We start from the raw sequence: 97,466 nt of genomic DNA on the forward strand, positions 1-97,466 counted from the left end.
CCCCGCGCCCCCCCGCCCCCCGGTCCCCCCGTTCAGCCCCCCCCCGGTGGGGGGGGGGGCGCGGCCCGGCCCCCCCCCCCCCCCCTCCTGCCGTTCGAACCCACGGCGCGCCTCCGTGGAAACCAGGTGACGAGGTGTGATGATGACAACACCATCCGGTCCCGCGTGGGACGATCCGCAGCTCAACGCCCTGGCCCGGAGGCTGCGCGAGGCGCACACGAGGGTGGCCGGCCTTCCGGGCGTGCACAAACCCCGTCTGACCAGGCAACTCCTGCTCATAACCGATCTTGCCAAGCGGGATCCGACGCTTGCCGTCAAGCGGCTCGAATCCTTCATGATCGAGCTCGACAGCGATGAAAACGCATCCTGAATGGCGCTTCTGCCTGCGACACAGGCGCAAACACCGGCCATGGGTGATTGTATAGATGCCCTGAGGTCCCCTAGTTTCGAGCGAGCAAGGGGGAAGAGGAGCAAACCCATGAACAAGCGCGAACTCGTCGACGCGATCGCCGATCGAGTCGGCAGCAAGAAAGCGGCGACCGAGGCGGTCGACGCCATCCTGGACACCATTCAGGAGACGGTGGCCAAGGGCGAGAAGGTGGCCATCACCGGTTTTGGATCCTTCGAGAAGGCCGATCGGCCGGCTCGTGAGGCCCGGAACCCGGCGACGGGCGCCACGATCAACGTGCCCGCGACCTCGGTGCCGAAGTTCAAGGCAGGATCGGATTTCAAGAACCTGGTGGCCGGCGCCAAGAAGAGCTGACGGCGTGCCGACGGCGCCCGGCGAGACGAGAGTCCGCCGGGCGCCGTCGCGGTCCCGGAGCCGTTCGGCCGGTGGGACGGCGAGTCCCGGCCACGGGGCGGCCGCCCCGTGAGCGGCGATCCCGGAGGCCGGAACGCGGTCGGGAGCGGCTCCGGGCTTGGAAGCCGGAACGCGGTCGGGAGCGGCTCCGGCTCTGGGGGCCGGAACGCGGCCGGGGGCGGCTCAGGGCAGCGGGAACGTCGAGAGCGTGATCACCGTGATGCGGTCGTCCTCGACCGCGAGGTTGACCCGCTGCCCGAACCTCAGCAGCCGCAGGCCGCCGGCGTCGAACGCCGCCGTGTCGAAGGCCATCTCGCTTCCGTCGTCCAGCAGCACACTGCCGGTCCGCGTCTCGGCGTCGTACGCCTTCACCGTGCCCTGCATGCCGCACAGACTAGAGCGTCCGGGAAGAACGCCCGACGGCGAGCCGACCGCCCGTGCGCCCGGTCAGTCCGGCGGGGCGGAGGAGCAGGGCACCGGCAGCAGCGGAGCCACGGACGCCGTCCGCGGCCCCACCCCGAGGACGAGCGCGGCCCGCAGGTCGTCGATCGTGTCGACGTCCTGGCGCACGCTGCGGACCTCGTCCAGCGCGATCTCCCGCACGCCCAGGCCGCGGTGCCGGGCCCGGGAGTCCGTCCCGAACGCCGGCGCGAACACCGCCCCGGGCCGTGCCGTGTACAGCGTGGTGCCGAACCCCGCGAGGTCGGGCAGGAAGGCGTTCGGCGCCTCCTCCGCGGCCTCCAGGACGAGGCCCAGCTCGGCGGGCCGCAGAGCCGGCAGGTCGGCGGACATCGCGCCGACCCCGGCGTCCGACGCCAGCGATCGCGCCCACTCGACGCCGTGGACCAGTGCCGGGTTAAGCCCGGCGTCCGGCTCGTCGGGGACGATGTGGGCGCCCAGCGCCGCGAGTTCGGGCGCCGCGACCGGGTCGTCGGTGACCACCACGACCCCCCGGACCCGTGGACACCGCAGCGCGGCGGATACGGTGTCGGTCGCGATGGCCAGCGCCAGCCGCTCGCGATGGGGGCCGGCGGCGCCGGACAGCCGTGACTTCGCGCGGGCCAGTGGCTTGACCGGCACGACGAGCATCCATGTGAGGCGATGGGTACCAGACATCGTGGGTCGACACTACGCGGAAACACCCGCGACACTTGACGACACCCCCGGCTCGACCGGGATGAAGTGAGGAGGAGGGCATGGGTCATTCGCCCGTCTGGCGCGCGATCGTCGTGGGGATTCTGCGCCCGCTGCTGTTCACGCTGTTGAAGCGGGACTGGAAGGGGCAGGACAACATCCCCCGGAAGGGCGGAGTGATCATCGCGGTCAACCACCTGTCGTGGTCTGACCCCCTCGCCATGGCCCACTTCATCTACAAGGCGGGCCGCTTCCCCGTCTACCTCGCCAAGGCCGGTGTGTTCAAGGCGCCGGTGATCGGCCGCATCATCCGCCGGACCGGGCAGATCCCGGTGTACCGCGAGCGGGCGGACGCGGCGCTGGCCCTCCGCGACGCGGAGAAGGGCCTGCGCGGCGGCGAGTGCGTCATCTTCTACCCGGAGGGCACCTGCACCCGGGACCCGGACCTGTGGCCGATGACCGGCAAGACGGGCGCGGCCCGGATGGCGCTGACCACCGGCGTCCCGGTGATCCCCGTGGCGCACTGGGGAGCGCACATCCTCTGGCCGTACGGCACGAAGAAATTCCGCCCGTTCCCGCGTAAGACGATGCACGTCGTCGCCGGGCCGCCGGTCGATCTGTCCAAGTACGAGGGCCGTCCCCTGGACGCGGAGACGCTGAACGCCGCGACCGCCGACATCATGCGGGCCATCGCCGACCTGCTCGCCGAGCTGCGTGGCGAGCCCGCCCCGGAGAAGCTGTACGACCCGCGCGAGGCCGCCCGGGCCCGCCGCGCCGACAAGGCGAGCGACACGGCCGCCGACACGCCGAGCACGGCCGACGCCGAAACGCCGAGCACGGCCGCCGACACGAGCGATGCGGCCGCCGCCGAGGCGTCCGGAGCTGCGGACGCCGAGGGGACCGACACGGGCAAGGAGGCCAAGGCCTCTTGAAGATCGCGGTGCTCGGGGCAGGGTCATGGGGGACCGTCTTCGCCAAGGTGCTGGCCGACGCGGGCGGCGACGTCGCGATGTGGGGGCGCCGCGCCGAGCTGGTCGAGGCGATCAACGACCGGCATGAGAATCCCGACTATCTGCCGGACGTACGGCTGCCCGACCGGCTGACGGCCACCACCGACGTCGCCGCGGCGCTCGCCGACGCGTCATACGTCATGCTGGCCGTGCCCGCACAGACGCTCCGGTCGGGGCTGGCGGAGTGGCGGCCGCTGCTGCCCGCCGACGCGGTCCTGGTGAGCCTCATGAAGGGCATCGAGCTGGGCACCTGCAAGCGGATGAGCGAGGTGATCCGTGAGGTCGCCGACGTGCCCGAGGAGCGCGTCGCGGTGATCACCGGCCCGAACCTCGCCCGCGAGATCGCCGCGGAGCAGCCCTCGGCCGCGGCCGTCGCGTGCGTCGACGAGGCGACCGCGCAGAAGCTGCAGCTCGCCTGCATGACGCCGTACTTCCGCGCCTACACGAACTCCGACGTCATCGGCTGCGAGCTCGGCGGCGCGGTGAAGAACGTCATCGCCCTGGCCGTCGGCATCGGGGTCGGCATGGGCATGGGCGACAACGTACGTGCGCTGGTGATGACGCGCGGCCTGGCCGAGATCGCCCGCCTGGGGGCGGCGCTCGGCGCGGACCAGCACACGTTCGCGGGCCTGGCGGGCATGGGCGACCTCGTCGCCACCTGCAGCTCACCGCTCTCCCGGAACCGCACCTTCGGCGAGAACCTCGGGCGCGGGATGAGCCTGGAGGAGGTCGTCAAGGCCACCCGGCAGACGGCGGAGGGCGTGAAGTCCTGCGACGCGATCCTCGCGCTGGCCCGGCAGCACCACGTCGAGATGCCGATCACCGAGGCCATCGTCGCGGTCATGCACGGCGGGCTCAGCCCGGCCGACGCGGGGCGGCTCCTCATGTCGCGGACGCCGAAGCCCGAACGCTACGGCGTCTGATCCCGGGGCACCTCTTTCCCGTCGAGCGGGGAAGAACGTCACGAGGCGAAATGACGTGTAATGTCGGTGCCCGCGACTGTCGGTGCAGGTGGGAAGAGGTGGATCGATGGGCAGGATCCGGGTCGCCGTCGTCTTCGGCGGACGCAGTTCGGAGCACGCGATCTCCTGTCTCACCGCGGGCAGCGTGATGGCCGCGATCGACCAGGACCGGAACGAGGTCATTCCCGTCGGCATCGCGCGCGATGGGCGCTGGGTCCTCGCCTCCGGGCAGCGGCTCTCGATCGAGGACGGCAAGCTGCCGGAGGTCGCCGAGGACGGGCTGCCGCTGGCGCTGCCGTTCGACCCGGACCGCCGTGGCCTGGTCGTCGTGGAGCCGGGCCAGGTGCCGCGGGCCCTCGGCGACGTGGACGTCGTGCTCCCGCTGCTGCACGGCCCGTACGGCGAGGACGGAACGATCCAGGGCCTCCTCGAACTGGCGGGCGTGCGCTACGTCGGCGCGGGAGTGCTCGCCAGCGCCGCGAGCATGGACAAGGCGTACATGAAGCTGGTCTGGCAGGGCTGCGGGCTGCCCGTCGGCCCGTACGTCGTCGTCAAGGACCGGCAGTGGCGGCGGGAGCGCAAGCAGGTCGTCGACGAGATCAAGGAGCTCGGCTGGCCGGTGTTCGTCAAGCCGGCGCGGGCGGGCTCGAGCATGGGCATCTCCAAGGTCGAGTCGGAGGACGCGCTGGAGGCCGCGGTCGAGGCCGCGCGCGAGCACGACCCGAAGGTGATCGTCGAGGCGGCCATCCCGGGCCGGGAGATCGAGTGCGGCGTGCTCGAGGGGCTCGGCGACGAACCGGCCGAGGCCAGCCTGCCCGCCGAGGTGCGCGTGGGCTCCGGCCATGACTACTACGACTTCGAGGCCAAGTACCTCGACGACGGCCTCGCGCTGGACATCCCGCCGCAGCTCCCGCCGACCGTGATCGAAGAGGTCCGCCGGCTGTCGGTGCAGGCGTTCGACGCGCTGGGCTGCGAAGGGCTCGCCCGGGTGGACTTCTTCTATACCCCGGACGGCAGGTTGATCCTCAACGAGATCAACACGATGCCCGGCTGCACGCCCGCCTCGGCGTTCCCCAAGATGTGGGCGGCCACGGGCCTGGACTACCCGGCCCTGGTCGACCGCTGGATCCGCACGGCCCTGGCCCGCCCGCTGGGCCTGCGCTAGCGGGTCAGCTCCTGGTACCGGGCTCGGCCGTTGCCGGGAGGGCCGCGGCGATGCAGTCGAGGACGCGTTCCAGGCCGTACCGGAACTGGTCGTCGGGGCCCAGGTGCGGCTGGCGCGCCTCCATCACGATCTTGGTGAAGATCGGGTACTCCCCGCTCTCCACAAGCTGCCGGACGTGCGGGTGGCTCCGCTCCATCCACTCCGACTCGCTGAGCCCGCTGCGGCGGGCCTCCTCGGCCCCGCTGATCTCCCCGCGGACGGTGCTCTCGACGTAGCCGTTCAGAATGGCCATGAGGACGAAATTCTCGTCGATGGGGACGTGGGCGTCGAGCACCCCCATCACCCGTTCGATGAGCAGCATCTGGTTGGGGCCGAAGCCGGGCAGTGACCGGTGCACGGTGGCGATCCACGGGTGCCGCAGCCACATCGCCCGCAGTCCGTCGGCGTAGCGCGTCAGGTCCGCGCGCCAGTCGCCGGAGGGCATTCCCTCGACGTCGATCTCACCCATCAGCCGGTCGGCCACGAGCACGATGAGGTCGTCACGGCTCGGGACGTATCGGTAGAGGGACATCGCGCCGGCCCCGATCTCGGCGGCGATCCGCCGCATGGTGGCGGCCTCCAGCCCCTCGGCGTCGGCGATCCGGATCGCGGTCTCGGTGATCTGCGCGCGGCTGTAGGTCGGCTTCGGCCCGCGGGCCGGGCGCTCGGGCCGCATCCAGATGCTCACGTACTCGGCGTCGGTCACCGTTCCACCCTCCTAGTTGCGTACATGGTACCCAGTGATCTAACTTGGCCGTCATAACCGCGTACAACGTACTCAGTGGAGGTGGTCATGACGGATCCGATCGTGGTCGCCGAGGGGCTGTACAAGTCCTTCGGCGACACCCATGCGTTGCGGGGTCTGGACCTGAGCGTCCCGGGGGGAACGGTCTGTGGTGTGCTGGGGCCGAACGGCGCGGGGAAGACGACCGCGGTGCGGATCCTCGCGACCTTGTCCGACCCTGATGCCGGGCATGCCCGCATCGCGGGACATGACGTCGTCCGCGAGGCCGGCAAGGTGCGCGAGCGGATCGGGCTCGCGGGCCAGTACGCCGCCGTGGACGAGAAGCTCACCGGCCGCGGCAACCTGCGCATGTTCGGGCGCCTCTCCCACCTGTCCCGGCGCGAGGCGCATCGGCGGGCCGACGAGTTGCTCGAACGCTTCGGGCTGATGGACGCCGCCGATCGTCAGGTCACCGGCTACTCCGGCGGAATGCGGCGCCGCCTCGACCTGATCACCAGCCTCATCCTGCGCCCCGAGGTGCTCTTCCTGGACGAGCCGACCACCGGCCTGGACCCGCGCAGCCGCGGCGAGATCTGGGACAGCGTCCGCGAGCTGGTGACGGACGGCACCACGGTGCTGCTCACCACGCAGTACCTGGACGAGGCCGACCGGCTGGCCGACGACATCGTGGTCATCGACCACGGGCGGGTGATCGCGACCGGCACTCCCGACGAGCTGAAGGCCACGATCGGGGATCGCCTCGACGTCGTCCTCGAAGACCCCGGCGCACTGGGGCCGGCGGCGACCGTGCTGAACGCCCTGGCCGGGACCGATCCCACCATCACGGACGCCGACCGGCTCAGCGTCGCCCTGCCCGGCGGCGGCCTCCGGCTCGCCGACATCGTGCGCGAGCTGGACCGCGCCGGGGTCGCCGTGGCCGACGTGAGCCTGCGCCGCCCCACCCTCGACGAGGTGTTCCTGCGCCTCACCGACCGGAAGGAGCCCGTCCGATGACCGCCCTCACCTCGCCGATGAGCCGCCGCCTGCGCTGGACGTTCACCGACGGGCTGACCCTGGTCGGCCGCGAGCTGGGACGCCTGCGGCAGAACCCCGGGGAACTCATCGCCGCACTGATCTTCCCGGCCATCATGGTCGTGCTGTTCGGGTACGTCTTCGGCAGCGCGATCCAGGTGCCGGGAGGCGGGAACTACCGCGAGTACCTCATGCCCGGGCTGTTCTCGATGGTGACCTTCTCGTCGGTGATGGGAGTCATGGTGCGGGTCGCCACCGACGCCTCCCGCGGCGTGATGGACCGGTTCCGGTCCATGCCGATGGCGCGGTCGGCGGTGCCGTTCGGGCAGACCGGCGCCGACTCCCTGACCGGTCTGCTGTCGCTGGCCATCATGGTGGGGGCGGGCCTGCTGGTGGGATGGCAGCCCCACCGCGGCCTGATTCCCACGGCCGAGGCGTTCCTGCTGCTGATGGTGCTGCGGTACGCGCTGAGCTGGGCGGGCGTCTACGTGGGCCTGGTGGTGAAGAACGACCAGGTCGCCGACCAGTTGGTGCCCCTGTTCTTTCCGGTCACGATGCTGTCCAACTCGTACGTCCCGACGGGCGGGATGCCAGGGTGGCTGCGGTTCCTGGCCGACTGGAACCCGGTCAGCGCGCTCACCGCCGCCTCCCGGGAGCTGTTCGGCAACCCGGGTGCCCCGTCCGGGCACGTGGCCTGGCCGCTCGCGCATCCGGTGGCCGCCGTCCTGCTCTGGTCGGCCGCGCTGCTGGTGGTGTTCGTCCCGCTGTCGGTCCGCACCTACACGCGCCGGGGCCGGTGAAGGCCAGAGCCGGGGGCGCGGACGGGCCTTCGGCCCCATGGTCCGGCGTCGATGGTCCTCTCACGGGCAGGTCCGGCGGCGATCGGCCCCGGCGGCGACCGCGCGGACGCTCAACGGTGGGCGGTCAGAGGCGCGTGGTGGTCGGTGCCGCCGCTGGGGTCGGGGTCGGCGTGGACGGTGGCGGCCCTCAGGCGGGGGATCGCGTGGATGAGGGCGTGCTCGGCGTCGACCGCGATCGTGTGCGCCTGGACGGCGGTCGCGCCGGCGTCGACGATGACGTCGCATTCGGCGCGCAGGTGGTGGCCGATCCAGCGCATCCGTACCTGCCCAAGGCCGAGCACGCCGGGGGTGGCGCGCAAGGTCGTCTCGGCGTGGTCGATCAGGGCCGGGTCGACGGCGTCCATGAGCCGCCGGTAGACCTCGCGGGCGGCTTGGCGCAGGACGGACAGGATCGCGATGGTGATGAGCAGGCCGACGATCGGGTCGGCCTGGCGCCAGCCCAGAGCGGCTCCGGCCGCCCCCGCAAGGACGGCCAGGGAGGTGAACCCGTCGGTGCGGGCGTGCAGCCCGTCGGCGATCAAGGCGGCAGAGCCGATCTTGCGACCGACGCGGATCCGGTAGCGGGCGACCAGTTCATTGCCGGCGAACCCGGCCAGGGCCGCCGCGGCGACCGCCCACAGATTCGACACGTCCTGAGGGCGGGCCAGGCGCTGGACGGCGGCGTAGGCGGCGGCGACGGAGGAGGCCGCGATGGTCGCCACGATCACCACGCCGGCCAGGTCCTCGGCCCGCCCGTAGCCGTAGGTGTAGCGACGGGTCGGCGAGCGGCGGCCCAGCCAGAACGCCACCCCCAGCGGCACCGCCGTCAGCGCGTCGGCGGCATTGTGCAGAGTGTCGCCCAGCAGCGCGACCGATCCGGAGAAGGCGACGACGAGCGCCTGGATCACCGTGGTGGCGCCGAGCCCGGCCAGGGAGACCCACAACGTCCGCATTCCCTCGGCAGAGGACTCCATCGCCGCATCCACCTTGTCGGCCGCTTCATGGGAATGCGGCCGCACCAGATGAGTGATCTTCCCCCACCACCCGGACGATTCAACGTGCCCATGTCCGTGGCCGTGCTGATGGCCGGCGGCTGACTGGTGATCGGTCATGGGCCCAGGATCGCGGAGGATCACGGCTGCAGCATCTCGATACCTACGCAGCTCACGCGGTTGCGAACCGCTCGCGGTAGCCGGGAATCCTCGACTGGACGTCCGTACGGCGCCGGGCTCGTGCCCGGGGCCGTACGGCGCCGGCTCAGCAGGTGTTCAGCATGCTGGTCAGCGCGGACTTCTCCGCACTCTGCAGGGTCAGGTCGTAGTACCACTTGACCTGGATCCAGGCGCGCGCGTAGGTGCACCAGAACGACGTCAACGACGGCTTCCAGGTCGTGGGGTCCTGGTCGCCCTTGGCCTGGTTCACGTTGTCGGTGACGGCCCACAGCTCGGGGCCGCCCAGGTCGTTGGCGTACGCCTGGCGCTGCGCGGTCGTCCACGCCCACGCGCCGGACCGCCAGGCCTCGGCGAGCGGGACCATGTGGTCGATGTCCACGTCCGACGCGGCGGTCCAGGTCGCCCCGTCGTACGGGCTGTACCAGCGCCCGGAGGTGGCGGCGCAGCTCGAGTCGGTGACGACGTTCGTGCCGTCCCGCTTGAGCACCTCCTCGCGGGTGTTGCACGTCCCGCTGATGGTGATCCAGTGCGGGAACAGCGAGCGGTCGTAGGTGGACTGGTGGCTCTCGGCGGCGACGGTGAGCGTGGCCAGCCGGGACGCCGCGGTGCTCGCGGAGGGGATGTTCGGCGGGGTGGCGTTCGCGGTTCCGGCCGTGGCGGCCGTCAGCGCGACGACGAGCGACAGTGTTCCGGTGACGGCGGCGAAGGCTCGCTTCACGAGCGTTCTCCTCCTGCCCGCTGCTCCGGCCAGGCGGGGGACTGGACAGGTACGGAGCAGTCGACACACGGAGAGTCGCCGAACGTGACAGGTGGCGAAATGTCACCTGTTGATCCTCAATACTCCTTAATTCGTCGCAAATCGCCCGTGACGCCACGTGACCTGGGGAGACGGCCCGGGCGCCGCTCACCGAGGCAGGGGAACGTTCAGCGCGGGCTCCCGCGGTGTACGACGTCGTGCCGCCCGCGTGCCACGGAGCGTTCACCGGGGGCGCTTGTGGATCATGCCGGTGAGGCCCAGTTGACGAGGGATTAAGCACCGTGAAACCACCCTGAAACAGCACCAAGTGCAGGATTGAGGTGTTCGAGAGTCAGCGTGAGAAGGGACCGAAACGTTGCTGTTCACGCCCGTCGCCCCGGTTCCGACCGTGCACCACCTGCCCGGTCACGATCGCTGGCATCCGGACATCCCGCCCGTCGCCGAACTGATCGCGGGCAGCTCCGTTCGAATGCGGTGTCAGGGCGGCGAGCTGCTGTGCGGCCCGGTCGGAGTGGTCGGCGCGGAGCCCGGCGACCTTCTCATGGTCGAGGTGCTCGGCATCGGCCGTACGGACGGCCGCCCCGCGGCCGGCGCGCACCCGGGCATCCTCGGTCTCGCCCCGTCGCACGCGATGCTCCGGGACCCCGCCGGTGATCCGACCGGCGCGGTCCTCGGCCGCGTCGCGCCGACCACGGCCGGACACGCCCACGTCGCCGCGTACCGGGACCGGGCCTCCTGCCGGGCCCTCACGTCACGGTCGCAGATCCTGCTGCCCGTGCACGTGGCCGGTGCCCGCATCTCCGTGGGAGACCTGCACTTTCTCGAGCGGGGCCGCTGCCGTACCGCCGACGGCTGGATCGACCTGCGCATGCATCTGACCAAGCGGGGAGTCGAACGGTTCCGGATCACCGAACCGGTGCTCATGCCGCTCACGACCAGCTCCCTTGACGCGACCGTCGCCGGTCTGACCGCCGACGTCGCCTGAAGCTCGCGCAGGCGCGCGAAGGAGGAGGTGAGTGCCTAGCGGATAGCGTTCGGATACCGTCAGGAGGCACCGACGCCGGGGGGAGCGACTCGTCTCCCGCGCCCCCCGGCGTTTCCTGTGCGTGGCATGCCGGAGGCGATGGACGACTCTGACCTGGTCGAGTTCGCCACCAGGCTGTTCGGCCTCGCCCGGGCCGCCCGGATGTTCGGCGACGACGACCTCCTGGCCTGGTTCGAGGGGTAGAGCCCGGGGCCGCGTCAGCCGGACGCCTGGTCGCTGTCCCGGAAGCTGCCCCAGCCGTGCCAGCGGTCGATCTCGATCCAGGCGCTGACCCGGCCGCGGTCCCGTTGCGGGTACGGCCGGCCCCCGTACTGCACGGACAGCCGGTCGATGTCGGAGAGGTCCTCGTCGTCGCGGATCTCGGTCACGTGGCCGATGAGGGTCACATGGGTGTACCAGTTATCGGAGTCGAGGACCGTCAGCGAGACCCGGGCGTCGTTGCGAAGGTGGTCGAGCCGCTTGCGGCCCTCGTCCATGTTGATCAGCACCCGGCCGTCGTCCCACAGGTACCAGGTGGCCGTGGACACCGGCTGCCCGTCGGATCGCACGGTGGCGATGACGGCGGGGTTGGGCTTCTTCAGCATGGCGATCGCGTCCTCCGGGAGCGGCGGCTTCGACATGACGCGTCCTCCTTCTGCGATGCGCGGCCCCGTGGGGCGGCCACGCCGGGTGATCGACGGGATGCATCTACGCTGCCACACCCGTCCGCGCCACCGCGCAGCGCCCCTCTCAGGGCGCCGACGGCCGGTCGTCGTCGAGGGCCGCGAGGTGCGGGCGTAAGAGAACGGTCCGGCCGCTGATCGCGGACCGGACCGTTCGTCGTCTTCGTCGTGGCGACCGCGTCACGCGGCCAGGGGCACGTCCATGCGCTGGGCCATCTCCCGCATGCGGCGCAGGGCGGCCAGCTCCATCTGCCGGACCCGCTCGGCGGACACACCGAGGCGGCTGGCGATCTCCCGGCGGCTGTGCTCGGTGCCGTCCTCCAAGCCGAACCGGGCCCGCAGTACGGTCGCCTCGCGCGGCTCCAGGCGCTCCAGCATGTCGTCGATGATCTCGAGCTGGACGCCGGCCATGGCCTCGTCCTCGGGTGACGGGGTGCTCTCGTCCGCCAGCAGGTCGCCGAGCGAGGTCTCCTCGTCCTCGCCGACCACCGCGTCCAGGCTCGCCGGGGTGCGGTCCCAGCGGTCCAGCTCGCCGATGCGCTCGACCGGCAGGTCCAGTTCGGCGGCCAGCTCCTCGTTGGTCGGCTCCGAACCGGTCAGCAGCACGAGCTCACGGCGGGCCTTGCGCAGCCGGTTCACGTCGGTGTGCACCGCGCCCGGCAGCCGTACGGACCGCGACGAGTTGGCCAGCGCACGGCCGATCGCCTGCCGGATCCACCAGGTCGCGTAGGTGGAGAACTTGAAACCGCGCCGCGGGTCGAAGCCCTCGACGGCCCGGATCAGGCCGATCGTGCCCTCCTGGATCAGGTCGAGCAGGCTCAGGCCGTCCGTGGGGTACCGCCGGGCGACGCTGACGACGAGACGGAGATTGGCCAGGATGAAGCGGTCCTTCGCGGCGTCGCCGCGGACCGCGAGCTCCTCCAGCTCCTCGCGGGTCGCGCCGTCCGGCAGCGTGCCCTCGTCGAGGTGGTTGTGGGCCAGCAGCCCGGCCTCCATCGCCAGCGCGAGCTCGATCTCCTCTTCGGCGCTCAGCAGTGGCGTGGCGGCGATCTCGTCGAGATAGGCCCCCAGCAGGTCGCCGTCCGCCGCCCGTCCCGGCCGCCTGACGCGCCTGCCGTCATTCGTGGTCGCCGCCATGGCCACCTCGCTCTCACATCGAATCCCAAACGGATCAACGCGGATGTGTCCTCTGCTGTTCCGCGATACCCGATTGCGGGCACCCTCAACACGACAGAGAGCACCCGAGGCATTGCCGCGGGTGCTCTCTGCCATGGTGCGTCATGGCGACCGTGATGCGAGAGGTGTCAGGCGCGAACGGCCTGGATCTCCAGGGAGATGTCGACCTTGTCGCCGAGGAGGGCCTTGTCGCCGGACAGCGGCACGTTGAACTCGATGCCGTACTCCTTGCGGGAGATCGAGCCGGTGGCGGTGAAGCCGGCGCGGGTGCCGCCCCACGGGTCCTCGCCGACGCCGTTGAACTCGACGTCGAGCGTGATCGGGCGGGAGACGCCGCGGATCGTGAGCTCGCCGTCGAGAAGGTTCTTGTCGCCCTCGCTCCGGACGCCCTTCGTCACGAACTTGATCGTCGGGTGGTTCTCGACGTCGAGGATGTCGGCGGACCGGACGTGCGCGTCCCGGTCGGCGTTGCGGGTGTCGATCGAGCTGATCTCGATCTCGGCGGTGGCGGTGGAGGCCAGCACGTCCTCGGCGATCTCGACGGAGCCGCTGAACGCGGTGAACGAGCCGCGGACCTTGGACATGAGGTGGCGGATGGTGAAGGTGACCTCGGAGTGGGCCGGGTCGATGTTCCAGGTGCCGGCGGTCAGGCCCAGCTCGGCGGCGGTTACGCTCATGGTCGCTCCTGTGTTTGAATCTTCAACGATCGGAACAGTGGCGAGTTTAGTTGAAACTTCAACCGAACACAACTCCGTTCCGCACTTTTCGAACCGGCGCCGCACGCCCCTCATTCCGTCCCAGCGGGTCGGTACCCGCCACCGAGGTGTCCCGAACGCTCGGTCATCGCGACGGCGAAGCGGGATGACGGTGGCATGGCGCCACCGTCATCCCGCTTCACCCCGAGCGTTCCGCTCGACGCCGCCCTCGCGGGCGTCACTCCGGCGGTCGTTCGCAGGTGCTCAGAGCCCGGTCCGTACGCTCTCGGCTCCAACGGTGACGCGGGCGAGCGCGCCGATCTCCAGTGCCGTCCACAGCGAGCCGTCGGGACCGAGCGTGATGCCATGCGGTTCTGAGTTCCGGGTGGGCAGGGCGTGCACCTGGATCGTGCCGTCCGGGGTGATCGAACCGACACGGTTGCGGCCCCATTCGGTGAACCACAGCCGGCCGTCGTCGCCGGGGGTGATGGCGTGCGGACGGGCGGACCGGTCCGGCAGCGGAAACTCGGTGATCATGCCGTCGGTGTCGATCCGGCCGATCTGGCCGGCGTCCATCTCCACGAACCACAGCGCGCCGTCCCGGCCCGTGGCGATGCCCACCGGCGCGGCGCCCTCGGTCGGCAGCGGGTGGACGGCGATCTCCCCGTCCATGCCGATGCGGCCGATCGCGTTGGCCTGGTTGAGGGTGAACCACATCGCGCCGTCGGTGCCGGCGGTGATCATAGAGGGGAGGGCGCCGGTGACCGGGAGCGGGAACTCGGTGACCCGGCCGTCGGTGGTGATCCTGCCGATACGGTCGGCGGTGGTCTCGGTGAACCACAGCGCCCCATCCGGCCCGGCGGCGATGCCGAACGGTCCGCGGTCCGGACTCGGAAGCGGGAACTCCGCGATCGTGCTGTCGGTCGTGATCCGTCCGATCCGGTGTGCCTGGTACTCGCTGAACCAGAGGGCGCCGTCCGGCCCGGCGGCGATGATCGTCGGCCAGCACTCTGGATCGAGCCGGTGGCTCGTGGGCTCGCCGCCGGGGACCAGACGGCCGATCTCGCCGCTGTGGACCAGGGTGAACCACAGCGCCCCGTCCGGCCCGGTCGTGATCGCGTACGGTCCCGCGCCCGGGTCGGCGACGGCCTGTTCGACGATGGACACGGAGGTCATCGGCTCTCCTTTCGGTGGTGTTCGGCGGCGACGCGTTCGATGCTCAGGCCGAACAGTTCTTCGCTCGTGGCCTGGGCCTGGAGGGCGTCGAAGGCGTCCACGAGTCTTCTCTCCTCCCACTGGAAGTGGGATTCGAGGATGGCTGCCAGACCATCGAGCTCCCGCCCTATCTGTTCGGTGTTGTCCGGGGTCAGCGCCGTGAGGAGCCCTTGCAGCCTGCGGAGGATGTCGGCGACCAGCTCATGATCGCGCCGCAGCTCTTCCAGCACCGGAACCAGCTCGGGGAACCGCTCACCGAGAACTCGGAACGCGGTGGTGTCCTCGCCGGTGTGGTGCCGGGTCAGCGCCTGGCAGAAGGCCGTACAGTGCGCCCGCAGCGGCGCCGGGGCCTGTGGGGTCGCGCCGCCGGCGTAACCGGCGACCTCGTCGCGGAGCCGCGCCAACTCGGCGCGGAGCCACCGATGAACCTCGACCAGTTGCCCGCCGAGGGCCCGTGCCCGGTCACCCGAGCCGTCCTCGGGAGCCGGGACCCGCTCATCACCGGTCATCGAGCGCCCCCGCCCTCGGCCGGTACGAGCGCGACGACGGGGATCCGCCGCTCCACCCGAGATTGGTAGTCGGCATATCCGGGGGCCAGCGCCGTGATCATCGCGAACAGCGCGTCACGTTCGGCGCCTTCGGTGATGACGGAACGGGCGGCGAGCGTCCGGTCCGCGATCTCGATCTCGGCCACCGGATGCGCGCGCAGGTTGTGGTACCAGGCGGGGTGACGGGGCGATCCGCCGGCCGAGCCGACGACCAGCAACCGGTCCCGGTCGCGGAAGTAGGCCAGCGGACTGGTCGCCGGGCGCCCGGACCGCGCTCCGATCGTGGTCAGCAGGAGCAGGTCGGCGCCGGCGAACGGGCCGCCGACACGCCCGTGGTTCGCGCGGAACTCCGCGACGATCGGCTGGTTGATCGGGTGTACGTACGGCTCGGGGGAGGGCGGGGTGGACTCAGGGCGCGAGAAGGGCATCCAGCAGCTTTCGATCAAGGAGAACAGACGGAACGGATCGCCGGAACCGGCTGTACGGCCGACGGCGGCGGTGATGGGTCTGGCTGGGACCGCGAACGGGGCTTACGCGAGCCCCGGCGTCGTTCAGTGGGAAAGAAGACGTGGACGCATGGCGGTCTCCTTGATCACGTGCCTCCATGCCGACGCCGTCCACCTGGCGCCGACACGCGACACGGGGAACTGCCTATCACGGCGCCGCGACGACGATCAACTCCCCGCCTCGGTGCCGACGGTCTCGCCGGGTGGCTCAGCCCACCCGTCTCCGGGTCTCCCGGAGCGTGGGGATGTCTCAGCCGGTGGCCGGCCGCCCCGAATGCTCGGAGACCGGGGTCGCGAAGCGGGATGAAGGCCGCGAAATCCAGGCCGCGATCCGGCTTTTACCGAGCCTTCAGAGCAAAGGGGCCCGGCGCGATGGCCGGGCCCTGCGTTCAGCATGGCAATGGATCACCAGGGCCAGAGGTCGTCGGCGACCTCCAGGATCTTCGCGGCGGCACCGCCCAGAGCCGAGCCACCCGGAGCCGGCCGTGACGACCGGCCCGAGGACCGGGGCGAGGACGGGCCGGAGCGGGTGTCCCTCGGCTTCTCCTTCCCACTCCTCACGAAGTAGGCGATCGCGTCGTCCTTTTCCTTCTGTGTGGCCATTCGATTCTCCCCTGATTGGGTCTCGCGGGATCCGCGAGACTGCTTAAGGAAGATCGTCTGTCTCGAAGACGAGTCGGCCACTCGTAGCGTGCGCGGGGCGAGGCGGCCCGGGTCCCCGTGCCGGGCCGCCTCGCCGGGGCCGGGATCAGGCGAAGACGGTTCCGGTCTCGGTGAAGAGCGCCTCCAGGACCCGGAGGGCGCGCCAGGCCTTGGTCATGCCGAAGCGGGCGGAGAAGCGCACCACCGCGCGTGCCTCGCCAGGAGTTGCGCCGGCCCTGAGAGCGCGGGTGACGTGGACGCGGAAGCTCTCGTCCAGCGTCTGGTACAGCACGTCGACCGTCATCGTCGCGAACGCGCGCTCGCGCACGCTCAGCAGGTTCATGCCCGCCCGCATACGGGACTGCAGATCCATGAAGTCGGCGAAGGGCGCGTCGAGGTTGCGTACCGCCTTTCGTGTGGGGGCCGGGACCGGGCTCTCCGAGCCGTTCGCGTCGACCTGGTGGCCGAGGCCGGTGGGGCCGGGCAGTCCCTTCTCCTGCTCGATCTCGGTCAGGCGGGCCAGGGCGGCCAGCGCGGCGGGATATCCGCTGTCGTAGGAGATGAAGCGGAGCAGCTCTCGGAGCTCGTCGGCCGACAGGCCGTGTTCCCGCGCAGTCACGACGTGGGCCTCGTACGGCAGCCCGAGCGTCTGCTGGGAGACGTCGGCGACGAGGGACAGCAGGATCTTCTCCCGCGTCGACAGCTCCGGAGTCTCCTCCCAGAGCACGTGGTCGGTGGCGGCGCTCATCTCCGCGAACACCGGGTCGAGTGCCTTCGCGTGGGTGTCGAAGGGCAGTGGCATGAGGGACTCCCTCAGTAAGTAAACGACTGTAGCGCTACGACTGTAAGGCAATAGTCGTTCCCTTACAATGGGCGAGCCATGGACGAGACCCCCTCAGCGCAGGACGAGATCTCCGAGGAGCGGAGCCCCGCACGCCGCCGCGCGCGCGGCCGCAACCCCCGGGGCCAGGGCGAACGACTACGGGACGAGATTCTGTCCGCCACGCTCCGACTGCTGAACGACCTCGGTGACGACGAGGCGCTGTCCCTGCGCGCCGTGGCGCGAGAGGTCGGCATCGCCGCGACCTCCGTCTACATCCACTTCGAGGACCGGGACGCCCTCGTCTACGCGGCCCTGGAGCGCTGCCACCGCGACCTGGTGCGCGATCTCGACCAGGCCGAGACCGGCGCGGCCGACCCGGTGGCACGGCTACGCGCCCGGCTGCTCTTCCTGGGTTCCTGGGTCGGCCGGCACTCCGGCCTCTACAAGGTGCTCCACGAGAGCACCCTCAACCAGCGGACGCACCTGGCGTTCAAGGAGGACCTGACCGACCGCACCACGGCGGCCGTGCAGCGCTGCATGGACGCGGGCCTCGCGCCCGCCGATGACGCGGCGGCGGTGTCACTCGACCTGAGGGCGGCCGTCCACGGCACCGTGTCGATGCGCGTCAACGAGCCCGACCTCCCCTGGCCGCCGCTCGAAGAGCAGATCGACCGCTTCCTCACCAAGCTCGTCGGCGTTCGCCTGCCGGGCGGCTCGTAGCCGAATAAGGTCATCCGCCATGGCCGGTACGAAGACAGTGCGCGTCGTGTTCGTCAACGCCGAGACCGGTGGGGAGCTCGGCCGCAGCGAACTCGCGGCGGAGGCGTTGCCGGACACCTTCGAGATCGACACCGTCCTTCACCTGGGTGACACGGACTGGTCGGTGCAGCGCGCCGAGCCGCCGACGGCCGAGCGGTTCCTGGCGACCGGCACCCTGACGCTGACGGTCCGTCGCATCGAATCGATGCGCCCCAGCGACATCCTGTACTCGATGCCGACCCTCTACGACCCGCTGCCCCCGCCCGGTGGTCAGGCTCACGACGGGGTGGCCTTCGAGATCCACGAGGACACCTGGCGTCAGGTCGAGATGATCTCCGCCGAGCTCGACGACCAGATCGCGGCCGAGTTGCTCGCGGTGCGCCGCATCTACGACGAACACGCCCGCCGCGACGAACACGGCCGGTTGTACGGCTTCGAGGCGATCCACGTACGGACCGGCCCCACCCGGCCGCTGCCGCAACCGGTGTCTCTTGAGCGGCTATCGAGCATCCTGTCGCCGATCGACCACCGCTACGCCGGAGTCGGCTACCGGGCCACCGCCGGCCTCATCGCCGACTCGTTCGCCTTCGCCGTCGGCCCGTTCGTCCTCTATGGGCTCGCCGAAGGCGACCTCGCCACGACCCTGTGCGTGGCCGTGGAACGACCGGAAGCGCCGGAACGGCTCACCGCGCTGACCGACGCCCTCGACGACGCCATGCGCTCGTTCGACCTTCGCCTCGTCGACTGGTGCCGCTGCGCCGCCGTCACGGCGGACTCGATCGCCGACTACCTGACCGCCGTCGCGCCCGAATAGACGACCCCCGCCCTCGGCTCTGGTGTTCGAGGACGGGGGACGCTCGGGGGTGCGCGCTACGCGCTTCGGTCGATTGTGGTGATCTCGACGCACTCGCCGCCGTTCTGTCCGCTGCGGCTCGACTTGCGCCAGTCGGTGTTGTCCGGGTCCATGGTCGCGGGTCAGGCGTCGCGGTCGATCGTCGCGACTTCGACGCAGTCGCCGCCGTTCTCTCCGCTGCGGCTCGACTTGCGCCAGTCGGCGTTGTTCAGGCCCATCGTTCCTCCGCCGTGTTGCGAATGAATTCGATCGACTCGTGCTGGGGCATGGCGTGCGCCTTGATGGTCTCCCATACCTCCGAGAGGACCGCCAAGTCGTCTCGGCCGCTCGTGACGATGCCTTTGATGGCTGTCTCCACGTAGGCCACGTCGTTCCCGTCCACGGTCGCGATGGTGAACGCTCCCAGGCTTCGGGGGTTCACCGCTGAGCGTACAACTTGAACCGTGAGCCGGGGAGAGGCCGATTCGGCCAGCGCCATGAGCTGGTCGTACATGACTTTTGCCCCACCTCGCTCCCGGTGGAGCGCCGCCTCGTCGAGCACGAAATGCATCGCCGGCGGTGTTTCCTGGTGCCTGATGGACTGCCGATCCATCCGCGTTGTGACAGCGGCCTCATCGCCCTGAAACAGGGCCCGCGCGTACTCCTCCGTCTGGAGCAGTCCGGGGACGAGGGCGAGCCCGAACGACCGGACGACCGACGCTCTCTGCTCCTCTTCAAGCCAGGGGCGGAACCAGCCTGGCAGGCATTCGTTGTCGAGCTGGTCGTAGACGGCCATGAGGGCGCCGCGGGGGAGGGACAGGGCCTCTTCGATGGAGGCGACCTGTTCGCTTCGGGGACGGAGCTGGCCGGTTTCGAGGTTGCTCAGCCAGCCGTCGGAGTAACCGAGGCGGTTGGCTAGGTCCTTTTGCAGCATTTCGGACGCATCGCGATATGTGCGTACGAGCCGTCCGAGAGTGATGAGCGTTGGGCTCGATTGTCTGCCCATGACACCCCTTTCGCCGGATTTTATCCCGCTCCACGCCATCCTGGCGTGGCCTGTTGGCATCGACCCTGCGGTCAAGGCCGTTCTCAGGGTAAAGCGCATTGGCCATTGTGGGGGTGGAAATCAGCGACGGAGGCACTTCTCATGCAATGTCGAAGAATCGTCCGGACATCTACACCTGTCGCACAGCACGGCCATGACGTCGCCGGATGAGCTCAGGCGGTCCGTCGACCGGCTCCGCGACGTCCTCGAATCACTCGGCTCCGAGGGAACGTCGATAGCGGTCGACCTCACTCTTCTGGACCGTCTCGTGCAGCGTTATCCGGCGGCCGCCCGAAAAAGCCTCGAGCTGCACGAGGGAAAGCGGTTCTCGCGCAGCGCCGTCCTTCGCCCGCGCTCCTATCAAGGGAAGGAATGATCACCATGATTCCTGGACCGGATATCGATCGAGGAGAGAAGTGGCGGCCGTTCGGCGGCCGGGTCACCGCCAGGCGACCGGGCATGCTGCGGTGGGAGCGCCACTTCGCCGGCACGCCCGAGCAGGTGGGCGCCGCCCGTACGTTCGTGAGTGAGTTGTTCGCCGACGCTCCGTTCGCCGGGAACGCGGCCTGGATCACCGGAGAACTGGCCACCAACGCCATCCGCCACTCCGCGTCCGGACGTCCCGGCGGGACGTTCACCGTCGCGCTGTGCCGCTGGCCCACCTTCGGCGAGATCCACGTCATCGACGCGGGCGGGCCGAAGGAGCCCCGCCTTCCGGGGCGGGACCCGGTCGGCGCCGCCATCGAGGAAGGCGACGACCTGCCGGAGAGCGGGCTGGGCCTGTACGGCATCGGCGCCTTGGCCGACCACTACGGCACCTACCGGCACCGAGACGGCAGCCGTGTGGTCTGGGCACGACTGCGGTCCGACCGATCCGGCTGAAACGCAGCGGCGGCGTTCGCGGCAAGGTCGCTGCGATCGGCCGCTTTTGGGCACGCCGCCTACCGGGCGAGCCATGGTCGGCTACGTTGACGCCGTCGTTGACCTGCCAGATCCGGCGAAACGGGCGGCGGACCGTCGGCAACGGCGTCAAGGTGGCAACAGCGGCAGCAGAGCGGCAGCAACGGCGTCAAGGCGGCGGCAGCGGCGGCCAGGCTGCGGGGTTCGGCTCATGGGCGCGGTCCTGCGGTGTGCCGAATGCTCGGTTACTGCGGTCGCGATCCGGGAGAAAAGGTGCAGGCTTGTTGAGCCGGCGTCGCTTCTACCGAGTCTTCCGCTCGGTGAGCACCTGGGATGCGACCGTTCCGGGCACCCAGGGGCCCGCACGCGAACCTCGGTGGTCGATGCGGTCCGCGACATGTGAGTCCGCGACATGGGGGACCACCCGAGCGATCGCGTCCGGGGCTCGGCGGTCCGGATCGGCGTCCGGCCGGGCCTCTAGGGTGAGTGGACATGACGACTGAGCGGTGGGCGCTGGGCGGCGATCTGAGCGTCGCGAGGATCGGGTACGGCACGATGAAGCTGACCGGTTGGCCCAGAGGAGACCGGCCCGATCGGGAGACCGCCCTGGCCGTGCTGCGCCGGGCCGTGGAACTCGGCGTCAATCACCTCGACACCTCGAACTACTACGCGCGCGACGGCGTGGCGGCCAACGAGCTGATCCGGGAGGCGCTGTCCCCCTACCCGGACGACCTGGTGATCGTGACCAAGATGGGTGCGCTGGTCGAGGGTTCGGACATCGCGCTGCCCGCCGAGGAGAAGACCGGTCTCACATCCGACAACCTGCGCCGGGGTGTGGAGGCGAACCTGCGCTCGCTCGGCGTGGACCGCCTGGACGTGGTGAACCTGCGGATGGGCGACCTCGACCGCGCCCAGACGTCTCTGGCCGAGCCCCTGGAAGCCCTTCTCGCGCTGCGGGAGGAGGGCCTGATCCGTCATCTGGGCGTCTCCAACGTGACCGCCGCAGAGCTCGAGCAGGCCCGTGCGATCGCGCCGATCGCCTGCGTGCAGAACCTCTACAACCTTGCCCAGCGCGACGACGATCCCATGGTCGACGCCTGCGCGGAGGCGGGCATCGCGTACGTGCCCTTCTTCCCGGTGGGCGGCTTCCAGCCGATCACGGCCGAGCGCCTGGAGGCCGTCGCCGCCCGGCACGGGGCGACCGTGCCGCAGATCGCCCTCGCCTGGCTGCTGGCCCGGTCGCCGAACATCCTGCCGATCCCCGGCACCGGCTCCCTGGCGCACCTGGAGGAGAACGTCGCCGCCGCCACGCTGAAGCTGAGCCCGGAGGACCTCGAGGAACTTGAGTAAGGGGCATCAACCTCAGCATCGAGGTGGAGGACGTCCGGCCTCAATCGCCGTCCACGGGCCGAAGATGGGCGGCCGGCGCGGCTTCGAATTCCGGGTCGTGGTCACAGGCGCGCCGATCGGCGGCGACCGATTCGGGCAGCGGTCACCGGATGAAAGGCGTGGCCGGGTCGGGGACCTCCGACAGCAGGCGGCGGGTGGTGGAAAGGCCCCAGTCGTCGAGGTCGGCGATCCGGTCGGAGGACGCGCGCAGACCGCCGTACCGCTCGACGGTGCGGGCCCACTCCTCGCGGCGTTCCACCGCAGGGCGGGCGATCAGGCAGTCCGGGTCGTTCACCCAGAACCGGCCGTGCTGCCACGCCCGTCCGACCGTGGTCGTCGCGGCGGCGCGCTGCGACGGGCGGGACATGTCCCCGCCCGCCGGCTCGTACGCGGGGTCGACGTCGGGGGAGACGCGCATCGCGTCGACCAGGCCGACGCTCGGCAGGATCGGCGCCCCGCAGCCCAGAACGTACGCCTCGGGCCCCACCGCCTCGCGGATCACGATCAGGCCCTGCCGGTAGGCGTCCAGGCCGCCGAGCGCCCCCGCGTACATGAAGTCGAGCTTGAAGTAGTCGAAGCCGTACGACCGGAGCGTCCCGAAGATCTCGCGTAGGTGGTCCTCGGCGCGCTCGATGTCGAGTCCCCGCAGGTCCTGGTCCCAGTTGTGGCCGGCGTCGCCGCTCAGCCAGTCGGGATGGACGCGGGAGAGGCGGCTGCGCGCGCCGACGAGGAACGGCGCGATCCAGATGCCGGGCCGCCGTCCGGCCTGGCGGATGCGGTCGGCCAGGCGTTCCAGCGAGGTGAATCGGCCGGAGTAGGCGAGCCAGTCGCCGATCTCGGCCTGCCAGCCGTCGTCGATCTGGATGACCTCCACGGGCAGGTCGTGCCTCCCGATGGCCTCGAGGTTCTCCAGGACGTCGTCCTCGGTGACCCCGCCGAAGTAGTGGTACCAGGAGCACCACGCCGTGGGCGCCCGGCGGGGCGCGCCTGCCCCCGCGCGGGCAGCGAATCCGTCCGCCCAGGCGGCGAGCGCCGACTCGATCGGCCCCTCGTGGACCGTCTCCTCGATCTCGCCGTCCGCCTCGACGTGGAGAGCGCCGTCGGCGTACGTCGCCCGGATCGAGGGGACCTCCGTACGGCCGTCGGGCGCGGCGTACACCCGGACGGGGCCGCCGTCGCCCGGGTCGACGGCGAGCAGGCCCTCGCTTCGGAAGCCCTGCTCCGGGCCGGGGCGGTCCGGGCGCCAGCACATCGTCTGGATCGCCGGTGCCGCCGGGCGGTGGCTCGTCCCGGTGACGGGGTATGTCGTCGAGGGACTCCAGCTCTGCCAGCCGTGCTCGTACACCCGGCCCTTTTCGGGATCAACCTTTGGTCGCGCCACCGGTGAGACCCTTCACGAAGTGCTTCTGCAGTGCGAGATAGAAGATGAGCACCGGCAGCGTCGCCAGGAACATCAGGGCGAAGACCGTGCCGAAGTCGGCCTGGTACTGCCCGATGGCCCGGTAGATGCCGGTCGTGATCGTCGTGCCCTGGCCCGGTCCGAGGATGACCAGCGGGTCGATGAAGTCGTTCCAGATCCACACGCCGAGGAAGATCAGCACGCTGGCGGTGGCCGGGCGCAGCAGCGGAAAGACGATGCGCCAGAAGATCTGGAACCGCCCGGCGCCGTCCATCGCCGCGGCCTCCTCCAGCTCGACGGGAATCGACCGGGTGAAGCCGGTGAAGACGAACACCCCGAACGGCACGTAGTAGCCCACGTTGAACAGCACGAGACCCTGGATCGTGGTCATCAGGTGCGCGAACCGCAGCACCTGTGTGATCGGGATCAGGATGACCTGCGGAGGGATCATCAGGCCGCACAACAGGAGCAGGGTGAGCCACCGGCCCCACCGGCTCTTGCTGCGGGCCAGGTAGTGCCCGAGCATCGACGACAGCACGGTCAGGATGAGGATCGACAGCGCCGTGACGACGACGCTGTTGGTGAGGCTCACCCAGAACAGCTGGTCCGGGCGGGTCAGCACGGCGGTGATGTTGTGCAGCGTCGGCGGGATCGGCAGCGACGCCGGCGACTTGGCGATCTTCGGGCCGGGCTTGATGACGTTGACGCACACGACGTACAGCGGCACGAAGAAGATCGCCGCGACGGCGGTGGCCACGAGCGGCCGGATCGAGCGCCTCACAGGCTCACCTCTCGCTTCTGCAGGATCCGGAGCGCGACCGCGGAGGCGATGGCCACGATGATCAGCATGACGATGGCCATCGCGGAGGCGTAGCCCTGGCGGTTCGCGTTGAAGCCGGTCTGCAGCACGTTGAAGGCGATCGTCGCGGTGGTGCCGGTGCCGGGACCGCCGTTCGTGATCACCTGGATGTGGTCGAACGCCTTGAACCCGGTGATCAGCATGACGATCGTGTTGATGGTCAGCGCGGGGGCCAGCAGCGGCCACGTGATCTTCCGGAACCGTTCGATCGGCCCGGCGCCGTCGATCTCCGCCGCCTCGTGCAACTCCTGGGGGATGCCCTGCAGCCCGGCGAGGTAGACGACCACGCAGAAGCCCAGCATCTGCCAGGACAGGATCGCGCCCACGGAGTACAGCGCGTACGACGGGTCGGACAGCCAGCCCGGCGGATGCGCGACGCCCATCCCGCGCAGCGCCTGGTCGACCAGGCCGTCGTCGGCGAGCAGACGGGTCCAGACGATGCTGACCACGACCGAGCTGAGCACGACAGGCGTGAAGAACACGCTGCGCAGCGCGACATAGAGCCGGCCCCGGCGGTCGAGCAGCAGGGCCACGCCCAGGCCCAGGACGTTCGGGACGATCACCACGATGAGGGTCAGGATCGTCGTGACCTTCAACGAGGTGAGGAACTCCGAGTCCGTGAACAGGTCCGTGTAGTTGCTCAGCCCGACGAACCTCGTCTTCGGCCCGAACGGGTTGTAGTTGGTCAGGCTGTACCCGACGCTGACGGCGATCGGCGCCAGCACGAAGCAGACGTAGACCAGCACGCCCGGCGCGCCGAAGGACAGGAAGTGCCGTACACGCGGCCAGACCGGCCGCCGGCGGCGGGCGACCGCCGGCGAGCCGGTCCGCGTGGGCGGACGCGCCACTTCGACCGCCATGTCAGGAGGCCTTCTGCCATTCGGAGTCGAGGAACTTTCCGACGTCGGCCGCGCTCTTGCGCCCCGTCACCAGGTCGCCCATCGACGTGCTCCACTTGTCCGCGACACCGGGCAGCATGCCGTCGTCGCCGGCCTCGAAGCCGAACGCCGGGACCACCGCGTTCTGGGACTCAGCCCGCTTGAACATGTCGTAGCCGGCCGTGAAGACGGGCCCGGAGCCCGCCGGCGGGGTGTACCCCTTGATCGCCGGGAAGAGGCCGTCGTTCTTGGTCGAGGCGTCGAGGTTGGTCTTGTCGAGCTGGTACGCGAGCGCGAACTTCTTGGCCGCGTCCAGGTTCTTGGAGTGTGCGTTGACCAGCAGGCCGCCGCCGGTGAAGGTCGGCACCGCGAGCTTGCCGTCGTCGGATGGCCAGAAGAACTGCCCGATGTCGAAGGAGGGCTTGGTCCTCGGGTCGTCGGCCGCCGCGGCGAACCAGTTGCCCATCGCGTACATCGCGCCCTTGCCGGATAGGAACGCCGACTGGGTCGCGGCGTAGTCCTGCGACAGCATTCGCTTGTCGATGTAGCCCTTGGACGCGAGGTCGGCGAGTTTGCCGGCGGCCTTCACGTAGTCCGGGCCGGCGAACTTCACCTTGCCCGCGCGGCGGTCGTGCATCCAGTTCGGGTTCTTGGCGTACAGGTCCGTGCCGAGGATGCCGGCGAACGTCGGGCCGAGCGCGTCGTGGATGTCCTTGCCGCCGCCGACCACGAACGGCGTGATGCCCTTGGCCTTGAGCCTCGCCGCGTCGGCCATCATCTCGCCGTACGTCTTCGGCGGGGTGGCGATGCCGGCCTTGGCGAACAGGCCCTTGTTGAAGTAGACGACCGGGATCGTCTGGCTGTTGGCCGGGAGCTGGTAGATCTTGCCGTTCACGGCGCCGTTGTTCGGGTAACTGAAGTCCGTCAGCTCGTTCGGCTGCCAGGCGTACAGGTTGCCGGACTCGGCGAACCCGGCCGGCGAGACGGCGATCATCACGTCGGGGAGCTGCCCGGAGGTGAGCAGTTGCTTGGCGTACGCCGTGCGGTCCTGCGTCGGCGAGACGAGCTTCTTCACCGAGATGTCGGGGTACTTGTCGGTGACCCGTTTGATCGCCGCGTCCCAGACCTGCGGGGTCTGGTTGGGCGTCTCGAACACCAAGAACGTGATCTGCTTCTTGCCCCCGCCACCGCCGGAGCCGTTCTTGACCGAGCATCCGGTCATCGCGGCGACGGCGAGCACGGCCGCCGTCCCCAGCGCGATGATTCTCTTCACTGCGCCCACCCATCTCCCGCCAGGACAGCGAAAGGGACTCGAGACCTCCGACCTCTAGACCCGCTCCGCGCTGGAAAGGCTCGCCGGATACGCGATTTGACACGTATTGGTAGGATCACTTCCTACTTGTGGGCAGGAGTCGCTGTCAAGGGTCATTGGAAAGGTCCCTGCTGAATGCGGGTGGGAGTCGTCCCCCACTCGGTAGGGGCCTGCTTCAGCGGGAGTCGTCCACGTCCCGTACGGGCCCGGCGTCGACGACGGCCAGTTCGCCCACCGTCTCGGACAGGGCCTTGCGGGCATCGTCGTCGATGCCGGAGTCGGTGATCAGCACGTCGGCGTCGCCCAGCCGCGCGATCGTGGACAGGCCGACGGTGCCCCACTTGGTGTGGTCGGCGAGGACCGCGAGGCGGCGGGCCGCGGTGACCATGGCCCGATCGGTCTCGGCCTCCATGAGGTTGGGCGTGGTGAACCCGGCGCGGGTGCTCATGCCGTGCACGCCCAGGAGCAGCAGGTCGACGTTGAGCGACCGGATGGCGCTGAGCGCGACCGGGCCGACGAGCGCGTCCGAGGGCGTGCGGATGCCGCCGGTCAGGACGATCGTCTGGTCGGCGCGGGCGGCGCGGTAGAAGACGTCGGCGATCCGTACGGAGTTCGTGACCACCGTGAGGTCGGGCACGTCCGTCAGGTGGTGGGCGAGGGTCCACGTGGTGGTGCCCGCGGACACGGCGATCGCCGTGCCGGGGCGGACGAGCTGGGCGGCGCGCCGGGCGATGGCCTCCTTCTCCTGCCGCTGGCGCACCGACTTGGCCGCGAAGCCGGGCTCCTCGGTGGACGCGGTGCCGACCGTGGTCGCGCCCCCGTGCACCTTCGTGACGAGCCCGCGTTCGGACAGCACCTCGAGGTCGCGGCGGATCGTCATGTCCGAGACGCCGAACGCCCGGACGAGGTCGGCCACGCGGACGCCGCCGCGCTGCTGGACCAGCTCAAGGATCGCCTGCTGCCGCTGCTGGGCGAGCATCGTCCCCCCTTCACGCGTCGGGGCACCGGGGGCAGCGTCCCCTCCGAAACGACAGATGTCAACGCTGTCCAACAGGTGACTTATTTGGGTCTTGTTGGTTCGTGTTGACGGAGGTACGAATGCGGCGATCGTCGGATCACTCGACGGGAGCCTCGGGGGCAGCCGGACCGGACCAGCATCGGAAGGAAGGCAGAGCATGCGGACACGCGCACTCGGCGGCGCCTCCATCGCGGTCGCCGTCGTCCTCGGCCTTGCCGCCTGTTCGTCAGGCAAGGAGAGCACCTCCACCAACGCGAGCAAGAAGGTCTCCGGGAAGATCTCCATCGCCTACCTGCAGAAACAGGGGGACCAGCAGTACTTCATCGACGAGGCCCAGGGTGCCCGGGCCAAGGCCGGGCAGCTCGGCGGCGTGGACGTCAAGGTCGTCAACCTCGGCAACGACACCAACAAGGCCGTCTCGGAGACCCAGGCCGCGATCGCCCAGAAGGTCAACGGCGTGATCATCGTGCCGCCGGACCCGGCCGTCGGCCCGCAGATCGTGCAGACCGCCGCGGCCGCCAAGGTGGCCCTGCTGTCCAGCGACGACCAGATCTGCAAGAACGGCACCGACCCGTCGAAGTGCGCCAAGGACCAGCTCGTGCCGCGCGTCGGCTTCTCCGGCACCCAGATGGGCACCCAGGTCGGGCAGCGCGCCGGCGAGGAGTTCAAGAAGGCAGGGTGGAAGGCCGCCGACACCGCGATCATCGCCGCCTGGAAGCAGGACGTGACCGTCTGCACCGACCGGGTCGTCGCCGCGCAGGCCGCGTTCGAGCAGGCCGCCGGGGTCAAGGTCCGCGTCGTCAAGGTCGGCACCGACAACACCCCGCCCGACGCCCAGTCCAAGACCGCGGCGGCCGTCTCCGGGAACCACTCGGTCAAGCACTGGGTCGTCTGGGGCTGCAACGACGAGAACGTCTCCGGCGCCGTCAACGCCATCCAGAACGCCGGGTACAAGGCCGCCGACGTCGACGGCGTCGGCCTCGGCGCGTACCTCGCCTGCAAGGACTGGGGCTCCGGCAAGCAGACCGGCATGCGGGCCGCGCTGTTCATCAACGGCTACGACGTCGGCGGCCTGGCCGTCCAGACGATGGTCGACTACCTCCGCCAGGGCAAGGCCATGCCGCAGGAGGCGTTCGCCCCGACCAAGATGGTCGACCCCACGAACTGGCGGCAGTCCGGCGTGAAGTGCACCTGACCCCCTGATGTCACCGGCGTCCGCCGGTCGATCGGGGCGGTGCGGCGCCGCCACGCTGTACCGCCTCACCGTGCGCAACCCCAGAGGAGACGATTGCATGCGCACAGTCCGTTCCCTCACCTCCGCTCTCACCGCACTCGCGGTGGGGGCCGCGTCCGCCGTCGCCCTCGCCCTCACCTCCGCCGCGCCGGCGGCGGCGCTCGACAACGGCCTGGCCCTGACCCCGCAGATGGGTTTCAACAACTGGAACGCCACCCACTGCGGCGCGGACTTCAACGAGGACATGGTGAAGGGCATCGCCGACCTGTTCGTGTCCTCAGGCCTGAAGGACGCCGGCTACGAGTACGTCAACCTCGATGACTGCTGGGCCGAGCACGATCGCGACGCGAACGGCGACCTGGTCCCGAACAGGACGCGCTTCCCGAGCGGGATCCGGGCGCTCGCCGACTACGTGCACTCCAAGGGCCTCAAACTGGGCATCTACAGCAGCGCGGGGACCATGACCTGCGCCAACACCATGCCCGGCGCGCTCGGTCACGAGGAGCAGGACGCCAGGTCCTGGGCGTCCTGGGGCGTCGACTACCTCAAGTACGACAACTGCAACAACCAGGGTGTGGACGCCGTCCAGCGCTACACCAAGATGCGCGACGCGCTGAAGGCGACCGGGCGGCCGATCCTCTACTCCCTCTGCGAGTGGGGTTCCAACAAGCCCTGGCTGTGGGGCAAGGACGTCGGCGATTCCTGGCGCACCACGGGGGACATCTCCGACAGCTACGGATCCATGCTGTCGATCGTCCACCAGAACATGGTCCTCGCGCAGTACGCCGGGCCGGGGCACTGGAACGACCCCGACATGCTCGAGGTCGGCAACGGCGGCATGACCGACACCGAGTACCGCTCGCACTTCAGCCTCTGGTCGATCATGGCGGCCCCGTTGCTCATCGGCACCGACCTGCGCAAGGCGTCCGCCACGACGATGTCGATCCTTGAGAACAAAGAGGTCATCGCCGTCGACCAGGACAAGCTCGGCGTCCAGGGCGCACCGATCAGCACCGAGGGCGGCCGTGACGTGTTCGTCAAACGACTGGCGAACGGTGACCGCGCGGTAGCGCTGTTCAACGAGGCGGACTCCCCGCAGCGGATCGTCACCTCGGCGAGCGACATCGGCCTGCCCGCCGGGGCCGCGTACACGGTGCGCGACCTGTGGACGCACAGAACCCACGAGACCGCCGGCGTGATCGCCGCGACCGTTCCCGCGCACGGCACCGTGATGTACCGCGTCGCCGCGGACCGCTCCTGGGTGAAGTACCCGCCGGCGGTGGACCTCGGCATCGGCCTGCCGGTGGCCTACCCGGGCGCGCTGCCCATCGTCCAGCCCGGCGAGGACGCCACGGTGACCACCACCGTCGCAAACGCCGGCCGCCGGCCGGCACTCCGGGTGAGGGCCACGCTGACCGGCCCTGACGGCTGGACGGTCGAGGCCGCCTCCGCGCGGACCCGCTCGGCGCTGCCGACCGGGAGGTCGCTGACGACGAACTGGACGGTACGGCCCCCGGCCGACGCCACGCCCGGCACCTACACGCTGACCGCCCTGGCCGAGACCACCGATGAGACCCTGACGAGCACCGCGCAGGTGACGGTGCTGACGCTGGCCGCGCCGCCGTCCGGCACGTCCTACCTCAGTGACCTGACGTGGGTGCGCTCGGCGAACGGCTGGGGCCCGGTCGAGAAGGACCGGAGCAACGGTGAGACCGGGGCCGCCGACGGTCACCCGATCACCATCAACGGCGTCGTGTACCAGAAGGGACTGGGCGCGCACGCCCCGAGCAGCATCGAGTACTACGTCGCCAAGCGCTGCACGGCGGTGTCCGCCGATGTGGGCGTGGACGACGAGAAGACCCAGAACGGCTCGGTCACCTTCGAGATCTGGGCCGACGGCGCCAAGGTCGCCGACAGCGGCCTGCTCACGACGGCCGACCCGGCCGAGCACCTGACCGCGGACGTCTCCGGCGCCCAGTTCGTCCGGCTGATCGTCACCGACGGCGGTAACGGAACCGACAGCGACCACGCGGACTGGGCCGACGCGAAGGTCACCTGCGCCTGACCCTCACGCGGGGCGGCCCCGGGCCGCCCCGCCCTCGCACGTCGTCCGGCCGCGCGCCGGGAGAGGAGGAGCCATATGACGGAGCCGCGGGCTGCGGGAGGAGGCCGGACGACGGAACTGCGGGCCGTGGGCGTCTCCAAGCGGTTCGCCGGGGTACGCGCCCTCGACGACGTCACGCTGGACTTTCCCGGCGGCGCCGTCACCGCCCTCATGGGCGAGAACGGCGCCGGGAAGTCCACCCTCATCAAGATCATCAACGGTGACCACCTGCCGGACGGCGGGCGGATCCTCCTCGACGGCGCGCCACTCGCGCTGCACGCTCCCGCCGACGCCCGGCGCGCCGGCATCCGGGTGATCCCCCAGGAGCCCGAGATCGTGCCGCACGTCTCGGTCGCCGAGAACGTCTACCTGGGCGCGCTGCCCCGCAGGGCCGGCCGGACGTTCGACCGCGCCGGGCTGCGCGCCCGGGTCCGCGCGGACCTGCGGCGGCTCGGCTTCGAACGCGTCCTCGACCCCGACACCCTCGGCTCGCGCCTGACGGCCGCCCAGCGGCAGCTCGTGGAGATCCTCCGCGCCCTGACCACCGATGCGAAGGTGATCGCGTTCGACGAGCCGACGTCGTCGCTGTCGGAGAACGAGGTCGAGGCGCTGTTCGCGCTGATCGGGCGGCTGCGCGACCAGGGCCTGGCGGTGATCTACGTCTCCCACCGGTTGCAGGAGATCTTCCGGCTCGCCGACCGCATCGCCGTGCTCCGCGACGGCGGGCTGGTCGGCGTCCGCGACGTCGACCGGACCGACGAGGCCGAGATCGTACGGATGATGGTGGGCCGCGACCTGTCCGACATGTTCGCCCGGGGGCACAGCGCCACGGACGAGGTGGTGCTCGAGGTCGACTTCGTGACCACCGACGACGTCCGCGACGTCAGCCTCACCGTACGGGCGGGCGAGGTCGTGGCGCTGGCCGGGTTGGTCGGCGCGGGCCGGTCCGAGCTGGCCGGGGCGATCGTCGGCGACCTGCCGATCCGCTCCGGCGAGGTCCGGGTCGGCGGCCGGCCGGTGCGCCTGCGCCAGCCCCGCGACGCCGTACGGGCCGGCATGGGGTACGCGCCGGAGGAGCGCAAGGCCCAGGCCCTCCTCCTGGAGCGGTCGGTCCGCGACAACACCTCCCTCGTCGTGCTGGACCGGCTGCGCCGGTTCCGATTCGTCCGGCGCGCCGAGGAGCGCCGCCTGACCAGGGAGTACGTCGACCGGCTCAATGTCCGTACCCCCGGCATCGAGCACGAGGTGCGCAAACTCTCGGGCGGCAACCAGCAGAAGGTCGTCCTGGCGCGCTGGCTGGCCCGCAAGCCCAGAGTGCTCATCCTCGACGAGCCGACGCGCGGCATCGACGTCGGCGCCAAGGCCGAGATCTACCACCTCATCGACGACCTCGCCCGGTCGGGCGTGGCCATCCTCGTCATCTCCTCGGAGCTGCCCGAGGTGCTGGGGCTGGCCGACCGCGTCGTCGTCATGCAGAACGGCCACGTCACCGGAGAACTCGCCCGCGCCGACGCCACCGAGGAGGCCATCCTCGGGCTCGCCATGGCCGAGGACCTGTCCACGATCGTGCAGGAGGGACCCTAGTGACCGAGCGAAGCGAGGGAACCGATAAGCAGAGCACCTTGGTCATGAGGCCGACGAAGGAGGTCTCATGACGAGGATGACCACTGCCCGCGAGCCGGTGGACGCCGAACCACGGGAGAGCGCGGCCCGCCGGATCCTGACCGCGATCGGCCCGCAGAACATCAGCCTGGTCGCGGCCCTGGTCGTCGTGGTCGCCATCTTCACGTTCCTCAACTCCGGCTACCTGACGTGGTCGAACGTCCAGGTGATCGGGGAGGCCGCCACCGTGGCCGGGCTGCTGGCGGTGGTGCAGACCGTCGTCATCATCTGCGGCGCGATGGACATCTCCGTCGGCTCCCAGGCCGGCGTCGCCTCCGTCATCTCCGCGATGGCGTTCATGTCGACCGGGCACGACCCGTTCCTGGGGATCGCCGCCGCGGTCGGCGTCGGCGTCGTGGCCGGGTTCCTCAACGGCCTGGTCATCGTGTACGGGCGGGTCAACCCGGTGATCGCGACGCTGGCCACCCTCGCGGCGTACAAGGGCGTCGCCCAGCTGATCTCCGGCGGCCGCGCGCAGGGCTTCGTCCTCGGTGACGACCTGTTCATCTTCATCGCCCGCGGCCGGATCGCCGGACTGCCGGTGCAGGTCTGCGTCCTGCTGGTGGTCGCGCTGGCGATCCACCTGATGCTCAAGTACACCGACGTCGGGCGGAACGTCTACGCCATCGGCGGCAACGACACGGCGGCGCGGCTGGCCGGCATCAACATCAACAAGTACCTGATCTCGGTGTACGTACTGGCCGGGATCATCGCCGCGCTGGCCGGGATCATCCTCACCGCCCGTACGGGCTCCGGGCAGCCGACGAGCGGCAGCGAGGGCCTGGAACTGCAGTCCATCACGGCGGCCGCGCTGGGCGGCGCGGCGCTCAAGGGTGGCAAGGGCGGGGTGGCCGGCACGCTGCTGGCCGTCCTGCTGCTCGGCGCCCTGAACAACGGCCTCAACGTCGTCGGCGTCAACACGTTCTGGCAGAACGTCGCGCAGGGCGCCCTCCTCGTCATCGCGGTGATCATCCAGCAGCGCCGTACGGGCGAGCGGGCGGTCGGCCTGCCCACCTGACCCGGTTCCCGCACGCTTATCCCGATGCGGTGGGGTAGGCATGTGTCATCGGCGATCTCGGGGAGGAGACACATGCTCGGACTGCCGGACGGGGTCACGGCCTGCCTGTTCGACATGGACGGAGTGCTGACCCGCACCGCGACGGTGCACGCGGCGGCGTGGAAGGCGATGTTCGACGAGTTCCTGCGGCAGCGCGAGGGGCCGTCGTTCCGGCCGTTCGACGAGGTCGAGGAGTACGACGAGTACGTCGACGGCAAGCGCCGGGAGGACGGGACGCGCTCGTTCCTGGAGTCGCGCGGCATCACCCTTCCGGAGGGCTCGCCCGACGACCCGCCGGGCGCCCCGACGATCGAGGGACTGAGCAAGCGGAAGAACGAGCTCGTGCTGCGCATGCTCGAGGAGAACGGCGTCGAGGTGTACCCCGGGTCGGTGGACTACGTACGGGCCGCCCGCGCGGCCGGCCTGTCCACCGCGGTGGTGTCGTCGAGCGCCAACACCGCGCAGGTCCTGGACGCCGCCGGCATCGCGGACCTGTTCGACGCGCGGATCGACGGGCTGACGGCCAAGGAGCGGAACCTGGCGGGCAAGCCCGCGCCCGACATGTTCCTGGCCGGGGCCGAGGCGCTCGGCGTTCCGCCGTCGCGGGCGGTGGTCTTCGAGGACGCGCTGGCCGGCGTGGCGGCCGGGCGCGCGGGCGACTTCGGGTGCGTCGTCGGCGTCGACCGGATCGGCCAGGCCGCGGCGCTGAAGGAACACGGCGCCGACATCGTCGTGGCGGACCTGTCGGAGCTGCTGACCGGCGAAGGCGACGGTGCCGGTAACGGCGACGGCGAAGGGGAGCGCGCATGATCCGGCAGGCCGCGTACACGGTCGAACCCTGGTGCGTCCGCGAGCAGACCCTGGACCTGGACACCCTGGCGCAGAGCGAGTCGGTGTTCGCGCTGTCCAACGGCCACATCGGGCTGCGCGGGAACCTCGAGGAGGGCGAGCCGCACGGGCTGCCCGGCACCTACCTGAACTCGGTGTTCGAGCTGCGGCCGCTGCCCTACGCCGAGGCAGGCTACGGCTACCCCGAGTCCGGGCAGACCGTCATCAACGTCACCAACGGCAAGCTGATCCGGCTGCTCGTCGAGGACGAGCCGTTCGACGTCCGCTACGGCGAGCTGCGCTCCCACGAGCGGACGCTCGACTTCCGCGCGGGGACGCTGACGCGGAAGGTCGAGTGGACGTCCCCGGCGGGGGACTCGGTGCGGGTCCGCACGGTCCGGCTGGTCTCGCTGGTGCAGCGCGGCGTCGCGGCGATCCACTACGAGGTCGAGGCCGTGGACCGGCCCATGCGCATCGTCGTGCAGTCCGAACTGGTCGCCAACGAGTCCCTGCCCGACTTCGGCAAGGACCCGAGAGCGGCCGGGCGGCTGGAGTCTCCGCTGGTCGGAGAGGAGTCGGTGGCCGACAAGGACACCGCCGTCCTGGTGCACCGCACCCGCCACAGCGGGCTGCGGGTCGCCGCGGCGATGGGCCACGAGGTGGAGGGCCCCAACTGCAAGATCACCGCGGACAGTTTCGAGGACGTCTGCCGCTACACGATCGCCACCCGCCTCCAGCCGGGACAGCGGCTGAGCGTGGTGAAGTACCTCGCCTACGGCTGGTCCAGCCGCCGGTCCCGGCCCGCGGTGCACGACCAGGTGATCGCCGCGCTGGCCGCGGCCAAGATGACCGGCTGGGACGGACTCGTCCGCGAACAGCGCGAGTTCCTCGACGACTTCTGGGCGGGCGCCGACGTCGAGGTGGAGGGCGACGCCGAGGTCCAGCAGGCCGTACGGTTCGGGCTGTTCCACACCCTGCAGGCCGGTGCCCGCGCCGAGCGCCGCCCCATCCCGGCGAAGGGCCTGACCGGTCCCGGCTACGATGGTCACACGTTCTGGGACACCGAGACGTTCGTGCTCCCGCTGCTGACCTACACCCGGCCGGAGGCCGCCGCGGACGCCCTGCGCTGGCGGCACTCGACCCTCGACCTGGCCCAGGAACGGGCCGAACAGCTCGGGCTGGAGGGCGCCGCGTTCCCGTGGCGGACGATCGCCGGGCAGGAGTGCTCCGGGTACTGGCCGGCCGGCACGGCGGCGTTCCACATCAACGCGGACATCGCCGACGCCGTCATCCGCTACACCGACGCCACGGGCGACGAGGACTTCTCCCGCGACGTCGGCCTCGACATCCTCGTGGAGACCGCGCGGCTGTGGCGCAGCCTCGGCCACCACAACGCCAAGGGCAGGTTCCGCATCGACGGCGTCACCGGCCCGGACGAGTACAGCGCGCTGGCGGACAACAACATCTACACGAACCTCATGGCTCAGCGGAACTTCCGGGCCGCCGCCGACCTCGCCGAGGAGTACCCCGAGCAGGCGCGCCGGATGGGCGTCACCGAGGAGGAGACGGCGGGCTGGCGGGACGCCGCGAACGCCATCGTCATCCCCTACGACAAGCGGCTCGAGGTGCATCCGCAGAGCGAGGGCTTCACCCACCACGCGCGCTGGGACTTCGAGAACACCCCGTCCGACAACTATCCGCTGCTGCTGAGCTACCCGTACTTCGACATCTACCGCAAGCAGGTCGTCAAGCAGGCCGACCTCGTGCTGGCCCTGCACCTGCGCGGCGACGCGTTCACCGCCGACGAGAAGCTCCGCGACTTCGTCTACTACGAGGGCCTGACCGTACGCGACTCCTCGCTGTCGGCCTGCACCCAGGCCGTGATCGCGGCCGAGACCGGGCACCTCGAGCTCGCCCACGACTACCTCGGCGAGGCCGCGCTGATGGACCTGCGCGACCTGGAGCACAACACGCGCGACGGCCTGCACATCGCCTCCCTCGCCGGTACGTGGACCGCGCTCGTCGCCGGGCTCGGCGGGATGCGGCAGTACTCGGCGCGGCTGAGCTTCGCGCCCCGGCTGCCTCCCGGCATCGCGCGGCTCTCCTTCCGGATGCGGTTCCGCGGACGGCGCCTGAAGGTCACGTTCGGCCACGACGCGGCGGTGTACGAGCTGCTGGACGGCGAACCGCTGGAGATCGACCACTACGGGCGGCCGGTCCGGCTCGACGGCGGCGCCGTGCGGGTCGACGTGCCGGTGGTCCCGTCCCGGCCCAGTCCCGCGCAGCCGCCCGGCCGCGAGCCCGTCCGCCGCGAGGGGACCGCCCGGTAGGGTCGCGGGTGTCCTCCCGATGCGAACGGGGATGATCTGTGTGATCATCCCCACAGGCGGCGGAGGGAGGATCGCGTGGACGTACGTCAGATGCGCTACATCCTCGCCGTCGCCCAGACCGGGAGCGTGCGCCGGGCGGCCCAGCTGCTGAGCGTCGCGCAGCCGACGCTCTCGCAGCAGCTCGGCATCGTCGAGCGGGAGGTGGGCGCGCCGCTGTTCGAGCGGACGGCGCGCGGCATGCGTCTGACGCCGGTCGGCGAGGTCTTCGCGGCCCACGCGGAGGCGGTCCTCGGCGTCTTCGACCAGGCGCTCACGGCCGTGTCCGAGGCGGTGGCGGGCGACCTGGGAGGGCTACGGCTCGCGGTCGCCGACGGGCTGTCCGACATCGTGCGCGCGATCCTCGGCACGCTGCGCGGCCTCGCGCCCGACGTGAGCGTGCGGCTGACCCGGATGCGCACCGCCGAGCAGGTCGCGCAGATCGTCCGGGAGGACGTGCAGGCGGGCCTGGGATACCGTCCGGTGCCCGCCGCCGAGGGCGTCTCCCGCCTGGTCGTCCACCGGGCCCAGGTCCGCGCGCTGCTGCCGCGCGGCCACACGCTCGCCGCCCGGGCGGCCATCTCCCTGGCGGACCTCGCCGAAGAACCGCTGATCCTGCCGAGGACGGCCGAGGCGGCGCGCTTCGTCGACCAGTTCGTCGGGCGCGGCCTGCATCCGAGGTTCGGCCCGGCCGCCTTCGGCCACGACCTGGTCCCCCTGCTGGTCGCGGCGGGGGAGGGCTACACGCTCTGCGTACGGGAGGCGGCGCCGGTCCCGGCGGGCCTGGTGTTCCGGCCGATCCTGGAGCCCATGCCGCCGATCGAGGTCGTGCTGCTGTGGCGGCGTGAGGCCGGCGGCGCCCTCCCCGCGCTGGTCGCGGCCGCCCGGCACATCACCCACTGAGGGGCGAACTCACAGCGTGGCGTCCGAGTTGGCGGGGACGGTGGCCTTGATCGCGCCGGTGAGCTCGTTCAGCACGTCGCCGGGCGGGGTGTACTTGGGCGGCACGGTCACCTCGACGTACGCGTGCCGGCCGACGGCGGTGAACGTGACCGGGCGGTCCGGCGGCACCGGCAGCCAGGACACCCCGTTGATCACGGCGAGCTGGGACGTCAGGTGCAGTCCCGTCGGGCGCGGCACGCCGCAGCGCACCACGATGGCCGGGGATCCCCACGCGGTGACGAGGTCCGAGCGCGGACTGGTCGACCGGCGCTTCAGGCCGTGCAGGCGCTGCGGCAGCCGGTCGTGGAAGGCACGGCACAACGACACGACCGACGCCGGCGGGTGCGGCACCGGAACCTCGACCTCGCTCGCGCCGCATCCGGCCGCGACCACCGCGAGCGCCGCCACGACCGGCGTCACCCGCCGGAGCGGAACCGGAGCCCCACCCCTCGCCGCCGGAGGACGTCCGGTGGTGCAGACTGACGGTGGTGCGGACAACGGTCTCAGATGTGGACGATGGGGCAGGTCAGGGTGCGCGTGATCCCCTCGACCGACTGGATCTGGGCGACGACGAGCTTGCCGAGCTCATCGACGTTGTTGGCGGTGGCGCGGACGATGACGTCGTACGGCCCGGTGACGTCCTCGGCGAGCGTGACCCCCTGGATGCCGGAGATCTCGCGGGCCACCTCGGCCGCCTTGCCGACCTCGGTCTGGATGAGGATGTAGGCCTGCACCATCACGTCCTCCCTTAAAACGGCCATCAGCGGCAACCGTACCGCGTCTTGATCGGAGGTGGGTCATCAGCATCGGGGAACTCGGCGAGTTCGGGCTGATCGCTCGAATCACCGGACGTCTGGGCCAGGGGCCCGAAGTGGAACTCGGGCCCGGCGACGACGCCGCCATCGTGCGCGCCCCCGGCGGACGCGTCGTCGCGACGACGGACCTGCTCGTCGAGGGCCGGCACTTCCGCCGTGACTGGTCCCCGCCGTACGACATCGGGCGCAAGGCCGCCGCGCAGAACCTCGCGGACGTCGTGGCGATGGGCGCCCGGCCGACCGCCCTGCTCATCGGGTTCGGCGCTCCGCCCGGCACGGCGGTCGACTGGGTCGACGCGCTGTGCGACGGGCTGCGCGACGAGTGCGCGCAGGTGGGGGCGGGGGTCGCCGGAGGCGACATCGTGCGCGCCGAGGCGGTGGTGCTCGCGGTCACCGCGCTCGGCGCCCTGGACGGCCCGGCGATCACCCGGTCCGGGGCCCGGCCCGGTGACGTCGTCGCGGTGGCCGGCCGGCTCGGCCACGCCGAAGCCGGCGTGGAACTGCTGTCGGCGGGACTGCGGGAGCCGGCCGACCTGATCGACGCGCACCGGCGTCCCCGGCCGCCGTACGCCACCGCGCTGCGCGCCCGGGAGTTCGGGGCGACCGCGATGCTCGACGTCAGCGACGGTCTCGTCCAGGACCTCGGGCACATCGCGGAGTCGGCCGGCGTGCGGATCGAGATCGACGGGGCGGCCGTGCCCGTGCCGCCCGTGCCGGACGGACTGCGGCTGGCCCTCACGGGCGGTGAGGACCACGCGTTCGCGGCGACATTCCCGGAGGGGGCGGCGCTGCCCGCGGAGTGGCGGACGATCGGCAGGGTGGTCGATGGGCCCGCCGAGGTTCTCGTGGACGGAAGGCCATACCGGGGTGGCGGATGGGACCATTTCCGCCTGCCGTAGCGGTGAGTTGTCGCAGTTCGCATCGGCGGTCTGGTAGGCATGGGCTGTGTGCTTTTGGTATACATCCCGAGACCGGAGAGGGACGGGATGGGACGACACACCAGGAAGCCGGAGGACGGCTCGCGGGCGGATCCGGAGGATGACCGTCCAGGCCGGAACCGGAGGTTCGGCAAGGTGCCGCTCCTGCCGACGGTCGCCGGTGTCCTGGCGATCGGTGCGATCATCTCCGCCGTCAGCACGCAGCAGATCTCACTGAACTTCGCGGGCGGTACGCCGTCCGGCGGAGCGTCACCGATCGTGACCATGTCCGGCCCGGCGAACCCGCGCACCGCCCGGAACGACGCCTCGCAGAGCGGCCGGGTCAGCAGGGGCGCGGGACGCGCCGACGTCGCCGTGACCGTGCGGACCACCTCCGCGTCGGCGCGCGGCTTCCAGGGCGAGGCGACGATCGCCAACCACGGCACCACCTCCGTGCGGGGCTGGACCCTCGCCCTGCGGTACGCCCAGGCGAGGATCACCGCCGTGACGGGTGGCAGCGCGGTCCGCACCGGCACGGTGCTGGTCGTCCGCAACCCGGCGGCCCGGCCCGCCATCGCTCCGGGCCGGACCGTGACCGTGCGGTTCACCGCCACGGGGACGGGGACGGCGCCGTCCGCCTGCACTTTCAACGGAAAGTCCTGCCGACCGTAGAGTGGTCGCCATGACGACTCCGCCCCGGGTCCTGACGATCGCCGGCTCCGACTCCGGAGGCGGCGCGGGCATCCAGGCCGACCTCAAGACGATGCTCGCCCTCGGCGTGCACGGCATGAGCGTGATCGCCGCCGTCACCGCGCAGAACTCCCTCGGCGTCCAGGGCTACTGGGAGCTGCCTCCCGAGGCCGTGCGTGCCCAGCTCGACTCGGTCCTGTCCGACATCGGGGCGCAGGCGATCAAGACCGGGATGCTCGCCTCCTCGGTGCTCGTGGAGACCGTCGCCGAGGTGCTGGCCGAGGTGGACGCCCCGATCGTCGTCGACCCGGTGGGGGTCTCCAAGCACGGAGACGCGCTGCTGGCCCCGGATGCGGTCGGCGCGGTCCGGTCCGCGCTGCTCCCGCTGGCCACCGTCGTCACCCCGAACCTCTGGGAGGTCGAGCAGCTCACCGGCGTCAAGGTCGAGGACGAGAGCGGGATGCGCCGGGCCGCCGAGGCGGTCAAGGCCCTCGGTCCGCGGTGGGTGCTGATCAAGGGCGGTCACCTGCCCGGCGACCCGGTCGACCTGCTCTTCGACGGCACGACGGAGCACCGGTTCCCCGGACGGCGGCTCGACAACCTGCACACGCACGGCACCGGATGCACGCTCGCGTCGGCCATCGCCTCTCACCTCGCACGCGGCGAGGACGTCGTCGCGGCGGTCGGCCGGGCGAAGGAGTACATCACCGGCGCCATCGAGCACGGCTTCCCGCTGGGCGGCGGCATCGGGCCGGTCGACCACGCGTGGGAGTTCCACCGCGTCCTGCCGGTCGTCCGCCCCTGACCCGGGGTGGGGCCCCGCGCGTCACCCGGGGTGGGGCCCCGCGCGTCACGCGGGGCCCAGCCCGGTCTCGATCTCGGCGGGGCGACGGTCATCAGCAGTGGTCGCAGCGGTCCTAGTCCCAGTCCCAGCCCCAGTCGCCGCCGTAACCGTAGTCGCCGTAACCGTAGTCGCCGTAGTCCCAGCCCCAGTCGTCGTCATAGCCCCAGCCGTCGGTCCGGATCTGGCCGACGAGATGGCCGATCGCGGCGTGGTGAGGTGCGGCGGCGACGGTGTGGTGCGGTGCCACGGTGACGGCCTGTGCGCCGGCGGCCGGGGCGGCTCCCAGAGCCAGAGCGGTGGCTCCGGTGACGGCCGCTCCTGAGATGGCGAGCGCCATCCGCTTCGGAATGATCATGGAAGACACCTCTTTGCTTGATCGACGGATAGGGGTGGTTGCTCGCTTTCGGTAATTGGCCGATATGCGGTGCTATCCACTGTCCACCCGACCTCTGGCCACCCCCGAAATCAACCCATGAATAGCTAAAAGTTGAAGTTTCACTCTTACTTGGTGAGGGTGCAGGGCGTGCTTTAGTGGTCCTGGCGTGACGGATCCCCGGGCCGGCTCGCGGCCGTCGCTCCGCCCCCTGTGATCGGACATTCTCCGAGGTCGGCCCCGTGCGTCAAGGTGGTGAAGATCGTGATTAAAGGGCGTCGCGCAATATGCCCCATGTCGGTCAAGTAGCGCATCGCGAAGGTTTCGCCAGTTGATTCCGGAGGGCGGACGTTGTGCAGTTGAACTCGGAGGAACAACTACGAAAGCGACCAATTGCCTGAGCGTCTCCGAAGGCGGCCGGGCGAAGGGCGCGGCGTCACGTGGGACGAGAGGAGGTGTCCTTCATGCGCGGAGCGAAGAAGCCGGCGGTCGTCATGGCGGGACTGGCCCTTGCCGGAGCCATCGCGTTCGCCTTCGGAGCGCCCGGAGCGCCCTCCACCGCGACCGCGTCGCATCACGTCGCCGTCGGCCATGGCGGAGACGGCTGCGACAACTGGGGAGACTGCTGGGACACCTGGGGTGCCCGCGGCTACTGACGAGCCGCCTGCCCGCGCCGCGTACGGGCGACGGGCCGGGCCGGCGTGAGGACCCCGTACCGGACGCCGCCCGGCGGCCCCGGCGCGAGCACGATCAGGTCACCGGCACGATCCGCGCGTCGAGGAGACGGCCCTCGTCGATGTCCAGCAGACCGATCGTGCCGTGCGGCTGGCGCCGGCGGTCGGTCGGAGAGCCGGGGTTGAAGATGCGCAGCCCCTCGCCGCCCTCGTCCAGCGGGATGTGCGAGTGGCCGAAGACGACCAACCGCGCCTCCGGGAAGCGGCGGCGCATCCGGCGCAGCCGGCCCTTGGCGGGGCCGCTGTCGTGGATCATCCCCACCGGAAGGCCGGCCAGCTCCAGCTCCAGGACCTCCGGAGCGCCCCACTCCGCGACGTCGGCGCCGTCATTGTTGCCGCGCACGACGCGTACGGGCGCGTAGCCGGCGAGCTCGTCGAGCACCGAGGGCACGCAGACGTCCCCGGCGTGCAGGATGAGATCGGCGTCCCGGAGGTACGCCGCCACCGCGGGCGGGCAGCCCCGCCACCGACGGGGAGCGTGCGTGTCGGCGAGCGCGACCACTCTCATGCGCCGCATGATGCCCGGCCGTGACCGCCGCATGCCACCCGCGCGCCGTACGGCGATGAAGGGGCGGCGTCCGGGTGGAAGAGGCGGGCCGGGGCACGGCCTCCGGGCGGGAATCCGCTGCTCGGGAAGGCTGCCTGAGCGGGGAAGACGGCGCTCGGGCGGAAGACGGCGCTCGGCCGGGGAGCCCGCGCCCGAGCGCGGGAGTCGGCGTACGGCGGTGGGGAGCGCCGCCGTGACAAAGCGAACGGCCGGTCCGTGTGGAGCGGACCGGCCGTTCAGTGTGCCCGGTGAGAGCACAGTCCAGGGGCGCCTCGCGGCGCTCGGGGAGGCGGCGTCAGCGGGCGGCGGGCCGGGTGACCTTGCCGGCCTTGATGCACGACGTGCAGACGTTGATCCGCTTGGTGGTGCGGCCGACGACCGCTCGCACCCGCTGGATGTTCGGGTTCCAGCGGCGAGGGGTGCGGCGGTGCGAGTGAGAGACGCGCATGCCGAACCCCGGCCCCTTGCCGCAGATCTCGCAGACGGAAGCCATGGGATGCGCTCCAAAGTGTTTGGAAGGGTGGAAGCCCGGAATTCGGGCGCTCGTCAAAAGAGTCCCCGACGGGACCCAGAGGTCAAGACTAGCCGACACCCGCCCAGAGACGCGAATCGAGCAGCCCTCACGTGCGGTAAGTCTAAAGTTATTCCCCTGGGAGGTGGCGTGGGCGAGGTTCTCGACGCCGCGGCGGTACGACGCTGGTGCCGGTTGGCGGCGGACGCGCTGGGCCGCACGCGCGCGGGGATCGACGCGCTGAACGTCTTCCCCGTGCCCGACGGCGACACCGGGACCAACCTCCACCTCACCCTGCTCGCGGCGGCGGAGCGCCTCGACGGGCTGCCCGGCGACGCGGACGCCGCGGCCGCCTGGCGGACCCTCGCCGAGGGCGCGCTCCTGGGCGCCCGCGGCAATTCCGGAGTGATCCTCAGCCAGATGCTGCGGGGCATGGCCGACGTGCTGGGCGCGGGCGGCGGCCTGGACGCCGCCCTGGGGAACGCCGCCGACCTCGCGTACCGGGCCGTCGCCCATCCGGTCGAGGGAACGATGCTCAGCGTGCTGCGCGAGGCCGCGGGAGCGACCCTCCTCGCCGCCGATCCCGGCGTCACCGCGTGGACGGCGGCGGAGCGGGCACGCGCCGCGCTGCGGAGGACGCCCGACCACCTCGAGGTGCTCGCCCGCAACGGCGTGGTCGACGCGGGCGCGGCCGGGCTGTGCGTCGTCCTGGAGACGCTCGCCGCCGTGGTGAGCGGGGAGTACCCCGAGACGTACGACGTGCCACGCCGCAGCCAGGAGCATCCGCCGGAGGACGCGCCGCGGCCCGGAGACGGCGGAGCGTACGAGGTGATGTACCTCCTCGACGCCGACGACGGCCCGGTGACGGAGCTGCGCGCGGAACTGGACGCCCTCGGCGACTCCCTCGTCGTGGTCGGCGGCGAGCGGCTGTGGAACGTCCACGTGCACACCGACGACGCTGGCGCGGCCATCGAGGCCGGGCTGCGCGCCGGCCGCCCGTACCGCGTCCGGGTGACCTACCTGGACGCCGCGCAGGACCGGCCCGCCCGGCGCACCGGCCGGGGCGTCGTCGCGGTGGCCGCCGGTGACGGCCTCGCCGCGCTGCTGGAGGAGCACGGCGCCCGGGTCGTGCGCCGTGCCTCCGGGCGCGTTCCCGGCCTGGCCGAGCTGACCGAGGCGATCACGGAGGCGGGGAACGAGGTCGTCGTGCTGCCGGACGACGGGACGGTGCTGGCCGTCGCCGAGTCCGCCGCCCGGCAGGCGAGAGAGGACGGCGTGCACGCGGCGGTCGTCCCGGCGAGGGCGTCGGTGCAGAGCCTGGCGGCGCTCGCGGTCCACGACCCGCTGCGCCGGTTCGAGGACGATGTGATCGCCATGACCCGCGCGGCGGGCGCGACGCGGTCCGGCCGGCTCGAGACCGCCGGGAGCGAGGCGGTGACGAGTGTCGGGATGTGCCGGCCCGGAGACGTCCTCGGCCTCGTCGACGGCGATGTCGCGGTCATCGGCGCGGACGCCTCCGTCCTGGCGGCGGGCGTCCTCGACCGCATGCTGTCCCCGGGCAGCGAACTGGTCACGCTGATCGTCGGTGACGGCGCTCCGGACGGTCTCGCCGACCGGGTCTGCGAGCGCCTGTACGCCGTCCGGCCCGACGTCGAGGTCGCCGTCTACCACGGCGGCCAGGACCGCCATCTGCTCCTCATCGGGGTCGAATAGGCGGGTTCGGGGCGTCGCAGGGACGGGTCCGCCGTCCCCTGTCCGGCCGAGCCGGTAGAACAGAGGAAGCCAGGCTCTAAGAGGAAGGTGCCGTGACGACTCTCGACGCGCCGCTGGTGAAGGTGGTGGGCCCGAAGGCGGCCAAGAAGCTGGCCGCGCTCGACCTGCACACCGCCGGCGACCTGCTCCGCCACTATCCGCGCCGCTACGCCCAGCGCGGTGAGCTCACGGATCTGGTCGGCCTGGTCGAGGGCGAATACGTCACGGTGATGGCGGAGGTCGAGAAGGTCCAGGGCCGGAAGATCACCAGACGGCCGGGCTACCTCCTCGAGGTGGTCGTGACGGACGGCCGGGGGCGCCTGACGCTCACCTTCTTCGGCACCGGCGCCCGCGTCCCCGAGCGGGAGCTGCCGCCCGGCACGCGCGGCCTGTTCGCCGGGAAGGTGTCCTTCTACCGGTCCGGCAATGGGATCAAGCGGCAGTTGGTCCATCCGGAGTACAAGGCGGTCGACTCGCGGGAGGGCGCGGACGCGGCGCGGGAGTTCGCCGAGGAGCTGATCCCCGTCTACCCCGCCACCAAGGGCCTGACGTCGTGGCAGATCGGCGACTGCGTCCGGATGGCCCTCGACACCGTCGACGTGGGCCCCGACTCCCTGCCGGAGACCGTACGCCGGCGGCACCGGCTCCTCGGGCTCGCCGAGGCGTACCAGGGCATCCACCGGCCCGCGGACATGGCCGAGGCCGGCCGCGCCCGCAAGCGGCTGAAGTGGGACGAGGCGTTCGTCCTGCAGACCGCCCTCGCCCGGCGCCGGCGGGACGCCGCCGCGCTGCGGGCGACACCGCGGCCGCCGTCGAAGGACGGGCTGCTCGCCGAGTTCGACGGGCGGCTGCCGTTCGAGCTGACGGCGGGCCAGCGAGACGTGGGCGAGGAGATCGCCGCGGACCTGGCGCGCGAGCATCCCATGCACCGCCTGCTGCAGGGCGACGTCGGCGCCGGCAAGACGATCGTCGGCCTGCGCGCGATGCTGCAGGTCGTCGACGCGGGCGGGCAGGCCGCGCTGCTCGCGCCGACCGAGGTCCTGGCGCAGCAGCACCACCGGTCGATCGTGACCATGCTCGGACCACTCGCCGAGGCGGGCCGGCTCGGCGCCGCCGAGCACGGCACCCGGGTCGCCCTGCTGACCGGCTCGCAGGGCGCCAAGGCGCGGCGCGCGGGCCTGCTCGACGCCGCCTCGGGCACGGCCGGCATCGTCGTCGGCACCCACGCGCTGCTGCAGGAGCACGTCCAGTTCGCCGACCTGGGCCTCGTCGTGATCGACGAGCAGCACCGGTTCGGCGTCGAGCAGCGCGACGCGCTGCGGGAGAAGGCGACCGGCGGCCGCCCGCACGTCCTCGTCATGACCGCCACCCCGATCCCGCGCACCGTCGCCATGACCGTGTACGGCGATCTGGACACCTCGTCGCTCACCCAGCTGCCCGCCGGCCGGTCCCCGATCGCGACCCACGTCGTCCCCTCGGCCAACCGGGCGTACTGGAACCGCGCCTGGGAGCGCATCCGGGAGGAGGTCGCCCAGGGTCGGCAGGCGTACGTCGTCTGTCCCCGCATCGGCGAGGCGGAGGGCGAGGAGAGCGACCTGACCGCCGGGGACCCGGAGACGGAGGGACGCCGGCCGCCCCTCGCCGTGCTCGACGTCGCCCCGAAGCTCTCCGAGGGCCCGCTGCACGACCTGCGGATCGGGGTGCTGCACGGCCGCCTGCACCCGGACGACAAGGACGCCGTCATGCGGCGGTTCGCCGCCGGGGAGGTCGACGTCCTCGTCGCCACGACGGTCATCGAGGTCGGCGTGGACGTGCCCAACGCCACCGTCATGGTGATCCTCGACGCCGACCGGTTCGGGGTGTCGCAGCTGCACCAGTTGCGCGGCCGGGTCGGCCGGGGCCGGTACGCCGGGCTGTGTCTGCTCGTCACGGACGCCGACGAGGATTCCAAGGCCCGGGAGCGTCTCGACGCGGTCGCCTCCACCCTCGACGGGTTCGAGCTGTCCCGCCTCGACCTCGAGCAGCGTCGCGAGGGCGACGTCCTGGGCGAGACGCAGTCCGGGCGGCGCTCCAGCCTCCGGCTGCTGACCCTGCTGCGGGACGAGGAGATCATCAAGGCGGCGCGCGCGGAGGCCGGGGCGCTCGTCGAGCAGGACCCGGAGCTGACGGAGCATCCGGCGCTCGCCGCGGAGCTGGCGGCCCTGATCGACGAGGAACGCGCCGAGTACCTCGAGAAGACCTGAGCCGCAGGTCACCACCGGCGGACGACCCGCACACCGCGGAGGATCTTCGCGATCCTCGCCACGCGTGCGGCGGATCTGATTTCCATACCATCTCGATTGACAAAATAGGGAAGCGGGTTCAGGCTGGATACGTGCACCGGAGAGCTCCGCTGATCGTGCGGCTCCACGTCGACCTGCGGCGACAGGCCAGCGCCCTGTGTCGCCGGGGCTGAGTCCTCGTCCCCGGGGCCGCGCCCGTCGCGGCCGCGCCAAGCGTGGAGAGGGCGTGTCCTCTGACGCGTCCCCGCGCCCATCAGACGACTCTCCGGAGGAACACATGACCGTCATCGACCTGCCCGTGCCGTCACCGACGCGATGGGCGGAGGAACAGGCCGGCAACAGGCTCGCCCGTGCCCTCGGCGACCGGGACGCCCGCGTCCGCCGAGCCGCGGCCGGCGCCCTCATCGACGAGCGGGAGGTGCTGGTCGGCGAGGAGGGCGTGCGCGCGCTCGTCCAGGCCGCCGACACCGGCGCCGACTCCTACGTACGCGCGGTGGCGGGGGAACTGGTGCGCGCCATGCGGGCCGCCGCCTGGGACATCTACGCCCTGGCCCTGCGCCGCGACGACCCCGGCCGCGCCGAGACGATCCGCGGGCTGGCCCTGCTCAGGGCCGCCGCCGACCTCGGCGAGATCGCCCTGACCGACCCGTCCTGGCGTATCCGGGAGAGCGCGGTGGCCGCCCTCGCGGCGCTGGGCCCGCGCGCCGCGATCGGCCCGCTGACCAGCGTGCTCGACGACGAGGTCGTCGCCGTCCGCCTGGCGGCCGTACGGGCGCTGGCCCGCTGGGCGTCCGACCGGCACTACGCCCGGTCGGCGCTGACGGCGGCGCTGGCGGACCCGGACCCGGGCATCCGTGCCGAGGCCCGCTGGGCCCTGGCCACCCCGACCTCCCGTCCCTGACGAGGCGGTCCGCTGGTCCGCGAAAGGCTCGGCGAAGCACGCCCGGAACCGGGAGGGACCGGACTCGGTGCCGCCCTGCCGGCCGGTTCGCCGAGCCTCGCGTCCGGCCCGTGCGCCTCTATGTCGATCACGGTCTTCCGACGCGCCGGGAAGGTCGTGGCCGCGATTCTCCGTCTGTGGTTACGCTCCCGCAGTGGAGCAGAAGCGCGACTTTCCGGTCCCCGTCGCCGCCGCACCCGCCTACCTGATCGCCGCCCTGGCCGCCGTCTCGGGCGTCGGCGCGCTTCTCGTGCTCGCCCTCGTGGGCTACCTGCTGCTCGCCATGCGAGGGCTGTCGGAACAGGCCGCGGCCGGTCCCGTGTTCGTGATCTTCCCGGCCCTCGGACTTGGCCTGCTGGCCTCCGCCGTCGGGATGGCGTTCCTCGCCCGCTCGGAGTTCCGGCTGCTGCGCACCCCGCCCGTCTTCACGACCGAGGGCGTTCGGCTGCGGGTGTTCGCGCGGCGCGGCTACGACGTGTTCGTCCCCTGGGAGCGGGTCTCACGGCTGCGGGTCGCGGAGAAGGGCGCCCGGCCGTACCTCCTGGTGGACGTCGCCGACGCCGATGATCTGACGCGTGGGGACCCGGGCCGGGCCGAGCGGCTGCGCCGGACCGCCGAACGCTTCGAGGGCGCGGCGGTCGTGTACGGGCTGCGCGGCGCCCTCATCCGCGCCCCGGACCTGGGCGCGGTCGTCGACCGCCTCAGCGACGGAACCGTCGCCCTTGACTACTGACAGAGCCGCCGCGGGCGGCGCCCACGACACGGGCGGACCGCGAGGCGCCGGGCCAGGGATGCCGCGCCGGTACATGGGGAGACGGCGAAGGCGCCTCCCCACCGGGAGACGCCTTCATGACCGCGCTCAGGCGCTCAGCCGGGCTTTCGGGCGGGCTCCGATGACGGCCGCCGCCCCGGTCACCACGGCGATCGCGCCGAGGAACGCCATGGCCCCGATCGGGCCGCCCGTGTACGGAAGGGGCGGAAGGGCGGATCGGATCGTCATCAGCTCACCCGTGCCTTTCGGCAGGCCCAACGCGGGAGGTACCGCCGGTGGCCTGGCCGCTGGGGGCGTGGAGCCCGGCGGCGGCGACCCGGGTGGGTTCGGCGAGCCCGGTGGGTTCGGCGAGGTGGGCGGGTTCGGCGGGGCAGGAGTGGTCGGCGGGGGCTGCGGCGCCGGTTTGGGAGCCTGGCACCCCGCGCACAGCCCCAGCGAGGCCTTGAGGTGGGCGCCGCCCAGGGAGGCCCCCAGACCGGCTCTGACCGCGGCCCTGCCGGGTCTCGTGCCCGCGCGGGGCGTGCCCGGCAGGCGCACCCGTACGCGCAGGTCCACACCCGTGGCCTTCCGCACGGTGCGGGATGTCTGTGTCGTCGTCTTGGTCAGGGCGCCGCCGACGGTCCGGGAAACGGGACCGGTCAGGCCACCGGTGAGATCGAGGCCTCCGGTGTCGGCCTGGGCTACGCCACTGAGGGCGGTGCCGCCCAGGATCGTCAGGCCGGCCGTCGTCGCCAGCCTCGTGCGAGTTCGCATAGGGGGATCTCTCCAGGTCGATGGGAGCGGGGGGCGAGACCCGGGACGGGGCGGCGCACGGGCCCGAGGTGACCCGCTGACGCCTTCGCAGGCCGACGGCACCTCGTGGTCTCCTCCCGATCGCGTGCGCCCGGGAGGCCACGGACGCCGCCGTACGATCCGCGACTAGTTTGTCACGATCAGTAGTTCATGGGAATGATTTCAGCGGGCGGAGGTTTCGGCAGGCTGGGGGTGCGGGGGAGTGACCCGACTCATCGCGGGAGCGGGCGGAGGTTTCGGCAGACTGGGGGAGTGACCCGACTCATCGCAGGAGCGGCCGGCGGCCGGCGCATCTCCGTCCCTTCCGGCCGCGACACCAGGCCGACCAGCGACCGGGCCCGAGAGGGACTGTTCGCCACGGTCCACTCGCTGCTGGGCGACCTCACCGGGCTGCGGGTGACCGACCTGTTCGCCGGGTCCGGGGCGGTCGGGCTGGAGGCGCTGTCGCGCGGCGCGGCCCACGTCCTGCTCGTCGAGTCGGCGCCGCGCGCGGCCAAAGTGATCAAGGCGAACATCGCCGCCCTCGGCCTGCCCGGCGCCGAACTGAGGACCGACCGCGTCGAGCGCGTGCTGCGGAACCCGCCCGAGGAGCCGTACGACCTCGTCTTCGCGGACCCGCCGTACGCCGTGACCGGCGAGGTCGTCACCCGGATGCTGGAGGATCTGCGCGACAACGGCTGGCTGGCCCCGGACGCCCTGGTCGCGGTCGAACGCGCGACCCGCGACGAGCCGGTGCGCTGGCCGGCCGGGTACGAGGAGGGCAGGGCCCGTCGATACGGGGAAGGGACCCTTTGGTACGGTCACGCCGCAGGTCACTGACGGCTCCTCAGCGAAGGGTGCTCACCTCGTGCGCCGTGTTGTCTGTCCGGGCTCGTACGACCCCGTCACCAACGGCCACCTCGACATCATCAGCCGGGCGTCGCGGCTGTATGACGAGGTCGTCGTCGCGGTCCTGATCAACATCTCCAAGAAAAGCCTCTTCACCGTCGACGAACGCGCCGAGATGATCGCCGAGGTGACGAAGCAGTACGGCAACGTGGTCGTCGAGAGGTTCCACGGGCTCACCGTCGACTTCTGCCGCGAGCGCGACATCCCCGTCATCGTGCGCGGCCTGCGGGCGGTCAGCGACTTCGACTACGAGTTGCAGATCGCTCAGATGAACCACCAGCTCGCGGGCGTCGAGACGATGTTCATGGCCACCAACCCGCTGTACTCCTTCCTGTCCTCCAGTCTGGTCAAGGAGGTCGCGCAGTACGGCGGGGACGTGTCCGGGCTGGTGCCCGAGCCGGTCCAGCAACGCCTCATCCGGCGGTTCTCCCAGTCCTGAGCGCCTCCCCGACCCCGCCGGAGCGCGGTTCGGGTGTTCCCGGAACGCCCGGCCCGCCGGGTTCTGAGGGGCCTCCGAGTTGGGAGAACGCCCGCAGGTTGGTAACCTTGCCAATCGACCTTGTACGACGGCGGTGATGCGCCATGCCTCACGGAAGCAGGAAACACCTGACCCGCATCGATCCCCGAGCCCCATTCGTGATCGACACGACCACGTTGGGCCGCAGACCGGGATCGATGCGCGAGGATTCCAAAACCGTGCCGGCTCCGGCGGATCTCGGCGTCGAGATGGTCGGTGTCCCCGAGGGCGCCGACATCGAGCTGGACTTCCGGCTCGAGGCGGTGATGGAGGGCGTGCTCATCTCGGGCACGGCACGGGCACCTCTCGCGGGAGAGTGCGCGCGCTGCCTGGAGCCGGTCACCTCGTCGATCGAGGTGGACTTCCAGGAGCTCTACGTCTACTCCGACACTCGCTCCGGCGAGAGCGCGGAGGAGGACGAGCGCCGTCTCGAGGGAGATCTCATCGATCTCGAGCCGGTGGTCCGGGACGCGATGGTGCTCGCACTGCCGCTGTCCCCGCTGTGCCAGGACGACTGTCCCGGCCTGTGCTCGGAGTGCGGGGTGCGGCTGGCCGACGCCGAGCCGGACCACCACCATGAGGCCGTCGACCCCCGGTGGGCGGCATTGCAGGGCATGTTGGATCAACGACAAGAAGACCAGGAGGGCTGACGTGGCCGTTCCCAAGCGTAAGAAGTCGCGCAGCAACACGCGGCACCGTCGCTCGCAGTGGAAGACCCAGGCGCCGACGCTCGTGCGCTGCCCGCAGTGCCGCGACGAGAAGCTGCCGCACACCGCGTGCCCGACCTGCGGCACCTACAACCGCCGACAGGTCGTCGACGTGGCCTGAGCGACGTTCTCCGGGGGCGGCCTGCGCCGCCCCCGATCGTCTCGCGATGAAGACTCGCCCGAGGCCGTGGCGGACGCCGGAGACACCCGGCGTGCACCTCGCCCTCGCGGAACCTTCCTCGGAGGAAGAACCGTGAGTTACCCGTCCGCCGTGGCCTTGGGGGCCGCATGAGATCCGACAACTCGGCGGCCGACCGGCGTCCCCTCGAGGAGGCCCTCGGAGTCAGCCCCGACCCGGCCCTCCTCGAACGCGCCCTCACCCACCGTTCCTACGCCTACGAGAACGGCGGCCTGCCGACCAACGAGCGGCTGGAGTTCCTGGGCGACTCGGTGCTCGGCCTGATCGTCACCGACACGCTGTTCCGCAACCACCCCGACCTGCCCGAGGGCCAGCTGGCCAAGCTGCGGGCCGCGGTGGTCAACATGCGGGCGCTCGCCGGAGTGGCGCGCTCGCTCGGCCTGGGCGCCTACATCCGCCTCGGCCGCGGCGAGGAGGGCACCGGGGGACGCGACAAGTCCTCGATCCTGGCCGACACGCTCGAGGCGCTGATCGGAGCCGTCTACCTCGACCTGGGCCTGAAGGCCGCGGACGATCTGGTCCACCGGCTGTTCGACGCGCTCATCACCCGCTCGGCGAGCCTGGGCGCGGGGCTGGACTGGAAGACGTCCCTGCAGGAGCTGACCGCCACGGAGGAGCTCGGCGTGCCCGAGTACCACGTGGAGGAGAGCGGCCCGGACCATCAGAAGACGTTCCGCGCCGTGGTCATCGTCGGCGGGACGGAGTACGGCCGCGGCGAGGGGCGCAGCAAGAAGGAGGCCGAGCAGCAGGCGGCCGAGACCGCGTGGCGGGCGATCCGCGAGAGCTCCGGGGGAGACCCGCAGCAGTGACCCGCGCCTCCGCCGGCCCGTCCGGTCGGCGGAGCCGGCGCCGCAGGCCCGTTGACGCTGATGGAGGAGGTCTTCCGTGCCCGAACTACCGGAGGTCGAGGTCGTCCGGCGGGGCGTCGAGCGCTGGGTCGTCGGCCGTACGGTCCGGACGGCCGAGGTGCTGCACCCCAGGTCGGCGCGCCGCCACACCGAGGGCCCGGCGGACCTGGCCGCGCGGATGACCGGGCGGACCGTCGCCGGAGCGCGGCGGCGCGGGAAGTACCTCTGGCTGCCGGTCGGTGACGACGAGGCGCTGCTGGCCCATCTCGGCATGAGCGGGCAGTTGCTCGTCGATGATCCGGACCGGCCGCCGGAGAAGCACCTGCGCGCCCGGTTCACCTTCACCGACGGGGGACCCGACCTGCGTTTCGTCGACCAGCGCACCTTCGGCCACCTGATGCTCACCGGCACCGAGGACGGCGTTCCCGAGCCGATCACGCACATCGCCCCGGACCCGCTGGAGGACGCCTTCGACGAGGACGCGTTCTACCGGGCGCTGCGGCGCCGGCGTACGGGCATCAAGCGGGCGCTGCTCGACCAGTCCCTGATCAGCGGCGTCGGGAACATCTACGCCGACGAGGCGCTGTGGCGTGCGCGGCTGCACTGGGCGCGGCCGACCGAGACGCTGACGCGGACCGAGGTGTCGAGCCTGGTGACGGGCGTCCGCGAGGTCATGGCCGCCGCGCTGAAGGCGGGCGGCACCTCCTTCGACAGCCTGTACGTCAACGTGAACGGCGAGAGCGGCTACTTCGAGCGGTCGCTGAACGTCTACGGCCGGCGCGACGAGCCGTGCGCGAGGTGCGGCAGCCCCATCCGGCGCGACGCCTTCATGAACCGCTCCTCCTTCACCTGCCCCACCTGCCAGCCGCGGCCCCGGCGGGCGCACTACTGACCCCTGGTCCCGGCCTACGATCGGGGGATGGACGAGCACGTACGGCTGACGGCCTGGGCGCGCGGGCGGGTGCAGGGTGTCGGCTTCCGGTGGTGGGTGCGTTCCCGTGCTCTGGAGCTGGGGCTGAGCGGTTCGGCGAGCAACCTGGTGGACGGCCGCGTCGAGGTGATCGCCGAAGGGCCGCGGAACGCGTGCGAGGAACTCCTGGACCTCCTCCGAAGCGGCACGACGCCGGGACGGGTGACCGGCGTATCCGAGCGTTGGACGGAGCCGCGAGGCGGGCTTCACGGCTTCGTCGAACGGTGATCGGTCTGAGAGGTCTGCTAAACTTGTACGGACAGGTTGTTACGGGTCTGTGACATCTGTCTTGACCGGCTCTCCGGCCGGTGCGACCCTAGTTGTTACGCGCACCTCAGGAAGCTTTCCGTGCGCGACCATTCCTGCTGGTCACTCAGCGTGGAGGACCCTTAATCATGGCGAAGGCTCTACTCGGCCACGTCGGCGGTCCCGACCCCCGCATGGTTGCGGAGATGCGGCGCCTGCAGCAACGTGTCCGTGACCTGGAGGCCGAGCTCGTACGGCTCCAGTCCGAAAACGACGCGCTTGCCGCTGTTGCTGACAACGAAGTCATGGCGCTCGCTGCCAAGGACCGCGAACCGGCACTGACCTGAGGTCAGCGCCGGCGCGTAAAAGGGACGTCGATCCGACGTCCCTTTTTGTTGGCCGCAAAGCGCGCGTTTCCGAGGTTTGAGAATTCCCGTCGCGGTCGCTTCTGGTCCGAGCCGTACCGGGCCCGGAGCGGGAATCGCCGGGAGAGGCGCCACGCACGGCGTCCGACCATGGCACATTGGTGCACGCCGGATACCCGATCTCGAAGGGGTCCGGCCGGTATCGTGCCTGAGATGGCCGGGGCGTCGGTGGCGTGCGGCGCGGGACGATCCACCCGTCCGCAGTCGCAGAAAGGATCGGTGGGCGCTTGTACTTGAAGAGCCTCACGTTGCGGGGTTTCAAGTCCTTCGCGTCCTCGACCACGCTGCGCCTCGAACCCGGTATCACCTGCGTCGTCGGGCCCAACGGCTCCGGCAAGTCGAACGTCGTCGACGCGCTCGCCTGGGTGATGGGAGAGCAGGGCGCCAAGTCACTTCGCGGCGGGAAGATGGAGGACGTGATCTTCGCGGGCACGTCCTCGCGCCCGCCGCTCGGCCGCGCCGAGGTCGTCCTGACGATCGACAACTCCGACGGCGCGCTGCCCATCGACTACTCCGAGGTCACGATCAGCCGGCTGATGTTCCGGTCGGGGCAGAGCGAGTACTCCATCAACGGCGACCCCTGCCGGCTGCTGGACGTCCAGGAGCTGCTGTCCGACTCCGGCATCGGCCGTGAGATGCACGTCATCATCGGCCAGGGCCAGCTCGACCGGGTCCTGCACTCCGGCCCCGAGGGACGGCGGGCGGTGATCGAGGAGGCCGCGGGCGTCCTCAAGCACCGCAAGCGCAAGGAGAAGGCCCTGCGCAAGCTCAACGCGATGCAGGCCAACCTGACCCGCGTGCAGGACCTCACGACCGAGCTGCGCCGGCAGCTCAAGCCGCTGGGCCGGCAGGCCGAGATCGCCCGGCGGGCGGCGGTCATCCAGTCCGAGCTGCGCGACGCGCGGCTGCGCCTCCTCGCCGACGACCTGGTCACCCTCTCGGCCAAACTGGAGCAGGAGGCGGCCGACGAGGCGACGATCCGCGAGCGCCGCGCGGCCGTCGAGCAGGCACTGGCGCAGGCCCAGCAGCGGGAGGCCGCCCTGGAGGCCGAGGCCGCCGAGCAGGCGCCGATCCTCGCCCGCGTCCAGGACACCTGGTACCAGCTGTCGTCGCTGCGCGAGCGCCTGCGCGGCGTCGGCGAGCTCGCCGCCGAGCGCCACCGCAACGCCGTGGAGGCTCAGGCGGAGGCGCGCCGTGGCCGCGACCCGGAGGACATGGAGCGCGAGGCGGCGGAGATCCGGGCGCAGGAGGAGATCCTCGGCGCCCGGCTCGAGGCGGCGCAGGACCTCCTCGCCGAGGCCGTCGACCAGCGCGCCGTCGCCGAGGCCGCGCTCAAACAGGAGGAGTACCGTCTGCAGGACGCCGCCCGCGCGGCCGCCGACCGCCGCGAGGGACTGGCCCGGCTGCGTGGCCGGGTCGAGGCGCTGGGCAGCAAGGTCCAGGCCACCGAGGCGGAGATCGGCCGGCTCGCCGAGGCGCTCACCGACGCGCGGGAGCGCGCGGCGGTGGCCCAGGCCGAGCACGAGTCGCAGGACACCGAGGCCGCCGAGGACCCGGAGCTGGCCGCCGAGCACGAGCGCGCCCAGGAGGTCCTCGAGCAGGCGAAGGAGGCCGCCGAGCACGCCCGGGAGGCCGTGGAGGAGCCTCGGCGGCTCGTGAAGGAGGCGCGCGACCGCGTGGCCGCGGCGCGCGGTGCCGACCAGGCGGCGCAGAAGGAGGTCACCGCGCTGCAGGCGCGCGTGGAGGCCCTGGACCAGACGATGGGCAGCGCGGCGGACGGCGGGGAGATCCTCCTATCCGCGGACCTCGACGGTGTGCTCGGCACGATGGCGTCCCTGCTGTCGGTGGAGCCGGGCGCCGAGATCGCGGTGGCGGCGGCGCTGGGCGCGGCCGCCGAAGCCGTCGCCGTCGCCTCGCTCGACACCGCCGAGGCGGCACTGGCCCTGCTGCGCGCCGAGGACGCCGGGCAGGCCGGGGTCGTGGTCGGCGCCGGACCCGACGAGCAGCATGAGCACCCCGCCCTTCCGGACGGCGCCCGCCACGCCGCCGACCTCGTGACGGCCCCGGATCGGTTGCGGGCGGCGATCCGTCACCTGCTGACCGGCGTCGTGGTCGTCGAGGACCTGCCCGCCGCGGCCGCGCTCGTACGGGCCAGGCCCGAGCTGCGCGCGGTGACGCGGGACGGGGACCTGCTCGGCGCGCACTGGGCGCTCGGCGGTGGCGGCAAGCGGCAGAGCCTGCTGCAGATGCGCTCCGCCCGCGACGAGGCCGCCGAGCGGCTCGCCGCCGCGGAGGCCAGGGCCGAGGGCACCGCGGTCGCCCTCGAGGAGGCCGTCGCGGCCGAGCAGCGGGCCCAGTCCGTGCTGGAGGCGGCCCAGGCGGCCGTGGGCGAGGCGCAGAGCGGGGTGAACCGCGCGCAGGGCGGCCTGGACAAGGTGCGCGCCCGGATGCGGGAGGCGGCGGCCGAGGCCGCCCAGGAGGCCAAGCACGTGGCCCGGCTCCAGGCCGCCGCCCAGGCCGCCCGGCAGGAGGCCGAGCGCCTGGCCCGGTCCCTGGCCACGGCCGAGGAGGCGCGCGACCGCGACCTCGCGGCGGCGGCGGAGCTGCGGGAGCGTCTGGAGGTCGCCGAGGCGGAGCCGCTCGACGACGACGAGGAGGACACCACCCGCCGCGACGAGCTGAACGACCGGTGCCAGGAGCTGCGGTCCGCCGAGATGGAGGCGCGGCTGAACGTCCGCACCGCCGAGGAGCGCGTCTCGGCCATCGCGGGCCGGGCCGACGAGCTGGAGCGGGCCGCCGACCGCGAGCGCCAGGAGCGCGCCCGCGCCGCCGAGCGCCGCCGCCGCCTCGCCCGTGACGCCCGGGTGGCGCAGGCCGTCGGCGCCGGCGTCCAGCGGGCGCTCGCCGGGATCGAGGTCTCGATCGCCGCGGCCGTGGCCGAGCGGGAGACCCACGAGCAGGTGCGCGCCGCCCGCGAGGAGGAGCTGAAGGCGGTCCGGACCCGCGTGCGCGAGCTCACCGGCGAGCACGAGAAGCTCGTCAACGTCGCGCACGGCAGCGAGGTCGCCCGGGCCGAGCAGCGGCTGCGACTCGAGCAGTTCGAGGAGCGGGCGATGGAGGAGTACGGGCTGGAGGTGGACGTGCTCGTCGCCGAGTACGGCCCCGAGCAGCCGGTGCCCCCCGCCCCGGACGCGCCGGAGGACGCCGCGCCCGAGCCGTACGACCGGGCCAAGCAGGAGAAGCGCGCGAAGCAGGCCGAGCGCCAGCTCACCCAGCTCGGCAAGGTCAACCCGCTGGCCCTTGAGGAGTTCGCGGCGCTGGAGGAGCGACACGCGTTCCTGACCTCACAGCTGGAGGACCTCAAGAAGACCCGCCGGGACCTGCTCACCGTCGTCAAGGAGGTCGACGACCGGGTCCAGCAGGTGTTCGCGTCGGCGTACGAGGACGTCGCGCGGGAGTTCGAGGGCGTCTTCTCCCGGCTGTTCCCGGGCGGGGAGGGGCGGCTGTCGCTGACCGACCCGGAGGACCTGCTCACCACCGGGGTCGAGGTGGAGGCGCGTCCGCCAGGCAAGAAGGTCAAGCGCCTGTCGCTGCTGTCCGGCGGGGAGCGCTCGCTCGTGGCGATCGCGTTCCTCGCTTCGATCTTCAAGGCGCGGCCGTCGCCGTTCTACGTGCTCGACGAGGTCGAGGCCGCGCTGGACGACACCAACACCCAGCGGCTGCTCGGCATCTTCGAGGAGCTGCGCGAGTCGTCCCAGCTGATCGTGATCACTCACCAGAAGCGCACGATGGAGGGAGCGGACGCCCTGTACGGCGTCAGCATGCGCGGCGACGGTGTGACCCAGGTGGTGAGCCAGCGCCTCCGGGAGCCGGAACCGGCCTGACGGCCTGACCGGCGGCCCGAAGCGGCCCTGACCGCCCTGACCAGGGCGCCCTCCGCTTCCCTTGGCGAAAGGGGGGCAAGGCAATCAATGCGTATGTTTTGTACCATCTTGTCCCAAGTTGCGCTTGGTTTCGCTAGAGTCACGGCGGTCCCTCACCGCGCACCAGTAACGCCAGGGAGAGTCAACGTGGACCCTCAGCGTCTCAAAGACAACTTCGCCCAGGTCGGCGGCCACGGCATGGACGTGGCCGAGTACTTCTACGCGGACCTGTTCGAGCGCAACCCGAACTACCGCTCCCTGTTCCCGGCGTCGATGAGGCGCCAGCAGGAGGTCCTGCTGGGCGCGCTCAGCCAGATCGTCTCCATGGTGGACGACCCGGAGCGGCTCGTTCCGTACCTGCAGGACCTCGGCCGGGCGCACGCCGGATTCGGCATCAACCCCGAGCACTACCCCGAGGTCGGCACCAGCCTCGTCGCGACGCTGAAGTACTTCAGCGGCGACGACTGGACCGCCGAACTGGAGAAGGACTGGGTCGAGGCCTACGGCGTCGTCTCCGACGTCATGATCAAGGCCGCCGACCAGAAGTAGAACGCCGCGGCGACGGCCCGCCCGGCTTCAGGAGAATGTGTGGATGCTCAACGCCTGAAAGACAACTTTGCCCAGGTGGCGCAGCACGGTGACGCCGTGGCGCTGTTCTTCTACTCGGACCTGTTCCTGCGGAACCCGCGACTGCGGGAGATGTTCCCCGTCGGCATGAGCCACCAGCGTGATCGCCTGCTCGGCGCGCTGGGACGCATCGTGTCGCAGGTGGACAACCTTCCGGACCTGGTTCCGTTCGTGCAGCAACTGGGCAGGGACCACCGCAAGTTCGGAGTGGAGGCACTGCACTATCCCGAGGTCGGGGCGAGCCTCGTCGCGACGCTTCGGTACTACTCCGGGCCATCCTGGAGTGAGGAGCTGGCGCGGGACTGGACGGACGCCTACAACCTGCTCTCCAAGGTCATGATCGAGGCGGCCCACGAGGATGCCTCGCAGCGTCCGTCCTGGTGGAACGCCCAGATCGTCGCGCACGAACGCCGTCGGTTCGACATGGCGGTGATGCGGGTCCTGCCCGACCGGCCGTTCGCGTACCAGCCCGGACAGGCGGTGTCGCTCGAGGTTCCGGCCCGGATGCGGATGTGGCGCTACTACTCGATGGCCAACGCGCCCCGGCCGGACAACACGCTGGACTTCCACGTGCAGCTGATCGACGGCGGCCCGGTCAGCCCGGTGCTCGTGCGAGCGCTCTCCGTCGGCGACTGGATCAAGCTCGGCCCCCCGATCGGCACGATGACCTACGACGAGCGGTCAGGGCGTGACGTGCTACTCGTCGCCGGCAGCACGGGCCTGGCACCGCTCAAGGCGATCCTCGAGCAGATCGACGCGCGGCCCAACCCGCCGCGCGTCCACCTGTTCTTCGGCGCGCGGTACGTCGACGGGCTGTACGACCTGGACGAGCTGCAGAAGATGGCGGCCAGGGCACCGTGGCTCACCGTGATCCCAGCGGTCTCCGACCATGATCCCGGCCCGGCGGCCGAACGCGGCACGCTGGCCGACGTCATCGGGCAGTTCGGAATGTGGCAGAACCACGACGCCTACGTCTGCGGCTCACCGGCCATGGTCGAGGCGACCGTCGCCCGGCTCCGGCAGATGGGGCTGAGCGACGACCGCATCCGAACCGACAAGTACGCGGACGCATAGAGGAGACCAATGACCTCCCCCGATATCCATTCCGCCCAGCGCATCACCCCGGCGGAGCTGCAGGCGGTCAACTTCCAGCGCGCTCCGCTCGGTCGCCGGGGATTCGACGAAGACCAGGTGAGAGCGTTCCTGGGCCAGGTCGAGCAGGAGCTCGTCCGCGTCCTGAACGAGAAGGCCGCCCTGGAGAACGAGGTCGCCCGGCTGCGGGAGCGCATCGCCGGCGGCGGCTCGGGCGTCGCCAAGGTCCAGCCCGAGGACGCCCACATCCAGGCCGTACGGATCCTGTCGAACGCGCAGCAGACCGCGGACCAGTACGTCGCGGACGCGCAGCGCTACAGCCGGGAGATCGCCGAGGAGGCCCGGCGTGGCCGCGACGACATCCTCGCCGACGCGCAGTCCCGCGCCGTCCTCGTCCTCGAGGAGGCGCACCGGCAGGCGTCGCACGCCGCCGAGCAGGTCGTGCCGCGGGCCGAGCCGATGTCCAGCGACGAGCGCAGCGACCTCGAACGTGAGATCGCCTACCTCCGGACCTTCAGCGACGTCTAACGTACGCACCTGCGCAGCTACCTCGAGGCGCTGCTGCGGAACGTCGAGGAGTGGGAGAAGTCCGAACGCGACTCCGTCTCCGGCACCCCCGGAGTGCCTCCCCGGATGCCCTGACGGCGGGGCCTTTCGCCACGCCGTACGGAAGGCTCGGGGAATGGTTCCGCCGCCGATGGGAACGTCGGCGGATGCCCCGGTTCGCCGGGGCCGCTCGGAGGGGCTCTCCGAGCCTTCCGCTCGGTCGCACGGGAGGACGACGCGACCGGGCGGACGATGACCGGGTAGGAACGCGAAGGGCAGCCCGCACCTTCTGCGAGACTGGGACACGCTATGGAATACGTCATTCTCGCCATCGCCATCGTCGTGCTCGCCGTCGCGACGGGTGTGTTCTTCCTGGTCCGGGGTGCGCGCCGTGCCGTGCCGCCACCGCGGGCACCGGAAGCGCCCAAGGCGCCGGAGGCACCGCGTGGCGGCACGGCCGTCATCGAGGAAGAAGAGGTCGTCGCGCCGCCCACGCGGGCGCCGACCCCCGAGGCGCCGCCCGCGCCGCCCGCCCTCGAGGTCCCGCCGCCGTCCGCCGGCCGCCTCATCCGCCTGCGGGCACGGCTCTCCCGTTCCCAGAACGCCCTGGGCAAGACCCTTCTCACCCTGCTCTCCCGCGACACGCTCGACGACGACGTGTGGGACGAGATCGAGGACACCCTCGTGCAGGCCGACGTCGGCGTCGCGCCCTCCAGACAGATCGTCGACGACCTGCGCACCAAGGTGAAGGTCTACGGCACCCGCAGTCCCGGCGAGGTGCGGGGGCTGCTGAAGGACGAGCTCCTCACCCAGATCGGCAAGGACTGGGACCGCTCCCTGCGCACCGAGCCGCACGGCGCCCAGCCCGCGATCACCCTGGTCGTCGGCGTCAACGGCACCGGCAAGACCACCACCTGCGGCAAGCTCGCCCGGGTCCTGATCGGAGACGGGCGGACCGTCCTGCTCGGTGCGGCCGACACGTTCCGCGCCGCCGCCGCCGATCAGCTGGAGACCTGGGGGTCCCGGGTCGGCGCCGAGATCGTACGCCGCGAGGAGGGCGCGGATCCGGCGAGCGTCGCGTTCGAAGCGGTCAAGAAGGGCATCGAGGACAACGTCGACACCGTCATCGTCGACACCGCGGGCCGCCTGCACACCAAGACCGGGCTGATGGACGAGCTCGGCAAGGTCAAGCGCGTCGTCGAGAAGCAGGCCCAGGTGGACGAGGTGATCCTCGTTCTGGACGCGACGACCGGGCAGAACGGCCTGCGCCAGGCACGGGTCTTCGCCGAGGTCGTCAACGTCACCGGCATCGCGCTGACCAAGCTCGACGGCACCGCCAAGGGCGGCATCGTCATCGCGGTCCAGCGTGAGCTGGGCGTTCCGGTCAAGCTCGTCGGCCTCGGCGAGGGCCCCGACGACCTCGCGCCCTTCGACCCCGAAGGCTTCGTCGACGCCATCCTGGGCGACTGACCGGTCAGCCTTCGTGGAGGGCGTCCGCGACGGCGGTGGCCAGGTCCAACTGGGCACCGCCGTGGAACTCTCTCGTGAAGGTCCGCGACCCCAGCGCCTCCCTGGCGCGCGTCTCGCACTGCTGGTGCGAGCGGACGTGGTACGGCAGCTGCGTCGGCGAGAACCCGAGCTCGTGCCAGACCCGGTCCGCCGCGCCGAGCAGGCGGGCCGCGCGCTCCTGGGCGCCACCGGCGCCCGCGGTCCACGCCAGCACCTCCAGGAGCTGGGCGAGCCCCCAACGATCCTCGATGACGGACCAGGGCTCGGCCACCTGCAGCATCATCGTCTCCGCTCGCCGCCAGTCGCCCTGCTTCCACGCCGCGATCCCGATGGCGAACAGCGCGTACGCGCGGAACAGCGGCGCGTCCCGCGCGTCGCACAGGGCCATGAGCTCCTCGCCGAGCGCCGCGCCGAGATCCGGGTCCTTGGCGACGCAGAACACCGACGCGAGGTAGAGGTTGATGCCGACGGCGTTGAGGTCTCCGGCGTCCCAGTGGCGGTTCCGGGCCTGTTCCATCAGCGCGAGCCCGCGCCGGTCGTCCCCGGCCGACAGCGCGGCGATGCCGGAGACCATGGTGGCGAAGGCCGCGGCCGTGGCGTCCCCCGTCTCCTCGGCGAGCGCCTGGCATTCCTCGATCCGGATGACCGCCGTGGACAGATCACGCTGGTGCAGCGCGAGCAGGGAATCGGCCCACAGGGCGGTGAGCCGGGCGCGGGCGGGGGTGGAGACGAGCCGCAGTCCTCGCTCCAGCCAGTGCCGCCCCTCGGTGAGGGCCCCGGCGAGCAGCCAGAACCCCCACAGCGTCGAGGCGACCTCCAGCCCTGCCGGTGCCGAGGCCGGCCGGGCGTAACACGAGTCCATCGCGGCACGGATGTTCGGCAGTTCGACCTGCAGCGTATGGAAGGAGTCGAGCTGGTCGGAGGTCATCCGGTCGATCCGGAACCGCCCGACCAGCGACCTGTAGTGGGCGCAGTACCGCCCGCGCAACCGCTCCTCCTCGGCCGGGGTCAGATTCTCGCGGCCGTACGCGCGGATGCTGTCCAGCATGCGGTACCGCAGGCCGGGCTGGAGACGCTCGGAGGTCAGGACCGACTTGTCCACCAGCCCGGCGATCAGGTCGAAGATCTCATCACGGTCGATCTCCCCGCCGGCGCAGACCTCTTCGGCGGTGTCGAGGTCCACTCCGCCGGGGAAGGTCGCCAGGCGCGCCCACAGATGGCGTTCGGCGGGTGAGCACAGGCTGCGGCTCCAGTCCATCGTGGCGCGAAGTGTCTGGTGGCGCGGCGGTGCGGCCCTGTCACCGCCGGTCAGAATGGCGAAGCGGTCGTCGAGGTCGCTCAAGAGCCGGTCGAGCGGGGTGGTCCTGAGGCGCGCGGCGGCCAGCTCGATCGCCAGCGGGATCCCGTCGAGGCGCTGGGAGATGCGGGCGAGCGTGACGGCGTTGGCGGCGGTGACGCTGAAGCCGGGGCGTACGGCGGCGGCCCGGTCGGTGAAGAGCCGTACCGCCTCGCACCGGGCGATCTCGCGGGTCGGCGCGTGCTGGTCGGCGACCGGCAGGGAGGAGATCGGCAGTACCTGTTCGCCGAGCACGCCGAGCCGGTGACGGCTGGTGGCCATGATCCGTAGGCGGGGGGTGGTCCGCAGCAGGCGGTCCACGAGGGCCGCGCAGGATTCGAGGAGGTGTTCGCAGCCGTCCAGCACGAGCAGCATCCGCTTGTCGGCGAGACCGGCGAGGAGGAGCGGCATCGCCTCCCGGTCCGTCTCCCGGATCCCCGCCGCGGCGGCCACGGTGGGAACGAGCAGCCTGCCCTCCTCGAGCGAAGCGAGTTCCACGATCAGCACTCCGTCGGGGAACCAGCCCCGCAGCATGCTGGCGGCATGGAGCGCGAGCCGTGTCTTGCCGACGCCGCCGGCGCCGGTGAGCGTGAGCAGGCGCGTCCGTGGCAGGAGCCGTCTCACCTCGGACATCTCGCGTCTGCGGCCGACGAAGCTCGAACCGTCGGGATACCGGCGATCCCTGGCGAGTATGTCCTGAGCAGGCATGTCTTCTCGCGGTATGGAGATCGGTGACCAAAAGGCTCACTGATGGCCGGCGCTGCGGGCTCGTTGATCGCTCGGTGCGGGCCCTGGGCCGGATCATCGGTGGCCTGGGCGGCCCCCCAGAATCAGGGTCGGGGGCTTCTCATGGGATTCCGCGCCCCACGCTGTGCGCGGCGCGTGGGCGTCGAAGCCGAGTTTACGCAGGACGTGCTCCGTACCGGCGAGCGACCCCATCGGCAGCGGGACGGAGCCGTACCTCCGGGGGCGGCCTTGCGACCGGTGCGGCGGGGAGCGTGTAATGGAAGCTGTTTCCGACACCGAATGAGGGACGGTCGCCGCACCGCGCCGTTCCGACCGGACAAAGGGTGGTGGGGCTCCGAGCTCGCGGGTCCGACACGTGGACGTTTCCAGCGCTCCTTCGACGGACCGGCCTGGCCCCGGTCGGGTTACCGGCGCACTGTGGGGCGCGGCTCCGTATCCCGTGGTGATGGCCGATGCCGACGGCCGGGTGGTCGAGCTCAATGAGGCCGCCGCCCGGCTGTTCCCGCGAGCGGCGCCGGGCGCGAACCTCGCCGCGACGATGCCCGGGTGGCTGGCGGAGGCGCACCGCATCGCGAGTGGGTCCGGCATCGCGGGCGAACCGGTGTGGGGCCGGGTGGGGGAGCGCAGCTTCGAGGCGCACCCGACCCGCTCCCCGGACGGGAACGTGGTCTGGTGGCTGGTCGAGGACACCGACCGGCGGCAGGCCGAGGTCACACTCTGCACGGAGCGAGGGCGTACGGCGCTGCTGGCGGATGAGTCGAACGCCATCCTGTCGACGCTGAACGTCGACCGGTGCATGGAGGTCGCGGTACGGCTGGCGGCCGAGCAGCTGGCCGACGCCGCCGTGCTCATGCGGCCCGCCGTGGGACAACGGCTGCTGGCGGCCTTCGCCGTCCGTGGTGGCGAGGTCCACCGCCGTACGGTGGAGGCCGACGCCGTCGAGGTGCCCGGGTTGAGCGAGGCGCTGCAGGGCTTCCCGCCGATCCCGTCCTGCTGGATCGCTCCCGGCCAGTTGCCGTCGTGGGCCGTTCCGGAGGGCTTCGACGGGCCGGTCGGCGCGGTCGTGGTCACCCCACTGCCCGGACACGGCATCCCGGAGGGCGCGCTCATCCTGCTGCGCCGTCGCGACCGGCCCGAATTCAGCCGGAACGAGGAGGTCTTCGCCCGGCTGTTCGCGGCGCGGGCGGGCGCGGCGCTGTCGGCGGCCCGCGCGTTCGCCGAGCAGGCGGGGATCACCGAGATCCTCATGCGCGAGTCGCTGCCGCCGCGGTTGCACCACGTGCGCGGTGTGGACTTCGCCGGCGGGTACCGCGCGTCGGTGCGCGGCGAACTGGTCGGTGGTGACTTCTACGACGTCCATCCCGGGGACGATGAGGGCGAGGAGTCCCTCGTCGTGCTGGGAGACGTGTGCGGCAAAGGACTGGAGGCGGCGGTCACCACCGGCCAGATCCGCGCCACGCTGCGGGCGCTGCTGCCCATGGCCGACGATCACCTGCGGATGCTGTCCCTGCTCAACGGGGGACTGCTGAGCATGCGATCGGATCGGTTCGTCACCTTGGTGCTCGCGTCGGCGGTGCGGGCCGGGGATCGGGTGCGGCTGCGGCTGACCGCCGCGGGGCATCCGCCGCCGTTGATCGTCCGTTCTTGCGGTGCGGTCGAGGAGGCCGCCACCCGGGGTTGCCTGATCGGGGCGTTCCCGGACATCTTCGCGTCCACGGCCGAGGTGGAACTCGCGCCGGGTGAGTCGTGTGTGCTCTACACCGACGGCATCACCGAGGCCCGCGGCGGGCCGCTCGGCGACGCCGTGTTCGGTGATGAGCGGTTGAAGGACGCCCTGTCCGGCTGCGCGGGGATGCCCGCCGAAGCCGTCGTCGAACGCGTGCTGATGCTCGCGGCGCAGTGGGCCGGGAGCCGCGGCCACGACGACATGGCCGTCGTGGCGATCACCGCCCCCACAGACAGGATCCCCCGAAGCGGCGGAGCGCCGCCCATCCAGTGAGGAGATCCGACGATGACAACCGCGATTCCCGGCCGTTCGGACACCGAGGTCCTTTCCGCCCGGCTGTGGGACGCCGTGCACAAAGGAGACGAGTACGCGGCGACCGACGTGGTGCTACCGGCGGTGGACGCCGGGCTGGACGCCGAGTCGGCGCTGCTCGATGTGATCGCGCCGGTGCAGGCGAGGGTCGGCGTGGAGTGGGCCGCGAACCGGATCAGCGTGGCGGAGGAGCACACCGCGACGGCCATCAACGACCGTGTCGTCGCCGCCCTGGCCCACGACGCGTCCGTGCCGCGGCCGCGGCGGGGAGAGGGAAGGGTCACGGTGGCGTGCGTCGACGGCGAGTGGCACGCGCTGCCCGCCCGCCTGCTGGCCGAGACCCTGCGACTGCGGGGCTGGCACGTCGACTTCCTCGGCGCGCACGTACCGGTCACGCATCTGATCGACCACCTGCACCGTACGGGATCCGACGATCTGGCCCTGTCCGCGTCCATTTCCGCCCGCCTGCCCGCCGCGCACGCGACGATCACGGCATCGCACGCCGTGGGCGTCTCCGTCATGGTCGGCGGCGCGGCCTTCGGACCCGACGGCGGCTACGCCGACCGGCTGGGCGCCGATGCCTGGGCGCCCGACGCCCGGACCGCGGCCGGCCGTCTCGAGGAGATCCTCGTCCGGCCGTACGTCCCGCCGCCCGTGCACGAGCCGGTGGACGACCTGCCGCACCTGGTCGACCAGGAGTACACCCTGGTCACCCGCAGCGCGCCCCGGCTCGTCGCGGCGGTCCTGGCCGCGCTGGAGGAACGCTTCCCGGCCATGGCGACCTACAGCGAACGGCAGCGCCAGTACATCGCCGAGGGCGTCGCCTACATCACCGAGTTCCTCGGCGCCGCGCTCTACCTGGACGACTCCCCCCTGTTCACCCGCTTCGTCAGCTGGGCCGGCGACATCCTCACCGCACGCGGCGTCCCGGCCTACTCGGTCGCCCTGGCCCTGGACCTGCTGGCCGAACAGCTCAAGGACTTCCCGCGCGCCGTCGCCCTGCTCCGGGACGGCGACGCCGCACTGCAGATCGTCGGCTCCGGCCGGCCGTGAACGCGGGCGGGCCGATCGCCCGGCGCGGGCCCGAGCCCGATCATCGATGGCCCGAGCGGCCTCCGGGATCGGGATCAGGGGCTTCCTTCCTCGCTGAGCTCCGCGACCCACGCGGCGATCTGTGCGCGCGAGCCGAAGCCGAGTTTTCGCAGGATACGCTCCACATGCCCTTCCGCGGTCCGCTGAGCGACCACGAGCGCGGCGGCGATCTCCTTGTTGCTCATCCCTTTGGCGATGAGCCGGGCGACCTCCGTCTCCCGGTGGGTCAGCGGTGACAGACTCCGCTGGTCCGGCGTCACCGGTATGACCTGGACCTCGCCCTCCCGGAGGGCGTACGCCGTCGTCTCGGCGGAAGAGAATCCGCACCCCTCCTCGAAGAGCGCGTCGAATCGAGGGCCGCCGAGGCGGTCCCGGATCGCCCTCTCGCACTGCTCGCGATACCTCGTGAGGTACACGTACGGGGGGCCGCCCACCTCGCGCCAGATCTCCCGGAGCGCCCCGACCAGGCGGGCCGCACGCGCCGGATCGCCCTCGTCGGCGGCGATCCAGGCCAGTACCTCCACGCACAGCGCCATGCCGAGGCGGTCGTCGAAGGGCTGCTTCAGCCGGATGGCCTGCTGTTCCAGCTCCGTCGCGCGCTTCAGGTCGCCCTCCCGCCAGACCTCGATGCCGAGGACGGACAGCGTGTAGGAACGGAACCAGCGGTCCTGCCGGGCCTCGCAGAGCCGCAGGCACTCGTCGAACAGCGCGACGGCCTCTTCGGAACGGCCGAGCAGGGAGTACACCGTGGCGACGTACATCAGCGTGTTGGCGACGCCTCTGTCGTGGCCCAGCCCGCGGTGGCGCGCCAGCGCGTCCTCCAGGCTCGCCTCGGCTCGTGTCAGGTCGCGTCTGATCAGCGCGGCGAGACCCGCGACGTACTGGCACTGCGCGAGGACCAGCGGCTCGTCGCGGCCCAGCGTCCGGGCCTCGTCGAGCATCGGCTCGGCGGCCGCGAAGTCGCTCTGGAGGACGGCCAGCCGGGCGTGCACGCACAGGGCGGTCGCGCGGGCGGCCGGCGAGCCGGAATCCGCGACGAGCAGCTTCTCGAACCAGCGCCGGCCCTCATGGAGGAGATCGGCCGCGATCCAGTAGAACAGCAGGCCCGACGCGGTGTCGAGACCGGTGTCGATCTCCTCGGGCGTCGAGAGGCAGTAGTCGAGGGCGGCACGGATGTTGCCGTGCTCCAGCCGCAGCCGGTGGAACCACGACACCTGGTCGGGGCCGAACCACTCGCGGTCCGCCCGGGCCACCAGGTCGCGGTAGTAGTCGCGGTGGCGCCGCTGGACGCGGGCCTCGCGGTCGGAGGCGATGAGGCGCTCGCGGCCGTACTGGCGGATGGTCTCCAGGAGGCGGTAGCGGACGGTCTCGGCGTGTTCCTCGCGGACCAGTACTGATTTGTCGACGAGTCCGATGACGAGGTCGAGGACGTCTTCGCGGGCGATGCCGTCGCCGGCGCAGACGGATTCGGCGGCTTCGAGGTCCAGGCCGCCGGAGAAGACCGAGACGCGTTCCCACAGGAGGCGTTCGGGCTCGGTGCACAGGCCGTAGCTCCAGTCGATCAGCGCGCGCAGGGTCTGGTGGCGGGGCAGGACGGCGCGTGACCCGGAGGTGAGCAGCCGGAACCGGTCGTCCAGGCGGGCGAGCAACTGCTGCACCGAGAGCACCCGCAGCCGCACCGCCGCCAACTCGATGCCCAGCGGCAGGCCGTCCAGCCGGCGGCAGATCCGTACGACGGTCTCCCGGTTGTCCTCCGTCAGGGTGAACCCGGGCACGACCGCCTCGGCGCGTTCGGCGAACAGCCGGACCGCGTCGCCGGCCGCGACACCGGGGTGGGAACCGGCGACGGCGTGACCGGTCACCGGCAGACTGGGCACCGACAGGGTCTGCTCGCTGACGATGCCGAGGGCCTGGCGGCTGGTGGCGAGGATCCGCAGGCGGGGGCAGGCACGCAGCAACGCCTCGGCCAGCACCGCGCACTCGCCGACCAGATGTTCGCAGTTGTCCAGGATGAGCAGCGCCTGGGCGTCCTCGAGGTGGTCGATCAGCACCTGCAACGGCGGACGGGCCGACCGGTCACAGATCCGCAGAGCCTCGCACACCGCCGGGACGAGCAGGTCGGGGCTGTTCAGCGCGGCCAGTTCGATCAGCCACACGCCGTCGGGGAAGGCCCGGTGGACCAGCGTGCCCACACGGACGGCCAGGCGGGTCTTGCCGACCCCGCCGACCCCGGTCAGCGTGACGAGCCGGGAGACCGACAGCAGTCGTTTGACCTCGGCCACCTCGTGCCGACGTCCCACGAAACTCGTCACCTCGGCCGGGACTCCGTGGATCTGTCCGGGCCGTGTCGTGTCGGATGCCCCCGCCATAGTGTCGCCTCGGGACCGATCCGGCGCGACGCTCCGCCGCTCCGGCATCGCGGTCCAGGTCACAGCGTATGCGTGCATTGCCGGGAAGTGACATCCGGGCGGGCTCCGGGGTCCGGCGGCACGGTGCCACAGAGCCTCGTGGGACCGGTGCGACGGGATGGACGGCCTCATGCGAATTTTTGGCCATATGCAGTGAGGAGACCGAAACACACCTGAAACACCGGATCGCAGGGTTTCACACCGGCGAAACACTCATGCCCCGTCGGTGAAACCGCGCTGCTCGAAGCTCCAGAGCAGTATCGACCACCTCACCGAAGGGACGACCGCATGCCGCCGGACGTTCTGAAATTGATGAATTCGGGCGACACCGCCTGGCTGCTCGCGAGTTCCGCTCTCGTCCTTCTCATGACTCCCGGCCTCGCGTTCTTCTACGGTGGCATGGTCCGGTCGAAGAGCGTCCTGAACATGCTGATGATGAATTTCGCCACGATCGGCATCGTCAGCGTTCTGTGGGTCTTCTACGGCTACTCTCTGGCGTTCGCCAAGGACGTGGGGAACCACGGATTCATCGGCGGCCTGGGCAAGGTGGGCCTCAAGGACACCCTGATCTCCGCCTCCGGCACCTCGCCCGAGCTGGCCTTCGTGGCCTTTCAGCTGATGTTCGCGATCATCACGCCGGCTCTCATCAGCGGGGCCGTCGCCGACCGCGTCAAGTTCGGCGGCTGGTGCGTGTTCGTGGCCATCTGGGCGACGGTCGTCTACTTCCCGGTCGCGCACTGGGTGTTCTTCTTCGGCGACACGACGACGACCAAGGACGGCGGTTTCCTCGCCGACCACATCGGCACCCTCGACTTCGCCGGCGGTACCGCGGTCCACATCAACGCCGGCATGGCCGGCCTCGCCCTGGCCCTGGTCGTCGGCAAGCGTGTCGGCTGGCCGAAGGAGCCGATGCGGCCGCACAACGTCCCGTTCGTGCTGCTGGGCGCCGGCCTGCTGTGGTTCGGCTGGTTCGGGTTCAACGCCGGGTCCGCGCTGGCGGCCAACGCCCAGGCGTCCGTGGCGTTCGTCAACACCCAGGTCGCGACGGCCGCCGCGGCCCTCGGCTGGATCATCACCGAGCGGATCCGGTACGGCAAGTGCACCGCGCTCGGCATGGCCTCCGGCGCGGTCGCCGGCCTCGTCGCGATCACTCCGGCCTGTGCCTCGGTCAACCCGGTGGGCGCCATCATCCTCGGCATCATCGCGGGCGCCCTCTGCTCGGTCGCCGTGGGCATCAAGAACAAGTTCGGCTTCGACGACTCGCTCGACGTCGTCGGCGTGCACGCCGTCGGCGGCGCGGTGGGCGCGCTGCTCATCGGCTTCCTCGCCACCCCGACGGTCACCGGCATCCTCACCCCTGCCAAGGGCGACGGCCCGGCCGGCCTGTTCTACGGCGGAGGCCTCTCCCAGCTCGGCAAGCAGGCGATCGGCGTGGCGCTGGTCGCGGTGTACTCCTTCGTCCTCACCTGGATCATCGGCAAGGTGCTCGACAAGGTGATGGGCCTGCGAGTCAGCGAGGAGGACGAGGTGTCCGGCATCGACCTCGCCGAGCACGCCGAGAGCGCGTACGAGATCGGCACCGTCCACGGCGGGTCCCGCGGCGGATCGGGCATCCTGGCCTCGCTCACCGTCGACCGCGCGAGCGCGAACGGCGGCGATGAGGTGGGATCGGGCGGCGGCAAGAAGTCCGTGGGCCCGGGTGAGAAGAAGGTGGAGGCGGACGCATGAAGCTCGTCACCGCGGTGATCAAGCCGTTCAAGCTGGATGACGTCAAGGCGGCGCTGGAGACCTTCGGGGTGCACGGCCTCACGGTCAGCGAGGCCAGCGGGTACGGCCGCCAGCGCGGGCACACCGAGGTCTACCGGGGCGCGGAGTACAAGGTCGACCTCGTGCCCAAGCTCCGCGTGGAGGTCCTCGTCGACGACGAGGACGCCGACGACATCGTCGATGTGATCGTCAAGGCCGCCCAGACCGGCAAGATCGGTGACGGCAAGGTCTGGTCGGTCCCGGTCGACACCGTCGTCCGCGTCCGTACCGGGGAGACCGGGCCGGAGGCGCTGTAAGCGTGGCGGACGTGATCGGGGAGACGTACGGCCCGGCGGGCGGGGTCGCCCCGCCGGGCCGTGCCCTCTCCCGGACGTCGGCGACGGCCGAGGCCCGTGCCGCGCTCGGGGCGGCACGGGCCGACCGCGCCCGTGACCTGGACCGCGAGCTCGCCCGCCTGCTCGGTGCCGAGCCCGACGTCGCACTCGTCGCCGTCGGCAGCCACGGGCGGGAAGAGCTCACCCCCGGCGGCGACCTGGACCTGGTCCTCCTGCACCGGGACCGGCCGGACGTCTCCGCGCTCGCCGACCGCCTCTGGTACCCGATCTGGGACTCCGGTCAGCGCCTCGACCACTCGGTGCGCACCCCCGAGGAGGCGCGCGCCGTCGCCCGCGAGGACATGAAGGCCGCGCTGGGCCTGATCTCCGCCCGACACCTCGCCGGCGACCCGGCCCTGACCCGCGAGCTGCGCGAGGCGGTGCTCACGGACTGGCGGGCGGACGCCCGGCGGCGGCTCCCGGAGCTGCGGGAGATGTCACGCTCGCGCTGGAGCCGGTACGGGGAGCTGGCCTTCCTCCTGGAACCCGACCTGAAGGAGTCCCACGGCGGGCTGCGCGACGTCCACGCGATCCAGGCGGTCGCGGCGGCGTGGGTGGCGCCCGGCCCCACGGACGCGGTCCGGGCGGCGTACGACCTGCTGCTCGACGTCCGCCACGTGCTGCACGAGCAGACCGGTCGCGGCGGCGACCGTCTCGTCCTGCAGGAGCAGGACGCCGTCGCGGGCGCCCTGGGGCTGCTGGACGCGCACGCCCTGCTGCGCGCGGTCGCCGAGGCCGCCCGCACGATCACTTACGCCGCCGACCAGATGTGGCGGACGGTGGCGCGCTTCTGCTCCCCGCCGGGCCGCCCCGTCCGCAGGCCGCTCGCCGACGGCGTCGTCGAGCAGGACGGGGAGGTCGTTCTCGCGCTGGGCGCCGACGCGCGTAGGGACCCCGTGCTCGTGCTCCGCGCCGCCGCCGCGGCCGCCCAGGCGGGCCTGCCGCTCGCCACCGCCACCGTCGAGCGACTGGCGGCGGAGACGGCGCCGCTTCCCGACCCCTGGCCTCCCGCCGCCCGCGACGCGCTGGTCACCCTCCTCGGCGCCGGCCCGCCCGCGGTCGGGGTGTGGGAGGCGCTCGACCAGGCGGGCCTGATCGTCCGGCTCCTGCCCGACTGGGAGCGCGTCCGCAACCGGCCACAGCGCAACCCCGTGCACACGTACACCGTGGACCGGCACCTCGTGGAGACGGCCGCCCGCGCCGCCGCGCACACCCGTGACGTGGCCCGGCCCGACCTCCTCCTGGTCGGCGCCCTGCTGCACGACATCGGCAAGGGCTGGCCCGGGGACCACTCCCGTACCGGCGCGGTCATGGCCCGCGACCTCGGCCGGCGTCTCGGCTTCGACGCCGCCGACGTACGGGCGCTGGAGTCGATCGTCCGGCACCACCTCCTGCTGCCGGAGACCGCGACCCGCCGCGACCTCGACGACCCGGTCACCATCGAGACGGTGGCCAGGACCGTCGGGGACCCGGTCGTGCTCGAAACCCTCGCCGCCCTCGCCATCGCGGACGGGCAGGCCACCGGACCGGCGGCGTGGGGCGGGTGGAAGGCCCGCCTGGTCGCGGAGCTCGCCCGCCGCGTCGCCGCCGTGCTCGCCGGAGCGCCGCCGCCCGTCGCGCCCGGCCCGACCCCGGAACAGCTCGCCCTCGCCCGCCACGGCGGCGGCGCCGTGCGCGTCGCCGGCTCCCGGATCACGATCGCCGCCCCCGACCGCTCCGGCCTGCTCTGGCAGGCGGCCGGCGTCCTCGCCCTGCACCGCCTCGCCGTCCGTGGCGCCCGCGCGATGTCCTGGGCGCCGGCCACCGGTCCGGAGCCCGACCAGCCGAGCGGCCGCACGGAAGCCGACAGACCGGGCGGCCGTACGGAGAGCGGCCGGGCGTGCGTGCGCGCGGAGAGCGACGGGCCCGGCGGCCATACGGAAGCCGACGAATCCGGCGGCCGTACGGAGAGCGACGGACCGGGCGGCCGTATGGGGGCCGACATAGCGGGAAGCCGCGCGGAGAACGACCGGGCGGGTGTCCGTACGACCCAGGCCGACACGGCCGTGCTCGAGTTCATCGCCGTACCGGAGTACGGCTCCGGCCCCGATCCGGCCGCGCTCGAGGCCGACCTTCGCCGGGTCCTCGCCGGACGGCTCGACGTCGCGGCGCGGCTGGAGCGCCGCGCCCGGTCGTACCGGCCCCGTAAGGGCGTGTCGGTGCCCCCGCCGCGCGTCATCCTCCTCGACGACGCCTCGAACACCGCGACCGTCATGGAGGTGCGCGCCCACGACCGGCCCGGCCTGCTGTGGCGCATCGGGCACGCCCTCGGCTCCTGCGGCGTGCAGGTTCGCGCGGCCAGGGTGGAGACGCTCGGCGCCGAGGCCGTCGACGTCTTCTACGTGGTGGACGACGAGGGGCGTCCGCTCGCCGACCGTGACCTGCGGGAGACGATCCGCGAGGCCGTCCTCGAGGTCGTCCGCTGAACCGTTGACCGCCGGATGAAGATCACCGGAACTGGCCGTGCGGCCCATTGACGGTGCTCGCGGTCCGGGTGAGGCTCCTGGGGACCGAAGATCCTCAGGAGGTCTGCGTGCCCAACGTTCTGCTCACCCGCGCGGCCGTGCCGGTTCTCACTCTCGCCCTCGCGGGAACAGCCGCGGCGCCCGCCGACGCCGCCGGCGCCCGCGCCGTCGACCGAGGTCACGACCGTACGATCACGTTCCGGACCGGACACGACGGCGAGGTGCTCGCCGCCGTCACCGCGGCGGCCCCGGGTGTGTCCTGGGCCGTGCAGGGCCGTGAGTCGGCGGTCCTGTCGCTGTTCGTCGACGGCAGGTACGCCACCGACGACGTGGTCCCCGCCGCGTTCCCGATCAAGCGGGAGTTCGCCCTCGGCCGCCTGCGAGCCGGCCGCCACACGCTGCGGCTCCGGCTGGCCGCCGACCGCTCATTCGGCCGGGCCGTCCGGGTGAGCGGCGTGGCGTTCCGCACCGTCGCGGCCGGGTCGCCGGCGTACACCGACCTCGCCCACGCGCCCGTGCTGTACGGCCGCAACGGCACGGGCGGTACCTCGACCGGCCCGTTCCAGAACGCCGCCACCGACACGCCGCTGGTCGCCTGGCACGAGGACGTCCCCGCCGCGACGCCGGGGCACCGCCTGCTGACGTACTCCTACATCTGGAGCAACGAGGACGGTGGCACGTCCACCCCGCAGCTCATGGCGCGCTGGGGCCGTACGACGGACATCGAGTGGATCTACCAGGTGGAGGTGGACGCGCGCGGCAGGCGGGTGCCCGGAACCGCCGTCTTCCAGGCGCCGAACCACGTCACACAGCCGTTCGCGGGCACGTACGAGGGCGATCACCCGCTGCTGCAGACCTGCACGCTGAACAACAACATCTGCGACAAGGTCGACGACCCGATGCGGTTCTCGCTGTCCACCGCGCAGACGCTCGACGCGACCACGGAGGCCCGCGAGCAGATCATGGACCGCAACCCGTGGACGTACTGGGTGGCGGCGGCGGAGGCGCACCGGGAGGGCCGGGTCGCGGCGGACCCGCCGACGACCTCCCAGACCCTGATCGCCGACCCTCGCGACTACCTCTACCTCGTCGTCCGCAAGCAGACCATCGACCCGCCGAACGGCACCGACTGGGTCGGGCTGTCCATCGGCGTACGGCTCAAGGGCGACCCGACGCTGTACCGCTCGGACCACCTGTTCCCCGACCGGTCCATCAACCGGGACCTGCCCGCGGCGACGACGGTCCAGCTCCCGCCCGGAACGAAGCCGTCCGACGTCGCCGAGATCATCGGCATCCGGGTGCCCGCCACGAGCACGGACACCGGAGCGACGATCAAGGTGCAGGCGATCAACCGGGCGTTCTTCCTCGGTCAGGACGACCAACCCGGCGCGTCGTTCGTCTCCGGCCCCACGCCCGCGACACTGACCCAGCAGGACCCGACCGCCGTCCTGTACACCGCCGCCGACTCCGCCCGCTGACACGCTCTCGCCTTCGACGCTGGCGGCGTCGCACGGCCTCACCCCACCCGACCGGCACCGCATCCGGCCACTGCCGGCCGGGTGCGGCCGGCCGAGCGGCGCTGGGCGAGTGCCGTGTGCCGGGACGCGCGAAAGTCTCGGTGAACGCCGTGCGGTCCGGCCGTCTGCAGCGGCGAACGGGCGCAAGTCGGGCGGAGGTCCTCTGGCCTGGTTCAGAAGGGGTCGGTGAGTTCGCCGAGCTTGGAGGTGAGCCGGAGGTTCTCCGAGTAGTCGACCGGAACGGTGATCACCGAGACGGTGTCCTCCTCCAAGGCCTGCCGGAGGGTCGGCAGGAGGGCGTCCGCCGACTCGACCCGGTAGCCCCGGGCGCCGAAGCTCTCGGCGTACTTGACGAAGTCCGGGTTGCCGAACTCGACGTTGGAGTCGTGGCCCATCTCCAGGTCCATCTTCCACTCGATCAGCCCGTACGCCTTGTCCTCCCAGATCAGCACGGTGATCGGGAGCTTCTCGCGGACGGCCGTCTCCAGCTCCTGGGAGTTCATCAGGAAGGCGCCGTCGCCGGTCGCGGCAAGTACGTGCCGGTTGGGGAAGGCGAGCTTGGCCGCGAGCGCGCCCGGCACCGCGAAGCCCATCGAGGACAGGCCGTTGGACACGAGCAGCGTGTTGGGCTCGTACGTGGGGTACATCCGCGCCATCCACATCTTCACGGCGCCGGTGTCGGCCAGGACGATGTCCTTGCGGCCCATGGCCTCGCGGATGTCGGTGACGATCCGGCGCGGCGACATCGGGAACCGGTCCTCGTGGCGGCCGCGCTCGAGTTCCTCGGCGAGCATCCGCCGGATCTTCTCGCCGGTGCCCTGGGCGTCGAAGCGGCGGCGTACGGCGTCGGTGAGCGCCCGCAGCGAGTTGCGGATGTCGCCCTGGATGCCGACCGTGACGGGGTAGTGGTCGTCGACCTCGGCCGGGAACCGGTGAATGTGGATGATCTTCTTGTCGGCGTGCGGGTTGATCTTGACCGGGTCGAACTCCTGCAGCTCGTACCCGACGCAGATCAGCACGTCGGCCTCGTCGAAACCGAAGTTCACGTAGTCGTGGCGCATGAAGCCGACCGCGCCCAGCGCGTGGTCGTGATCGTCGGGGAAGACGCCCTTGCCGTTGAACGTCGTCGCCACCGGGATCCCGAGGCGTTCGGACATGCGGATCAGCTCGTGGCTCGCGCGGTTACGGGTCGCGCCGTGCCCGGCCAGGATGATCGGCTGCCGGGAGAGGGCGATGACGTCGGCGGCGCGGGCGACCTGCGACGCGGAGGGCTCCTCCGGCCGCACGATGTTGATCGGCAGCGGCTTGAGGGACGGGTCGACCTCGGCCGCCTCGACGTCTTCGGGGATGGCCAGGTAGACCGCGCCGGGCCGTTCGGTCTGCGCCACCTTGAACGCCTTGCGCACCATCTCCGGCAGGGCCTCCGGCGTCGGCGCCATGTCGGACCACTTGGTGATCGGCCGGAACAGCGAGACCAGGTCGATGATCTGGTGCGACTCCTTGTAGATGCGGTCCAGGCCGACCTGCGCGGAGATCGCGACGACGGGCGTGCTGTTGGTGGTCGCGTCGGCGACCCCGAGCTGGAGGTTGATCGCGCCCGGGCCCAGCGTCGCGGAGGCGACGCCCGGACGGCCGGTCAGCCGCCCGTACATCTCCGCCATGAACGCGGCGCCCTGCTCGTGGCGTACGAGGACGTATCGGATCGAGGATTCGTTCAGAGCATCGACGAAGTGAATGTTCTCCTCACCCGGGATGCCGAAGACGTACTCGACGCCTTCCGCCTCCAAGCAGCGGACCAGGAGTCGAGCGGCCTCCACCTGCGGGTCCATGCGGACTTCCTCCCCTTTTCGCCGGCATGTTCACCTATCTGGGGCAAGCGCGCTGATCGGGTTCACATTCCGCGATGTGGCCGATCCCACGCTCGGAACGGTGATGAGGGGCGCGCCGGGCCGCCGGCGGCCTCTGGTGAGACCGCGCACGCCGTGCGAGAGTGATCGGTGGCGGTCGGCCATCCGGGGGCCGCTGAGCGGATAGTGTTGAGGGTCGATCCCCGAAGCACCCTAGGACTGGTCCAGACACGTGTTCGAGACGCTTTCCGACCGGCTGACTACGGTCTTCTCCTCGCTGCGCAGCAAGGGCAAGCTGTCCGAGGCCGACATCAACGCGACCGCGCGCGAGATCCGCGTCGCCCTGCTCGAGGCCGACGTCGCGCTGCCCGTCGTCAAGGACTTCATCGCGCAGATCAAAGAGCGGGCCCGTGGCTCGGAGGTCTCGCAGGCGCTGAACCCGGCCCAGCAGGTCGTCAAGATCGTCAACGAGGAGCTCGTCAACGTCCTCGGTGGCGAGACGCGCCGCGTGCGGTTCGCCAAGACCCCGCCGACCGTGATCATGCTGGCGGGTCTGCAGGGCGCCGGTAAGACCACCCTCGCCGGCAAGCTCGCCCGCTGGCTGAAGAGCGAGGGGCATGCGCCGCTGCTCGTCGCCGCCGACCTCCAGCGGCCCAACGCGGTCCAGCAGCTGCAGGTGCTCGGCGAGCGGGCGGGCACCGCGGTGTACGCCCCGGAGCCCGGCAACGGCGTCGGCGACCCGATCGAGGTCGCCCGCCGGTCGATCGAGCACGCCCGGCACGCCCAGCACGACGTGGTCGTCATCGACACCGCGGGGCGCCTCGGCATCGACGAGGACATGATGCGCCAGGCGGCCGACATCCGCGACGCGGTCCGCCCCGACGAGATCCTGTTCGTCGTCGACGCGATGATCGGCCAGGACGCCGTCGTCACCGCGCAGGCGTTCCTCGACGGCGTCGGCTTCGACGGCGTCGTGCTGACCAAGCTCGACGGCGACGCCCGTGGCGGCGCGGCCCTGTCGGTCCGGCACATCACCGGCCGGCCGATCATGTTCGCGTCCACCGGCGAGAAGCTCGAGGACTTCGACGTCTTCCACCCGGACCGCATGGCGGGCCGGATCCTCGACATGGGTGACATCCTCACCCTCATCGAGCAGGCCGAGAAGGCGTTCGACGCCGAGCAGGCCGAGAAGATGACCTCGAAGTTCGCTTCGGGGGAGGACTTCAGCCTCGAGGACTTCCTCGAGCAGATGCAGATGATCCGCAAGCTCGGCCCGATCAAGAACCTCCTGGGCATGATGCCGGGCATGGGGCAGATGCGGCAGCAGATCGACCAGATCGACGACCGTGACCTCGACCGGATCGGCGGCATCATCAACTCGATGACGCCCGAGGAGCGGCAGAACCCCAAGATCATCAATGGCTCGCGGCGGGCCCGCATCGCGCGCGGCTCCGGCGTGAGCGTCACCGAGGTCAACAACCTCGTCACCCGGTTCTTCGACGCGCAGAAGATGATGCGTCAGGTGGCCGGCGGCATGGGCATCCCCGGCATGCCGGGCACCCGGCGCAAGCAGGTCAAGGCGGCCGCCAAGAAGAACAAGGGCAAGGGCAAGCAGCGCAGCGGCGACCCGCGTAAGCGCGCCCAGGAGGCGGCGGGCAAGAAGACGCAGCATGCCGACGGTGCGCCCCAGGGCCTCCCGCCCGGCCTTGGGGGAGGGGTCCCGGGTCAGTTGCCGCCCGGGTTCCAGATGCCCGACCTGTCCAAGCTCCAGGGGAAGAAGAAGTAACACGCCGCGCCGGGCGTACGGCACGCCGCCGTATTCGGGCGTGCGGCGCGCGAAGCGGGCACGCGGCCGTATTCGGGCGTGCGGCCTGGGACGATGCCGGGCGTACGGCACGCGGCCGTATTCGGGTGCGCGGCCTCGGGCGACGCCGGGCGTGTCGCCCGGTCGGAGGGCGGCGGCGGGCCGTCGCCCTCGGGTGGTGTCGGCGATGTGGGCCTGGGCGGGAGCCCGCCCCGTACCGCCGTCTTCCGGGGGCCGGCCGGGCCGCAGGTGCGCGGCGGGTCGGCCGCGGCGGGACGTACGTCTCATCCGGACCACCGGACGGACCGCACGCCCCGCGCGGACGGATGATCAGTCGCGGCCGAGTTCGCCGTCGACGCGGCGCCAGATGCCCAGCGGGTTCCCGTCCCGCAGCTCGGCGGGCAGCAGCGTCGCGGGCGCGTCCTGGTAGCCGACCGGACGCAGGAAGCGTTCGATCGCCCGGGTTCCGACCGACGTGGTGGCCGGTGCCGAGGTGGCGGGGAACGGCCCGCCGTGCACGACCGCGTGCCCGACCTCGACGCCCGTCGGCCAGCCGTTGAACACCACCCGCCCGGCGACCAGCTCCAGCAGCGGCAGCAGCTCGGCGGCCTGCCCGTGATCCTCCGGCGTCGCGTGCACGGTCGCGGTGAGCTGGCCCTCGAGAGCCTCGGCGATCCGCAGGAGCTGGGCGTGGTCGCGCGCCCGTACGATGATCGACGCGGCACCGAAGACCTCGTCCTGGAGCGACCGGTCGGCCAGGAAGGCGTCCCCGTCGGTGACGAACAGCGCGGCGCGCCCGCCGCAGGCGATCGCCGGGTCGTCGCCGCCGCGCGCCACCTCGGTCACCGCGTCCGTGTCCGCCAGCCGCCGGATCCCTTCGTCGTACGCCTGCCGGATGCCCGCGTTCAGCATCGGGGCCGCCGCCGTCTCAGCGAGCGCCGCCGACGCCGACTCGACGAACGCGTCCAGCCCGTCGCCCTCGACGGCGAAGACCAGGCCGGGGCTCGTGCACAGCTGGCCGGCCCCGGTGGTCAGGGAGGCGACGTACGCCGGGCCGAGGTCCTTGGCCTTCTCCCGGAGCGCGCCGGGCAGCAGGAACACCGGGTTCACGCTGGACATCTCGGCGTACACCGGGATCGGCACGGGACGCGCCGCGGCGGCCGTGACCAGCGCCAGGCCGCCCTGCCGGGAACCGGTGAAGCCGACGGCCCGGATCCGCGGATCGGTGACCAGCGCCACGCCGAGCTCACGGCCGCCCTGCAGCAGCGAGAACGTGCCCTCCGGCAGGCCGTGCTCGGCCACCGCGGCCCGGATCGCCCGGCCGACCAGCTCGGAGGTGCCCGGATGCGCCGGGTGCGCCTTGACCACCACCGGGGCGCCCGCGGCCAGCGCCGACGCCGTGTCGCCACCGGCGACGGAGAAGGCCAACGGGAAGTTGCTCGCCGCGAACACCGCCACGGGGCCCAGCGGGATCCGCCGTTGCCGCAGGTCCGGCCGGGGCAGCGGGGTACGGTCGGGGATGGCCGGGTCGACACGGGCGCCGAGCCAGCCACCGTCCCGGACGACCCGCGCGAACAGCCGCAACTGGTTGGTGGTCCGCGCCAGCTCGCCCCTGACACGGGCCTCCGGGATGCCGGTCTCGGCGGTGACCCGGCCGATCAGCTCCGCGCCGAGCGCGTCGATCCGGTCGGCGACCCCCTCCAGGAACGCGGCCCGGGTCTCCTGATCGGTGTTCCGGTACGTGCCGAACGCGTCCCAGGCCAGGGCGGCGGCGCGGGCGACGTCGGCCGCTCCGCCGAAACGGTACGCCGGCTCGAGGCGCTCGCCGGTCCGCGGATCGACGGCGTGGAACTCCTCTCCGGTGCCGGGCACGTCCTGCGCGCCGATCAGCTGATCTCCGGTCAGAGTGGACGTCGTGTCATGTACGGTCATCGGCTCAGCCCACTTTCTTCGCACAACGGTCAGCGATTCCATCGTCGCCTACCCTCACGTCGTGGGCTTCCACGGGCGGATCGCACGCCCGTCACCGATCGATCGCCGGTCGTGACGCGCGGCGCGCTGATCGATTGCCACTTCACCGCCATCGTCTGGCAGAATGGCAGGCTGGAAAACCGAAACGGGCAGGGCCCTCTCTCTCCTGTGCGCGCCGGTGTCCTTCCGAGCGGCGGTTCCGGTCCCCACCTGGGACTGATCCGCTCGTCCATTTCGAATCTGGAGAACACCACACCCGTGGCAGTCAAGATCAAGCTCAAGCGTCTGGGGAAGATCCGGGCTCCGTACTACCGGATCGTCGTCGCCGACTCCCGCACCAAGCGTGACGGGCGCGCGATCGAGGAGATCGGCAAGTACCACCCGAAGGAGGAGCCCTCGCTCATCGAGGTCGACTCCGAGCGGGTGCAGTACTGGCTGGGCGTTGGCGCCCAGCCGACCGAGCCGGTCCTGTCGATCCTGAAGATCACCGGCGACTGGCAGAAGTTCAAGGGCGAGCCGGGCGCGGAGGGCACGCTGAAGGTCGCCGAGCCCAGGCCCGACAAGCAGGAGGTCTTCCAGGCCGCCGTCAAGGAGACCCTGGACGACGCCGAGGGCAAGGCGACCACGCCCAAGTCCAAGAAGAAGACCGAGCCGAAGAAGGCCAAGAGCGAGGCGGAGGAGTCGGCGTCGGCCGAGGAGACCTCCGAAGCCAAGAGCGAGGCCTAAGGTGCTCGAGGAGGCGCTCGAGCACCTGGTCCGCGGAATCGTGGAGCACCCGGACGACGTCCGGGTGCGCGCCCGCCGGCTTCGCAACGGCCGGGTTCTCGAGGTGCGCGTGCACCCCGACGACCTCGGCAAGGTCATCGGCCGCAACGGCCGTACGGCCAAGGCCTTGCGTACGGTGGTCGGCGCCCTCGCGGGCGGCCGGTACATCCGCGTCGACCTTCTCGACCTCAACGAGGCCCGATAGTGCTCGCGGTCGGCATTCTCCGCCGGAGCGGTCGGACCGCCCGCGGAGCGGCTTGATGCTGCTCGCCGTCGGCCGTATCGGCCGGGCCCATGGGGTCCGCGGCGAGGTGAGCGTCGAGACGAGCACCGACGACCCCGGCGCGCGGTTCGCGCCGGGGTCGTCACTCGTCACCGACCCGGCGCGCCTGGGCCCGCTGACCATCGAGTCCGTACGGCCGCACGCCGGCCGCCTCCTCGTGCGGTTCGCCGGAGTGGACGACCGCACGGCCGCCGAGACGCTGCGCGGCACCCTCCTGCTGGTCGACTCCTCCGACATCTCGCCCAGCGCGGACCCGGACGAGTTCCACGACCAGGAGCTCATCGGTCTCGTCGCGGTGACCCCCGACGGCACCGAGGTGGGCGAGGTCGTGGACGTCGAGCACCTCGGCCAGGACCTCCTGGTCGTCCGGCGTCCCGGTGGCGACGCGCTCGTGCCGTTCGTACGCGCCCTCGTCCCCGAGGTCGACGTGCCCGGCGGACGGATCGTCATCGACCCCCCGCCCGGCCTGTTCGAATGACACCCGCCGCGGACGCCCGCCGCCCGGCGGCGTCCGACGGCCGCCGTGGCGCGCAGACTTGAGACACAGGACCCATGGAGCGCCCATGAGACTCGACATCGTCACCATCTTTCCCGAGTACTTCGCGCCGCTCGACGTCTCCCTCCTGGGCAAGGCGCGGCGGCGCGGCGACGTCGACGTCCACGTGCACGATCTTCGAGGCTGGGCGCACGACCGGCACCGCACCGTCGACGACACGCCGTACGGCGGCGGTCCCGGCATGGTGATGAAGCCGGAGCCGTGGGGCGAGGCACTGGACGCCGTGGTACCGCCGCCATCGAGCGCGCGTCTCGTCGTCCCGACGCCGAGCGGTCGCCCCTTCACCCAGGAACTCGCCGTCGAGTACGCCGCCGAGCCCTGGCTCGTCTTCGCGTGCGGGCGGTACGAGGGCATCGACGCCCGGGTCATCGAGGACGCCGGGGAGCGGATGCCGGTCGACGAGGTCAGCATCGGCGACTACGTCCTGGCCGGCGGCGAGGTGGCGGTCCTCGTGATCGTCGAGGCCGTCTCCCGGCTGCTGCCCGGCGTACTCGGGAACGCCGACTCGGTGACCGACGACTCCTTCGCGCCGGGCCGGATGGAGGCCCTGCTCGAAGGGCCCGTCTACACCAAGCCGGCGACCTGGCGCGGGCGCGACGTCCCCGAGGTGCTCATGTCCGGAAACCACGGCGCGATCGCACGCTGGCGACGTGATCAGGCGCTGCGGCGCACCGCCGCGAGACGACCCGAACTGATCGGCCGGAACCCGCTCGACGAGGCCGACCACCGGGCCCTCGCGGAGGCCGGTTTTCCGGTTGACGCCGAACGTATGGCACACTGAGACGTCACCCCAGCGTTCGACGCTGGGCGTGTTCAGACTTCCAGAAGATCCCATCGCGCGTCGGCGGCCCCTGGCCGCGCGCGTTTCACCACGAGGAACCGCAGTCATGCACACCCTGATCCAGGAGATCGAGAAGGCCGCGATGCGGTCTGACGTACCGGACTTCCGCCCGGGTGACACGCTCAAGGTTCACGTGCGCGTGACCGAGGGCAACCGGAGCCGCATCCAGGTCTTCCAGGGTGTGGTGATCCGGCGTCAGGGCGGCGGCGCTCGTGAGACGTTCACCGTTCGTAAGGTGAGCTACGGCGTCGGCGTCGAGCGGACCTTCCCGCTCAACAGCCCGTCCATCGACAAGATCGAGGTCGTCACCCGCGGTGACGTCCGGCGAGCCAAGCTCTACTACCTCCGCGAGCTGCGCGGCAAGGCCGCCCGCATCAAGGAGAAGCGCGACAACTGAGCGGGCTCCATTCCCGCCTTCGGCCCCGGCCCGTCGACCGACGTGCCGGGGCCTGTCATTGCGGCGGCCGAGGATTTCGCCGTACACGGCAGACGACACGCTGACGTTGGCCGCCGTCAGGGCTCGCGGGCATTAGGCTTCCCCTGATGACTGACGACGAGCAGGGCCTGCGCGAGCCCGCGGCCACCGCCGGTGACACGCGCCACGACGCATCACAGAACGGCCGGAAGGGCGCGCACTCCGCCGATCGGGAGTCGGGAGACCCGCGATCGGCGGACGAGAAGGCCGACGAGCCGGAGGAATCCGCGCCGGCCGGACCGGATGATGCGGACGGCGCCGACGCCGGCAAGGGCTCGCGGAAGAAGAAGCAGGGCTCCTTCTGGAAGGAGCTGCCGATCCTGATCGGCGTCGCCCTCGCGCTCGCCATGGTCATCAAGGCCTTCGCGGTCCAGGCGTTCTACATCCCGTCGCAGTCGATGGAGAACACCCTCAAGGTCGGCGACCGGGTTCTGGTCAACAAGATCGTCTACCACACGCGCGACATCAAGCGCGGGGACGTGGTCGTCTTCAACGGACTGGACTCCTGGGACCCGGAGGTCCAGTATTCGAAGCCGAGCAACCCGGTGTCGAAGGTCCTGCACGCGGTCGGTAGCGCCTTCGGCGTCGTCCCCGGCGAGAAGGACTACATCAAGCGGGTCATCGGCGTTCCCGGCGACCACGTGGCCTGCTGCGACGCTCAGGGACGCGTGACCGTCAACGGCCATCCGCTCGAGGAAACGGGCTATCTCTACACCGACCCGGTGACCCACGAGCAGAACAAGCCGTCCGACAGCAAGTTCAAGATCACCGTCCCTGCGGGCCGGCTCTGGGTGATGGGCGACCACCGCGAGGTGTCCTACGACTCCCGCGGGCACCTGGGTGACCCCGGCGGCGGCACGATCCCCGAGAACCGTGTCGTCGGCCGAGCGTTCGTCGTCGTCTGGCCCGTCACCCGCGTCAAGCTGCTGTCGATCCCGAAGACGTTCGGCCAGCCGGGCCTCGCGCTCGCCAACGGCGCATTGCCGGCGATCCCGCTGGCGATGGGGTTCGCCGGCGCGCTGCCGGTGACGCTGCTGCGCAGGCGTCGCTGCCGCGCCGGTTCGTTCCTCGGTCGCCGACGCCTCCGGCGCGCCACGGAGTGACCGGCCACGCTGATGCTCCCGCAGCGCGCGGTGTTCCGCTTCGGCCGAGCCCCCGCGCGACGTACCCTGCCTGATGTGTACATCGATGTCCGAGCCCACCGTCCTCGTGGTCTCACCCCCCGACGGGATGTCGGCCTGTACGCCTACGAGCGAGTGGTGGAACGCTGCGGCCTCGGGCCGGTGGCCGGCGTCGACGAGGCCGGTCGCGGCGCGTGCGCCGGGCCGCTGGTCGTCGCGGCCGTGATCCTCGCGCCGGAGCGCCGCCGCCGCATCGAGGGGCTCGCGGATTCGAAACTGCTCACCGCCGCGCGCCGGGAGCGCCTGTACGAGGAGATCACGACCACGGCCATGGCGTGGCACGCCCTCATCGTGCCGCGCGAGGAGATCGACCGGGTGGGTGTGCATCGCTGCAACGTCGCGGGAATGCGGCGGGCGCTCGCGGCGCTGAGCGTGGAGCCCGGTTACGTCCTGACGGACGGATTCCGGGTGCCGGGCATCTGCGCCCCCGGGCTTCCGGTGCCGAAGGGCGATCGAGTGGCGGCCTGCGTCGCCGCGGCGTCGATCGTGGCGAAGGTGACCCGAGACCGGATCATGATGGAGTTGCACGAGCGTTATCCGATGTACGGTTTCGGCGTTCACAAGGGGTACGTCACTCGTGCGCACGCCGCTGCGTTGGAGGAGCATGGACCTTGTCCTGAACATCGGCTCTCCTTCGTCAATGTGGCCCGGGCGGTCGCGGCGGAGGCGGGACCGGAAATCGATGCCTCAGACGCTGGGGAGATCGATTGGGAGGCGTCACACTATGAGGACACCGCCGACCAGGCGGACGTCGCCTGAGCCGCGGTTCGGGGAGGGAACGCGAGTATGAGCGCAGAAGACCTCGAGAAGTACGAGACCGAGATGGAGCTCCAGCTCTACCGCGAATACCGCGATGTGGTCGGCCTCTTCACGTATGTCGTCGAGACCGAGCGGCGGTTCTATCTCACCAACACCGTCGATCTGCAGGTGCGCAGCACCGACAACGGCGAGACCTTCTTCGAAGTGACGATGCAGGACGCGTGGGTTTGGGACATGTACCGCCCGGCGCGCTTTGTGAAGAATGTTCGGGTTGTGACCTTCAAGGACGTGAACATCGAGGAACTGGCCAAGAGCGATCTGGAGCTGCCCAACAGCTGACGCGGCTCCGTGGGCGGGCGGCACCCGAGGGTCCGCCCGCCCACGTGTGATCACCCATCTCGAGCCGCCGCGAACAGCGCGTCGACCTCCTCGGAACAGGCGTCGACCTCCGGAAACAGGCATCGACCTTCGGGGTGGGGCACCCGCGTCGGGACCGGGCGCGGGTCTTTCGGGTGGGGACGCCGGCCTTTCGGGTGGGGACACCGGTCCTTCGGGCCGGGCAGCGGTCTTTCGGGTCGGGGCACCACCGCTCTTTCGTGACGGGGCGCCGGGGTTCAGCGGTCTGGGGGACGGCGGCGTAGCTTCCATCCCTTCGCGCATCGCTCGACGAACCCGGCGGCCGACAGGGCGCCCAGGCCGGCGAGCGCGGTGTCGAGATCGACGCCTGCGGACACCGCGATCCGCGCCGTACCCGCCCCGCCGCGAGCGGGAATCGCCTCCAGGACGTCTCTGGTCACCGGGTCGAGCCGGTCGCGGTCGAGGACGGGGCCTCGTCGCTCGGGCGCGAGGTCGTCGCCGATGAGACCGACCAGGTCCAGAACCTCCGCCGTGTCGGTGACGCAGACGGCCTCGCCCCACTCCCGCAGCAGGACATGACAGCCGGCGGACGCCGCCGACGTCACCGGCCCGGGCACGACCATGACGGCGCGGCGGAGGTCGCGGGCGTGTCGTGCCGTGCTGATCGCTCCGCTCCGGCGCGCCGCCTCGACGACCACCGTGCCGCGGGTCAGCGCCGCGATCGTCCGGTTGCGTACCAGGAAGCGGCCGCGGGTCGGTGGTGCACCGGGCGGCAGTTCGCTGACCAGCAGGCCATGGCGGGCGATCTCCGTGAACAGCCCGGCGTGGGAACTCGGATACGTCACGTCGAACCCGCAGGCGAACACGGCCACGGTCAGGCCGTCCGCCGCGAGCACCCCCCGATGCGCCGCCGCGTCGATGCCGTACGCGCCTCCGCTCACCACCGTCCATCCCCGATCGGCCAGCTCGGCGGCCATCTCGGCGGCGACGTTGATCCCGTAGGAGGTGGCGGCGCGGGCGCCCACGATCGCCACGGAGCGTAGACAGCCGAACCGGAGATCCTGATCGCCGCGCACCCACAGCGCGTACGGCCGGCGGTCACCGAGATCGTCGAGCTGGGTCGGCCACTCCGCGTCTCCCGGGCACACCAGCCGACCCTGCAGCGCGTCGCACGCGGCCAGGAGACGCTGCGGCTCGGCATCGGGCAACCGGGCCCGCCAGGCGGCGAACCGCCGGGCCACACCGTCCTTACCGAGACCGGCCGGACCGGCCGGACCAGCCGGACCGATCGGACCCGTCGGATCGCCGGGATCGCTGGGATCGGTGGCCGGCAGTGAATCCGAGCGGATGACGTCCAGCGCGCCGATCGCACCCTCCTTCGCGATGAGACGCCCTAACAGCTCGTCGCCGGGCTCCGCGATGCGGGTCAGGAGGGCGCGGGCGAGCCGTTCCTCCGCCGAGATCATCGTGCCTCCTCAGGGACCGATGTGAGTGCGGCGCTGTCAGGAGCGCCCTTGCCAGAGCCCGAACGCCTCGTCGACCTGGCTCGCGGTCGGAGCGTCCTTTCCGGCCAGGTCGGCGAGGGTCCACGCGACACGCACGACGCGGTCGAGGCCGCGTGCGCTGAGCCGTCCGTCGGCCAACGGCCCGTCGAGCGCCGCGAGCACCCGATCCGGTGGCGCGAACCGGCGCCGAAGCTCCCGGCCGGGAACGTCGGCGTTGGTGCGCCAGGGGAGGTCGGCCAGCCGCCGGCGGGCCCGATCGCGAGCGACCAGGACCCGCTCGGCGACCGTCGCGCTGGACTCGGCCAGCTGCAGGTCGTATCGCAGCTCCGCACGGCTCACCTCTTTCAAATCGGCCTTGAGATCGATCCGGTCGAGCAACGGCCCCGACAGGCGGGCGAGATACCGCTCCCGCATCGTCGGCGGGCACTTGCAGTCGCGAGACTTGGCCGCCGCGCACGGGCAGCGATTCGCCGCCAGCAACAGCGTGAACCGCGCCGGAAATCGGGCCGTCGCCCCGGACCGGGCGATGACCACTTCTCCCTCCTCCAGCGGCTGGCGTAAGGCGTCCAGCACCCCACCGGCGAATTCGGGGCTCTCATCGAGGAAGAGAACGCCCCGGTGCGCCAGCGACACCGCCCCCGGCTGGATCAGCCGGTTACTGCCTCCGCCGACCAGGGCGGCCCGGGACGCGGTGTGGTGCGGAGCGCAGAAGGGAGGATGGGTGATCAGCGGCTGCCCGGCCGGGAGACCGCCCGCGACCGAATGGATGGCCGTTACCTCCAGGGCGGCGTCGTGGTCGAGCTCCGGCAGCAGGGTGGGCAGACGCTCGGCCAGCATGGTCTTCCCGCATCCCGGCGGACCGGTGAGCAGGAGATGATGGCCACCGGCGGCGCTGACCTCCAGCACCTTGCGCGCGTCGGCCTGGCCGCGCACGTCGGCCAGGTCCAGATCACCGCGCCGCGCCCGCGAACGCGCCGCCAGGCCGTTCAGCCGCGACGGCGCCGCCTCCTCCTCGGCCGGGTCGTCCGCCTCCTCCTCCGGCGGCGGCTGGTCACGGAGGCGGCACACCAGCGCCCGGAGCGAACGCACCCCGATGACCCGGACGCCCGGAACGAGTGACGCCTCGGCGAGGTTCGCCCTCGGCACCACGACCGTGTCGGCGCCCGCCTCAGCGGCGGCGAGGACGGCGGGCAGCACCCCCGCCACGGGACGGACCCGGCCGTCGAGCCCCAGTTCGCCGATCATCACCATGTCCGCGCACGCCCTGGCGGGGAACGCGTCCTCCGCGCCGAGCAGCGCCACGGCGATGGCGACGTCGAAACCGCTGCCCCGCTTCGGCATGCTCGCGGGGAACAGGCTGACCGTGACGTGCCGGTTGGGCCACTGCTCACCGCTGTTGAGGATCGCCGCCCGGGCGCGGCTGCGCGCCTCGTTCAGCGCGGCGTCGGGCAGGCCCACGAGGTGTAGCCCCGGAACGCCGCTGGTGATGGCCGCCTCGACGTCGACGAGTGCCCCGTCGACGCCCAGCAGCGCGACTGCGCGAGTTCGGGCCAGTGCCATCGTCAGCACACTCCCTTCAGATGGTCGACGGTGAAGCGGCCGGGCCCGTCGGCGAGCAGGCCGATGACGTCGATGCGGGCGGTGGCGTGGCCGACGCCGTGCGCGGCCAGCCAGCGGCTCGCGAGGCGCCGTAATCGCGCGGCCTTGGCCGGAGTCACCGCCTCGGCAGGCGTGCCGAACGCGACGCTGGAGCGGGTCTTGACCTCGCACACCACCAACTCGGCGCCGTCGCGGGCCACGATGTCCAACTCGCCTTCGCCGCAACGCCAGTTGCGGTCGAGGATCTGCCAGCCGAGCCGGGTCAGATGATCGGCTGCGGCCTGCTCACCCTGCCGCCCGAGCGTGTCCTTCGCGAGCATGTGCTCACCTCCGATGTCGACGGTGCCGGAACGCTCACCGTTCGTGTCGACCGAACTCCGTTCTGTGGATAAGCCGCCGGGCGGTGCGGGCGCTTGCCTCACCGTTCCGAGTCGCGCAGGGTGTCCTCCGTACGGTGGGCCGTACCGTCGGCGTCCGCGCCCGGCGGGATCGCGGTTCCGGCAGCGACGAGTCGCCGAGGGAGCGCCATGGAAACGGACCGGGAGACCAGCGTGCGGCTCGACGACGAGCCCGTACCCGAGGGGCCCGGAACGGGGGCGAGCGAGAGGCCCGCCGCGAAGATCCCTACGACGTGCGGCGATGAGGCCGGAGCGGAGTGCGCCAGGACGTCCGGTGAGCGGAGCGGCGCGGATCCTGCCGGGGACGCCACCGCGGAGGTCACGGAAGACATCGGCGCGGGCCCTGCCGGCGACGCCGCTGCGGAGGTCGCTCAACAGACCGCCGTGGAGCCGATCGGGGAAGCGGCTGTGGAGGTTGCTCAACAGACCGCCGTGGAGTCGGCTGTGGAGGTCGTTGAAGAGATCGGTGCGGAGGACCGGCAGATACTCGGCACGGAGGGCAGCGAAGTGTTCGGCGCGGTGCTCGCCGAGTTCGAGCGGCACCTGGTGGCCGAACGCGGTCTGTCCGGCCACACCGTGCGCGCCTACCTGGGCGACATCGCCGATCTTCTCTCGCACGCCCGGCGGATGGGGCTCGGGGACCTGGCCGGCCTCGACGTCCGGATGTTGCGGGCCTGGCTGGCCGCGCAGCATGCGCTCGGCAGGTCACGGGCGACGCTCGCCCGCCGGACGGCCTCGGCGCGGGTGTTCACGGCCTACGTCCACCGCCGGGGCCTGCTGCCGACCGATCCCGGCCCGTTGCTCGGCACGCCGAAGCAGGGGAGGAGCCTGCCACGAGTGCTGCGCCAGGATGAGGCCACCGCCCTGCTCGACCGGAGACCGGCCCACAGAACGGGCGAGGACGAGGGGAACGATCCCGGAGCGGACCGGGACGGTGCCATCGATGACGCTCCTGGAGCGGGCGCGGACGGTCCCGCAGACGCCCTCGCCATCCGCGATCAGGCGGTGTTCGAACTGCTGTACGGCTCGGGCATCCGGATCGGGGAGTTGTGCGGCTTGGACGTCGATGACGTCGACAGCGCCCGCCGTACGATCCGGGTGATCGGTAAAGGCGACAAGGAGCGGACGGTGCCGATGAGCGCGCCCGCTGCCCGAGCGGTGGAGGCATGGCTGGCGCAGGGCCGTCCTGGCCTCGTACGCGGACACAGCGGCCCGGCGCTGTTCCTCGGTACCCGCGGGGGCCGGGTGCACCCCACCGTCGTCCGTCGTGCCCTGCATGACCGGCTCGCGGAACTGGGCCTGCCGGACATGGGCCCGCACGGCCTTCGACACAGCGCGGCCACCCATCTCCTGGAAGGCGGCGCGGATCTGCGCAGCGTCCAGGAGATCCTCGGACACTCCTCCTTGGCGACCACGCAGGTGTACACCCACGTCTCGGCGGAGCGGCTGAGGGCCGCCTACCGGCAGGCCCATCCGAGAGCGTGACGCGCGCCTCCGCCGGCGAACAACCGCACGTCATCGCTCCACGGCCTACCCCAGGAGCGTGACGCGCCTGTGCCGGTGAGTGGCCGGGAGTGGTCGGCACCGTCTTGCCGCGAGTGTGACGCGGCTCCGTCGGTGAGCAGTCGCGCGTGATCGGCACCGCCCTTCCCGAGCGGTGGCCGTACGGATCGCTCGGTGAACGTCTCGATCAGGCGGCGACCTGTGACTCTTCGACCGATTCGCGGCCGTGATCACCGAGCCTTCGGCGCGCGCCGAAGCCGGCGGCGCGGTCTCGGAGGCCCTCGAGGATCGGCGCCACCCGAGGACACCTGAGCCCGGCGGCTGTGATCCCTCCGTTCGCGTCACGTCGAGGCCCTTGAGCGCGCTGTGATGTGGGTGGGGACCCGACGGTCGTGGCGGCGAGCGCGAGCGGGGATCCGTTCCCTCCGACGGCGGGCGCGGAGGCCGAAGAGGGCGAGGCCCGCGGCCGCGGTGATGGCGACGGGGTCGACGGCCGCACCGATGCCGGTCGTCGCGCCGACCGGTCGCGTCGCCGGTGCCGTGCCGTCCGGAGCCGCCCCCGCCAAGGGGTGGTCCGGTGTCGTCCCCGTCAAGGGGTCGTCCGGAGCCGCCCCCATGAACGGGTCGTCTGGAGCGGCACCCGTGAACGGGCTGTCCGGGGTCGTTCCCGTCGACGGGCCGTCCGGAGCCGCTCCCATGAATGGGTCGTTCAGAGCCGTCGCCGGGGGCGGGTCGTTCGGCTGTGCGGTGGGCGGCAGGGCGGTCCGTCGGCGAGCCGGAGAATCTTCGGCCGGCTGGGCGGGGACGGTCGGCGGGTACGGTCCTCGCCCTCCGTCGCCGGTCATCGTGGCACTCGCCCCAGAGCGCCACCACGGGAGAAGGCGTACGGGGCCCAGGCCGAGGACCGACAGCGGGTCGAGATAGGAGTCGCCGCGCAGCAGACCCCAGTGCAGGCAGCCGTCCTGCCCGCAGTGTCCGAGGATCGCCTCGACCACGCCGATCCGGGCGCCCGCCGGCACGACCTGCCCCGCACGGACGGTCGGGCGTACGGGGAGATAGGTGGTGCGAAGGGCGCCGTGGACGATGGTGACCACGCCGCGGCCCGCCAGGTCGCGGGCGAAGGCGACCCGGCCCGGGCCGGCGGCGAAGACAGGGCGGCCCGGAGGCGTGGCGAGATCGACTCCCCGGTGCCCGGACTCCCAGGGATGAGCGGGCGGATCGAAGCCGCGCACCACCCGCGGGGGCGGGCGTAACGGCCACTGCCACCCCGGCGGTCCGGCGCCGGGCGCGGTGATCCGGGCGGGGGACACCGCGATGACCAGGAGCGTTGCGGGCAAGACCATGGGGCACAGCATGCTCGTCTCCATCCCGCCCAGGGCAGGGCCCGGGCGCAAGCTGTGGAAAACCTCGGGTTGGAGGCGCGGAGTCCACGGCGGGGTGAGCCGCCGGTACACTTGCCTCAACGGTCGCATGACCGAATTCACGCGTCCGCCGGCCACCGATCATTTGGTGGGGCGGCCCTCACGGTCCATGACAGGCGTCATGGCAGGGGTGCGCACGGACGCAGAACAACCGGAACGTGGCCCAGAGAACGACTGGGCCGGACAGGAGGACCACGGGCATGACACCCGTCGTCACCATGAAGCAGCTGCTCGAGAGCGGCGTCCACTTCGGGCACCAGACCCGCCGCTGGAACCCGAAGATGAAGCGTTTCATCTTCACCGAGCGCAACGGCATCTACATCATCGACCTGCAGCAGTCGCTGTCCTACATCGACCGCGCCTTCGACTTCATCAAGGAGACGGTCGCCCACGGCGGCACGATCCTGTTCGTCGGCACGAAGAAGCAGGCGCAGGAGTCGATCGCGGAGCAGGCGCAGCGCGTCGGCATGCCGTTCGTCAACCAGCGCTGGCTGGGTGGCATGCTCACCAACTTCTCCACCGTGCACAAGCGCCTGACGCGTCTGAAGGAGCTCGAGGAGCTCGACTACGACGACGTCGCCGGCTCGGGTATGACGAAGAAGGAGCTTCTCATGCGCAAGCGTGAGAAGGACAAGCTCGAGCGCACCCTCGGTGGTATCCGCGACATGGCCCGCGTGCCGAGCGCGGTGTGGGTCTGCGACACCAAGAAGGAGCACATCGCCGTCAACGAGGCCCGCAAGCTGGGCATCCCGGTGGTGGCGATCCTCGACACCAACTGCGACCCGGACGAGGTCGACTACCCGATCCCGGGCAACGACGACGCCATCCGCAGCGTCAGCCTGCTGACCCGCGTGGTCGCGGACGCCGTCGCCGACGGCCTGATGGCCCGCGCCGGTGCCGCGCCGTCGGGCGACGAGAAGCCCGCCGCCGTGGGCGCGGAGGAGCCGCTGCCCGAGTGGGAGCGCGAGCTGCTGGAGAGCAAGGGCGAGTCCGGCGAGGCGGCCGAGGCCGCTCCGCAGGCGCAGGCCGAGGCTCCGCAGGCCGAGGCTCCGCAGGCCGAGGCTCCGCAGGCCGAGGCTCCGCAGGCCGAGGCTCCGCAGGCCGAGGCTGCCCAGGCCGAGGCTCCGGAGGCCGCGCCGGCCGAGCAGCCGCAGGCCGGCTCGGAATCCTGACGGCCCACGACTGACGACGAGAGAGACAAGACCACAATGGCGAACTTCACCGCCGCCGACGTCAAGAAGCTCCGGGACACGACCGGTTCCGGGATGATGGCCTGTAAGAAGGCGCTCGAAGAGGCCGAGGGCGACTTCGACAAGGCGGTCGAGCTGCTGCGTCTCAAGGGCGCCAAGGACGTCGGCAAGCGCGCCGAGCGTACCGCCGCGAACGGCCTGGTCGCCGAGCACTTCAACGGTTCCGGTGACGGCGCGATCCTCGAGCTCAACTGCGAGACCGACTTCGTCGCCAAGAACGAGGGCTTCATCGCCCTGGCCGACAAGATCGTCGAGTTCGCCGCGAACAGCGACGTGGCCGACCGCGACGCCCTGCTGGCCGCCGAGATCGAGCCGGGCAAGACCGTTCAGCAGCTGATCGACGAGAACAGCGCCAAGATCGGTGAGAAGCTCGAGCTGGGCCGTTTCGCCCACTTCAAGGGCGCGTACGTCGCGAGCTACCTGCACAAGTCCGACCCGTCGCTGCCGCCGGCGACCGGCGTGCTCGTCGAGCTCGACACCGAGGCCCCCGAGGTGGCCAAGGAGATCGCGCAGCAGATCGCGGCGATGTCTCCGAAGTACCTCACCAACGACGACGTCCCGGCCGACGTCGTGGCCAAGGAGCGGGCGCTCGCCGAGCAGATCACCCGCGACGAGGGCAAGCCCGAGCAGGCGATCCCGAAGATCGTCGAGGGCCGGGTGAAGGCCTACTTCAAGGACTTCGTCCTCGTCGAGCAGCCGTTCGTGAAGGACCCGAAGAAGTCGGTCGGTAAGGTCCTGCAGGACGCCGGGGTGAACGTTCAGCGCTTCGCCCGGTTCCGGGTCGGTCAGCTCTAAGATCCGTCCCGAGGACGCCCAGCCGCTGAGAGACAACGAAGGAGCCGCCGCCGTGCAGGACAGTAAGACCACCGACACGACGGCGGCTCCGTCGTCTCATCATGGCTGGAAGCGGGTGCTGCTGAAGCTCTCCGGCGAGGCGTTCGCCGGTGGCGAGGCGCTCGGCATCGATCCGGCGGTCGTACGGCACATCGCCGAGGCGATCGCCGAGGTCGTACGGGAGGGCGTGCAGGTCGCGGTGGTCTGCGGCGGTGGCAACATGTTCCGTGGCGCGCAGATGTCGGCGCAGGGCATGGACCGCAGCCGCAGCGACTACATGGGCATGCTCGGCACCGTGATCAACTGTCTCGCGCTCCAGGACTTCCTCGAGAACAAGCTCGGCTTGGACACGCGGGTGCAGACGGCGATCACGATGGGGCAGGTCGCGGAGCCGTACATCCCGCGCCGGGCCATCCGCCACCTCGAGAAGGGCCGTGTGGTGATCTTCGGCGCCGGCCTCGGCCAGCCGTTCTTCTCCACCGACACGGCGGCGGCGCAGCGGGCGCTCGAGATCAACGCTGACGCCGTGCTGAAGGGCACCCAGGTCGACGGCGTGTACGACGCCGACCCGAAGAAGAACCCGGACGCCTTCCGGTTCGACCGGCTCGAGTACGGCGAGGTTCTGAAGCGCGGCCTGAAGGTCATGGACGCCACCGCGATCAGTCTCTGCATGGACAACGGCCTGCCCATCGTGGTCTTCGACCTGATGGGTCAGGGCAATATCGTGCGGGCCGTCCGCGGTGAGAAGATCGGCACATTGGTAAGTCCGGCGGAGAGCTGAAACAGGAGCCGAAGGTGATCGACGAGATCCTCCTCGAGGCCGAGGACAAGATGGAGAAGGCCGTCACGGTCGCCAAGGATGACTTCAACGGCATCCGTACCGGCCGCGTGACGCCTGCGATGTTCAACAAGATCACGGCGGACTACTACGGGACGCCGACGCCGATCAACCAGCTGGCGTCGTTCACGCTGCCCGAGGCGCGCATGGTGATCGTCCAGCCGTACGACGCGTCGTCGCTGGCCGCGATCGAGAAGGCCATCCGCGAGAGCGACCTCGGTGTCAACCCGGGCAACGACGGGAAGATCATCCGGGTGGTGTTCCCGGAGCTGTCCGAGGAGCGCCGCAAGGAGTTCATCAAGGTGGCCGGGCACAAGGCGGAGGACGCGCGGGTCTCGATCCGCAACATCCGCCGCCACGCCAAGGACGCCCTCGACAAGCTCGCCAAGGGTGGCGACGCGGGCGAGGACGACGTGCGCCGCGCGGAGAAGGAGCTGGACGACTTCACGCACAGGCACGTCGCCAAGATCGACGAGCTGCTCGAGCACAAGAAAGCCGAGCTGCTCGAGGTCTAGTGGGACTCGAGCAGGCCCACCCGCCCGCCCCGGAGATCCCGGAGGTACAGGCGGAAACGGGCAAGAAGCGTAGACCAGGCCGGAACCTCCCCATCGCGGTCGGGGTCGGTCTGGCGCTGGGCGCCGTGGTGCTGGTGTCCCTCTACACCGTCAAGGAGATCTTCCTCGGCGTCGTCGTGGTCTTCCTCGGCGTCGCCGTGTGGGAGCTCATCCGGGCGTTCGCGACGCGGGACATCCGGATCGCACAGGTCCCGCTCATGGCGGGCGGCCTGGCGATGCTGGCCTGCACCTACTTCTGGGGGACGACCGCCCTGGTGGCGACGTTCGCCCTGACGGTGCTGGCGATCCTGTTGTGGCGGCTGCCGGGAGGCCAGGAGGGGTACGTCCGGGACGCGACGGCGAGCGTGTTCGCCGCCGCGTACGTCCCGTTCCTCGCCGGGTTCGTGGTCCTCATGCTCGCCGCGGACGACGGCCCCGACCGCATCATCGTCTTCATCGCGGTGACGATCGCCAGCGACATCGGCGGCTTCTTCGCGGGCTCGTTCCTGGGCGCGCACAAGATGGCCCCGGCGATCAGCCCGAAGAAGACCTGGGAGGGGTTCGCCGGCTCGTCGCTGACGTGCATGGTGGTCGGCGCCCTGCTGCTGCCCTGGCTGCTGGACGGCGCCTGGTGGCAGGGGATCCTCGTCGGTGCCGCCGCCGTCTGCTCCGCCACGCTCGGCGACCTCATCGAGTCGATGATCAAGCGGGATCTCGGCATCAAGGACATGGGAACCCTGCTGCCCGAGCACGGCGGCGTCATGGACCGCCTCGACTCCCTGCTCGCGACCGTGCCCGTCGTCTGGCTGCTCCTCCAGGCGTTCGTTCCGGCCTGAGCCGGCCCGGGCGTCCTCGCGCCGAGTCCTAACGCATGCGGCAGCACGAGCGGACTCCGATCCTCGGCGCGCTCCGCGTCCCCGGTGTGGCGGCGGTCCTGGTCGTCA

At 71.5% G+C, this 97,466-nt stretch carries 97 protein-coding genes; 62 read left to right on the plus strand and 35 right to left on the minus strand.

The features are described 5' to 3' along the window. Nucleotides 1-142: 142 nt before the first annotated feature. The gene (locus tag AB0L00_RS37355; RefSeq protein ID WP_364442153.1) at nucleotides 143-370 is read left to right on the plus strand and encodes a hypothetical protein; all 228 of its coding nucleotides are present in this window, start codon (nucleotides 143-145) and stop codon (nucleotides 368-370) included. A 108-nt stretch (nucleotides 371-478) separates the two neighbouring features. Continuing rightward, nucleotides 479-763: an HU family DNA-binding protein gene (locus AB0L00_RS37360; protein WP_345361035.1), complete on the plus strand. Its 285-nt coding sequence runs from the start codon at nucleotides 479-481 to the stop codon at nucleotides 761-763. Between the two features lie 222 nt (nucleotides 764-985). On the opposite strand, the gene AB0L00_RS37365 is transcribed toward AB0L00_RS37360, so the two are convergent. Then, nucleotides 986-1,186 (minus strand): hypothetical protein, encoded by a 201-nt coding sequence (locus tag AB0L00_RS37365; protein ID WP_252847685.1) that lies wholly within the window; start codon nucleotides 1,184-1,186, stop codon nucleotides 986-988. A gap of 63 nt (nucleotides 1,187-1,249) precedes the next feature. Beyond that, on the minus strand, nucleotides 1,250-1,891 hold the full coding sequence (gene cofC, locus AB0L00_RS37370; protein ID WP_364442154.1) for a 2-phospho-L-lactate guanylyltransferase: 642 nt from the start codon (nucleotides 1,889-1,891) through the stop codon (nucleotides 1,250-1,252). Nucleotides 1,892-1,998: 107 nt separating this feature from the next. On the opposite strand from cofC, the gene AB0L00_RS37375 reads away from it, so the two are divergent. From AB0L00_RS37375 to AB0L00_RS37385, 3 genes are all read left to right on the plus strand, one after another. After that, a complete protein-coding gene (locus AB0L00_RS37375; RefSeq protein WP_364442155.1) occupies nucleotides 1,999-2,868 on the plus strand; it encodes a 1-acyl-sn-glycerol-3-phosphate acyltransferase in 870 nt (289 codons plus the stop codon). Continuing rightward, on the plus strand, nucleotides 2,865-3,869 hold the full coding sequence (locus AB0L00_RS37380) for an NAD(P)H-dependent glycerol-3-phosphate dehydrogenase (protein WP_364442156.1): 1,005 nt from the start codon (nucleotides 2,865-2,867) through the stop codon (nucleotides 3,867-3,869). The genes AB0L00_RS37375 and AB0L00_RS37380 overlap by 4 nt, the downstream gene beginning before the upstream one ends. A gap of 106 nt (nucleotides 3,870-3,975) precedes the next feature. Beyond that, the gene (locus tag AB0L00_RS37385; RefSeq protein WP_364442157.1) at nucleotides 3,976-5,073 is read left to right on the plus strand and encodes a D-alanine--D-alanine ligase family protein; all 1,098 of its coding nucleotides are present in this window, start codon (nucleotides 3,976-3,978) and stop codon (nucleotides 5,071-5,073) included. 4 nt (nucleotides 5,074-5,077) lie between these two features. Here the strand turns inward: AB0L00_RS37385 and AB0L00_RS37390 are convergent, their stop codons facing one another. Then, nucleotides 5,078-5,818 (minus strand): TetR/AcrR family transcriptional regulator, encoded by a 741-nt coding sequence (locus AB0L00_RS37390; protein ID WP_364442158.1) that lies wholly within the window; start codon nucleotides 5,816-5,818, stop codon nucleotides 5,078-5,080. An 87-nt stretch (nucleotides 5,819-5,905) separates the two neighbouring features. On the opposite strand from AB0L00_RS37390, the gene AB0L00_RS37395 reads away from it, so the two are divergent. Both AB0L00_RS37395 and AB0L00_RS37400 read left to right on the plus strand, forming a co-directional pair. Beyond that, entirely contained in the window at nucleotides 5,906-6,850 is a 945-nt protein-coding gene (locus tag AB0L00_RS37395; protein WP_364442159.1) for an ATP-binding cassette domain-containing protein, read from the plus strand. Next, nucleotides 6,847-7,668 carry an ABC transporter permease gene (locus tag AB0L00_RS37400; protein ID WP_364442161.1) on the plus strand — a complete coding sequence of 274 codons (822 nt, stop codon included), beginning with the start codon at nucleotides 6,847-6,849 and terminating at the stop codon, nucleotides 7,666-7,668. Before AB0L00_RS37395 ends, AB0L00_RS37400 begins: the two co-directional genes overlap by 4 nt. Nucleotides 7,669-7,778: 110 nt before the next feature. On the opposite strand, the gene AB0L00_RS37405 is transcribed toward AB0L00_RS37400, so the two are convergent. Together AB0L00_RS37405 and AB0L00_RS37410 are read right to left on the minus strand one after the other, a co-directional pair. Beyond that, nucleotides 7,779-8,681, minus strand: a complete 903-nt coding sequence (locus tag AB0L00_RS37405) for a cation diffusion facilitator family transporter (RefSeq protein ID WP_364442162.1) — start codon at nucleotides 8,679-8,681, stop codon at nucleotides 7,779-7,781. Nucleotides 8,682-8,964: 283 nt separating this feature from the next. After that, a complete protein-coding gene (locus AB0L00_RS37410) occupies nucleotides 8,965-9,597 on the minus strand; it encodes an HNH endonuclease family protein (RefSeq protein ID WP_364442163.1) in 633 nt (210 codons plus the stop codon). Between the two features lie 394 nt (nucleotides 9,598-9,991). On the opposite strand from AB0L00_RS37410, the gene AB0L00_RS37415 reads away from it, so the two are divergent. Beyond that, complete coding sequence (locus AB0L00_RS37415) at nucleotides 9,992-10,621, plus strand: acetamidase/formamidase family protein (RefSeq protein WP_364442165.1); 630 nt, start codon at nucleotides 9,992-9,994, stop codon at nucleotides 10,619-10,621. A gap of 257 nt (nucleotides 10,622-10,878) precedes the next feature. Here AB0L00_RS37415 and AB0L00_RS37420 read toward each other — a convergent pair whose 3' ends face one another. The 8 genes from AB0L00_RS37420 to AB0L00_RS37455 form a co-directional block, all read right to left on the minus strand. Further along, a complete protein-coding gene (locus AB0L00_RS37420) occupies nucleotides 10,879-11,301 on the minus strand; it encodes a PPOX class F420-dependent oxidoreductase (RefSeq protein ID WP_364442166.1) in 423 nt (140 codons plus the stop codon). Between the two features lie 222 nt (nucleotides 11,302-11,523). Next, nucleotides 11,524-12,480 carry a sigma-70 family RNA polymerase sigma factor gene (locus AB0L00_RS37425; RefSeq protein WP_364442168.1) on the minus strand — a complete coding sequence of 319 codons (957 nt, stop codon included), beginning with the start codon at nucleotides 12,478-12,480 and terminating at the stop codon, nucleotides 11,524-11,526. A gap of 167 nt (nucleotides 12,481-12,647) precedes the next feature. Continuing rightward, the gene (locus tag AB0L00_RS37430) at nucleotides 12,648-13,196 is read right to left on the minus strand and encodes a YceI family protein (protein ID WP_364442169.1); all 549 of its coding nucleotides are present in this window, start codon (nucleotides 13,194-13,196) and stop codon (nucleotides 12,648-12,650) included. A gap of 282 nt (nucleotides 13,197-13,478) precedes the next feature. Continuing rightward, a complete protein-coding gene (locus AB0L00_RS37435) occupies nucleotides 13,479-14,390 on the minus strand; it encodes a virginiamycin B lyase (RefSeq protein ID WP_364442171.1) in 912 nt (303 codons plus the stop codon). Next, entirely contained in the window at nucleotides 14,387-14,938 is a 552-nt protein-coding gene (locus AB0L00_RS37440; protein WP_364442173.1) for a hemerythrin domain-containing protein, read from the minus strand. The genes AB0L00_RS37435 and AB0L00_RS37440 overlap by 4 nt, the downstream gene beginning before the upstream one ends. After that, nucleotides 14,935-15,405 (minus strand): nitroreductase family deazaflavin-dependent oxidoreductase, encoded by a 471-nt coding sequence (locus tag AB0L00_RS37445; RefSeq protein ID WP_364442175.1) that lies wholly within the window; start codon nucleotides 15,403-15,405, stop codon nucleotides 14,935-14,937. Before AB0L00_RS37445 ends, AB0L00_RS37440 begins: the two co-directional genes overlap by 4 nt. Nucleotides 15,406-15,888: 483 nt before the next feature. Beyond that, on the minus strand, nucleotides 15,889-16,086 hold the full coding sequence (locus tag AB0L00_RS37450) for a hypothetical protein (RefSeq protein ID WP_364442176.1): 198 nt from the start codon (nucleotides 16,084-16,086) through the stop codon (nucleotides 15,889-15,891). A gap of 145 nt (nucleotides 16,087-16,231) precedes the next feature. Further along, complete coding sequence (locus AB0L00_RS37455) at nucleotides 16,232-16,927, minus strand: carboxymuconolactone decarboxylase family protein (RefSeq protein ID WP_364442178.1); 696 nt, start codon at nucleotides 16,925-16,927, stop codon at nucleotides 16,232-16,234. Between the two features lie 78 nt (nucleotides 16,928-17,005). Here AB0L00_RS37455 and AB0L00_RS37460 point away from each other — a divergent pair, with 78 nt between their 5' ends. Together AB0L00_RS37460 and AB0L00_RS37465 are read left to right on the plus strand one after the other, a co-directional pair. Further along, nucleotides 17,006-17,668 carry a TetR/AcrR family transcriptional regulator gene (locus tag AB0L00_RS37460; protein ID WP_364442180.1) on the plus strand — a complete coding sequence of 221 codons (663 nt, stop codon included), beginning with the start codon at nucleotides 17,006-17,008 and terminating at the stop codon, nucleotides 17,666-17,668. Nucleotides 17,669-17,687: 19 nt separating this feature from the next. Then, nucleotides 17,688-18,521 carry a hypothetical protein gene (locus AB0L00_RS37465; RefSeq protein WP_364442181.1) on the plus strand — a complete coding sequence of 278 codons (834 nt, stop codon included), beginning with the start codon at nucleotides 17,688-17,690 and terminating at the stop codon, nucleotides 18,519-18,521. Nucleotides 18,522-18,577: 56 nt separating this feature from the next. Here AB0L00_RS37465 and AB0L00_RS37470 read toward each other — a convergent pair whose 3' ends face one another. Genes AB0L00_RS37470 through AB0L00_RS37480 form a run of 3 tightly spaced genes read right to left on the minus strand, consistent with a single transcriptional unit; the run spans nucleotide 18,578 to nucleotide 19,644 of the window. After that, entirely contained in the window at nucleotides 18,578-18,673 is a 96-nt protein-coding gene (locus tag AB0L00_RS37470) for a DUF397 domain-containing protein (protein WP_364442182.1), read from the minus strand. A 9-nt stretch (nucleotides 18,674-18,682) separates the two neighbouring features. Further along, on the minus strand, nucleotides 18,683-18,778 hold the full coding sequence (locus AB0L00_RS37475; RefSeq protein ID WP_364442183.1) for a DUF397 domain-containing protein: 96 nt from the start codon (nucleotides 18,776-18,778) through the stop codon (nucleotides 18,683-18,685). Further along, nucleotides 18,769-19,644: a Scr1 family TA system antitoxin-like transcriptional regulator gene (locus AB0L00_RS37480; RefSeq protein WP_364442185.1), complete on the minus strand. Its 876-nt coding sequence runs from the start codon at nucleotides 19,642-19,644 to the stop codon at nucleotides 18,769-18,771. The genes AB0L00_RS37475 and AB0L00_RS37480 overlap by 10 nt, the downstream gene beginning before the upstream one ends. Between AB0L00_RS37480 and AB0L00_RS37485 the strand changes: the two genes are divergently transcribed. The 3 genes from AB0L00_RS37485 to AB0L00_RS37495 all read left to right on the plus strand — a co-directional run bounded on the left by AB0L00_RS37485 (nucleotide 19,544) and on the right by AB0L00_RS37495 (nucleotide 21,834). After that, nucleotides 19,544-19,960, plus strand: coding sequence for a hypothetical protein (locus AB0L00_RS37485; protein ID WP_364442265.1), 417 nt, complete (start codon nucleotides 19,544-19,546; stop codon nucleotides 19,958-19,960). The two genes, AB0L00_RS37480 and AB0L00_RS37485, sit on opposite strands and share 101 nt — an antisense overlap. A 5-nt stretch (nucleotides 19,961-19,965) precedes the next feature. After that, nucleotides 19,966-20,466 (plus strand): ATP-binding protein, encoded by a 501-nt coding sequence (locus AB0L00_RS37490; protein WP_364442186.1) that lies wholly within the window; start codon nucleotides 19,966-19,968, stop codon nucleotides 20,464-20,466. Between the two features lie 510 nt (nucleotides 20,467-20,976). Beyond that, nucleotides 20,977-21,834, plus strand: coding sequence for an oxidoreductase (locus AB0L00_RS37495; RefSeq protein WP_364442188.1), 858 nt, complete (start codon nucleotides 20,977-20,979; stop codon nucleotides 21,832-21,834). A 142-nt stretch (nucleotides 21,835-21,976) separates the two neighbouring features. Here AB0L00_RS37495 and AB0L00_RS37500 read toward each other — a convergent pair whose 3' ends face one another. The 5 genes from AB0L00_RS37500 to AB0L00_RS37520 all read right to left on the minus strand — a co-directional run bounded on the left by AB0L00_RS37500 (nucleotide 21,977) and on the right by AB0L00_RS37520 (nucleotide 27,300). Beyond that, the gene (locus AB0L00_RS37500) at nucleotides 21,977-23,254 is read right to left on the minus strand and encodes a glycoside hydrolase family 36 protein (protein WP_364442190.1); all 1,278 of its coding nucleotides are present in this window, start codon (nucleotides 23,252-23,254) and stop codon (nucleotides 21,977-21,979) included. After that, nucleotides 23,235-24,053 (minus strand): carbohydrate ABC transporter permease, encoded by an 819-nt coding sequence (locus AB0L00_RS37505; RefSeq protein WP_345361122.1) that lies wholly within the window; start codon nucleotides 24,051-24,053, stop codon nucleotides 23,235-23,237. Before AB0L00_RS37505 ends, AB0L00_RS37500 begins: the two co-directional genes overlap by 20 nt. After that, nucleotides 24,050-24,991 (minus strand): sugar ABC transporter permease, encoded by a 942-nt coding sequence (locus AB0L00_RS37510; protein WP_364442192.1) that lies wholly within the window; start codon nucleotides 24,989-24,991, stop codon nucleotides 24,050-24,052. The genes AB0L00_RS37505 and AB0L00_RS37510 overlap by 4 nt, the downstream gene beginning before the upstream one ends. A gap of 1 nt (nucleotide 24,992) precedes the next feature. Beyond that, a complete protein-coding gene (locus AB0L00_RS37515; protein WP_364442194.1) occupies nucleotides 24,993-26,282 on the minus strand; it encodes an extracellular solute-binding protein in 1,290 nt (429 codons plus the stop codon). A 214-nt stretch (nucleotides 26,283-26,496) separates the two neighbouring features. Continuing rightward, nucleotides 26,497-27,300, minus strand: a complete 804-nt coding sequence (locus AB0L00_RS37520; RefSeq protein ID WP_364442196.1) for a DeoR/GlpR family DNA-binding transcription regulator — start codon at nucleotides 27,298-27,300, stop codon at nucleotides 26,497-26,499. Between the two features lie 196 nt (nucleotides 27,301-27,496). On the opposite strand from AB0L00_RS37520, the gene AB0L00_RS37525 reads away from it, so the two are divergent. From AB0L00_RS37525 to AB0L00_RS37555, 7 genes are all read left to right on the plus strand, one after another. Further along, nucleotides 27,497-28,534, plus strand: a complete 1,038-nt coding sequence (locus AB0L00_RS37525; RefSeq protein ID WP_364442197.1) for a substrate-binding domain-containing protein — start codon at nucleotides 27,497-27,499, stop codon at nucleotides 28,532-28,534. A gap of 97 nt (nucleotides 28,535-28,631) precedes the next feature. Beyond that, nucleotides 28,632-30,638, plus strand: coding sequence for an NPCBM/NEW2 domain-containing protein (locus AB0L00_RS37530; protein ID WP_364442199.1), 2,007 nt, complete (start codon nucleotides 28,632-28,634; stop codon nucleotides 30,636-30,638). 75 nt (nucleotides 30,639-30,713) lie between these two features. Beyond that, nucleotides 30,714-32,261, plus strand: coding sequence for a sugar ABC transporter ATP-binding protein (locus AB0L00_RS37535; protein WP_364442200.1), 1,548 nt, complete (start codon nucleotides 30,714-30,716; stop codon nucleotides 32,259-32,261). 67 nt (nucleotides 32,262-32,328) lie between these two features. Then, nucleotides 32,329-33,357: an ABC transporter permease gene (locus AB0L00_RS37540; RefSeq protein ID WP_364442202.1), complete on the plus strand. Its 1,029-nt coding sequence runs from the start codon at nucleotides 32,329-32,331 to the stop codon at nucleotides 33,355-33,357. A 72-nt stretch (nucleotides 33,358-33,429) separates the two neighbouring features. Further along, the gene (locus AB0L00_RS37545) at nucleotides 33,430-34,206 is read left to right on the plus strand and encodes a beta-phosphoglucomutase family hydrolase (protein ID WP_364442204.1); all 777 of its coding nucleotides are present in this window, start codon (nucleotides 33,430-33,432) and stop codon (nucleotides 34,204-34,206) included. Then, nucleotides 34,203-36,554 (plus strand): glycoside hydrolase family 65 protein, encoded by a 2,352-nt coding sequence (locus AB0L00_RS37550; RefSeq protein ID WP_364442205.1) that lies wholly within the window; start codon nucleotides 34,203-34,205, stop codon nucleotides 36,552-36,554. Before AB0L00_RS37545 ends, AB0L00_RS37550 begins: the two co-directional genes overlap by 4 nt. Nucleotides 36,555-36,629: 75 nt before the next feature. Next, nucleotides 36,630-37,493, plus strand: a complete 864-nt coding sequence (locus AB0L00_RS37555; RefSeq protein WP_364442207.1) for a LysR family transcriptional regulator — start codon at nucleotides 36,630-36,632, stop codon at nucleotides 37,491-37,493. Between the two features lie 9 nt (nucleotides 37,494-37,502). On the opposite strand, the gene AB0L00_RS37560 is transcribed toward AB0L00_RS37555, so the two are convergent. Together AB0L00_RS37560 and AB0L00_RS37565 are read right to left on the minus strand one after the other, a co-directional pair. Then, nucleotides 37,503-37,952: a DUF3515 domain-containing protein gene (locus tag AB0L00_RS37560; protein ID WP_364442209.1), complete on the minus strand. Its 450-nt coding sequence runs from the start codon at nucleotides 37,950-37,952 to the stop codon at nucleotides 37,503-37,505. Between the two features lie 83 nt (nucleotides 37,953-38,035). Beyond that, a complete protein-coding gene (locus AB0L00_RS37565) occupies nucleotides 38,036-38,269 on the minus strand; it encodes an Lrp/AsnC ligand binding domain-containing protein (protein ID WP_345362467.1) in 234 nt (77 codons plus the stop codon). A gap of 62 nt (nucleotides 38,270-38,331) precedes the next feature. On the opposite strand from AB0L00_RS37565, the gene AB0L00_RS37570 reads away from it, so the two are divergent. The 3 genes from AB0L00_RS37570 (at nucleotide 38,332) to thiD (ending at nucleotide 40,759) form a co-directional block, all read left to right on the plus strand. Continuing rightward, complete coding sequence (locus AB0L00_RS37570) at nucleotides 38,332-39,246, plus strand: thiamine-phosphate kinase (protein WP_364442262.1); 915 nt, start codon at nucleotides 38,332-38,334, stop codon at nucleotides 39,244-39,246. Nucleotides 39,247-39,420: 174 nt separating this feature from the next. Beyond that, nucleotides 39,421-39,936 (plus strand): cellulose binding domain-containing protein, encoded by a 516-nt coding sequence (locus tag AB0L00_RS37575; RefSeq protein WP_364442210.1) that lies wholly within the window; start codon nucleotides 39,421-39,423, stop codon nucleotides 39,934-39,936. 10 nt (nucleotides 39,937-39,946) lie between these two features. Beyond that, nucleotides 39,947-40,759, plus strand: coding sequence for a bifunctional hydroxymethylpyrimidine kinase/phosphomethylpyrimidine kinase (thiD, locus tag AB0L00_RS37580; RefSeq protein ID WP_364442212.1), 813 nt, complete (start codon nucleotides 39,947-39,949; stop codon nucleotides 40,757-40,759). 112 nt (nucleotides 40,760-40,871) lie between these two features. Here the strand turns inward: thiD and AB0L00_RS37585 are convergent, their stop codons facing one another. After that, nucleotides 40,872-41,153 carry a hypothetical protein gene (locus AB0L00_RS37585; RefSeq protein ID WP_364442213.1) on the minus strand — a complete coding sequence of 94 codons (282 nt, stop codon included), beginning with the start codon at nucleotides 41,151-41,153 and terminating at the stop codon, nucleotides 40,872-40,874. A 482-nt stretch (nucleotides 41,154-41,635) separates the two neighbouring features. Here AB0L00_RS37585 and AB0L00_RS37590 point away from each other — a divergent pair, with 482 nt between their 5' ends. Continuing rightward, entirely contained in the window at nucleotides 41,636-41,827 is a 192-nt protein-coding gene (locus tag AB0L00_RS37590) for a hypothetical protein (RefSeq protein ID WP_345361167.1), read from the plus strand. A 94-nt stretch (nucleotides 41,828-41,921) separates the two neighbouring features. Here the strand turns inward: AB0L00_RS37590 and AB0L00_RS37595 are convergent, their stop codons facing one another. Together AB0L00_RS37595 and rpmB are read right to left on the minus strand one after the other, a co-directional pair. Continuing rightward, nucleotides 41,922-42,413 carry a metallophosphoesterase family protein gene (locus AB0L00_RS37595; protein WP_364442215.1) on the minus strand — a complete coding sequence of 164 codons (492 nt, stop codon included), beginning with the start codon at nucleotides 42,411-42,413 and terminating at the stop codon, nucleotides 41,922-41,924. A 334-nt stretch (nucleotides 42,414-42,747) separates the two neighbouring features. After that, nucleotides 42,748-42,945 carry a 50S ribosomal protein L28 gene (gene rpmB / locus AB0L00_RS37600; RefSeq protein ID WP_252847644.1) on the minus strand — a complete coding sequence of 66 codons (198 nt, stop codon included), beginning with the start codon at nucleotides 42,943-42,945 and terminating at the stop codon, nucleotides 42,748-42,750. 168 nt (nucleotides 42,946-43,113) lie between these two features. Here rpmB and AB0L00_RS37605 point away from each other — a divergent pair, with 168 nt between their 5' ends. The 4 genes from AB0L00_RS37605 (at nucleotide 43,114) to AB0L00_RS37620 (ending at nucleotide 48,670) form a co-directional block, all read left to right on the plus strand. Next, entirely contained in the window at nucleotides 43,114-44,676 is a 1,563-nt protein-coding gene (locus AB0L00_RS37605; RefSeq protein ID WP_364442217.1) for a DAK2 domain-containing protein, read from the plus strand. A 92-nt stretch (nucleotides 44,677-44,768) separates the two neighbouring features. Beyond that, entirely contained in the window at nucleotides 44,769-46,958 is a 2,190-nt protein-coding gene (recG, locus tag AB0L00_RS37610; RefSeq protein ID WP_364442218.1) for an ATP-dependent DNA helicase RecG, read from the plus strand. Between the two features lie 316 nt (nucleotides 46,959-47,274). After that, entirely contained in the window at nucleotides 47,275-47,898 is a 624-nt protein-coding gene (locus AB0L00_RS37615) for a HEAT repeat domain-containing protein (RefSeq protein WP_364442219.1), read from the plus strand. A gap of 193 nt (nucleotides 47,899-48,091) precedes the next feature. Further along, nucleotides 48,092-48,670: a hypothetical protein gene (locus AB0L00_RS37620; RefSeq protein WP_364442220.1), complete on the plus strand. Its 579-nt coding sequence runs from the start codon at nucleotides 48,092-48,094 to the stop codon at nucleotides 48,668-48,670. 126 nt (nucleotides 48,671-48,796) lie between these two features. Here AB0L00_RS37620 and AB0L00_RS37625 read toward each other — a convergent pair whose 3' ends face one another. Further along, nucleotides 48,797-49,462 carry a hypothetical protein gene (locus AB0L00_RS37625; RefSeq protein WP_364442222.1) on the minus strand — a complete coding sequence of 222 codons (666 nt, stop codon included), beginning with the start codon at nucleotides 49,460-49,462 and terminating at the stop codon, nucleotides 48,797-48,799. A gap of 291 nt (nucleotides 49,463-49,753) precedes the next feature. Here AB0L00_RS37625 and rsmD point away from each other — a divergent pair, with 291 nt between their 5' ends. The 13 genes from rsmD to ftsY all read left to right on the plus strand — a co-directional run bounded on the left by rsmD (nucleotide 49,754) and on the right by ftsY (nucleotide 61,959). Further along, nucleotides 49,754-50,320 (plus strand): 16S rRNA (guanine(966)-N(2))-methyltransferase RsmD, encoded by a 567-nt coding sequence (gene rsmD, locus AB0L00_RS37630; protein WP_345361187.1) that lies wholly within the window; start codon nucleotides 49,754-49,756, stop codon nucleotides 50,318-50,320. A gap of 28 nt (nucleotides 50,321-50,348) precedes the next feature. Continuing rightward, complete coding sequence (gene coaD, locus AB0L00_RS37635) at nucleotides 50,349-50,828, plus strand: pantetheine-phosphate adenylyltransferase (protein ID WP_364442223.1); 480 nt, start codon at nucleotides 50,349-50,351, stop codon at nucleotides 50,826-50,828. 143 nt (nucleotides 50,829-50,971) lie between these two features. Next, nucleotides 50,972-51,556 carry a DUF177 domain-containing protein gene (locus tag AB0L00_RS37640; protein ID WP_364442224.1) on the plus strand — a complete coding sequence of 195 codons (585 nt, stop codon included), beginning with the start codon at nucleotides 50,972-50,974 and terminating at the stop codon, nucleotides 51,554-51,556. A 1-nt stretch (nucleotide 51,557) separates the two neighbouring features. Beyond that, nucleotides 51,558-51,734 carry a 50S ribosomal protein L32 gene (gene rpmF / locus AB0L00_RS37645; protein ID WP_252776286.1) on the plus strand — a complete coding sequence of 59 codons (177 nt, stop codon included), beginning with the start codon at nucleotides 51,558-51,560 and terminating at the stop codon, nucleotides 51,732-51,734. A 167-nt stretch (nucleotides 51,735-51,901) separates the two neighbouring features. After that, complete coding sequence (rnc, locus tag AB0L00_RS37650) at nucleotides 51,902-52,621, plus strand: ribonuclease III (RefSeq protein WP_345361196.1); 720 nt, start codon at nucleotides 51,902-51,904, stop codon at nucleotides 52,619-52,621. A gap of 76 nt (nucleotides 52,622-52,697) precedes the next feature. Then, nucleotides 52,698-53,552, plus strand: coding sequence for a bifunctional DNA-formamidopyrimidine glycosylase/DNA-(apurinic or apyrimidinic site) lyase (gene mutM, locus AB0L00_RS37655; protein ID WP_345361199.1), 855 nt, complete (start codon nucleotides 52,698-52,700; stop codon nucleotides 53,550-53,552). A gap of 27 nt (nucleotides 53,553-53,579) precedes the next feature. Then, complete coding sequence (locus AB0L00_RS37660; protein ID WP_364442226.1) at nucleotides 53,580-53,858, plus strand: acylphosphatase; 279 nt, start codon at nucleotides 53,580-53,582, stop codon at nucleotides 53,856-53,858. Between the two features lie 167 nt (nucleotides 53,859-54,025). After that, nucleotides 54,026-54,223: a hypothetical protein gene (locus AB0L00_RS37665; RefSeq protein WP_252807951.1), complete on the plus strand. Its 198-nt coding sequence runs from the start codon at nucleotides 54,026-54,028 to the stop codon at nucleotides 54,221-54,223. Nucleotides 54,224-54,528: 305 nt separating this feature from the next. Then, the gene (gene smc / locus AB0L00_RS37670; RefSeq protein WP_364442227.1) at nucleotides 54,529-58,185 is read left to right on the plus strand and encodes a chromosome segregation protein SMC; all 3,657 of its coding nucleotides are present in this window, start codon (nucleotides 54,529-54,531) and stop codon (nucleotides 58,183-58,185) included. A 186-nt stretch (nucleotides 58,186-58,371) separates the two neighbouring features. Continuing rightward, the gene (locus tag AB0L00_RS37675; RefSeq protein ID WP_364442228.1) at nucleotides 58,372-58,773 is read left to right on the plus strand and encodes a globin domain-containing protein; all 402 of its coding nucleotides are present in this window, start codon (nucleotides 58,372-58,374) and stop codon (nucleotides 58,771-58,773) included. Between the two features lie 39 nt (nucleotides 58,774-58,812). After that, nucleotides 58,813-59,925, plus strand: a complete 1,113-nt coding sequence (locus AB0L00_RS37680; RefSeq protein WP_364442229.1) for a globin domain-containing protein — start codon at nucleotides 58,813-58,815, stop codon at nucleotides 59,923-59,925. A gap of 9 nt (nucleotides 59,926-59,934) precedes the next feature. Next, a complete protein-coding gene (locus tag AB0L00_RS37685) occupies nucleotides 59,935-60,471 on the plus strand; it encodes a DivIVA domain-containing protein (protein ID WP_364442230.1) in 537 nt (178 codons plus the stop codon). A 327-nt stretch (nucleotides 60,472-60,798) separates the two neighbouring features. Further along, the gene (gene ftsY, locus AB0L00_RS37690) at nucleotides 60,799-61,959 is read left to right on the plus strand and encodes a signal recognition particle-docking protein FtsY (RefSeq protein ID WP_364442231.1); all 1,161 of its coding nucleotides are present in this window, start codon (nucleotides 60,799-60,801) and stop codon (nucleotides 61,957-61,959) included. A 4-nt stretch (nucleotides 61,960-61,963) separates the two neighbouring features. On the opposite strand, the gene AB0L00_RS37695 is transcribed toward ftsY, so the two are convergent. Continuing rightward, nucleotides 61,964-63,958, minus strand: coding sequence for a LuxR family transcriptional regulator (locus AB0L00_RS37695; RefSeq protein ID WP_364442233.1), 1,995 nt, complete (start codon nucleotides 63,956-63,958; stop codon nucleotides 61,964-61,966). Between the two features lie 568 nt (nucleotides 63,959-64,526). Between AB0L00_RS37695 and AB0L00_RS37700 the strand changes: the two genes are divergently transcribed. Continuing rightward, nucleotides 64,527-66,080: a PP2C family protein-serine/threonine phosphatase gene (locus AB0L00_RS37700; protein ID WP_364442234.1), complete on the plus strand. Its 1,554-nt coding sequence runs from the start codon at nucleotides 64,527-64,529 to the stop codon at nucleotides 66,078-66,080. Between the two features lie 12 nt (nucleotides 66,081-66,092). Further along, nucleotides 66,093-67,172, plus strand: coding sequence for a B12-binding domain-containing protein (locus tag AB0L00_RS37705; protein ID WP_364442235.1), 1,080 nt, complete (start codon nucleotides 66,093-66,095; stop codon nucleotides 67,170-67,172). 74 nt (nucleotides 67,173-67,246) lie between these two features. Here the strand turns inward: AB0L00_RS37705 and AB0L00_RS37710 are convergent, their stop codons facing one another. Further along, entirely contained in the window at nucleotides 67,247-69,511 is a 2,265-nt protein-coding gene (locus AB0L00_RS37710; RefSeq protein ID WP_364442237.1) for a LuxR C-terminal-related transcriptional regulator, read from the minus strand. A gap of 417 nt (nucleotides 69,512-69,928) precedes the next feature. Between AB0L00_RS37710 and AB0L00_RS37715 the strand changes: the two genes are divergently transcribed. The 4 genes from AB0L00_RS37715 to AB0L00_RS37730 all read left to right on the plus strand — a co-directional run bounded on the left by AB0L00_RS37715 (nucleotide 69,929) and on the right by AB0L00_RS37730 (nucleotide 75,742). Continuing rightward, a complete protein-coding gene (locus AB0L00_RS37715) occupies nucleotides 69,929-71,347 on the plus strand; it encodes an ammonium transporter (RefSeq protein ID WP_364442263.1) in 1,419 nt (472 codons plus the stop codon). After that, nucleotides 71,344-71,682 carry a P-II family nitrogen regulator gene (locus AB0L00_RS37720; protein ID WP_252776317.1) on the plus strand — a complete coding sequence of 113 codons (339 nt, stop codon included), beginning with the start codon at nucleotides 71,344-71,346 and terminating at the stop codon, nucleotides 71,680-71,682. Before AB0L00_RS37715 ends, AB0L00_RS37720 begins: the two co-directional genes overlap by 4 nt. Nucleotides 71,683-71,684: 2 nt before the next feature. Beyond that, nucleotides 71,685-74,225: a [protein-PII] uridylyltransferase gene (locus AB0L00_RS37725; RefSeq protein ID WP_364442238.1), complete on the plus strand. Its 2,541-nt coding sequence runs from the start codon at nucleotides 71,685-71,687 to the stop codon at nucleotides 74,223-74,225. A gap of 107 nt (nucleotides 74,226-74,332) precedes the next feature. Next, on the plus strand, nucleotides 74,333-75,742 hold the full coding sequence (locus tag AB0L00_RS37730) for a hypothetical protein (protein WP_364442239.1): 1,410 nt from the start codon (nucleotides 74,333-74,335) through the stop codon (nucleotides 75,740-75,742). A 212-nt stretch (nucleotides 75,743-75,954) separates the two neighbouring features. On the opposite strand, the gene AB0L00_RS37735 is transcribed toward AB0L00_RS37730, so the two are convergent. Further along, a complete protein-coding gene (locus AB0L00_RS37735) occupies nucleotides 75,955-77,610 on the minus strand; it encodes an acetolactate synthase large subunit (RefSeq protein ID WP_364442240.1) in 1,656 nt (551 codons plus the stop codon). Nucleotides 77,611-77,860: 250 nt separating this feature from the next. Here AB0L00_RS37735 and ffh point away from each other — a divergent pair, with 250 nt between their 5' ends. Beyond that, nucleotides 77,861-79,414: a signal recognition particle protein gene (gene ffh / locus AB0L00_RS37740; protein ID WP_364442242.1), complete on the plus strand. Its 1,554-nt coding sequence runs from the start codon at nucleotides 77,861-77,863 to the stop codon at nucleotides 79,412-79,414. Between the two features lie 348 nt (nucleotides 79,415-79,762). On the opposite strand, the gene AB0L00_RS37745 is transcribed toward ffh, so the two are convergent. Further along, nucleotides 79,763-81,364: an aldehyde dehydrogenase (NADP(+)) gene (locus tag AB0L00_RS37745; protein ID WP_364442243.1), complete on the minus strand. Its 1,602-nt coding sequence runs from the start codon at nucleotides 81,362-81,364 to the stop codon at nucleotides 79,763-79,765. A 297-nt stretch (nucleotides 81,365-81,661) separates the two neighbouring features. Between AB0L00_RS37745 and rpsP the strand changes: the two genes are divergently transcribed. The 8 genes from rpsP to AB0L00_RS37785 all read left to right on the plus strand — a co-directional run bounded on the left by rpsP (nucleotide 81,662) and on the right by AB0L00_RS37785 (nucleotide 86,602). Next, nucleotides 81,662-82,129, plus strand: a complete 468-nt coding sequence (rpsP, locus tag AB0L00_RS37750) for a 30S ribosomal protein S16 (RefSeq protein ID WP_364442244.1) — start codon at nucleotides 81,662-81,664, stop codon at nucleotides 82,127-82,129. Nucleotide 82,130: 1 nt separating this feature from the next. Then, nucleotides 82,131-82,373, plus strand: a complete 243-nt coding sequence (locus AB0L00_RS37755; protein ID WP_364442245.1) for an RNA-binding protein — start codon at nucleotides 82,131-82,133, stop codon at nucleotides 82,371-82,373. 55 nt (nucleotides 82,374-82,428) lie between these two features. Further along, nucleotides 82,429-82,929: a ribosome maturation factor RimM gene (rimM, locus tag AB0L00_RS37760; RefSeq protein WP_364442246.1), complete on the plus strand. Its 501-nt coding sequence runs from the start codon at nucleotides 82,429-82,431 to the stop codon at nucleotides 82,927-82,929. Between the two features lie 85 nt (nucleotides 82,930-83,014). Further along, nucleotides 83,015-83,788, plus strand: coding sequence for a tRNA (guanosine(37)-N1)-methyltransferase TrmD (gene trmD / locus AB0L00_RS37765; protein ID WP_364442247.1), 774 nt, complete (start codon nucleotides 83,015-83,017; stop codon nucleotides 83,786-83,788). A gap of 106 nt (nucleotides 83,789-83,894) precedes the next feature. Then, entirely contained in the window at nucleotides 83,895-84,245 is a 351-nt protein-coding gene (gene rplS / locus AB0L00_RS37770; RefSeq protein WP_252807910.1) for a 50S ribosomal protein L19, read from the plus strand. 146 nt (nucleotides 84,246-84,391) lie between these two features. Continuing rightward, nucleotides 84,392-85,426 carry a signal peptidase I gene (gene lepB / locus AB0L00_RS37775; protein ID WP_364442248.1) on the plus strand — a complete coding sequence of 345 codons (1,035 nt, stop codon included), beginning with the start codon at nucleotides 84,392-84,394 and terminating at the stop codon, nucleotides 85,424-85,426. Between the two features lie 75 nt (nucleotides 85,427-85,501). Continuing rightward, nucleotides 85,502-86,263, plus strand: a complete 762-nt coding sequence (locus AB0L00_RS37780) for a ribonuclease HII (RefSeq protein ID WP_364442264.1) — start codon at nucleotides 85,502-85,504, stop codon at nucleotides 86,261-86,263. 27 nt (nucleotides 86,264-86,290) lie between these two features. Next, nucleotides 86,291-86,602, plus strand: a complete 312-nt coding sequence (locus AB0L00_RS37785; protein ID WP_345361267.1) for a DUF2469 domain-containing protein — start codon at nucleotides 86,291-86,293, stop codon at nucleotides 86,600-86,602. A gap of 275 nt (nucleotides 86,603-86,877) precedes the next feature. On the opposite strand, the gene dprA is transcribed toward AB0L00_RS37785, so the two are convergent. From dprA to AB0L00_RS37800, 3 genes are read right to left on the minus strand one after another with little or no spacing between them, the layout of a single operon-like run. Further along, nucleotides 86,878-88,086 (minus strand): DNA-processing protein DprA, encoded by a 1,209-nt coding sequence (dprA, locus tag AB0L00_RS37790; protein WP_364442249.1) that lies wholly within the window; start codon nucleotides 88,084-88,086, stop codon nucleotides 86,878-86,880. A gap of 36 nt (nucleotides 88,087-88,122) precedes the next feature. After that, a complete protein-coding gene (locus AB0L00_RS37795; RefSeq protein WP_364442250.1) occupies nucleotides 88,123-89,685 on the minus strand; it encodes a YifB family Mg chelatase-like AAA ATPase in 1,563 nt (520 codons plus the stop codon). A gap of 2 nt (nucleotides 89,686-89,687) precedes the next feature. Further along, on the minus strand, nucleotides 89,688-90,044 hold the full coding sequence (locus AB0L00_RS37800) for a YraN family protein (RefSeq protein ID WP_364442251.1): 357 nt from the start codon (nucleotides 90,042-90,044) through the stop codon (nucleotides 89,688-89,690). 522 nt (nucleotides 90,045-90,566) lie between these two features. Between AB0L00_RS37800 and AB0L00_RS37805 the strand changes: the two genes are divergently transcribed. Then, nucleotides 90,567-91,607 carry a tyrosine recombinase XerC gene (locus tag AB0L00_RS37805; protein WP_364442252.1) on the plus strand — a complete coding sequence of 347 codons (1,041 nt, stop codon included), beginning with the start codon at nucleotides 90,567-90,569 and terminating at the stop codon, nucleotides 91,605-91,607. A gap of 359 nt (nucleotides 91,608-91,966) precedes the next feature. On the opposite strand, the gene AB0L00_RS37810 is transcribed toward AB0L00_RS37805, so the two are convergent. Beyond that, complete coding sequence (locus AB0L00_RS37810; protein ID WP_364442253.1) at nucleotides 91,967-92,968, minus strand: peptidoglycan DD-metalloendopeptidase family protein; 1,002 nt, start codon at nucleotides 92,966-92,968, stop codon at nucleotides 91,967-91,969. A 278-nt stretch (nucleotides 92,969-93,246) separates the two neighbouring features. On the opposite strand from AB0L00_RS37810, the gene rpsB reads away from it, so the two are divergent. From rpsB to AB0L00_RS37835, 5 genes are read left to right on the plus strand one after another with little or no spacing between them, the layout of a single operon-like run. Next, the gene (gene rpsB / locus AB0L00_RS37815; RefSeq protein WP_364442255.1) at nucleotides 93,247-94,218 is read left to right on the plus strand and encodes a 30S ribosomal protein S2; all 972 of its coding nucleotides are present in this window, start codon (nucleotides 93,247-93,249) and stop codon (nucleotides 94,216-94,218) included. A gap of 36 nt (nucleotides 94,219-94,254) precedes the next feature. Continuing rightward, a complete protein-coding gene (gene tsf / locus AB0L00_RS37820; protein ID WP_364442257.1) occupies nucleotides 94,255-95,091 on the plus strand; it encodes a translation elongation factor Ts in 837 nt (278 codons plus the stop codon). 52 nt (nucleotides 95,092-95,143) lie between these two features. Continuing rightward, nucleotides 95,144-95,911, plus strand: a complete 768-nt coding sequence (gene pyrH, locus AB0L00_RS37825) for a UMP kinase (RefSeq protein ID WP_364442258.1) — start codon at nucleotides 95,144-95,146, stop codon at nucleotides 95,909-95,911. Between the two features lie 14 nt (nucleotides 95,912-95,925). After that, nucleotides 95,926-96,483, plus strand: a complete 558-nt coding sequence (gene frr / locus AB0L00_RS37830; protein WP_345361294.1) for a ribosome recycling factor — start codon at nucleotides 95,926-95,928, stop codon at nucleotides 96,481-96,483. Then, complete coding sequence (locus AB0L00_RS37835) at nucleotides 96,483-97,358, plus strand: phosphatidate cytidylyltransferase (RefSeq protein WP_364442260.1); 876 nt, start codon at nucleotides 96,483-96,485, stop codon at nucleotides 97,356-97,358. The genes frr and AB0L00_RS37835 overlap by 1 nt, the downstream gene beginning before the upstream one ends. Nucleotides 97,359-97,466: the final 108 nt, after the last annotated feature.

The sequence above is a fragment of the Actinoallomurus sp. NPDC052308 genome (assembly GCF_040679195.1).
Lineage (GTDB): Bacteria > Actinomycetota > Actinomycetes > Streptosporangiales > Streptosporangiaceae > Actinoallomurus > Actinoallomurus liliacearum.

Excerpts from the sequence above, each read along its gene's own strand:
- AB0L00_RS37355 (WP_364442153.1), top strand. The coding sequence starts at position 143 with ATGACAACACCATCCGGTCCCGCGTGGGACGATCCGCAGCTCAACGCC.
- AB0L00_RS37360 (WP_345361035.1), top strand. The coding sequence starts at position 479 with ATGAACAAGCGCGAACTCGTCGACGCGATCGCCGATCGAGTCGGCAGC.
- AB0L00_RS37365 (WP_252847685.1), bottom strand. The coding sequence starts at position 1,186 with ATGCAGGGCACGGTGAAGGCGTACGACGCCGAGACGCGGACCGGCAGT.
- cofC (WP_364442154.1), bottom strand. The coding sequence starts at position 1,891 with ATGCTCGTCGTGCCGGTCAAGCCACTGGCCCGCGCGAAGTCACGGCTG.
- AB0L00_RS37375 (WP_364442155.1), top strand. The coding sequence starts at position 1,999 with ATGGGTCATTCGCCCGTCTGGCGCGCGATCGTCGTGGGGATTCTGCGC.
- AB0L00_RS37385 (WP_364442157.1), top strand. The coding sequence starts at position 3,976 with ATGGGCAGGATCCGGGTCGCCGTCGTCTTCGGCGGACGCAGTTCGGAG.
- AB0L00_RS37395 (WP_364442159.1), top strand. The coding sequence starts at position 5,906 with ATGACGGATCCGATCGTGGTCGCCGAGGGGCTGTACAAGTCCTTCGGC.
- AB0L00_RS37400 (WP_364442161.1), top strand. The coding sequence starts at position 6,847 with ATGACCGCCCTCACCTCGCCGATGAGCCGCCGCCTGCGCTGGACGTTC.
- AB0L00_RS37405 (WP_364442162.1), bottom strand. The coding sequence starts at position 8,681 with ATGGAGTCCTCTGCCGAGGGAATGCGGACGTTGTGGGTCTCCCTGGCC.
- AB0L00_RS37420 (WP_364442166.1), bottom strand. The coding sequence starts at position 11,301 with ATGTCGAAGCCGCCGCTCCCGGAGGACGCGATCGCCATGCTGAAGAAG.
- AB0L00_RS37425 (WP_364442168.1), bottom strand. The coding sequence starts at position 12,480 with ATGGCGGCGACCACGAATGACGGCAGGCGCGTCAGGCGGCCGGGACGG.
- AB0L00_RS37430 (WP_364442169.1), bottom strand. The coding sequence starts at position 13,196 with ATGAGCGTAACCGCCGCCGAGCTGGGCCTGACCGCCGGCACCTGGAAC.
- AB0L00_RS37435 (WP_364442171.1), bottom strand. The coding sequence starts at position 14,390 with ATGACCTCCGTGTCCATCGTCGAACAGGCCGTCGCCGACCCGGGCGCG.
- AB0L00_RS37440 (WP_364442173.1), bottom strand. The coding sequence starts at position 14,938 with ATGACCGGTGATGAGCGGGTCCCGGCTCCCGAGGACGGCTCGGGTGAC.
- AB0L00_RS37445 (WP_364442175.1), bottom strand. The coding sequence starts at position 15,405 with ATGCCCTTCTCGCGCCCTGAGTCCACCCCGCCCTCCCCCGAGCCGTAC.
- AB0L00_RS37450 (WP_364442176.1), bottom strand. The coding sequence starts at position 16,086 with ATGGCCACACAGAAGGAAAAGGACGACGCGATCGCCTACTTCGTGAGG.
- AB0L00_RS37455 (WP_364442178.1), bottom strand. The coding sequence starts at position 16,927 with ATGCCACTGCCCTTCGACACCCACGCGAAGGCACTCGACCCGGTGTTC.
- AB0L00_RS37460 (WP_364442180.1), top strand. The coding sequence starts at position 17,006 with ATGGACGAGACCCCCTCAGCGCAGGACGAGATCTCCGAGGAGCGGAGC.
- AB0L00_RS37465 (WP_364442181.1), top strand. The coding sequence starts at position 17,688 with ATGGCCGGTACGAAGACAGTGCGCGTCGTGTTCGTCAACGCCGAGACC.
- AB0L00_RS37470 (WP_364442182.1), bottom strand. The coding sequence starts at position 18,673 with ATGGACCCGGACAACACCGACTGGCGCAAGTCGAGCCGCAGCGGACAG.
- AB0L00_RS37475 (WP_364442183.1), bottom strand. The coding sequence starts at position 18,778 with ATGGGCCTGAACAACGCCGACTGGCGCAAGTCGAGCCGCAGCGGAGAG.
- AB0L00_RS37485 (WP_364442265.1), top strand. The coding sequence starts at position 19,544 with ATGACACCCCTTTCGCCGGATTTTATCCCGCTCCACGCCATCCTGGCG.
- AB0L00_RS37480 (WP_364442185.1), bottom strand. The coding sequence starts at position 19,644 with ATGCGCTTTACCCTGAGAACGGCCTTGACCGCAGGGTCGATGCCAACA.
- AB0L00_RS37490 (WP_364442186.1), top strand. The coding sequence starts at position 19,966 with ATGATTCCTGGACCGGATATCGATCGAGGAGAGAAGTGGCGGCCGTTC.
- AB0L00_RS37495 (WP_364442188.1), top strand. The coding sequence starts at position 20,977 with ATGACGACTGAGCGGTGGGCGCTGGGCGGCGATCTGAGCGTCGCGAGG.
- AB0L00_RS37510 (WP_364442192.1), bottom strand. The coding sequence starts at position 24,991 with ATGGCGGTCGAAGTGGCGCGTCCGCCCACGCGGACCGGCTCGCCGGCG.
- AB0L00_RS37520 (WP_364442196.1), bottom strand. The coding sequence starts at position 27,300 with ATGCTCGCCCAGCAGCGGCAGCAGGCGATCCTTGAGCTGGTCCAGCAG.
- AB0L00_RS37525 (WP_364442197.1), top strand. The coding sequence starts at position 27,497 with ATGCGGACACGCGCACTCGGCGGCGCCTCCATCGCGGTCGCCGTCGTC.
- AB0L00_RS37530 (WP_364442199.1), top strand. The coding sequence starts at position 28,632 with ATGCGCACAGTCCGTTCCCTCACCTCCGCTCTCACCGCACTCGCGGTG.
- AB0L00_RS37535 (WP_364442200.1), top strand. The coding sequence starts at position 30,714 with ATGACGGAGCCGCGGGCTGCGGGAGGAGGCCGGACGACGGAACTGCGG.
- AB0L00_RS37540 (WP_364442202.1), top strand. The coding sequence starts at position 32,329 with ATGACGAGGATGACCACTGCCCGCGAGCCGGTGGACGCCGAACCACGG.
- AB0L00_RS37545 (WP_364442204.1), top strand. The coding sequence starts at position 33,430 with ATGCTCGGACTGCCGGACGGGGTCACGGCCTGCCTGTTCGACATGGAC.
- AB0L00_RS37550 (WP_364442205.1), top strand. The coding sequence starts at position 34,203 with ATGATCCGGCAGGCCGCGTACACGGTCGAACCCTGGTGCGTCCGCGAG.
- AB0L00_RS37565 (WP_345362467.1), bottom strand. The coding sequence starts at position 38,269 with ATGGTGCAGGCCTACATCCTCATCCAGACCGAGGTCGGCAAGGCGGCC.
- thiD (WP_364442212.1), top strand. The coding sequence starts at position 39,947 with ATGACGACTCCGCCCCGGGTCCTGACGATCGCCGGCTCCGACTCCGGA.
- AB0L00_RS37585 (WP_364442213.1), bottom strand. The coding sequence starts at position 41,153 with ATGATCATTCCGAAGCGGATGGCGCTCGCCATCTCAGGAGCGGCCGTC.
- AB0L00_RS37590 (WP_345361167.1), top strand. The coding sequence starts at position 41,636 with ATGCGCGGAGCGAAGAAGCCGGCGGTCGTCATGGCGGGACTGGCCCTT.
- AB0L00_RS37595 (WP_364442215.1), bottom strand. The coding sequence starts at position 42,413 with ATGAGAGTGGTCGCGCTCGCCGACACGCACGCTCCCCGTCGGTGGCGG.
- rpmB (WP_252847644.1), bottom strand. The coding sequence starts at position 42,945 with ATGGCTTCCGTCTGCGAGATCTGCGGCAAGGGGCCGGGGTTCGGCATG.
- AB0L00_RS37615 (WP_364442219.1), top strand. The coding sequence starts at position 47,275 with ATGACCGTCATCGACCTGCCCGTGCCGTCACCGACGCGATGGGCGGAG.
- AB0L00_RS37625 (WP_364442222.1), bottom strand. The coding sequence starts at position 49,462 with ATGCGAACTCGCACGAGGCTGGCGACGACGGCCGGCCTGACGATCCTG.
- AB0L00_RS37640 (WP_364442224.1), top strand. The coding sequence starts at position 50,972 with ATGCCTCACGGAAGCAGGAAACACCTGACCCGCATCGATCCCCGAGCC.
- rnc (WP_345361196.1), top strand. The coding sequence starts at position 51,902 with ATGAGATCCGACAACTCGGCGGCCGACCGGCGTCCCCTCGAGGAGGCC.
- AB0L00_RS37660 (WP_364442226.1), top strand. The coding sequence starts at position 53,580 with ATGGACGAGCACGTACGGCTGACGGCCTGGGCGCGCGGGCGGGTGCAG.
- AB0L00_RS37665 (WP_252807951.1), top strand. The coding sequence starts at position 54,026 with ATGGCGAAGGCTCTACTCGGCCACGTCGGCGGTCCCGACCCCCGCATG.
- AB0L00_RS37685 (WP_364442230.1), top strand. The coding sequence starts at position 59,935 with ATGACCTCCCCCGATATCCATTCCGCCCAGCGCATCACCCCGGCGGAG.
- ftsY (WP_364442231.1), top strand. The coding sequence starts at position 60,799 with ATGGAATACGTCATTCTCGCCATCGCCATCGTCGTGCTCGCCGTCGCG.
- AB0L00_RS37700 (WP_364442234.1), top strand. The coding sequence starts at position 64,527 with ATGGCCGATGCCGACGGCCGGGTGGTCGAGCTCAATGAGGCCGCCGCC.
- AB0L00_RS37705 (WP_364442235.1), top strand. The coding sequence starts at position 66,093 with ATGACAACCGCGATTCCCGGCCGTTCGGACACCGAGGTCCTTTCCGCC.
- AB0L00_RS37720 (WP_252776317.1), top strand. The coding sequence starts at position 71,344 with ATGAAGCTCGTCACCGCGGTGATCAAGCCGTTCAAGCTGGATGACGTC.
- AB0L00_RS37735 (WP_364442240.1), bottom strand. The coding sequence starts at position 77,610 with ATGGACCCGCAGGTGGAGGCCGCTCGACTCCTGGTCCGCTGCTTGGAG.
- AB0L00_RS37745 (WP_364442243.1), bottom strand. The coding sequence starts at position 81,364 with ATGACCGTACATGACACGACGTCCACTCTGACCGGAGATCAGCTGATC.
- rimM (WP_364442246.1), top strand. The coding sequence starts at position 82,429 with ATGCTGCTCGCCGTCGGCCGTATCGGCCGGGCCCATGGGGTCCGCGGC.
- trmD (WP_364442247.1), top strand. The coding sequence starts at position 83,015 with ATGAGACTCGACATCGTCACCATCTTTCCCGAGTACTTCGCGCCGCTC.
- rplS (WP_252807910.1), top strand. The coding sequence starts at position 83,895 with ATGCACACCCTGATCCAGGAGATCGAGAAGGCCGCGATGCGGTCTGAC.
- lepB (WP_364442248.1), top strand. The coding sequence starts at position 84,392 with ATGACTGACGACGAGCAGGGCCTGCGCGAGCCCGCGGCCACCGCCGGT.
- AB0L00_RS37785 (WP_345361267.1), top strand. The coding sequence starts at position 86,291 with ATGAGCGCAGAAGACCTCGAGAAGTACGAGACCGAGATGGAGCTCCAG.
- dprA (WP_364442249.1), bottom strand. The coding sequence starts at position 88,086 with ATGATCTCGGCGGAGGAACGGCTCGCCCGCGCCCTCCTGACCCGCATC.
- AB0L00_RS37795 (WP_364442250.1), bottom strand. The coding sequence starts at position 89,685 with ATGGCACTGGCCCGAACTCGCGCAGTCGCGCTGCTGGGCGTCGACGGG.
- AB0L00_RS37800 (WP_364442251.1), bottom strand. The coding sequence starts at position 90,044 with ATGCTCGCGAAGGACACGCTCGGGCGGCAGGGTGAGCAGGCCGCAGCC.
- AB0L00_RS37810 (WP_364442253.1), bottom strand. The coding sequence starts at position 92,968 with ATGGTCTTGCCCGCAACGCTCCTGGTCATCGCGGTGTCCCCCGCCCGG.
- rpsB (WP_364442255.1), top strand. The coding sequence starts at position 93,247 with ATGACACCCGTCGTCACCATGAAGCAGCTGCTCGAGAGCGGCGTCCAC.
- tsf (WP_364442257.1), top strand. The coding sequence starts at position 94,255 with ATGGCGAACTTCACCGCCGCCGACGTCAAGAAGCTCCGGGACACGACC.